The 115,343-nt window shown below is 43.6% G+C and carries 94 protein-coding genes (1 of these 94 running past the window's edge); 39 read left to right on the top strand and 55 right to left on the bottom strand.

Annotated elements, in window-relative coordinates:
• A protein-coding gene (locus tag R7E29_RS07970) for a helix-turn-helix domain-containing protein (RefSeq protein WP_005376429.1) crosses the window boundary here: on the bottom strand, nucleotides 1-586 show its 5' portion. Its footprint begins 38 nt before the window's first position; only the first 586 of its 624 coding nucleotides appear in the window; its start codon is at nucleotides 584-586; its stop codon lies off the left edge, out of view.
• 379 nt (nucleotides 587-965) lie between these two features.
• Between R7E29_RS07970 and R7E29_RS07965 the strand changes: the two genes are divergently transcribed.
• The 3 genes from R7E29_RS07965 to gcvP all read left to right on the top strand — a co-directional run bounded on the left by R7E29_RS07965 (nucleotide 966) and on the right by gcvP (nucleotide 5,686).
• Nucleotides 966-2,261: a serine hydroxymethyltransferase gene (locus R7E29_RS07965; protein ID WP_005376430.1), complete on the top strand. Its 1,296-nt coding sequence runs from the start codon at nucleotides 966-968 to the stop codon at nucleotides 2,259-2,261.
• A 53-nt stretch (nucleotides 2,262-2,314) separates the two neighbouring features.
• Complete coding sequence (gene gcvH / locus R7E29_RS07960; RefSeq protein WP_005376432.1) at nucleotides 2,315-2,695, top strand: glycine cleavage system protein GcvH; 381 nt, start codon at nucleotides 2,315-2,317, stop codon at nucleotides 2,693-2,695.
• Nucleotides 2,696-2,821: 126 nt separating this feature from the next.
• Entirely contained in the window at nucleotides 2,822-5,686 is a 2,865-nt protein-coding gene (gene gcvP / locus R7E29_RS07955) for an aminomethyl-transferring glycine dehydrogenase (RefSeq protein WP_054576017.1), read from the top strand.
• A 239-nt stretch (nucleotides 5,687-5,925) separates the two neighbouring features.
• On the opposite strand, the gene R7E29_RS07950 is transcribed toward gcvP, so the two are convergent.
• The 3 genes from R7E29_RS07950 to R7E29_RS07940 form a co-directional block, all read right to left on the bottom strand.
• Entirely contained in the window at nucleotides 5,926-6,327 is a 402-nt protein-coding gene (locus R7E29_RS07950) for a VOC family protein (protein WP_005388788.1), read from the bottom strand.
• 250 nt (nucleotides 6,328-6,577) lie between these two features.
• Nucleotides 6,578-7,405, bottom strand: coding sequence for an MBL fold metallo-hydrolase (locus R7E29_RS07945; protein WP_225452537.1), 828 nt, complete (start codon nucleotides 7,403-7,405; stop codon nucleotides 6,578-6,580).
• Nucleotides 7,406-7,671: 266 nt separating this feature from the next.
• Nucleotides 7,672-8,577, bottom strand: coding sequence for a LysR family transcriptional regulator (locus tag R7E29_RS07940; protein ID WP_033906526.1), 906 nt, complete (start codon nucleotides 8,575-8,577; stop codon nucleotides 7,672-7,674).
• A 93-nt stretch (nucleotides 8,578-8,670) separates the two neighbouring features.
• Between R7E29_RS07940 and R7E29_RS07935 the strand changes: the two genes are divergently transcribed.
• The 3 genes from R7E29_RS07935 to R7E29_RS07925 all read left to right on the top strand — a co-directional run bounded on the left by R7E29_RS07935 (nucleotide 8,671) and on the right by R7E29_RS07925 (nucleotide 11,085).
• Nucleotides 8,671-9,582, top strand: coding sequence for a DMT family transporter (locus tag R7E29_RS07935; protein ID WP_047104114.1), 912 nt, complete (start codon nucleotides 8,671-8,673; stop codon nucleotides 9,580-9,582).
• Nucleotides 9,583-9,778: 196 nt separating this feature from the next.
• On the top strand, nucleotides 9,779-10,240 hold the full coding sequence (locus R7E29_RS07930) for a carboxymuconolactone decarboxylase family protein (protein ID WP_005376442.1): 462 nt from the start codon (nucleotides 9,779-9,781) through the stop codon (nucleotides 10,238-10,240).
• Between the two features lie 104 nt (nucleotides 10,241-10,344).
• Nucleotides 10,345-11,085 carry a helix-turn-helix domain-containing protein gene (locus R7E29_RS07925; protein WP_196363361.1) on the top strand — a complete coding sequence of 247 codons (741 nt, stop codon included), beginning with the start codon at nucleotides 10,345-10,347 and terminating at the stop codon, nucleotides 11,083-11,085.
• 119 nt (nucleotides 11,086-11,204) lie between these two features.
• Here R7E29_RS07925 and R7E29_RS07920 read toward each other — a convergent pair whose 3' ends face one another.
• Nucleotides 11,205-11,699 (bottom strand): YcxB family protein, encoded by a 495-nt coding sequence (locus tag R7E29_RS07920; protein ID WP_005376446.1) that lies wholly within the window; start codon nucleotides 11,697-11,699, stop codon nucleotides 11,205-11,207.
• 224 nt (nucleotides 11,700-11,923) lie between these two features.
• A complete protein-coding gene (locus R7E29_RS07915) occupies nucleotides 11,924-12,184 on the bottom strand; it encodes a DUF5062 family protein (protein WP_005376453.1) in 261 nt (86 codons plus the stop codon).
• Nucleotides 12,185-13,479: 1,295 nt separating this feature from the next.
• On the opposite strand from R7E29_RS07915, the gene R7E29_RS07910 reads away from it, so the two are divergent.
• The 5 genes from R7E29_RS07910 to R7E29_RS07890 all read left to right on the top strand — a co-directional run bounded on the left by R7E29_RS07910 (nucleotide 13,480) and on the right by R7E29_RS07890 (nucleotide 18,902).
• Nucleotides 13,480-14,007: a DUF6795 domain-containing protein gene (locus R7E29_RS07910; protein ID WP_155489392.1), complete on the top strand. Its 528-nt coding sequence runs from the start codon at nucleotides 13,480-13,482 to the stop codon at nucleotides 14,005-14,007.
• Between the two features lie 265 nt (nucleotides 14,008-14,272).
• Nucleotides 14,273-14,734 carry a DUF6795 domain-containing protein gene (locus R7E29_RS07905; protein ID WP_053303565.1) on the top strand — a complete coding sequence of 154 codons (462 nt, stop codon included), beginning with the start codon at nucleotides 14,273-14,275 and terminating at the stop codon, nucleotides 14,732-14,734.
• Nucleotides 14,734-15,885 carry a lipase family protein gene (locus R7E29_RS07900; RefSeq protein ID WP_053303563.1) on the top strand — a complete coding sequence of 384 codons (1,152 nt, stop codon included), beginning with the start codon at nucleotides 14,734-14,736 and terminating at the stop codon, nucleotides 15,883-15,885. Before R7E29_RS07905 ends, R7E29_RS07900 begins: the two co-directional genes overlap by 1 nt.
• 371 nt (nucleotides 15,886-16,256) lie before the next feature.
• On the top strand, nucleotides 16,257-18,017 hold the full coding sequence (locus tag R7E29_RS07895) for an ABC transporter ATP-binding protein/permease (protein WP_054576018.1): 1,761 nt from the start codon (nucleotides 16,257-16,259) through the stop codon (nucleotides 18,015-18,017).
• A 492-nt stretch (nucleotides 18,018-18,509) separates the two neighbouring features.
• A complete protein-coding gene (locus R7E29_RS07890; RefSeq protein WP_005376463.1) occupies nucleotides 18,510-18,902 on the top strand; it encodes a hypothetical protein in 393 nt (130 codons plus the stop codon).
• A 40-nt stretch (nucleotides 18,903-18,942) separates the two neighbouring features.
• On the opposite strand, the gene R7E29_RS07885 is transcribed toward R7E29_RS07890, so the two are convergent.
• The 4 genes from R7E29_RS07885 to R7E29_RS07870 form a co-directional block, all read right to left on the bottom strand.
• On the bottom strand, nucleotides 18,943-19,947 hold the full coding sequence (locus tag R7E29_RS07885) for a metal-dependent hydrolase (RefSeq protein WP_017635321.1): 1,005 nt from the start codon (nucleotides 19,945-19,947) through the stop codon (nucleotides 18,943-18,945).
• Between the two features lie 328 nt (nucleotides 19,948-20,275).
• The gene (locus R7E29_RS07880; RefSeq protein ID WP_005388759.1) at nucleotides 20,276-20,734 is read right to left on the bottom strand and encodes a hypothetical protein; all 459 of its coding nucleotides are present in this window, start codon (nucleotides 20,732-20,734) and stop codon (nucleotides 20,276-20,278) included.
• 93 nt (nucleotides 20,735-20,827) lie between these two features.
• A complete protein-coding gene (locus R7E29_RS07875) occupies nucleotides 20,828-21,856 on the bottom strand; it encodes a phospholipase A (RefSeq protein ID WP_005376466.1) in 1,029 nt (342 codons plus the stop codon).
• 226 nt (nucleotides 21,857-22,082) lie between these two features.
• Nucleotides 22,083-22,586: a DUF2938 domain-containing protein gene (locus R7E29_RS07870; protein WP_005376471.1), complete on the bottom strand. Its 504-nt coding sequence runs from the start codon at nucleotides 22,584-22,586 to the stop codon at nucleotides 22,083-22,085.
• An 84-nt stretch (nucleotides 22,587-22,670) separates the two neighbouring features.
• Between R7E29_RS07870 and R7E29_RS07865 the strand changes: the two genes are divergently transcribed.
• Nucleotides 22,671-23,078, top strand: coding sequence for a helix-turn-helix domain-containing protein (locus R7E29_RS07865; protein ID WP_031778925.1), 408 nt, complete (start codon nucleotides 22,671-22,673; stop codon nucleotides 23,076-23,078).
• Between the two features lie 72 nt (nucleotides 23,079-23,150).
• Here R7E29_RS07865 and def read toward each other — a convergent pair whose 3' ends face one another.
• From def to R7E29_RS07835, 6 genes are all read right to left on the bottom strand, one after another.
• Nucleotides 23,151-23,657, bottom strand: a complete 507-nt coding sequence (gene def, locus R7E29_RS07860) for a peptide deformylase (protein WP_054576019.1) — start codon at nucleotides 23,655-23,657, stop codon at nucleotides 23,151-23,153.
• 234 nt (nucleotides 23,658-23,891) lie between these two features.
• Nucleotides 23,892-24,356, bottom strand: coding sequence for an ABZJ_00895 family protein (locus tag R7E29_RS07855; RefSeq protein WP_017635325.1), 465 nt, complete (start codon nucleotides 24,354-24,356; stop codon nucleotides 23,892-23,894).
• A gap of 32 nt (nucleotides 24,357-24,388) precedes the next feature.
• Nucleotides 24,389-24,718 (bottom strand): YceK/YidQ family lipoprotein, encoded by a 330-nt coding sequence (locus R7E29_RS07850; RefSeq protein WP_017820979.1) that lies wholly within the window; start codon nucleotides 24,716-24,718, stop codon nucleotides 24,389-24,391.
• Nucleotides 24,719-25,137: 419 nt separating this feature from the next.
• Nucleotides 25,138-26,583 carry an AGE family epimerase/isomerase gene (locus tag R7E29_RS07845; protein ID WP_054576020.1) on the bottom strand — a complete coding sequence of 482 codons (1,446 nt, stop codon included), beginning with the start codon at nucleotides 26,581-26,583 and terminating at the stop codon, nucleotides 25,138-25,140.
• Between the two features lie 107 nt (nucleotides 26,584-26,690).
• Nucleotides 26,691-27,233, bottom strand: coding sequence for an AAA family ATPase (locus R7E29_RS07840; RefSeq protein ID WP_054576021.1), 543 nt, complete (start codon nucleotides 27,231-27,233; stop codon nucleotides 26,691-26,693).
• 289 nt (nucleotides 27,234-27,522) lie between these two features.
• Entirely contained in the window at nucleotides 27,523-28,866 is a 1,344-nt protein-coding gene (locus R7E29_RS07835; protein ID WP_047101467.1) for a magnesium transporter, read from the bottom strand.
• A 215-nt stretch (nucleotides 28,867-29,081) separates the two neighbouring features.
• On the opposite strand from R7E29_RS07835, the gene R7E29_RS07830 reads away from it, so the two are divergent.
• Nucleotides 29,082-29,957, top strand: a complete 876-nt coding sequence (locus R7E29_RS07830) for a universal stress protein (protein WP_025767825.1) — start codon at nucleotides 29,082-29,084, stop codon at nucleotides 29,955-29,957.
• A 43-nt stretch (nucleotides 29,958-30,000) separates the two neighbouring features.
• On the opposite strand, the gene R7E29_RS07825 is transcribed toward R7E29_RS07830, so the two are convergent.
• A complete protein-coding gene (locus R7E29_RS07825) occupies nucleotides 30,001-30,390 on the bottom strand; it encodes a MazG nucleotide pyrophosphohydrolase domain-containing protein (protein WP_005376487.1) in 390 nt (129 codons plus the stop codon).
• Nucleotides 30,391-30,416: 26 nt separating this feature from the next.
• Entirely contained in the window at nucleotides 30,417-30,845 is a 429-nt protein-coding gene (locus tag R7E29_RS07820; protein ID WP_054576022.1) for a PaaI family thioesterase, read from the bottom strand.
• Nucleotides 30,846-31,056: 211 nt separating this feature from the next.
• Between R7E29_RS07820 and gloA the strand changes: the two genes are divergently transcribed.
• Both gloA and R7E29_RS07810 read left to right on the top strand, forming a co-directional pair.
• Nucleotides 31,057-31,443, top strand: coding sequence for a lactoylglutathione lyase (gene gloA / locus R7E29_RS07815; protein WP_054576023.1), 387 nt, complete (start codon nucleotides 31,057-31,059; stop codon nucleotides 31,441-31,443).
• 11 nt (nucleotides 31,444-31,454) lie between these two features.
• Nucleotides 31,455-32,555 (top strand): alkene reductase, encoded by a 1,101-nt coding sequence (locus tag R7E29_RS07810; protein WP_054576024.1) that lies wholly within the window; start codon nucleotides 31,455-31,457, stop codon nucleotides 32,553-32,555.
• Nucleotides 32,556-32,672: 117 nt separating this feature from the next.
• Here the strand turns inward: R7E29_RS07810 and R7E29_RS07805 are convergent, their stop codons facing one another.
• Complete coding sequence (locus R7E29_RS07805) at nucleotides 32,673-32,948, bottom strand: nitrogenase-stabilizing/protective protein NifW (RefSeq protein ID WP_054576025.1); 276 nt, start codon at nucleotides 32,946-32,948, stop codon at nucleotides 32,673-32,675.
• Between the two features lie 241 nt (nucleotides 32,949-33,189).
• Between R7E29_RS07805 and R7E29_RS07800 the strand changes: the two genes are divergently transcribed.
• Nucleotides 33,190-35,040 (top strand): acyltransferase family protein, encoded by a 1,851-nt coding sequence (locus R7E29_RS07800; protein ID WP_054576026.1) that lies wholly within the window; start codon nucleotides 33,190-33,192, stop codon nucleotides 35,038-35,040.
• Between the two features lie 80 nt (nucleotides 35,041-35,120).
• Here R7E29_RS07800 and R7E29_RS07795 read toward each other — a convergent pair whose 3' ends face one another.
• The 4 genes from R7E29_RS07795 to R7E29_RS07780 all read right to left on the bottom strand — a co-directional run bounded on the left by R7E29_RS07795 (nucleotide 35,121) and on the right by R7E29_RS07780 (nucleotide 40,122).
• Nucleotides 35,121-35,591 (bottom strand): RES family NAD+ phosphorylase, encoded by a 471-nt coding sequence (locus R7E29_RS07795; protein ID WP_213906649.1) that lies wholly within the window; start codon nucleotides 35,589-35,591, stop codon nucleotides 35,121-35,123.
• 1 nt (nucleotide 35,592) lies between these two features.
• A complete protein-coding gene (locus R7E29_RS07790; RefSeq protein WP_005376498.1) occupies nucleotides 35,593-36,045 on the bottom strand; it encodes an antitoxin Xre/MbcA/ParS toxin-binding domain-containing protein in 453 nt (150 codons plus the stop codon).
• Between the two features lie 174 nt (nucleotides 36,046-36,219).
• Nucleotides 36,220-38,394, bottom strand: coding sequence for a catalase/peroxidase HPI (gene katG / locus R7E29_RS07785; protein ID WP_213906650.1), 2,175 nt, complete (start codon nucleotides 38,392-38,394; stop codon nucleotides 36,220-36,222).
• A gap of 186 nt (nucleotides 38,395-38,580) precedes the next feature.
• Nucleotides 38,581-40,122 carry a glutamate synthase-related protein gene (locus R7E29_RS07780; RefSeq protein ID WP_213906651.1) on the bottom strand — a complete coding sequence of 514 codons (1,542 nt, stop codon included), beginning with the start codon at nucleotides 40,120-40,122 and terminating at the stop codon, nucleotides 38,581-38,583.
• 156 nt (nucleotides 40,123-40,278) lie between these two features.
• Between R7E29_RS07780 and R7E29_RS07775 the strand changes: the two genes are divergently transcribed.
• Nucleotides 40,279-40,758: an aminoacyl-tRNA deacylase gene (locus tag R7E29_RS07775; RefSeq protein ID WP_213906652.1), complete on the top strand. Its 480-nt coding sequence runs from the start codon at nucleotides 40,279-40,281 to the stop codon at nucleotides 40,756-40,758.
• A 175-nt stretch (nucleotides 40,759-40,933) separates the two neighbouring features.
• Here R7E29_RS07775 and R7E29_RS07770 read toward each other — a convergent pair whose 3' ends face one another.
• The 3 genes from R7E29_RS07770 to R7E29_RS07760 all read right to left on the bottom strand — a co-directional run bounded on the left by R7E29_RS07770 (nucleotide 40,934) and on the right by R7E29_RS07760 (nucleotide 43,607).
• Nucleotides 40,934-42,346 carry a coniferyl aldehyde dehydrogenase gene (locus R7E29_RS07770; RefSeq protein WP_213906653.1) on the bottom strand — a complete coding sequence of 471 codons (1,413 nt, stop codon included), beginning with the start codon at nucleotides 42,344-42,346 and terminating at the stop codon, nucleotides 40,934-40,936.
• 125 nt (nucleotides 42,347-42,471) lie between these two features.
• Nucleotides 42,472-43,044, bottom strand: a complete 573-nt coding sequence (locus R7E29_RS07765; RefSeq protein ID WP_017635338.1) for a GNAT family N-acetyltransferase — start codon at nucleotides 43,042-43,044, stop codon at nucleotides 42,472-42,474.
• A gap of 104 nt (nucleotides 43,045-43,148) precedes the next feature.
• On the bottom strand, nucleotides 43,149-43,607 hold the full coding sequence (locus tag R7E29_RS07760) for an NUDIX hydrolase (protein WP_005376504.1): 459 nt from the start codon (nucleotides 43,605-43,607) through the stop codon (nucleotides 43,149-43,151).
• A 169-nt stretch (nucleotides 43,608-43,776) separates the two neighbouring features.
• Here R7E29_RS07760 and R7E29_RS07755 point away from each other — a divergent pair, with 169 nt between their 5' ends.
• Nucleotides 43,777-44,682, top strand: a complete 906-nt coding sequence (locus R7E29_RS07755) for a DMT family transporter (protein ID WP_005376505.1) — start codon at nucleotides 43,777-43,779, stop codon at nucleotides 44,680-44,682.
• 79 nt (nucleotides 44,683-44,761) lie between these two features.
• Here the strand turns inward: R7E29_RS07755 and R7E29_RS07750 are convergent, their stop codons facing one another.
• Nucleotides 44,762-45,076, bottom strand: a complete 315-nt coding sequence (locus R7E29_RS07750; RefSeq protein ID WP_005376506.1) for a DMT family transporter — start codon at nucleotides 45,074-45,076, stop codon at nucleotides 44,762-44,764.
• 394 nt (nucleotides 45,077-45,470) lie between these two features.
• On the opposite strand from R7E29_RS07750, the gene R7E29_RS07745 reads away from it, so the two are divergent.
• A complete protein-coding gene (locus R7E29_RS07745) occupies nucleotides 45,471-46,835 on the top strand; it encodes an endonuclease/exonuclease/phosphatase family protein (protein WP_262658303.1) in 1,365 nt (454 codons plus the stop codon).
• Between the two features lie 284 nt (nucleotides 46,836-47,119).
• Here the strand turns inward: R7E29_RS07745 and R7E29_RS07740 are convergent, their stop codons facing one another.
• From R7E29_RS07740 to R7E29_RS07725, 4 genes are all read right to left on the bottom strand, one after another.
• Nucleotides 47,120-47,653 carry a hypothetical protein gene (locus tag R7E29_RS07740; protein ID WP_033906497.1) on the bottom strand — a complete coding sequence of 178 codons (534 nt, stop codon included), beginning with the start codon at nucleotides 47,651-47,653 and terminating at the stop codon, nucleotides 47,120-47,122.
• Nucleotides 47,647-48,033 (bottom strand): MAPEG family protein, encoded by a 387-nt coding sequence (locus R7E29_RS07735; protein ID WP_005376510.1) that lies wholly within the window; start codon nucleotides 48,031-48,033, stop codon nucleotides 47,647-47,649. Before R7E29_RS07735 ends, R7E29_RS07740 begins: the two co-directional genes overlap by 7 nt.
• Before the next feature lie 209 nt (nucleotides 48,034-48,242).
• A complete protein-coding gene (gene rarD / locus R7E29_RS07730) occupies nucleotides 48,243-49,148 on the bottom strand; it encodes an EamA family transporter RarD (RefSeq protein ID WP_213906654.1) in 906 nt (301 codons plus the stop codon).
• Between the two features lie 102 nt (nucleotides 49,149-49,250).
• Nucleotides 49,251-49,973, bottom strand: coding sequence for a sulfite exporter TauE/SafE family protein (locus tag R7E29_RS07725; protein WP_042520743.1), 723 nt, complete (start codon nucleotides 49,971-49,973; stop codon nucleotides 49,251-49,253).
• A gap of 444 nt (nucleotides 49,974-50,417) precedes the next feature.
• Here R7E29_RS07725 and R7E29_RS07720 point away from each other — a divergent pair, with 444 nt between their 5' ends.
• Nucleotides 50,418-50,948, top strand: coding sequence for a prepilin-type N-terminal cleavage/methylation domain-containing protein (locus tag R7E29_RS07720; RefSeq protein WP_005376513.1), 531 nt, complete (start codon nucleotides 50,418-50,420; stop codon nucleotides 50,946-50,948).
• Nucleotides 50,949-50,997: 49 nt separating this feature from the next.
• Here R7E29_RS07720 and R7E29_RS07715 read toward each other — a convergent pair whose 3' ends face one another.
• Complete coding sequence (locus tag R7E29_RS07715; RefSeq protein ID WP_025998672.1) at nucleotides 50,998-51,978, bottom strand: chemotaxis protein; 981 nt, start codon at nucleotides 51,976-51,978, stop codon at nucleotides 50,998-51,000.
• Nucleotides 51,979-52,662: 684 nt separating this feature from the next.
• Between R7E29_RS07715 and R7E29_RS07710 the strand changes: the two genes are divergently transcribed.
• On the top strand, nucleotides 52,663-53,271 hold the full coding sequence (locus tag R7E29_RS07710; protein WP_017821556.1) for a response regulator transcription factor: 609 nt from the start codon (nucleotides 52,663-52,665) through the stop codon (nucleotides 53,269-53,271).
• Here R7E29_RS07710 and R7E29_RS07705 read toward each other — a convergent pair.
• The 5 genes from R7E29_RS07705 to R7E29_RS07685 form a co-directional block, all read right to left on the bottom strand.
• Entirely contained in the window at nucleotides 53,268-54,155 is an 888-nt protein-coding gene (locus tag R7E29_RS07705) for a LysR family transcriptional regulator (RefSeq protein WP_213906655.1), read from the bottom strand. The genes R7E29_RS07710 and R7E29_RS07705 overlap by 4 nt on opposite strands.
• Before the next feature lie 157 nt (nucleotides 54,156-54,312).
• Nucleotides 54,313-55,683 (bottom strand): GGDEF domain-containing protein, encoded by a 1,371-nt coding sequence (locus R7E29_RS07700; RefSeq protein ID WP_213906656.1) that lies wholly within the window; start codon nucleotides 55,681-55,683, stop codon nucleotides 54,313-54,315.
• 9 nt (nucleotides 55,684-55,692) lie between these two features.
• Nucleotides 55,693-56,289, bottom strand: a complete 597-nt coding sequence (locus tag R7E29_RS07695; RefSeq protein ID WP_017635347.1) for a response regulator transcription factor — start codon at nucleotides 56,287-56,289, stop codon at nucleotides 55,693-55,695.
• Complete coding sequence (locus R7E29_RS07690; protein WP_213906657.1) at nucleotides 56,282-57,448, bottom strand: EAL domain-containing protein; 1,167 nt, start codon at nucleotides 57,446-57,448, stop codon at nucleotides 56,282-56,284. Before R7E29_RS07690 ends, R7E29_RS07695 begins: the two co-directional genes overlap by 8 nt.
• On the bottom strand, nucleotides 57,432-61,097 hold the full coding sequence (locus R7E29_RS07685; protein WP_213906658.1) for an ATP-binding protein: 3,666 nt from the start codon (nucleotides 61,095-61,097) through the stop codon (nucleotides 57,432-57,434). Before R7E29_RS07685 ends, R7E29_RS07690 begins: the two co-directional genes overlap by 17 nt.
• Before the next feature lie 447 nt (nucleotides 61,098-61,544).
• Between R7E29_RS07685 and ylqF the strand changes: the two genes are divergently transcribed.
• Complete coding sequence (gene ylqF / locus R7E29_RS07680; RefSeq protein WP_005376521.1) at nucleotides 61,545-62,489, top strand: ribosome biogenesis GTPase YlqF; 945 nt, start codon at nucleotides 61,545-61,547, stop codon at nucleotides 62,487-62,489.
• Between the two features lie 337 nt (nucleotides 62,490-62,826).
• Nucleotides 62,827-64,008: an alpha-hydroxyketone-type quorum-sensing autoinducer synthase gene (cqsA, locus tag R7E29_RS07675; protein ID WP_053349163.1), complete on the top strand. Its 1,182-nt coding sequence runs from the start codon at nucleotides 62,827-62,829 to the stop codon at nucleotides 64,006-64,008.
• Nucleotides 64,009-64,111: 103 nt separating this feature from the next.
• Here the strand turns inward: cqsA and R7E29_RS07670 are convergent, their stop codons facing one another.
• The gene (locus tag R7E29_RS07670) at nucleotides 64,112-66,157 is read right to left on the bottom strand and encodes a response regulator (RefSeq protein ID WP_025767846.1); all 2,046 of its coding nucleotides are present in this window, start codon (nucleotides 66,155-66,157) and stop codon (nucleotides 64,112-64,114) included.
• 363 nt (nucleotides 66,158-66,520) lie between these two features.
• Here R7E29_RS07670 and R7E29_RS07665 point away from each other — a divergent pair, with 363 nt between their 5' ends.
• Nucleotides 66,521-67,138 carry an HAD family hydrolase gene (locus R7E29_RS07665; protein WP_054576036.1) on the top strand — a complete coding sequence of 206 codons (618 nt, stop codon included), beginning with the start codon at nucleotides 66,521-66,523 and terminating at the stop codon, nucleotides 67,136-67,138.
• Nucleotides 67,139-67,227: 89 nt separating this feature from the next.
• On the opposite strand, the gene R7E29_RS07660 is transcribed toward R7E29_RS07665, so the two are convergent.
• The gene (locus R7E29_RS07660; protein ID WP_005376525.1) at nucleotides 67,228-67,776 is read right to left on the bottom strand and encodes a GNAT family N-acetyltransferase; all 549 of its coding nucleotides are present in this window, start codon (nucleotides 67,774-67,776) and stop codon (nucleotides 67,228-67,230) included.
• Nucleotides 67,777-68,047: 271 nt separating this feature from the next.
• Between R7E29_RS07660 and R7E29_RS07655 the strand changes: the two genes are divergently transcribed.
• On the top strand, nucleotides 68,048-69,172 hold the full coding sequence (locus tag R7E29_RS07655; protein ID WP_017821552.1) for an acyl-CoA desaturase: 1,125 nt from the start codon (nucleotides 68,048-68,050) through the stop codon (nucleotides 69,170-69,172).
• 359 nt (nucleotides 69,173-69,531) lie between these two features.
• Entirely contained in the window at nucleotides 69,532-70,899 is a 1,368-nt protein-coding gene (gene dcuC / locus R7E29_RS07650; RefSeq protein WP_053349164.1) for an anaerobic C4-dicarboxylate transporter DcuC, read from the top strand.
• A gap of 103 nt (nucleotides 70,900-71,002) precedes the next feature.
• Here dcuC and R7E29_RS07645 read toward each other — a convergent pair whose 3' ends face one another.
• Complete coding sequence (locus R7E29_RS07645) at nucleotides 71,003-71,359, bottom strand: hypothetical protein (RefSeq protein WP_005376535.1); 357 nt, start codon at nucleotides 71,357-71,359, stop codon at nucleotides 71,003-71,005.
• Nucleotides 71,360-71,937: 578 nt separating this feature from the next.
• On the opposite strand from R7E29_RS07645, the gene R7E29_RS07640 reads away from it, so the two are divergent.
• From R7E29_RS07640 to R7E29_RS07625, 4 genes are all read left to right on the top strand, one after another.
• The gene (locus R7E29_RS07640) at nucleotides 71,938-73,170 is read left to right on the top strand and encodes an OFA family MFS transporter (protein ID WP_017635352.1); all 1,233 of its coding nucleotides are present in this window, start codon (nucleotides 71,938-71,940) and stop codon (nucleotides 73,168-73,170) included.
• A 67-nt stretch (nucleotides 73,171-73,237) separates the two neighbouring features.
• On the top strand, nucleotides 73,238-74,851 hold the full coding sequence (locus tag R7E29_RS07635; RefSeq protein WP_054576037.1) for a VRR-NUC domain-containing protein: 1,614 nt from the start codon (nucleotides 73,238-73,240) through the stop codon (nucleotides 74,849-74,851).
• A 165-nt stretch (nucleotides 74,852-75,016) separates the two neighbouring features.
• On the top strand, nucleotides 75,017-75,664 hold the full coding sequence (locus R7E29_RS07630; protein WP_054576038.1) for an AcfA family outer membrane beta-barrel protein: 648 nt from the start codon (nucleotides 75,017-75,019) through the stop codon (nucleotides 75,662-75,664).
• A 15-nt stretch (nucleotides 75,665-75,679) separates the two neighbouring features.
• The gene (locus R7E29_RS07625) at nucleotides 75,680-76,015 is read left to right on the top strand and encodes a YgiW/YdeI family stress tolerance OB fold protein (protein WP_017635355.1); all 336 of its coding nucleotides are present in this window, start codon (nucleotides 75,680-75,682) and stop codon (nucleotides 76,013-76,015) included.
• A gap of 80 nt (nucleotides 76,016-76,095) precedes the next feature.
• Here the strand turns inward: R7E29_RS07625 and yegS are convergent, their stop codons facing one another.
• The 11 genes from yegS to R7E29_RS07570 form a co-directional block, all read right to left on the bottom strand.
• Complete coding sequence (gene yegS / locus R7E29_RS07620) at nucleotides 76,096-76,998, bottom strand: lipid kinase YegS (protein WP_054576039.1); 903 nt, start codon at nucleotides 76,996-76,998, stop codon at nucleotides 76,096-76,098.
• Between the two features lie 8 nt (nucleotides 76,999-77,006).
• Entirely contained in the window at nucleotides 77,007-77,912 is a 906-nt protein-coding gene (locus tag R7E29_RS07615; RefSeq protein ID WP_005376541.1) for a LysR family transcriptional regulator, read from the bottom strand.
• A gap of 172 nt (nucleotides 77,913-78,084) precedes the next feature.
• Nucleotides 78,085-78,510, bottom strand: a complete 426-nt coding sequence (locus R7E29_RS07610; RefSeq protein WP_005376542.1) for a bifunctional diaminohydroxyphosphoribosylaminopyrimidine deaminase/5-amino-6-(5-phosphoribosylamino)uracil reductase RibD — start codon at nucleotides 78,508-78,510, stop codon at nucleotides 78,085-78,087.
• Nucleotides 78,511-78,559: 49 nt separating this feature from the next.
• Nucleotides 78,560-79,861, bottom strand: coding sequence for a BatD family protein (locus R7E29_RS07605; RefSeq protein ID WP_054576040.1), 1,302 nt, complete (start codon nucleotides 79,859-79,861; stop codon nucleotides 78,560-78,562).
• A complete protein-coding gene (locus R7E29_RS07600; RefSeq protein ID WP_054576041.1) occupies nucleotides 79,858-81,588 on the bottom strand; it encodes a VWA domain-containing protein in 1,731 nt (576 codons plus the stop codon). The genes R7E29_RS07605 and R7E29_RS07600 overlap by 4 nt, the downstream gene beginning before the upstream one ends.
• Nucleotides 81,581-82,651: a vWA domain-containing protein gene (locus tag R7E29_RS07595; RefSeq protein ID WP_054576042.1), complete on the bottom strand. Its 1,071-nt coding sequence runs from the start codon at nucleotides 82,649-82,651 to the stop codon at nucleotides 81,581-81,583. The genes R7E29_RS07600 and R7E29_RS07595 overlap by 8 nt, the downstream gene beginning before the upstream one ends.
• Nucleotides 82,644-83,222, bottom strand: a complete 579-nt coding sequence (locus R7E29_RS07590) for a DUF4381 domain-containing protein (protein WP_005376546.1) — start codon at nucleotides 83,220-83,222, stop codon at nucleotides 82,644-82,646. Before R7E29_RS07590 ends, R7E29_RS07595 begins: the two co-directional genes overlap by 8 nt.
• The gene (locus R7E29_RS07585) at nucleotides 83,223-84,185 is read right to left on the bottom strand and encodes a DUF58 domain-containing protein (protein WP_054576043.1); all 963 of its coding nucleotides are present in this window, start codon (nucleotides 84,183-84,185) and stop codon (nucleotides 83,223-83,225) included.
• 12 nt (nucleotides 84,186-84,197) lie between these two features.
• Nucleotides 84,198-85,181 carry an AAA family ATPase gene (locus tag R7E29_RS07580; RefSeq protein ID WP_033906480.1) on the bottom strand — a complete coding sequence of 328 codons (984 nt, stop codon included), beginning with the start codon at nucleotides 85,179-85,181 and terminating at the stop codon, nucleotides 84,198-84,200.
• An 85-nt stretch (nucleotides 85,182-85,266) separates the two neighbouring features.
• A complete protein-coding gene (locus R7E29_RS07575; protein ID WP_054576044.1) occupies nucleotides 85,267-86,568 on the bottom strand; it encodes an anaerobic sulfatase maturase in 1,302 nt (433 codons plus the stop codon).
• A 106-nt stretch (nucleotides 86,569-86,674) separates the two neighbouring features.
• Nucleotides 86,675-88,201, bottom strand: a complete 1,527-nt coding sequence (locus tag R7E29_RS07570) for an arylsulfatase (RefSeq protein WP_054576045.1) — start codon at nucleotides 88,199-88,201, stop codon at nucleotides 86,675-86,677.
• 141 nt (nucleotides 88,202-88,342) lie between these two features.
• Between R7E29_RS07570 and R7E29_RS07565 the strand changes: the two genes are divergently transcribed.
• Nucleotides 88,343-89,200: a LysR family transcriptional regulator gene (locus tag R7E29_RS07565; RefSeq protein ID WP_005376559.1), complete on the top strand. Its 858-nt coding sequence runs from the start codon at nucleotides 88,343-88,345 to the stop codon at nucleotides 89,198-89,200.
• Between the two features lie 135 nt (nucleotides 89,201-89,335).
• Here R7E29_RS07565 and R7E29_RS07560 read toward each other — a convergent pair whose 3' ends face one another.
• Nucleotides 89,336-90,883 (bottom strand): arylsulfatase, encoded by a 1,548-nt coding sequence (locus tag R7E29_RS07560; RefSeq protein WP_005376560.1) that lies wholly within the window; start codon nucleotides 90,881-90,883, stop codon nucleotides 89,336-89,338.
• Between the two features lie 306 nt (nucleotides 90,884-91,189).
• Between R7E29_RS07560 and R7E29_RS07555 the strand changes: the two genes are divergently transcribed.
• The 3 genes from R7E29_RS07555 to R7E29_RS07545 all read left to right on the top strand — a co-directional run bounded on the left by R7E29_RS07555 (nucleotide 91,190) and on the right by R7E29_RS07545 (nucleotide 94,222).
• Complete coding sequence (locus tag R7E29_RS07555; protein ID WP_005376561.1) at nucleotides 91,190-91,576, top strand: winged helix-turn-helix domain-containing protein; 387 nt, start codon at nucleotides 91,190-91,192, stop codon at nucleotides 91,574-91,576.
• 80 nt (nucleotides 91,577-91,656) lie between these two features.
• The gene (locus R7E29_RS07550) at nucleotides 91,657-94,011 is read left to right on the top strand and encodes a fatty acid cis/trans isomerase (RefSeq protein WP_054576046.1); all 2,355 of its coding nucleotides are present in this window, start codon (nucleotides 91,657-91,659) and stop codon (nucleotides 94,009-94,011) included.
• A 19-nt stretch (nucleotides 94,012-94,030) separates the two neighbouring features.
• Nucleotides 94,031-94,222: a hypothetical protein gene (locus R7E29_RS07545; protein ID WP_005376565.1), complete on the top strand. Its 192-nt coding sequence runs from the start codon at nucleotides 94,031-94,033 to the stop codon at nucleotides 94,220-94,222.
• Between the two features lie 50 nt (nucleotides 94,223-94,272).
• On the opposite strand, the gene torS is transcribed toward R7E29_RS07545, so the two are convergent.
• The gene (gene torS / locus R7E29_RS07540; protein ID WP_005376567.1) at nucleotides 94,273-97,236 is read right to left on the bottom strand and encodes a TMAO reductase system sensor histidine kinase/response regulator TorS; all 2,964 of its coding nucleotides are present in this window, start codon (nucleotides 97,234-97,236) and stop codon (nucleotides 94,273-94,275) included.
• Between the two features lie 43 nt (nucleotides 97,237-97,279).
• On the opposite strand from torS, the gene torT reads away from it, so the two are divergent.
• Together torT and R7E29_RS07530 are read left to right on the top strand one after the other, a co-directional pair.
• Nucleotides 97,280-98,329 carry a TMAO reductase system periplasmic protein TorT gene (gene torT / locus R7E29_RS07535; protein WP_080960073.1) on the top strand — a complete coding sequence of 350 codons (1,050 nt, stop codon included), beginning with the start codon at nucleotides 97,280-97,282 and terminating at the stop codon, nucleotides 98,327-98,329.
• Between the two features lie 64 nt (nucleotides 98,330-98,393).
• Nucleotides 98,394-98,849, top strand: coding sequence for a methylglyoxal synthase (locus R7E29_RS07530; protein WP_005376571.1), 456 nt, complete (start codon nucleotides 98,394-98,396; stop codon nucleotides 98,847-98,849).
• Between the two features lie 77 nt (nucleotides 98,850-98,926).
• Here the strand turns inward: R7E29_RS07530 and helD are convergent, their stop codons facing one another.
• Nucleotides 98,927-100,996 (bottom strand): DNA helicase IV, encoded by a 2,070-nt coding sequence (gene helD / locus R7E29_RS07525; protein ID WP_005376572.1) that lies wholly within the window; start codon nucleotides 100,994-100,996, stop codon nucleotides 98,927-98,929.
• A 324-nt stretch (nucleotides 100,997-101,320) separates the two neighbouring features.
• Between helD and yccS the strand changes: the two genes are divergently transcribed.
• The 3 genes from yccS (at nucleotide 101,321) to R7E29_RS07510 (ending at nucleotide 104,277) form a co-directional block, all read left to right on the top strand.
• Nucleotides 101,321-103,474, top strand: coding sequence for a YccS family putative transporter (gene yccS / locus R7E29_RS07520; RefSeq protein WP_005376573.1), 2,154 nt, complete (start codon nucleotides 101,321-101,323; stop codon nucleotides 103,472-103,474).
• A gap of 189 nt (nucleotides 103,475-103,663) precedes the next feature.
• A complete protein-coding gene (locus R7E29_RS07515; protein WP_005376575.1) occupies nucleotides 103,664-103,894 on the top strand; it encodes a hypothetical protein in 231 nt (76 codons plus the stop codon).
• 80 nt (nucleotides 103,895-103,974) lie between these two features.
• A complete protein-coding gene (locus R7E29_RS07510; protein WP_054576047.1) occupies nucleotides 103,975-104,277 on the top strand; it encodes a hypothetical protein in 303 nt (100 codons plus the stop codon).
• Nucleotides 104,278-104,460: 183 nt separating this feature from the next.
• Here R7E29_RS07510 and R7E29_RS07505 read toward each other — a convergent pair.
• Nucleotides 104,461-115,343: cadherin-like domain-containing protein (locus R7E29_RS07505; protein ID WP_318082547.1), on the bottom strand; the 10,883-nt coding region annotated here is incomplete at its 5' end.

Here is a 115,343-nt window from a genome sequence, read left to right as displayed (position 1 = left end):
CGCTAACACTGGTCAACATATGTCCCATATTTGCATCGTAATAAACGCTGTCTCCCTCGCTTAAAACAACAGGTTCGTAAAACTCAGAATAGAACATAACCTCGCCAGATAAGATAAGTAAAAATTCTTCGCCGTCATGACGAACCCAGTCTTTATATTCATCAAAACTACGAGCTCGAATTTGGCTCTTAAACGGCATCATTTTCTTATTGGAAAGTTGTGTCGCGAGCAGTTCATGTTCATAGGTTTGTGTTGGGTGTGGTTTACCTTCATTCTTCTTGGTAACATCCCTGCGCCCTGTCGCTACCTTTTTTCTAGGTGGCTCAAAGAGTTGTGGCATGTCAATTTGTAAGCCTAGTGCCAATTTTTGCATCGCTTGAAACGTCGGGGAGATCTGCTCATTTTCTATTTTGCTCAGTGTAGATCGAGCAAGTCCGGTTCGCTGACTCGCTTCTTCTAATGTGATACCGAGTTTCGAGCGGATATCCTTAATACGCTGGCCCAGTTTTAACGGCTCGATATTTTGGTCATGTTGCTCTTTTGCCAACGTCATCGATGGGTATTCATCGTAAATACTTTCTGCCATAAATCCCTCTATAGATATCCATATTTTTTGTCTTACTCGCATTGTGCATGAAGCACATAGTGGATAGAAGTCCACCAAGTGAATTAAAGCGTGCTCTTGTTAACAAATTTTGAAATCTTGTTTCCTATAGGAAATTTTTGGTTGATTGTTCCCGTCACAGGCGCTATGTTACCAACTTGTTAGATGTAGAGATGCATATTTCCGTAAGAGATTGGTAAAGGAAACACGCAATCCAACGGAGTTTTTGCCCAAATTTAGGGCCGGATGTTCACTCTGTTCTGCTACGCAGTTCAGCTGTTTTTGAGGACAAATGAACCACAACCGCAAATCATAACTCATCTATTGCGGGTTCATTTTCAGATTTGGAAGGTCAACTACCATGAATAAGAGTTACCCTAACCACAGCTTGGAAAACTTTTTCTCTACCAACCTCTCTGCGACAGATGATGCTGTCTTTGCTGGAATTCAAGCGGAATCCGCTCGCCAAAACGAACAAATCGAACTTATCGCTTCTGAGAACATCGTGTCTAAAGCGGTAATGCAAGCTCAAGGCACGTGCCTAACAAACAAATACGCTGAAGGTTACCCAGGTCGCCGTTACTATGGTGGTTGTGAGCACGTAGATACAGTGGAAGCCATTGCTATCGAACGCGCAAAAAAACTTTTCAATTGTGAATACGCAAACGTTCAACCACACTCAGGCGCACAAGCAAACGGCGCAGTAAAGCTGGCACTGCTTCAACCTGGTGACACCATTCTTGGTATGTCTTTAGACGCAGGTGGTCACCTGACGCACGGCGCACGCCCAGCACTTTCTGGTAAATGGTTTAATGCAGTTCAATACGGTGTTGATCGCGAAACACTGGAAATCAACTACGAAGATGTTCGTGAGCTAGCACTTGAGCACCAACCTAAAATGATCATCGCAGGTGGTAGCGCCATTCCACGTACTATCGACTTTGCAAAATTCCGTGAAATCGCAGACGAAGTAAATGCAATTCTTATGGTCGACATGGCGCACATCGCTGGTCTTATCGCAACAGGCGCACACCCTAGCCCACTGCCACACGCACACGTTGTTACGACTACAACACACAAAACATTGCGTGGCCCTCGCGGCGGTATGATTCTTACTAACCACGAAGACATCATTAAGAAAATCAACTCAGCCGTATTCCCTGGCCTACAAGGTGGCCCACTGATGCACGTTATCGCAGCCAAAGCGGTCGCATTTGGTGAAGCGCTTGGCCCTGAATTTAAAACTTATATTGATTCGGTGATCAATAACGCAAAAGTCCTAGCGGAAGTATTGCAAACTCGCGGTTGCGACATCGTAACTGGTGGTACAGACACGCACCTAATGCTGGTTGACCTTCGTCCGAAAGGGTTGAAAGGCAATAAAGCAGAAGAAGCTCTAGAGCGTGCTGGGATCACATGTAACAAAAATGGCATCCCATTCGATACAGAGAAGCCTATGATTACATCGGGCATCCGTTTAGGAACGCCTGCGGGTACAAGCCGCGGCTTTGGCGCTGAAGAATTCAAACTCATCGGTAATTGGATTGGTGACGTACTGGACGGTTTAGTGAACAACCCTGAAGGTGACGCAGAAGTTGAAAAACGCGTTCGCAAAGAAGTAAAAGAACTTTGCAGTCGCTTTCCTCTATACCAGTAAACGATTTTTTTGAAATCATAATAATTCCTGACAAGTTATTCGGAGATTAAGCAATGGACAAAACACTGAAGTTTGCAGATAGCCACGAGTGGGTACGTGACAACGGTGACGGCACAGTAACAATTGGTATTTCTGAGCATGCACAAGAAATGCTAGGTGACGTGGTATTCGTTGACCTACCAGACGTAGAAGACGAAGTTGAAGCAGGTGAAAGCTTCTCTCTCGTTGAATCTGTAAAAGCAGCGTCAGACATCTACGCACCAATCACTGGTGAAATCGTAGAAATCAATGAAGAACTAGAAGACAGCCCAGAGCTAATTAACGAAGAGCCGTACGAAGGTGGCTGGATCGTAAAAGTGAAGATGTCTGATGTATCTGAACTAGATAACCTGAAAGACGCAGACGAATACCTAAACTCTATCGAAGAAGAGTAATTAGGATGTGACGAAAGCTGTTCCCTAGCCTGTTTAGAGAACAGCTTTTTTTCTAGGTTCGGACGTATAATTTAATTTATCAGTAACGCAAATCCGTTACCCGAACCAAGGAGTAGGTAAAGGACAATGACTGAATTACTTCAAAGCCTCAGCACACAAAACGAGTTCGTTGCTCGCCACAATGGACCAAACAAATCTGACCAACAGAAAATGTTGGAAGCGATCAACGCAGTTAGCCTAGATTCGCTTATCGACGAAACCGTACCAGCACAAATTCGCCTAGAGCAACCAATGAGCTTGGCAGAAGCGAAAAGCGAAGCAGACATGCTGGCAGCAATGCGTAAGTTCGCCGATCAGAACCAAGTTAAACGTACATTCATTGGTCAGGGTTACTACAACACCTTCACGCCGAACGTGATTCTACGCAACGTGATGGAAAACCCGGGCTGGTACACCGCTTACACCCCTTACCAACCAGAGATCTCACAAGGTCGTTTAGAAGCACTTCTAAACTACCAACAAATGGTGATGGATCTTACTGGTATGGAAATCGCGAACGCGTCATTGCTCGATGAAGCAACGGCAGCAGCAGAAGCGATGACACTTTGTAAGCGTGCGGGTAAAAGCAAGAGCAACGTATTCTTCGTTGCTGACGACGTTCACCCACAAACCATCGAAGTGGTAAAAACTCGTGCGAAATTCATCGGCTTTGAAGTCTTGGTTGGTTCTTTAGAATCACTACCAGAGCAAGACGTGTTCGGCGCACTAGTTCAATACCCAAGTACAACAGGTGAAGTTCGTGACCTAACGGACATCATCGCTAAAGCGCAAGCAAACAAAACACTAGTGACTGTAGCAACGGACCTTCTTGCTTCTACCCTACTTAAACCTGCAGGTGAAATGGGCGCAGACGTAGCAATCGGTTCAGCACAACGTTTTGGCGTGCCGATGGGTTACGGCGGTCCACACGCTGCTTTCATGGCAACGCGTGATAAGCACAAGCGTACAATGCCTGGCCGTGTTATCGGTGTTTCTATCGATACCAATGGTAACCAAGCACTGCGTATGGCAATGCAAACGCGTGAACAGCACATCCGTCGTGAAAAAGCGACATCAAACATCTGTACTGCTCAAGCACTGCTAGCGAACATGGCGTCTTTCTACGCGGTTTACCACGGCGCAGAAGGTCTACGCACTATTGCTCGTCGTACACACCACATGACAGCCATCCTAGCCGCTGGCCTAACTAAAGGCGGCTTCGAGCTTGCTCACAACAGCTTCTTCGACACCATCACTATCAACACAGGTGCACAAACTGAAGACCTATACGCGAAAGCACTAGCCGCAGACATCAACCTACGTAAGTTGGGTACTCAGCTAGGTGTGAGCTTCGACGAAACTACAACCGTGGCAGATGTAGAAGCCCTATTCGCAGTATTCGGTGTGAAAGAAGAAGTCGCAGCACTATCAACTGAAATCGCAGGCAACGAGTTTGCAGCCATTCCAGAAGCATTGCGCCGCACAACAGAATATCTAACACACCCTGTGTTTAACACGCACCACAGCGAAACACAGATGATGCGTTACCTAAAACAGCTAGAGAACAAAGACTTCTCACTCACGCACGGCATGATCCCACTGGGCAGCTGTACGATGAAGCTGAACGCAGCAGCAGAGATGATTCCAGTAACTTGGCCTGAGTTTGGTTCGATCCACCCGTTCGCACCAGCAGAACAAGCAGCTGGTTACGCTGCACTCGCAAAAGACCTTAAAGAAAAGCTATGTGAAATCACTGGCTATGACGCATTCTCACTACAACCAAACTCTGGTGCATCGGGTGAGTACGCAGGTCTTATCGCGATTCAACGCTACCACGAAAGCCGTGGCGAAGGTCACCGCAACGTATGTTTGATCCCAAGCTCTGCGCACGGTACTAACCCTGCGACAGCATCTATGGTGTCAATGAAAGTGGTTGTGGTTAAGTGTGATGAAGAAGGCAACATCGACATCGACGACCTAGCAGCGAAAATCGAGAAACACAAATACAACCTATCAAGCATTATGATCACTTACCCTTCGACGCACGGCGTTTACGAAGAGAAAGTGAAAGAAGTGTGTGAAATGGTTCATGCCGCCGGTGGTCAGGTTTACCTAGACGGCGCTAACATGAACGCGCAGGTTGGTCTAACATCACCAGGCTTCATCGGTTCAGACGTTTCTCACCTAAACCTACACAAAACCTTCTGCATCCCGCACGGTGGTGGCGGTCCGGGTATGGGTCCTATCGGTGTGAAATCTCACCTAGCTCCTTTCTTACCAGGGCATATTGAAGACGGTGTAGAAGGCGCAGATTTCGCAGTATCAGCAGCAGATATGGGTAGCGCTTCTATCCTGCCTATCTCTTGGGCTTACATCGCAATGATGGGCGAAGCTGGCCTAACAGATGCTACAAAAGTAGCAATTCTGAACGCAAACTACGTGATGGAAACACTTCGCCAACACTACCCTGTTCTTTACCGTGGCAAAAATGGCCGCGTAGCGCACGAATGTATTATCGACATTCGTCCGCTGAAAGAAGAAACAGGTATCAGCGAAGAAGACATCGCGAAGCGTCTAATGGACTACGGTTTCCACGCACCAACTATGTCGTTCCCTGTAGCGGGCACGCTAATGGTTGAGCCAACGGAATCGGAAGATCTAGAAGAGCTAGACCGCTTCTGTGATGCGATGATCGCTATCCGCGAAGAAATGGAGAAAGTGAAAAACGGTGAATGGCCACTGGATAACAACCCACTTGTTAACGCGCCACACACACAAGTTGATCTTTCAGCTGAAGATTGGGACCGCCCTTACTCTCGCGAGATTGGCTGCTTCCCGTCTAAAGCGACCAAATCTTGGAAGTACTGGCCAACGGTAAATCGCGTAGATAACGTATACGGTGACCGTAACCTAATCTGTTCATGCCCAAGCATCGATAACTACGAAGATTAATTTTTGTAGAATCTAAATAAACAAAGGCGAACCGATTGGTTCGCCTTTGTTTTTGGTGTGCCGCCCTAACATTTGTTGATACATCGAGAAGGAATGATGGCTAGTTATTGTTTGCACAAAAGTGATTTAGAAATACAGTAACTTCTGAGAACCTTTGAATTAGCGCTAATATCTCAGAGCCTTAAAGGCTTGTTGGAAACTCCTCATGAACACTATGCTATGCAGGTGCTATGTAGTTTCTAGTTCAGTTGCAGTAAGTCCCATTTATTACCATAGAGATCTTGGAACACCACCACTGTCCCGTATTCTTCCACACGAGGCTCTTCATTAAATACAACACCATTTTTCTTCATCAACTCGTAGTCACGCCAAAAATCATTAGTTTGCAGAAACAGGAAAACACGACCACCTGTTTGATTTCCTACTGCATGCGTTTGCTCCGGTGTACTCGCTTGAGCTAAAAGTAGGTTTGTACCATTGGAGTTTGGAGGAGAAACTTGAACCCAGCGTTTACCACCACCTAGGTTGGTATCTTCAACCAGAGTGAATTGAAGTTTTTGAGTATAGAATTCGATAGCATCGTCGTAATTTTCAACGACTAGAGCAATGTTTCCGATTTGCTGCTGAACAGTTTTGGCCATGATGATTTCCGCTGTGTCAAAACGCTAATTGTACTCTATTTTGAGACTTTTCTAGAAAGCACATAACGCCTTGCAAATGTGTAAGGCACACAATACGAATGCTTACGCACGGCGCCTTTGCCACTAGAACCTACAAACAATATAGCTGCCACCAGTGTCGAATCTTGATTGAGCAACTTATTAAAGCCTTAGCTATAACTCAAGAGCAAATCTCTAACCTAATAAAGAAGGCTGCTCGTATACCACGGTATTATAGTTCTTCTAGTTTTCCCTTAGCTAAATCTTCTTGTTGCTTAAGGAACATGAAGAAGTTTGCCTCACTGATAAACGGGTTACCGCTTGTGCCGAGCTTCTTCCTATTTTCAAAAAGGAAATTTTTATGTGGATGGTTCGAAAGGTTAACGTTCACAATAGGTGCCTGTAGTGAAATTTTTCTAATTTTCTCCATGCTAGTCAGGAACTGGCCAATAACTTCTGGATCATTGCTACTTACGCTATGCCCACCAACGATAAAAGCACGATATTGTTCGCCATTATCTTCAACAGTGAAGTCTAAGGAATAATCACCTTCCGTGTGGCCAGGTGTGAGATAGAACTTAAACTCATGTCCACCAATAGCCATAGAGCTATCGCTTTTTATCTCTATGTCTAAATTTGGAGGAAGGAACTTGTTCTCACCTTCGCTTTTGTTTGATTGCTGTATAGATAGTTCATGAGCGCTTTTGGTCATCACGACTTTGGAACCATACTTCTCTTGAAGTAACTGGGCGCCTCCAACGTGGTCAGAATGCCCATGAGTTACCAATATGTGCGTTATTGGCTTATCTTTTAGCCCTAGCTTCTCTAGGTTGATAGGTATCCACTCAGAGTAAGGGAAGTCAAGCGTATCAATGATAACAAGTCCGTCGTCTGTAGCAATGGCATATGATGAGACCCACTTGTCTCCTACATAATAGACATTATCAAACATCTGAAATGGTTCTACATAACCGTTCTTATCATTCATTGCTGGAACATATTGACTTAAGGAAGCAAAAGACGAAGCACTGAAAAGTAAACCTACAATAATTTTTTTCACGAAATCACACACAAATATATCCTTAATAATTTCTTATAGAACCTCGCGGATGAGAAAGCTCTAAACGATTTTCAGACGCAAATACAACTGCAAATACTTTCTACTTAGCTTTAGTTTTAGCTGACCGAATCACTTGTAAACTCGAATCCCATTAACTGCCTATGTATTCATGATTCTTTTAGAGGTTAAATAAATGAACTCAATTGAAGCAGAGTCATGAAGCTTCAATTGAGGTTACCGGCACAGCACAATGTGATAAACCTCTTTCAAGCAAACATTTGAATGCGATTTTTCCAATTTAAGACATGTTCAATAAATGCATCAACTCTTGCAGGCCTTTTATCGCGGTCTCGATACATAATGAATACTTCTTTACCCGAGCATTGCCATTCTGGCAACAAAGGCAGCAGGTTATGTTGATCATGATTTAGCTCATGAAAGTAATAGGTTGGAATCCACGCAATTCCTAAACCATGGATGACGGCGTCTCTAACTAGCAGTACATCATTTGAAGTGAATTGAAACTTTAGCGGATGATCAAATGTTTCATTGGTGATTTGATTAACTAATTTCCATTGGCTGTCGTTGTTTACCGTAATTAGGCGATGATGAACAAGTTGTTCTGGATGGGTAATCGGTTGGTGTTGTTCTAAATAGCTTCGTGATGCACAAAGCGCAAATGGAATCGACCATAATTTCTGAGCAATCCAGTCTTGTTCAATAAGATCACCAAGACGAAAACTAACATCGACACGGTTAGATACAAGATTGATTTTTTCATTCTGTACATCTAAATCGATACATATCTTCGGATGTTGCTCTGCAAATTCATAAACGCACCGCTTTAACCACATCTGTGTCATGTTAATTGGCGCTGATATTTTGATCGTTCCGCTTAAAGACTGACGCTCAGTCGCAATTCTCGATGTCACATTATTTAAGCTAAGAAGTAACGGCTCACAGAGTTGATAATATTTTTCGCCATCAGTTGTTAACGCAAAGTGGTGTGCACTGCGGTTAAATAGTCTGCAATTTAAGTTTATTTCCAGCCTTTTTAACTTCCGGCTTAGCGTGGCTAACGGGACATTAAGACGCTCAGATGCTTGTGTTAGGCTTTGATAGCGAGCAACAGAAACGAATAACAAAAGGTCATCCAAAGAGTGACGTTCCATATTTGGGATTAACCCTCTTAAATTTGGCTATTAAAAATCAAATATGAAATATATAGCATTATCGCGTCAAGTTAATTTTTATCAGGAAGATCTATGTCTAAGCATTTATCAATTTGGTGCGGTGTTGTTGTCGCTATCTTTTTTTGGTCTAGTAACTTTAACGTAATAAAGGCTATTAATAGCGATGTCTCTCCTTTGGATTCAGCGACGTTACGATTTTCCGTTGCAGCTTTAATACTCTTACTGATAAGAGGAACTAAACGCTCTCCATATGGAGCCAAACTCACACGAAAAAGTATGTTGTCGTTGTTTGTTATAGCAACCGTGGGTGTAACTATCCAAAACTTCTCTATTTTCTCTGCAATGAGCTTTACTACCCCAGTTAACGCAGCGGTTGTTCAGGCAAATCTACCACTTGTCACTATCTTGTTGTCGGGCTTTATTCTCAAAACTTCCATTTCGGTTAAAACTATTTTAGGTGCACTAATCAGTTTTTGTGGAGTGGTAATCGTCATTACAGGGGGAAATATTCATTCTATTAGCAGCAATAGTAATATTGGTGATCTATACATGTTATTTGCTTTAATTAGTGGGTGTTTATACACAATTCTAGCGAAGCGTTTAACATCTCATATCCCAGTAACTCAGCAGTTACGTTGGGTGTTAAGTATTGGTGCCATTCAAATGGTCGCTATAGCGATGTACCACGGCGACTTTAGCCGTAGCTTAAATGCCATAACATTTAAAGACCTATCACTAATAGCGTACATGAGCCTGTTTGGCACTTTGATCGCTTATTACTTTTGGATGAAAGGTGCTATCGTTCTTGGTCCAGATAAAATGTCTCCATTATTTAATATTATGCCGGTATTCACTCTACTGATTTCGTTCATTTCTGGTGAGCAGGCTCAATGGGAAAATGTTTTAGGCGTCTTTATCGTTGCGGCTGGCGTGTATATAGGTAACTCAGCACCTTTTGCTCGTTTACGGAAGGTGGTGGAGTAAAAATAGACGCCAACCTTAAGTCGCATTATTTAGAGCAATACTTTGTTAATTGGCATAAGTTTTCTTGGTTTCCAATAGGTACACTTTTCGCTTTCGTCGTTCACTCTTTTATCTAACTTTATTGAGTGCATGTCGAAAATCTTCAATCTTTTGCTAAGAGCGTTTTTTACTATGTAAAAAACAGAGGAGAATGACCATGAAAAAACGACTCAACTATATTGAAGTAGCGCCAAAAGCAATAGAAATCCTATACGCTCAGGAAGCTTACTTCCATGAACAATTTAGCCAATCAGAAACTATGAACATGATCATATGGGAACTGGTTAAGTTACGCATATCGCAAATCAATCAATGTGCATTTTGTATCGACATGCATAGTAAAGATGCGCTTAAGTTAGGTGAAAAGCCGGAACGCATATGGGGGCTTAGTGCATGGAAAGATATGCCATTCTACAGCGATGCAGAACACGTTGCACTAGGTTGGGCTGAATTACTAACTGCTGGCCTACCAGTAGATGATGATACCTATCAGCTGACCTTGAATACCTTTGGAGAAGAAGCTATGGTCAACCTAACAATTGCGATCAACGCGATCAATAGTTGGAACCGAATAGTTAAGGCATTTAAGCCAAAGGTTGGAGTCTATAAACCTCGATAATTCTATTTGACGGTTCTTACTTGTAAGCCACTGCTTATACCTCAACTTAATAGGATGAAAAGTACATGTGTATCACTTTCTCATTTAAGTTGAGGTTAAATAGGATGATTCATTTGAACTTAGAATTTGATATTTTAAAACCTCAAAAGGCTTTAGCTGGCTATGTTCAAGCCATTTGGTCAGCATCCGTCAAACCTGATACGACGCAAACCGTACGTAAACAATTACTCAGTGATGCTGGTACAGGTGTGGTATTCATTTTACAGAATGAAGTACAAATAGATGGTGAGTGGCAGACGCCGGGGGTTGTCCTACTGCCTATAAGCATTCTGGCACATCAGGTCTGCCTACCGCCAGGCGCGGTGATGACTGGCGTACGCTTTCATCCTGCTGTTGGTTATCAACTATTTGGTAAACGTCTAGAACAGCTATTGCGGATTCAAGACGACCACCCTTTGGCTTCTTCTGCACTAGCAACATTTGAGTCTCTGCAAACAGCTCGTTCGCCATATGCAAGGATTTCTACGTTATATCGCTGGGTTCAAACACTGATTGAGGAATATGAACCGCAGTATGTCGGCCACATTATTGAACAACCTACAGGGACCATCAGTCAGCGCCAGAGAGAGCGCAATTTTCAGAAATGGTTGGGGATTACTCCTAAACATTACCAACGCATTAAACGAGTGAAGCACACTTTAGAGCAACTCCGAGCGCAACCCGATCTTACTTTATCGGAATTGGCGCTGGAGCAAGGCTTTTCCGATCAAGCACACATGACTAGAGAGTGTAAGCAGATTGCGCGCATGACACCGAAGCAGTATGTCCGAAAGAGAAACCTCTAAACCTTATTAGCTTTCTACATCAAACCCCATTGATTCAGAACCGACCATATACTTGTTACAATGTTCGATCATATATCACCTACTTTTTCGAGCGCTCATTCCAGCTTGATGTGAGTTGGTTAGCTCGCTTTTGATGCCGCGTGCCGCTCTACCATAAACGCGATCACTTCTTCGTTTAAGCAAGATTTGCTGATGTATTGGCGTTGTTTACCAAGGTGAAGGATAAAGCCCAAATCAGTTTGTTCGAGTTGGTCGATATCATTCCAAGCGAGGCTGCGGTCAACTTTACCGCTTTTGTAGCGCACGCCATCTGCATTCACTTCAAACACCACTTTACTGCCGCGGCTTGAGCTGATGGTTTGACGCCACAGCCACCAAGTTCTTTTGAAGTAAACGCTACACGCTTCAATCACACTCAATACGATAAAGAACCAACCGACGTAACCGTTAGGTAGCAGTTCAAACTCCAATAAAACCACACCAAAGATAAGAAACAGCATCCCTTTTAGGTACGCTTGTGGGAACTTTGTTGGCTGGCTAGTTTGATCATAACACTCAGCAAAGAAAGGTTTGTCGAGTATGTATTCTGTAGTGAATTCGAAATCTTTAGACATGTATGGTTACTTCAAGGCTTCTGTAAATGAGTAATCTTGGTTGCACTCTCGCAACACCTGCATTGTAGCGCTTCTCGGGATTTATCTTTAGTCATTTTGATTCTGTTTTGTAAATCAATGATACCGCCACGCCAAAAGACCTCGGTGCACTTGCCAAGAGCAAACAAGGCGAACCATTTGGCTCGCCTTGCTAATTAATAACCTGTGTGACTTGTTGAGGTTTTCTACTTTAGAGGGTCGTTGTCTGGCAATGCACTGTGTATCCAGACTGCCAGTCGGTGTTTGATGCTTGCGCCGTCTAGCTTGCTTTCCGGTAGTGGCGTGATCTGTTTGGCGTCGACCAAGAATAGGTAAATCGCTTTTACTCTCAGAGGTTGTGGTGACTGAGGAAGGTCAAAGCCTTGTAGCTTCGCCATCTTCCCACCAATCTCTAGTGCCTTCTTAACCAGTTTGTCTTCATTGTGAAGTTTGGAGCTTTTTGACATTGATAAATCCTCTTCTTCGCTTCAATTAAGAATACATGAAGTGTCGCGTATGGCGTGTTAGTAAGCTCGCATATTGATAAGTTTATGCCTTGCTTCCGAGTAAGAACAAAAAAACAAACCGAATTGTTGTATTGGTGAGTTTGCTACCAGCCGGTCTAGCCTCTCGAACCGACCGCACTTTTTAACAATCGCGTCTAAAGCGTCAAGCTCGAATAAAAATTCATTTTTTGCAACACCCTTTAATCATATTTCTCGTGTGGCTTGCTCACACATCGCCTCGCAAACATGATTCCAAGCCCAGTCTAAGCAATGTGATACTCAGTAATACAGATATGTAAGAGATTACATGTATTAGCAGTTTCATTATGACAGAAATTAGCATGTGCAACTAACCAAAATAGGTACGTTAACAGATGTTTCGATTCTATCCACTAAGTTATTTCGTGAAATCGATTAAAGAACTCTAAAATTGATTTAGCTGGAACATGGTCTAGAAGATTTAGTTTTGTATGCCTTTACATTTCAAGAAAATAGTTAGCCAGAAGAGCTTTATCAGTAGTTAAAACGCCAAGAAAATAACGAGAGAAGTGGGTAAAACCGTAAGGTTACCTGTTACATATCTATATATTTATAACTACTATGAGTAATTTTAAGCACTGATAATTAACACTTTCAGTTAACACACTTTATGTATCATATGGGAACTTTTTTAAATGAAATAAATCCTCAACTTCTTATCGTTCCCTATTGATTTAGCTAATATTATATTCACTTATAAAACTAACAATATTATCAGCAATAAATAAGTCTTAGGGTGAGTATTGTCATATCATGATAAATTATTTCAATAGAAGCCATAACCATCTATTACCTATTAAACTTTACATGATTATTATGTATTGCTGGAATTTCTTATTTTAATTTCATAATTACTCATGGATAGAACAACTCAAAAATATAATGACACTAATCATCTTTATTTTTATAAAAACTGGAGAATAATTGTTCTATCTTGATAACTTGATAACTTGATAACTTGATGACTAAATTTTTAGTCATACCTACCTTCTTTTTAAAAAATTTAGACTTCTAGATATTAGAAATTACCTATTCTCATTAATATAACTTATTGATTATATAGGTCGTGTTCATGGACATAGTTCTCAATCTTGAAAGTAAACCTATGTGAAATCATTGAATTTGTGATGAGAACCTCGCACAAATATAGACTAGGTGTTACACTTAGCCGTATTATGTGCAATTTTAGCCAGCTTCATTTTAAGTGGATTCCAATTGTGTTAGATTTATTTTTTACTGTATTAGAATACTTTGCGCTAATATTAGTTATCATGTTTATTTTTATTTTTACGTTTGGATATTTTTTTAGTGGTGAAGAAGTCCAAGAGTATACTCCAAACATCAAAGGACGTATTACTAAGAACGGATTTGCTATACAAGACTGCATTATAGAGCTTAGGATTAAATCTAGTAACTATTCATTAAAATACATATGCACTACAAATAAAAATGGCGTATTTACATTTAACTCAGTTGTAAGAAAAAGAAAAAAAGTTCTAAGTATTTTTGATGGTATTTTTCAAAAGATGTTGTCTATAGAAATATCCGCAGTAGTTGACAACAAGAAAGCTATAATCTGGAAAGGAGTCTCTAGGCAATTATCAATTGAAGATAACGAAAGAGAAAACATGTCTAATTTACATTGCGAAGTTAGCAACCCTATTAAAAAATATGATTTCCATTTATATGGAGATTCTGTGTTAAGCCAATGTGAATTAATTAAATTCTTGCGAGTAAATAGATAACACCCATTAAAAACTATAGCATTTATCTATAATTAAAATCTACAAAATCATAAATATAAAACTGTCAAATTAATTATGGTACAATCTATGTTGTGTAAACTTTACTAAAAACAATTTAATCTTTAGGTGACACAAAATTAATGTAATTGTTTTTTATGTTAGTTACAGTTCAAATTTACCTTATGTCGCATTTTATATCCCTCCTTCTAGAGTTGACTTCATCTTAGAGGTAGTATGTTATTTTTAATTTTTACTGAGTTTTAAAATGAATAAAAAACAGCTTGATGAATATACACCAAATATAAATGGGGTAATAACGAAAAATGGTATTCCGATTAGAGATCATGAAATAACATTTGGAATCAATTCCGAAAAATTAAATGAAGAATTGATTGTCAAAACAGACAAAAATGGTGAGTTCAATTTTGATGCGATATATGTAGAGAAAGACAAAAACATGGAAGGAATTTTTCATGAAAAACGTGTCTCCATTTATATACTTACTAATTACGATGACAAAAAAGTGATACTTTGGAATAGTACATTGAGCGGATTCGTTGTGAGTGATTTTGAAAGAAGCAATCTTGGTAATTTAAATTGTGAAATTAATAACCCGATAAGTTCCTTTGCATTTAAAGATGGGCAGGAAAACTCTGCACCAGTGTATGTTTATAGCCAATGTTCATTATTTGGCTATTTTCAATCTGAAGTTATTGGAGATTCATAGTGAAATCATTAACCCCTCGTCTAGCTTCAGCCATAGCAGAAGTACCTTATGATGTTTTTTCTGGCGAATTAAATAATGTTCCTACTGATGTTGCTAAACAATTTGAATTTGATACAAAATTAAAAATTTTCAAAGCAACATCTAAGTTAATAGGCTTAGTAAAACAAACAACAAAGTTTGCTGTAATAGCTGAAGGTAGAAAAGGAACTCAGTATGCCGATTCTTTGGTTATATCATTTAGAGGTACTGAGAAAATAATTGGTGACATTATCACAGATGGGAATGTTGGCCTAACTGGAACATCTTCAGGTCATATTGTTCATGCCGGTTTTGAGAACTGTTTTAATAGCATTCGACCGCAGATATCCAATTATATTTTATCTTATAAGAAAACCTACGGAACCATGCCTAGAGTAATACATTGTGTGGGTCATAGTTTAGGGGGAGCAGTAGCCTCGCTAGCTGCAGAGTGGCTAAGATGTACTTACCATGCTCGAGTTCACTTATATACATTTGGTGCGCCTCGGGTTGGCTTTTTACCTTTTGCACGTGGAGTCAGTAGTGAAATAGAGAAAACCTATCGCTGTACGCATGGTGCTGATCCAGTACCAATGGTGCCTCTTTGGCCGTTTGTCCATGGTGGTAGTGAATATAGGCTAGATGGAAGCTCTGGTATATACGCCTGTGCCCACGGATTAAGCTTGAAAGCAACGCCTGGATACATGAATACTGCCAATACTCAGGACTGGGAAGGTCTGGAGTACTCCTCCGATATTTATCTTCGACAACCGACTACACTTTCATACTTTAACAGGCATAACGCCCACTTCAACTCCACTTGGATTGCAAAAATCGGTTCTGCAATCATGACTTTACTTAAGTTGAGTGGCCAGGCTCACAGAGCTCAAGCATACATGACTGCAGGAATGACTTGTTGGGATTTATTGGCCAAGTTGCTTCATAGTATTAGCAAAATAAAAGTTAAATATGCAGAGCATTTACGCGGAATTCTTGGCCATATGAATGTAATGTCTGGAAATCCAGCGTTAGATGTATCAAGCATCACTTATTCTGTAATTAGAAATTGTTTTTCTCGTTTTATAAAAAAGCTGAAGCAATTTGTAGGACACGCAATGAATTTGGCAAGATAAATTACTTCTTGTAATAACAATACTATATAACAGTTAAATATTATATAGTATCTTGGTTGAGCACGTTTGTAATTATCTAGTTTCTGTTGACAGGATTTAGTTTAGACTATTATTTTTACAGATAAGGATATTCATTAATTACGTGCTCATTTCGAACACCGAAGATACATTTTTCTTTATCAATTACTATACAGAGAAATTATATTTAAAAGATATATATCAAGAGGAACATTTCTATTTAAAGTTCGAGTTACAAAAGTTATTTATGTTCCCCTACATTAAACTCGCCGCCCCGAAAGCGGTAGTTCGCTGGTCTCACCAACCAAACTGGCTTACTATGCCAGGTACCTAAAACGCTTTGTGAGTCACTCATGAGCAGAAAAAATAACAAAAATCTCAGCATTCTTCTTAAACTCAGCACCTTTATTGCACCTTATAAATGGCGGGTTGCGGCAGCCTTGGTTGCCCTTGTCGCGACAGCAAGTTTGACGTTATCCGTTGGCTATGGAGTGCGCATTCTTATCGACCAAGGCTTTGCTCAGCAATCATTGCAAGAGCTCACCAATGCGATTCAGTTTATTGTCGGTGTCACATTGTGTATTGCCATTGGGACTTTCTTTCGCTTTTACCTTGTCTCTTCCGTAGGTGAGCGCGTTAGTGCGGATATTCGCCTTGCGGTGTTTAACCATGTGATTACGCTGCATCCGAGCTATTTTGAGACCAACAGTAGCGGCGACATAATGTCGCGCCTGACTACCGATACCACATTGCTGCAAAGCATTATTGGTTCATCGTTCTCGATGGCGATGCGTAGCGCTTTGATGTGTTTTGGTGCCATCATTATGTTATTCGCTACCAACGTTAAGCTCACGCTGATTGTGCTTGCTTCTGTGCCTTTGGTTCTGGTTCCGATTTTGTTTTATGGACGACGCGTGCGTGCGCTCTCTCGCAAAAGTCAGGACTCAATGGCCGATGTTGGCAGCTACGCTGGAGAAGCGATAGAACATATTAAAACCGTGCAAAGTTTTAGCTCAGAGTCGCATGAACGAGCGGCTTTCGCTGTCGAGGTGGAAAAAGCTTATGAAATAGGTAGACAGAGAGTAAAGCAGCGAGCGATCCTGATATCAGGCGTTATTGTGATTGTATTCAGCGCGATTGCAGGTATGCTTTGGGTAGGCGGCAGCGATGTGATTCACGGAAAAATGTCTGCGGGTGACCTAGCCGCATTTGTATTTTATGCCATTATGGTTGCCTCATCGACTGCAACCATTTCCGAAGTCATGGGTGAATTGCAAAGAGCCGCAGGTGCTACCGAACGGCTGATTGAGATCCTTCAAGTAGACAGTGATATTAAAGCGCCAAGCAACCATTTGCCTGTCCGTTCCGACATGCCTGCTGAGATTAACTTTAATTCGGTGAGTTTCAACTACCCTTCTCGCCCAAATCAACCAGCAATCAAAGAATTAAATCTAACCGCTGAACAAGGAAAAGTACTGGCGTTAGTCGGCCCTTCTGGTGCAGGTAAAACAACACTATTCGAACTGCTGCAACGATTTTATGACCCACAGCAAGGGCAAGTGTTGTTTGGTGGTGAAGATATTCGACAGTTCGACCCAAACGAACTTCGACGTCAAATGGCGCTCGTACCACAACAACCAGCGCTGTTTAGCCATGATGTTTTCCATAATATTCGCTACGGTAATCCTGAAGCGACGGATGAACAAGTTATCGAAGCCGCGAAAAAAGCCCATGCCCATGAGTTTATTAAGAAGCTTCCCGAAGGCTATCACAGCTTTTTAGGCGAGCGCGGCGTTAGGCTATCGGGCGGACAAAAGCAGCGCATTGCGATTGCTCGCGCGATTCTAAAAGATCCAAAAATCTTACTGCTAGACGAAGCTACCAGCGCCCTTGATAGTGAAAGTGAACATCACGTTCAGCAAGCACTTGAAGCTCTAATGAAAGGACGCACAACGCTGATTATTGCTCATCGTCTTTCGACTATCCAACATGCGGATAAAATTGCGGTGCTCGACAATGGCGAGTTAGTCGATGTTGGTAACCACCAATCATTAATGCAAAGCTGTGAGTTGTATCAGCGACTTGTGGCATTGCAATTTAAGCACTTGGAGTAACGCCTAGTTAAGCGTTCAAAAGTAAGCAAAGGCGGACCAAATAATTTAATAACAGGAGTTTAACGATGTTTTTGTGTCAGTCCAGCGAGCCTTGGCGAGACTAAGAATCTAGCTCTGAGTGGTTAATGAGATAATTTAGACCATGAAGAGCTAGGATAGAAGATCCCACATCATGCCCCATCGTCGCTGTACAAGGTGACGAAATACAAAAGATGCCACTCGCAGTTAAACGAGCGGCATTAAACCAAGCAGCTCGCCTTTTAACAAAGGAATTCCAGTAAGAATCCAGTAACCAGCGTATTCTCCCTTCAACTAGAAACACTCGTTCACAACTACCATATAAAACCCAATCAACTTCATTTGTAACAATTAAGGTTTCAAAAATAGGAAATCATTACTGAAAAAGTTTACCGCGTTTTGTGTTGCTATCTATGGTTACAATGTTTGAGACAGCAATGCCTTCAAACCAAGCAACACAAAAGCGGCACCGATATGAACAGCGAAGCGAAACAACTATTTTCTTATCTATGTCAGCGATACGATGCGCTTTCTCAAGAGCTTGAGTCTCGCCCTTTTCCTGAATTTTCTGAGACTATTACTCATCCTCTTGGGCACTGTTTAGTCCGTTGCCCAGCAGGTAGCCAACGCTTTTCTATTGTAGCAGTCAACTTTGCACCCTCCGTTCGCGGGCAAGGCGTGCTTACTGCATTTATCGACTACATCAAAAGCAATCCTTACCACTACCAAGGTGTTGAGGTTGCAATCATTGAAAACAAGAACTTAGCTAAACGGCTTTTGTCTCTTGGCTGGAAGTACAAGTCCCTGTTTGGCAAGATTTTCTTCGCTAGCAAGCCGACCCTAGTAAAGGACTTTCAGTCTGCGTAATAGTTATTACGAAACCGCATCGACATCCAAAGTAAAACCATCACTCAAAATCCGTAAGCATGTTGAAAAAAACTTGGCGATCTTCTGCAGTACTTCCTCGATGAGCAGTGTATTCAACGTGCGCGTCTGCGCTGGCTTTTGGGGATAGATTGATGCCCCATAACGCATTAATTTGGTTTGGTACGATGGAATAACGCATATCAACAATTCGCATTTCATTATTCGGATCCGTCGCTACAAAACCGTTTGAAAACCAACGGAAACGTTCGATGTCTTTTGCTTGTTGCGATTGCGGGTTTAGCCACGGAAATTGCTCTTTTATATTTAACTTTGGAGTTGATTCGCCAGGGTAAATTTTTATTGAACGCCCCACCCTTACGGCATCTACATAGTAGCTCTCTTCCGTTTCATAAATTAGTTTCCAAACCAAAAGATTGCTGAAACTTGGTTTGGCTTTTAATTGTATAGCGTTGTGTTGTCGCTCTTTGACGATTTCCCAACCAACTACTTCTGCTCTATCTCGTTGTATCGTTCCAAGACTTAGGTAAGCCAGGCACCATAAAAATGCAATGCGGGCATAGTTTGGGCTTCGCTTCAGTGCAACAAACAAAAGCAATATTAAAATAGGGAGTGTGAACGCGGGGTCGATTACCGAAATAGTGTTCCAAGCATAACGCGTGTTGCTTATCGGCCATAGAAGCTGTGTTCCATAACTGGTGCATGCGTCTAATAACGCATGGGTACTATAACCAAGCGCGCAGTAAAACCAACTCTGCCGGAAGCTTAGTCCTCGCTTTTTTGCGAACAATGGATACAACAACAAAGCACAAATGAAACTACCAAACGGGATAAACAAGAGCGAGTGAGTAAATTGGCGATGGTATTCCAAATACAGCAAAGGATCAGTTGAAGAACGGATTAGCACATCTAAATCCGGAGCCATCCCAGAGACCACGCCCAACACGCCAACAACTGCAAGGTTTCGCTTGTTGCTCACCGCCAGTGGCAAAGCTGCACCCAATAAACCTTGCGTTAACGGATCCATCGTTCACTTCCTTTAGATAGATGAAGCTCAGCTGGAAAGCGTACACGCTCAATAGTCGGTTCCAATTTAAAAACCAGAAGGTTCTTCGACATAAATTATCCGCATTTAAGTGGAAAACAATACACGACTTAGTCATGCATTTGCTTGTTTAGCAACAAACACCTTGATTTAGTGTAAGAAGGAATCACGCCGTTCGCTAGTGAACGAACAAATCTGAGTCTAGGCTTGTTTGTTATTTCAAACCCGAAGGTTTATCTGACGCGAAAAAACAAGGCGAACCAAATGGCTCGCCTTGTTTCTAATTTACTGAACGATAAACGACAGGTGTTTAGTCTTGAGGATTCTCTTTCGCGTTGATTTCAGCGTAAGTGTGCAGCAGCTCCGTCAATGTTTTTACCCACGCAAAAACATCCGAAGGTGCATTTTCGATTAGTTTTTCCACTAGAGCACAGTGTGTTTCTAGCGTGATGGCCTCTTCCAAACGGAATGAGATCGCGTAGAAATGCCAAAGCACCAATCGCGTCATTCGCTCGCTATTTTGCTTTGCGTTGTCTGAGTCATCAAACGCTTGTTGAATTTCACTCAGTGCGATTGCTGTCATGCGTAGCATTGCATCAAGACGTGCAGACAACATGCGGTCTTCACTATCCACTTCTTCTTGATCAAAAGTGAACAGCTCATTCATCACGTCTTCTGGCACCATTTTACTGATCATACGAGCACTAAACTCTTCCAGCTCATGGCGAGGCATAGTTACAAGACAATCGAAGGTGTAATCACGAAGCATAAAATCACTCTAGGTTAGAAATCAATTTCAGCCTCGCATTCTAAATATTGAAATTTCAATTGCCAGTGTTAATTTCTATCCATCTACGAAAAACTACAAAACACCGTTGATTGCAATACCAACACCAATCCGCTGCTGATTATGATCATAGTCGATCAAGCTCTTACCATAACCCGCTGAGTATTGTGCGTACCCCTGAACTTTGCCCCAAATCGGAAATGACACACCCAGTTCTGCAAAACCCTTATGTGTTTGAAAGTTCTGGCGACCTAAAAAGGTAAACTCGTAACCATTCCACTTGTAAGCACTCGATAGCTCAAAGTGTCCCATATAGTCTTCGATATCCGGGTTATCATCACCTTTGGGATCATTAGGCGATGTCTTTTCATCTTCAGGTATACGCCACCAAGGCTGGATAGAAACCGCAAAATTGTCTTTTGCAAAGGTTACGTTGGCATAGACACGGTTCCAACTGCGCGATAGCTCCTGTCTCTGACCGTTAGACTCATGTTCAATACCAAAACCTAACCAAGTCGAACCATCAAGTGGTTTCCAGTCTGTTGGGGTGTAGTAAAAAAGCTCTGGACGATAATTGGTTTCACGGAATGGACGAGATGCTGCACCCGTGTATACCTGCCAAAATGATTTAAGAGTCATTCCAAAAAACAGACCATCGCCATCAAATAACAAGTCATCATAGTTCATTGGTACTTTAAAACTGATTTGGAACTCCGCCTCTTCCTTACGCAGTTCATCGCCGTATTTGGTGTCAGCATACGCGCGTTTATTTACTCGATCACTGTACGTAAACGGAAGAATATAGTTAACGCGATGCGCGACCAGACTAAACGGTTCGAACGCGTTTTCTCGTTCTGATTCCAAACGCTTGTCGACCAAACTTTCCTGAAGTTCTTCAGGCTCTTCAATTTCCGGATCAGCGGGCACTGTGCTGGTTACTGTGTCAAGCTCACACTGCGCGCGAATGCTCTTTATGGTTTCCTCACCTTTGCTTTGCTTTATTTTGTCTAGCAAACATAAATCATAAGCACTGGCTGTTTCTCCCATCGCAACTGGCGCTGCCAATAAACTCAGTATTGATATCCCTGCCACTTTTGAAGCCATCTGAAACCCTTAATATTCTTTATGTCAAACCAGATAATTTTAGTTTTTCTTGGTAAACCGCTTGCCATTCTGACGTTAAGGCAATGTTAAATATCCGCCGACTTTACATCTTGGATAAATGCAACAGACTTTAGACATATCGGTCAACTATGATCAAAGCGCAAAAAACAACCAAGAGTTGAGCATCATAGATAAAAACCACTCGTTTGCATGATGCTCATGTTCTCTATGCAAAATACTGGCTCGTAACTTTGATTGCAAACCCGGCTATGAATAAACCCAAACCATAACCCAAATGCGCCAATGTGCTAAGAAAACGGGCTTTCCAAGGTGTTGGGGTTTTACTCGCAGCAAAACCAAATCCTAGACAAGGTTGAATGACCAAAAATGGGAAGATCAACGTTACCACGCCTGTAATTAAGCTGGGCATTAGACTGGGCTCTACCAACCAATGATGACCAAAAACAGTAACGTGAGCCAAAGCGAAAGTAACGCCGATGGCATAATGCAAAAACCAGCCAAGTGACTTTTCTCCCGGCATCGCCTCTGACGCCATAATTGGCGCATGCATAAGCTTTCCTTGGGGCATGTACAAAACCCAGCGCGCAACCAACGCATAGTTTAATGAAGGAATACCAAACACTCTCCTTTGTAACCATGCCCATAAATCCATTATCAAAGTGGCACCAATCCCTATTAGCACCGCTTGCAATCCCATTAAAAGCAGCATTTTTCTCTCCTCAAGTTTTTGATTTGTTAAGGTCTTAGTTGCATGTTACAACTTAAAGCCAACTTGAAGTCAATGGGGAATAATATGGATATTGCAGAAGTGGTTAGAAAATCAGGATTGCCGACTTCAACGCTCAGGTACTACGAACAGCTGGGGTTAATTCGCTCGATAGGAAGGAATGGATTGAGACGCCAATATTCACCAGAGGTACTCAATACACTCAATTTAATTAGTTTGGGGCGTATCGCTGGAATATCGCTTAACGAAATGGCAGAAATGTTGAATCAATCAGAAGTTTCAAAGCCATATATCGATCGTGACTTACTAACGAAAAAGGCACTTGAGATTGATGAGCAAATAAAACGTTTGAAAGCGGTGCGAGACAGCCTAAACCATGTTGCCACCTGCCCTCATGAGTCACATATGGACTGTTCTTCATTTCAGAAGCTTATGAAGGTCGTAAAGCGTTATGTCCCCCAAAAGCAGAGATAAACCGCTCTCCCTACCGTCCTATTCTTGATTTACAAGGAAGTAACTCGCGGTTGTGAGTTACTTCCTTTCATATTACTTAGCTTGCGATTTTACGTACTTCTTCACTTTTTTCATCGCCATTTTTTGCTTCAGCGGTGAAAGGTAATCAATAAACAAGTTACCCGATAGGTGGTCAATTTCGTGCTGCATCACAATCGCCAAGAACTCACCGCTCTCAATTGTAATCGGGTTGCCATCACGGTCTAGTGCAGAAACAACAACTGACGTGTAACGCTCTACATCTGCGTAGTACTCAGGAACAGATAGGCACCCTTCTTGACCAAGTGCTTTGTTTTCTCCGCTCACCACTTCTGGATTGACTAAGATTAAAGGATCATTGCGTTCGTCAGAGATATCGATGACAACAACCGCCTCTTTTCTGCCTACTTGGGTTGAAGCTAAACCGATACCATTGCCCGTTGCGTAAAGTGTTTCTAGCATATCGTCTATCAGCGTTTGTACTGTCGATACATCAGTGACTTTTTCTGCTTTTACTTTAAGCCTTGGGTCTGGAATGGAGAGAATTTCGAGGACTGCCATACTTACCTTTCATATCTATAAATCGTAATTCGTGGAGAATTATACACACGTTTCTCGATACATAAACCTGCTAAGCTATCTTGCGCACAAGGCATAAACCATTAACTCAAACGACAACACAATAAATGGGTTTGCCTTTTAAACAAAAAATCCTACAAACAGGAAACTAAAACGCCAGCACATTATGGCTGGCGTCTTGTCATGATCCTAATTGAATCGTTTGTTGTATTTTATCTACTGACTTTCCTTGGCTTTGAGTAATACTCTAATCGCCATTTTCTCACCACTTTTTAAAATTAAGTAGGCGATGCCAATCGTTATTAGCATTATGATAGCAATAAAAATACTTACCCCACCGAGCTCAGATAATAAATAAAACGGAGAAATATCTAACGACATTAAGATAAGAGAGAACACTACCAAACTTGCTAAAGTCCACAGTAAAACAGCATACCATCTTGTTTTTGATGGCATTACATCTCCAGTCTTGTAGCCGAAGTAATAACCAACACTCATGGCTGGGATTAACGTGCTAAGAAAGCCTGTACCACTCATTTCTATCCCAACAATATATTCAATGGCCAACAGCAATGCAGCCCAACAAACGGACGCCAGACACAACAGAGACGTAACAAGAAGTACCGATGGTGGCTGGTTTATTTCTGATTCTGAATAGTTATTTTTTAATTCCACTTTCATTTCCTTCCATTTATTTGAATAAAATAAGCGTTTTAGATCATGCTTCCGCTTGGACAACCTAGAGAAACAACACCGCCATAACTCGTTGTTGGCGTAACTACCATGACTAAATCAACAGGAAGAAACACAACGTCCGTTGCTAACGACAAAGGAATGTCAATCAATGATAGTGGGTATAACGCGATAGAAGTAATATCAGCTCTTAAATAGCAAGGTTGTCGTGCGACTGATAACGCGGTGCCTGAAAACGGCTTTCCGTATCCGCCACCAGCATGCGCATCTATAGACGAACACCCCACCATTAAAGATGCTGACACCACAAGAAATACAACTTGTAGCTTTTTAAATAGTTTTATTTTCATTTAACCTAGATTCCAACTAACTGTTATTTTTTAAAACTAACCCCTCTCTCTCAAATTGTATATTCAATAAGTTTACTCATATGGGCCCAGTGCAACCATGTTAATACGTTCTATGTATCAGAAACAATTCATTTATTTCCAATGACACTAGTGAGATTATGCGACGTGATTGGAATCTCACTTAAGTTTTCATGGACCTATCGCGCTGAAAATTGAAGCCTCTACCTGTCATAGAATAAAAAGCCGTCAAAGCCAGTGGTTCTGACGGCTTTTTGTAAGCGCCCCGTGGGCATTACCTACACCATTATTGCTTGAAGCTTATCTAGTGACAGACCTAGATAGCTAATAGTCGCACTTGCTGTCGGAGGATTTTATTGGCTTTTACGCGGACTTTAACCAACACATCACCATCGACCAACCTAAGGTCGAATATTGGTGAATGTCGCGGTGGTGACTCCATCACTTTGTGACGACAACGATTTTACGTCTGCGCTAAAGTAATACGGATTAAGTGGCATTTTATTCTCTGCTGGTCGCGCGTAGTAAAGCTTGGCGGGCTGTTTTGCCATTTGTTGCGCGTACAAATACCCGACAAACGCATGTTCAAACTGGTGGTAACCATTTCCCCAATGGAACGCTTTGGTTGATTTAGGACTCAGACCGACTCCTCCATATTGATGATCCACCCATACGTCCATAAAAGTGGGTAACGTGTATTGAAGCGTTTCTTTCATCGAACCATCGACAAGAGAAACTGTCATTGCCGCTTGATCGAGCTCTGCCCATTCCCAAGACGAGCTATAGTGCTTGTATGGTCTTGATTGCCAAGCAGGAATGCTCTCTTGCGTCCATTTACTCTGCCATTCTGGTGAGAAAAGCGCTTTGACTTGCTCAAAGTTTTGCTGGTATTGCGCTTGCTTAAGCGTGTGTTTCATTCCTTTGAAACCAAACTCTGTCCAATTGGAATTTTCCAACAACTGACCTGTCAGATACGTCATCCAATACGCTTTGATGGTGTGTCCAAAATCATTGTGTTTCGCATCTGGCATCATTACCGCTTTGTGGTGTATCGCGCCATAAAAGCGCTGCTCTTTGACGGAATGGTAGTTATCTAGCATCACTTGCGTCAGCCATTGCAGATCTTGCTTCCACTTGGCTTGCGCTGGCGCTGGTAAAAGTGGCGTCATTAACAACAGGTAGCCATTAATTTGGTCAAGTTGAGCGACTAACTCTTGCTGCTTCTCACTTTCCCCATCACCATCTTTCAAAACCCACGCCAGACCGCGATCATCGCTTCGTCGGTATTGTTTAAATATAAACGCTTGCTGGTCGATAAGCGCTTGTTCGACCTTTGGATCTTGCGTTAAGTAGTAGTACATCGCCAACCCCACCAAGGCGTAAGCTTGGTCTTGAGAAGTTCGTTGTTGCCACTCCATCCCCGGTTTTCCACTACGCGTAAAGCTCACAAAGCCGCCGTTTTTCTCATCTTGTAGATGATCAATCAGGTAATAAGCCCCTTTCTTTGCCAGCTCTAATGCTTGCTTGTCACCCGTAAGATGAAAAAGTACGCCATAAGCGTAAGTTTGGCGCGATTTCATGCGGGTGTATTCGCGATCGAAGTGCGGGCTAATCCACCCTTTGTTTAATTCTTCACACGGCTTTTGTGGGTCGAGAATGACACCGTTATCACAACGAAATGTCGGAAAATTCCCCGCAGGTTGTCCATGCGCGCTTTCCATCATCCAATATGGGGCTAGGCCATTCGTCACATGGTTTAACCAATCATCCCCCGAAGGCAGGCCTACATCAGCAAAGCTGCTCATGCTCGTCGTTGCGAGCAATAAGGTAAGATATTTAAAAGACATAACACTCAATTAAGTTATTGAATTTTATCCAGTATAAATAACTCCCTTTACGCATATTGTTGTCGTGCTCACAATCGCCTTACGCATTTGTTTGCATCAATCATCTTTCAGCCTTGTTCGATAACTGAGCCGAGAATAAACGCTACTCTGTCTTCGACTGACATTTTGGGCACTTCGATCAATTGATAACCAAACTTGTGGTATGCATCGACCATCTGTTGATACGTGGCGACCGCTTCAGAAAAATCTTGCTTTCGCTCTTCGTCGTTGCTGAATATCGACGTCCACGGTGGAAAAATGAATACTTGAGAATGATAACGAAGCATCTGGCAATGCGTGATGAGCTCATGCGAGATTGGAAGTTGTTCCAACTTACTGTAGCCATATACGTCCACAATACTGCGATCAAAAAACACGTCCCCTTGGTGGGCATTGAAAGCTCGGTAATTGCTCACTTCTGCCTTCATCATTTCGTCTCGAAAAGCTTGTTTGTCATTCCAAGGTAATGCTGAACCGTGATTGGCAACCTGCGTTTGTATTACTTGACGACCAGTTTCTGACGCGCAGATAAAGCCTTGTGTTTTTAGCTGTTCGATTACCGAAGTTTTCCCTGCACCGGGACCACCAGTGAATACGATGAGTTTATTCAAAATTGTTTCCTTATTTTTTGTTTGAGTGAAGTAATGCGTATACAGCCAAGAAAATGGGCATCATCTGGCGTTTGAAATTGGAATTTGGCATGCTAACGTTAAGCGAGATCGGTAGTGGGAAATTTGGGGAATAGAACTGAGCAGTGAAGAGATTTACAAAGTAAGAACCGAAACGACGTGTTCATCGGTTATGGAAAACGGAGGAATGCTGAGCGAAGCAAGCTCGCCCAAAATAATGGGTTGGGAAGTGGTGCGATTGGTTCTGATGGTTAACGCGTCAATTGGATATCTATATCAAGAAAATGGCACCTAAGCCTAAGAACGCAAAGAAACCGACGACATCGGTAACGGTCGTCAATACTACCGAGCCAGCCACGGCGGGGTCAATGTTAAACTTCTTCAACGTGAATGGTATCAACGTACCCGATGCCGCGGCCGCCAAACTATTGAGGAAAATGGCACAGCAAATAATAAGCGCCAATGGCAAAGAGTCAAACACCATGTAAACGACACCCGCGATCACCAATCCCATAATTAAACCATTAATGGTGGCGATTTTTAATTCCTTATTCACCAATAGCTTCAAGTTACTTTGGTGCAAGTGGTTTAGTGCGATACCTCGAATGGCCACCGCTAAGGTTTGGCTACCCGCGATGCCGCCCATACTCGCCACAACGGGCATTAAGATCGCAAGCGCAACGACTTGCTCGACCACATTATCAAAAAGCCCAATGATGGCGGAGGCTACGAAAGCGGTCAGCAAGTTAATCACCAACCAAAGTGCTCTTAGCCTTGTCGCCACGCTTAATGGTGTAAACAAATCTTCTTCGCTTCGTACGTTTTCTGCCACTACAGCTTGTAGGCTGAGTTCACGCAAGGTAATCGCGATGGTCGCCATCGACAAGACGCCCATAATTTTGCCACCAGCCATGATAGGAAACCAATGTGCTCCACCATCAATCGAGACTTGTTTGCTGACGCTTTGAATCGTTTGAATATCTTCTAGAATTGGCGTAACTACGGTCAAGTCGGTAAGTTTGATATGATTTTCGTGCAGCAACAGGGTATGCGGCTCTATCGTACCAATCACACCACTTGCATCACGCACAATAATCAACCGCACAGGACTTTGCCCGCGTTTTAGCAGCTCGGTTTTTATGCCTCCTACGCTGTTTTTAGGGTTTGCGACCAGAAAGTGAGGCTCGGCATAACGTCCAACTTTGTTGTCTTCATACGACAATGCTTGTTGGATATGCGCGACAGACTCTTCACTTTGATCAATAAGGTATTCATCTACAAATTCGGTCGGTAGAAAGTCCGCAAAGATGATCAGTTCTGAATCCGTTATGTACGCCAAGCGTTCATGTTGTAATTCTTTATTGAGTGATTGATGAATGTGCTTGGCGGTGTCGTATCGGAGCAAATTCAATACCGTCCAATACTTCTCAGGCGGCACTGCTTCTATGACACGTTTACGGTAAGCAATGTTGACCGATTCCAAAATGTTCGCAATCTGTGCTTCTTGATAGTCTTTCAAAAAGCTCAAGTCTTCGGTCGATTCTATCGCTTTAATGATCTCAGCAAGCAAATGTGGCACTTTGCGGTTAATTTGCAATTGGTTGGAATCTATCATTACTTTTACCTATAGCTTTCACTACCACATTCGCCGCATTGACGATATGTGCTATCCGAAGGCATGAATTCTTGATGTTAAAATTCTAGGCGATAGTTGACTTAATTGCGGAATTTATATTTCGCTCGCAGAAACAAAACGCCTCTGCATCAGTTCATGGTATAGACTTGAATGTGTGTCAGGCTCATTCGCCTTGTTTGATAATGGAGTAATCAATGGCACCTGTATTTTTTCTGACTCAGCAGGCCGCCTTACCAAGTCGTAAGGTGCTTCGTAAAGTGATTCAATTTTCGACAGCGCTGGCTCAGCCTATTGTAGTTTTAGTGGAAGACCATCGCCGAAGTGAAGATCACGCATTCGCTCATTTTCTCAGTTTCAACTCTGACCATATAGAAAAAAGACAAGCTGAGTTTGAAGCTTGGACCTTAAAGTTCAACGCATTAATTGTCGAACTTTGTGAAGAAGAAGAGCTTGAAACACCAACGCTCTCTTACGAACATTTCAAAGGGAGCCATTGGGTTGAGCAAGTTGCGAAACGACTTGTTGACCACACTGACTTACTGCTCGTGGGACACTTTAACAAACACGAGATTCAAACGATGCTAACAGAACTAGCACAACAAGATTGCGACTTGTTGCTACTGAGTGAGCGGTCATGGCCTTCTCACGCCAACATGCTTTGTGCAATCGACCCACTTCATCGAGGGGATGAAAAGTCGATAGTAGATAAAGCCATCGTCTCGCGAGGCTCAAAATTAGAACAAACCTTAAGCGGGAAAATGACGCTCGTTTACTGCCGATACGTCGCGCCATACCTCTCTCGCTATCGTGCAGAGATATTAAGCAATCAAAAAGCAGGCATTACAGATTTTATTAGTGCGCAAAAGTTAACGCGAGTTCCATTACTATTACCGGAAGGAAACCCTGAAACGGCGTTACCAAAAGCAGTTAAGCAATCACAAGCAGCGATTTTGATTATGGGGGCATGTAAACGAAGCATGTCATCTCAATTTTGGTCTGGCAGCACTGTAGACACGTTACTTGATCAACCACCTTGTGACCTACTGTTGGTCAACAGCTCCAAGGGCTGACTAGGTATTCTCTATTAACCTATCCTTTCAATACCAAGCGCAGTTATTGGCTCTTTACATCTTCTAACTGCGCGGCTTCATGCTCTGCGTTCAAGGCTTGTTTCTGCTGCTGTTTTATCTCATCCCAACTGCGTCCCGACTCAATCGCAGATACACGCTGATCGTATTTGTTGCAGGCTCTTTCGAGTACTTTCTCAGGATCTATACCCTTTTCTCTTTCCAGCGCTTTTAATACGTTAAGATAGTTCCACAACACATCGCCTAACTCGTCTTCCAAATGACAAAGGCGATCCTCACGAATCTCTTCGCGGACTTCATCAACTTCTTTGCCAATGGCCTCCAGATAAGTCTCTACGCCTTTAAACCAAGTATTAGTTTGGTCATATTGGGATTTTCTCGTCGCAATTGCATACAGCTCATCAAATTTCTTCATTGCCTCTCCGTAGAACACGTTTTTATTTATGCCTTTTTAGGACGAATAAACTTCCCTTTAGCCGTCACTCTAACTTCGCTATTGACCCGTAATTGAGCCACCAGTTGATATATACCGCGTCGTTCACCTTCACAGTGTGCAGTAATCGTGACTCGATCATCTAACTTAATAGGTGCATGGTAGCGCACATCCAACTGCGCCGTAAGGGCTTGAATGTCTCTAGATAACAAACAATGCGTCATTGCACCATCGAGAAGCGAACTGGCAATACCACCATGTAACAGGTCTGTGTAACCTTGATGACGCGGTAAAACGTGAAACTCTCCGACAACAGAGCCATCGGCTAGGTATTGGTAGTTCACGGCCAAAGAGTTCGGATTCACATTAATTGAAGAACAAACCGCACATTGATAATGAGATTCGTGAGTGTAATGACAGTAGCTGTTTGTGGACATGATAGTTACTCGGTTTCTCAAAAGAGTAATTAGCATATGCCAACAATTAAAAAGAAACGGCGAGTAATCTTTGTTTGCATGTTGCAGGGCCAGCAACTTCGCTTTTCATAACACTAAATAATCATTTTAATAATTAACGATAATTTCCAGTTTATTTAGAGTGGCGATATGGTTTGCATAGTGATTACGCAACGTTATGAAAAGGCGACTTATGAAGTTTCTCCACACGATGATCCGTGTAGCTGACCTAGACAAATCTATCGAATTTTATACAAAAGTTCTGGGAATGAGTGTTTTGGATCGTTTTGAAAACCAAGAATACCGTTACTCACTGGTGTTTGTTGGTAACACTGATCAACCAGATGGCGCGACCATCGAGCTAACTTATAACTGGGACACCGACAGTTACGACTTGGGTAACGCATTCGGACACATGGCACTGGGGTCTAAAGATATTTACGCCGCTTGCGAAAAAATTAAAGCGCTTGGTGGCAACGTTACTCGCGAGCCAGGTCCAATGAAAGGCGGAGAAACTCACATCGCGTTCATTAAAGATCCCGATGGTTACCAAATCGAGCTCATCCAAACTCAAAAATAACGAGGTTTCCTATGACAGACGCATTATTTCAACCCATTCAACTTGGCTCTCTCTCATTAAAAAACCGTATCGTTATGCCTCCGATGACGCGTTCTCGTGCTTCTCAACCAGGTAATATCGCTAACGACATGATGGCGACCTACTATGCTCAACGTGCTGAAGCGGGCCTAATCGTTGCTGAAGGCACACAAATTTCGCCAATGGGTCAAGGCTATGCATGGACACCAGGCATTTACAGCCCAGAGCAAATTGCTGGCTGGAAAAAAGTAACTAATGCGGTGCACGAGAAAGGCGGCGTTATCTTCGCGCAATTATGGCACGTTGGTCGCGTGACTCACCCTGATAACATTGGCGGTGAGCAACCTATTTCTTCTTCTGAGCTAAAAGCAGAAAACGTGAAAGTATTTGTCGATAACGGCACAGACGAACCGGGTTTTGTCGACGTGGTTGTGCCACGTGAAATGACCAGACAAGACATCAAGAACGTTATTGAAGAGTACCGCCAAGCCGCACTAAACGCGATAGAAGCCGGATTCGATGGTATCGAGCTTCATGCAGCGAATGGCTACTTGGTTAACCAGTTTATCGATTCTGAAGCGAATAACCGCACCGATGAATACGGTGGCTCTATTGAAAACCGTCTGCGTTTTCTTGGTGAAGTGATAGAAGCGATGACGCAAGCTATTGGCGCTGAGCGTGTTGGTGTTCGTCTTGCACCATTCACTTCGTTAAATGGCACCGTTGATAGTACGCCAGTCGAAACCTACACCGCCGCTGCAGCGCTGCTTGATAAACTCAATGTGGTTTACATTCACATTGCAGAAGTAGATTGGGACGACGCGCCAGACACTCCGCACAACTTTAAAACCGCAGTTCGTGAGGCGTACAAAGGTACACTGATTTATGCCGGTCGTTACAACGCAGAAAAGGCGCAACACGCGATTGAAAGTGGTTTAGCTGACATGATTGGCTTTGGCCGTCCGTTTGTTGCAAACCCAGACTTACCAAGCCGCATCAAGCATGGCTATCCACTGGCAGAACATGACCCTGCCACATTGTTCGGCGGCGGTGAAAAAGGCTTAGTGGACTACCCTGCGTACCACGCGGGTTAATTCATCTACGTAAAGCTGATTCGCAACTCGCGACAAACCAATAGCTTGCCCAAAAGAACCTTGCTCTTCCCCCTGTGACGCCAAGATGCAGGGTTCTTTTTAGGCAAGCCACCAGAATTAACGTCTTTGACAAGATGTACAACCTCGACACGCAGAGCGCGTCTTTTTACTGAGCAAACTGCGTTGTACTTTACAGTAAGCATTCTTTAAAGCACGACGACCTGAAAACCAATCATCCGGTTTAGTGAGGATTAAGTAGCCGTGAAACCTCTTAACCAACTCGGTTCGATTGTTTTCGATAAATCGGCTATCAAACTCGATGTCGAAGTAATTCAAAGCCTCTTCGATACAAGTAAAGCTGGCAATTGTTTCCTGAATCGTATTCTTTGTCATCGTTTCTTTAGCGTAATCATTTTCAATGAAGTCTAAGTGCCTCGCGCTTTACGTTCTTTGATTTAGCGCTTCTTAAGATCATTCTTTATGGGGTTTCCATATTGAAATTCAATTTGGGAATTCGTTAACCCACCTAGCATTTTCATTTTGAAAATCACTTTAAAGCACTAATTTAAATAAACATTATTTCTGGTTCATATTTTGCTCTACTTCATTAAACGGAATGTTGGAGCAACACGATATGACTTACAGAGCAGAAGTAGACGGATTAAGGGCGATTGCTGTCACGTTGGTGATTTTGTTTCATGCAGGAGTTGAGCAATTCGCTGGTGGCTTTATTGGCGTCGACGTATTTTTTGTGATCAGCGGCTATTTGATCACTACCATCGTGATTAACGACTTAGAAAACCAGAAGTTCAGCCTTGGTGATTTTTATGAGCGACGCATTCGTCGCATACTCCCCCTCTTACTGGTGGTGATCGCCGTCAGCTATTTGATGTCTTGGTGGCTCTTTTTGCCGCAAGCACACAAAGACGTTGGTCAATTTGCGGTGTCTTCCATTCTTTCGGCATCCAACATTCTTCTGTATCTAAAAGGCCACAATTACTTCGGTTTAGAAGATCAAGCCAACCCGCTGTTCCACACATGGAGCTTGGGCGTTGAAGAACAGTACTACATTGTCATTCCTTTGCTACTCATGCTACTCGCTCGTGGTAAAAACGCGTTTTACCTGACTTTTTTCATCGCGGTATTTGCGCTGAGTTTGATGACTATTGTCTATACGAGCAACGATCCTGATTTCGCCTTCTACATGATCTTCTCTCGTGCTTGGGAACTGGCAACCGGTTCATTACTCGCATTAGTGATGAGAAAAGTCCAAGTTCAATCTAACGATACTCTAGCAACCATTGGCATCGTTTTGATATTGGCTTCCGCGCTTTTGTTTGAAAAATCGCAAGATGGCGCGGGCATTATGCTGCTGGTGCCGGTCATCGGTAGCGCGTTGGTGATTTTGTTTGCCTCTAAAGACAATGTCTGCGGTAGATTACTGAGCCTAAAGTGGGTCGTGTTCGTCGGCTTAATCAGCTACAGCTTATACTTGTGGCACATTCCATTATTTGTCTTTTACCGCTACGTGTTGGACACAACACAAGACATCAATATCCCACTTTACGTTGTCACTCTTTTTGTACTTTCTTACTTCACTTGGCGCTTTATTGAAAAGCCGTTCCGTAGCCGAAAAGCCATGAGCATGCGCACTGTGTCCGCGGTTATTGTGTTGTTGACGTTGCCCTTGCTAACGCTCGGCGTTATCGGTCATCAAAACGGTGGTTTTCCAGAAAGAAGCGCATTTTTCGAGGCCATGCGAGTTAACAACGGTTATGGTTTAGATTGCAACGGCAACACCAACGTTAACGATGTGTGCTCGTCTGCGCCGCAGCCCGCCATCGCTGTGTTAGGCAATAGTCACAGCATGGTTTACGTGAAGCGTCTATCCGAAGTAACACCAACTGGCGTGGTGCAACTTACTCAAGATTCCTGTGCGGTCGGTTATGTCGACATCCTAGAAGCTGCTGGCTCAATTTCTTGCCGACAGTTCTTCAATGAGGCTGTCGATACAATTCTAAGTACCCCTTCCATTCGTCGCGTTGTTATCTCTTCTAATTTCAATAAAGAGCTTTCACAAGCCGATTATGAAGCATCATTAACCAAATTATTGAATGAACTGAAAGGAAAGGAAGTGGTCGTTTTCGGTCCAACCCCTTCTGCACCGTTTGCGGTAGGAGAATGCCTTTGGAAAGCGCGTTTGTTTGGCGAGACAGAAGAGCCTGCCTGCGACTTTTCTCCCAAACAACATCACCCTCAAAACGTGGCGAAGTTAGTGAACTACTTTGAGCAATTTGAGCACGTTGAGTTTGTCGACTTGACCGATGCCATTTGCAGAAATGGCGTATGTCGAATGAGAGTTGGAGCAAACAATGCGATGTATACGGATGACAGCCATTTATCTTACAAAGGTGCTGAGTTGGTGCTTGGGCATTACCACAACAGTACAAATGAAGCGCAACAGTTCACTTACGACCGACATTAACCAAGGGAATAAACTTTTATGCTTCAGCGCTTATCTCAGGTAAGCGCTGAATGCTTTAAAGCAAGACAAAGCCAGCGCGTCTATTTGAAAATTCGCGGATCAAACGCGAAATCGAGCTTTTCGGCTTTCTTGATGATCTCTTTCATTTTGGGATGATTTGGATTCACCACATAGTTTTTATCACGAGGTGAAATCGTTGAAGGCACTTGCAGCGCGGCAAACTCTGGATGAGGATCATTGAGAAACTGATCACCAATGTACTGCGTAGACTCGCTCGCCGGTATTGCTCGCCACGTCACAGGGAGATCTTCTTCATCTAAGGTGGCGATGAGGTATTCTGACATTTCAATACGATATAAATCGTAAAGTTTGGTGATAGCAGGATCGTTGTTTACGTGAACAAATACTTCCAACGAGCAAAGGGATTCCGATTCAGAGAAGTAGAGGGCTTCGGTTCCTTTTGAATTCCATCGCCCTCCAAACAACTTTGCGCCAACGGGGCTGAATGGCGTGTCAGCGAATTTCTTTTGTGTGAGACGATAGAGCTTCATATTACGAGAATACCCCGTGCTCTAAACGGCCGATCAAATCTTTTACGATTTCAAAATCCACCGTGGTCGAGACCATATCAAGTGGACGTTTTCCACCTAAGCCGTACACATTCTCTCTCATCCATTTTAACGCGCGCTCTTCGTCGTCAAACAGTTCTGTCGCGAGTTTCAATAACATCGCTAATCGATAGATTGCATCACTTTCTTGCGTATTGAAGCGTTCATCGTTTTTTAGACGACGCTTAACCGTGCTGACAGGTATCAATGTGACGTTTTGAAACTCACTCTGAGAAAGCTTCACACGCTCAACAATATTGCGATACACCTTTGGCTCAAAGCCTTTGTGAACCGCATCAGTGCGACCTGTTTCAGCGTCTTCAATACCCAACATAAACCAGAAATTGGCTTTATGAGGTTGTTTCGGTTTGAAGCTTTTTAATGCTGCAGTTGCCATATCAAGCTCCTATGGTTCATATGGTCCATTTATTATGGTTCAAATGAGCTTAACTTTCAATCAAAGTAACAATCAAAGTAAAAAGATAGGTAAAGAAAAAGGCGAGCTTTTCGCCCGCCTCTCTTACTTATTCATCAACTTTGTTTACGCATCTATCGATGAACATCGTTTCACTTATTGCAAGTCAAAACGATCCGCGTTCATGACTTTCGTCCATGCGGCGATGAAGTCATGGATGAATTTTTCCTGATTATCATCTTGCGCATACACTTCCGCATACGAACGCAGGATCGAGTTTGAACCAAAGACAAGATCCACTCGAGTAGCCGTCCACTTCACAGCGTCGGTTTTACGATCACGGATTTCATATTGATTAGCACTCACTGGTTTCCACGTATATGCCATGTCAGTAAGGTTCACGAAGAAATCATTCGACAAAGTGCCGACTCGGTCAGTAAATACGCCCTCTTTTCCACCGCCGTAGTTACTGCCTAGAACGCGCATACCACCGATAAGTACCGTCATTTCTGGCGCCGTTAGTCCCATAAGCTGAGCACGATCTAATAAAAGCTCTTCTGGCTTAACCGCGTAGTCTTTCTTCAACCAATTCCGGAAACCGTCAGCAACAGGCTCAAGTACTTCGAATGATTCAACATCCGTCATCTCTTGGGTGGCATCACCTCGGCCTGGCGCGAATGGCACAGATACATCATGACCTGCGGCACGCGCAGCCAGTTCAATACCTACGTTACCAGCAAGCACGATAGCATCTGCAACACTACAGCCCTCTTCTGCTGCTATTTTTTCTAGCACAGCAAGAACACGGCTTAGACGTTCAGGTTCGTTCCCTTGCCAATCTTTTTGCGGAGCCAAGCGAATTCTCGCGCCATTTGCACCGCCTCGGCGGTCAGAGCCACGGTAAGTACGCGCACTATCCCACGCCGTACTTACTAACTCACTAATGGATAGGCCACTTGCTTCGATTTTTGTTTTTACTAAATCAACATCGTAGTCTGCCTTACCTGCGGGCGTTGGGTCTTGCCAAATAAGATCTTCGCTTGGCACATCAGGGCCGAAATAACATGATTTTGGTCCTAGATCGCGGTGTGTCAACTTAAACCAGGCACGAGCAAAAACGTCATCAAAGTACGCAGGGTCATTTTGGAACTTTTCTGCAATCTTACGATATTCAGGGTCCATTTTGAGCGCCATATCGGCGTCGGTCATGATTGGATTGTAGCGCTTAGAACCGTCTTCAACATCGACAGGCTTGTCTTCTTCTTCAATGTCGATTGGCTCCCATTGCCATGCACCTGCTGGGCTCTTTTTCAGTTCCCAGTCATACTTAAATAGTAGGTGGAAGTATCCGTAGTCCCATTGTGTAGGGTGTGTTGTCCAAGCACCTTCAATGCCACTCGTTACCGTGTCACGACCAATACCACGTGTTTTGTGATTAATCCAGCCAAGACCTTGCTCATGAACGTCTGCTGCTTCGGGCTCTGGGCCAAGGTTTGCGGCATCACCATTACCATGACACTTACCCACCGTGTGACCACCAGCTGTGAGCGCGACGGTTTCTTCATCGTTCATTGCCATTCGCGCAAAGGTCACTCGCATGTCATGTGCTGTTTTGAGAGGATCTGGGTTACCGTCTACCCCTTCAGGGTTCACATAGATAAGACCCATCATTACTGCAGCAAGCGGGTTTTCTAAATCTCGCTCACCAGAGTAGCGGCTGTTATCAGCGTCACTTGTGGCTAACCATTCTTGCTCAGAGCCCCAGTAAGTGTCTTTTTCTGGGTGCCAAATGTCCTCTCGTCCAAACGCAAAGCCAAAGGTCTTAAAACCCATGGATTCGTACGCCATGTTACCGGCAAGGACAATCAGGTCTGCCCAACTTAGTTTGTTGCCATATTTTTTCTTGATTGGCCATAAAAGGCGTCGAGCCTTATCGAGGTTGGCGTTATCTGGCCAAGAGTTGAGAGGAGCAAAGCGTTGGTTGCCTGTAGCAGCACCGCCACGGCCATCCGCAATACGATAACTGCCCGCTGCATGCCATGCCATTCGGATCATTAAACCACCGTAGTGTCCCCAGTCGGCAGGCCACCAGCCTTGGCTATCAGTCATTAAATCTTTTAAATCTTTTTTAAGTGCTTCGACATCTAGCTTTTTCAGTTCTTCTTTGTAATTAAAGTCCTGACCAAATGGGTTGGTTTTGGAGTCGTGTTGATGCAGGATGTCTAAGTTCAAGGCATTCGGCCACCAATCCATCACCGACTTATCTGTAGATGTTTGCCCACCATGCATAACTGGACATTTACCTACCGAACCGCCGTTTGCTTTGCTCATATAATGCTCCTTCGTGTCGTGGTTGTGGTAACCACTCTTTGTTATTCAATAAATCGAATATCCACCTCAAACAGCGTAGTCCATACACTGTTTTTTTAGTTAACGCCAAGTCAAAATTTCAAACATTTCAGCGAATAAATAATTGTTATCAAACATGTACCTATATGTAGAAAATATGGATAGAGATCAGTTTAAGTCCATACCTGAATACTTAATCCCAGACAGCCTCGCCATGTTGTGATCCCAGGTCGCTAAATCATGATGACTAAATTCATTCAGAGCGTGATGACCACACGCCCTCGCCATGACTTGCATGAGCTCGACCGAGGATTCGAAGAAATTTTTCAGTTGCTGGGATGACTTTTCAACGTCGAGACGCTGCCTCAAATCGGCATTTTGTGTCGCAATGCCTGCCGGGCAATTATTGGTGTTGCAGATGCGAGCCGCGACACAACCGATCGATTGCATCGCACTGTTTGCTATCGCTACTCCGTCTGCTCCAAGTGCCAACGCTTTGACAAAATCCGTAGGAACTCGCAACCCACCGGTGATGATTAATGTGACACGGTCACTTACGCCTTTTTCATCTAAGTACTTACGTGCACGAGCTAACGCAGGGATGGTGGGTACACTAATATGATCACGGAACATAGTTGGCGCCGCACCCGTGCCACCACCGCGACCATCTAAGATGATGTAATCAGCCCCAGCATCAAGCGCAAACTGAATGTCTTGCTCAATATGGTTGGCACTGAGTTTAAATCCAATTGGAATACCGCCTGTGATGCCACGAACTCTGTCAGCAAACTTTCTGAAATCGTGAGTAGTGTGAAGATCTTTGAACGTTGGTGGTGATATCGCTGGTTGTCCCTCGGGGATGCCTCTCACCTGAGAGATCTTACCTACATTTTTATTTGCAGGCAGATGACCACCCGTGCCCGTTTTTGCTCCTTGCCCGCCTTTGAAGTGAAACGCCTGAACATTAAGAAGCTTAGATTCGTCGTAGCCAAATTGAGCACTAGCAAGCTCATAGAAATACCGTGAATTGGCGGCTTGCTCTTCCGGTAACATGCCACCCTCACCAGAGCAAATCCCAGTCCCTGCCAACTCTGCACCTTTTGCTAGTGCAATTTTCGCCTCTTCAGAAAGTGCGCCAAAACTCATGTCCGACACCAACAAAGGAATGGCGAGTCTGAGCGGCTTACGCGCGTTTGGTCCCACAATCAACTCGGTAGACACAGGAACGTCTTCCAACAACGGTTGTGTCGCCATTTGCGCCACCATGATTTGTATAGCATCCCAATGTGGTAGCAAATGCCTAGGAACCCCCATTGCAGCCATCGGACCATGATGACCGAGTTTAGAGAGTCCTTCTCTCGCTAATTGGTGGATAAACTCGAGGGTTGGTTCTTCTTGAGTAGCAGACGCTGTTGGGTTGTCTCTTTTCTCTCGCTTTTGTTCCGGTCCCTCTTTACCGACTTGCTCTGCGGTAAATCGCTTGTGTGTACCATCACAAAAAGGAGCATTGGCGGTATGCTTACATTGGCAGAGATAGGCATCTTCGTCTTTTTCCGCACTAAAGCTCATTGGCTTTAAGCCGGTTCCCGAATGAGACCCATCGCAGTAAGGTTGATTTTTAGAACGCCCACATCGGCAGAAGTAGTATTCTTGCCCAGCTTTCAACTCTACTTTGATCGGCTTGTTATCAGCGATGATTGGCTTGCTCATGTTGCCCCCTATTTATTATTGTTAACCATGCTTTCTCGCTGGCTTGCAATAAGCGTAGAACAGGAGCGTAAAGAGCGTCAGTGTAGCCGAGTAAAATGCGCGATTGTCGCCCGACTAACCTATACTTTTTATGGGTCTCATACACGTGGAGGCTATATGACGATTGCAACCCGATTAGATGAATATTTGACTGAGCATAACATTCACTTTCAAACCGTGAATCATAGCCACAGTCATAGCTCGCTACAAAGTGGTGTTGCAGCAGGTGTGCCTTTAATGAATATCGCAAAAGGTGTGATTCTTGAGGATCATGAAGGGCGTCATATGATGGCGGTCTTACCTGCCAACAACAAAATCAGTTTGTCGAGATTAAACGACGAGTTTAACGCCACCTTCCACTTGGTGAAAGAGCGTATGGTTTACCGACTCTTCACCGATTGTGAACACGGCGCTATTCCACCGATTGGTAGTCCTTACCACATGTCGACAGTTTACGATGAAAGATTAGCAAATTTGGAACATGTCTATCTCGAAGCTGGCGATCATGAAACTCTGATTAAGCTGGACAGAAAGGCGTTTAAAGAACTGATGAACGACTGTAGATATCTAAGATTCAGCAGTGAAGTTCTGCATTAAACTTGCCAAAACCTCTCGACATTTCCTGAACAAGGCTCTTTCAACAAGAGCCTTTCTTTGTTTTGTTGGTAGCACGCGAAGGAAGTTTCTCGGACTTTGGTGCCCAGCGTTTCAGAGCATATAGAAACAAAAAACCGCCTATTCGGGCGGTTTTTTATCAATCAAATCATAATTATTATCGAACAAAGATCTTTTGGATCGCTTTTATCGCCATAGCCCTACGGCGCATTAATACGCTCGTTCTTGGCAACCATTTCGGTGTGTGAAGAATGGTTTTCGCATGACTAAAAGTTCTGAATCCTTCCTCTCCGTGATAATGCCCAATACCCGATTCACCAACGCCACCAAAAGGTGCATCTTCAGCGCCAACATGTAAAACCGTATCATTAACGCCGACGCCACCACTGTGCGTGTGGCGTACAATATGTTTGATGGTCGATTTGTCGTCCGACATAACATACAGCGCAAGTGGTCTTTGGTGCTGATTAATGTAGTCAATCGCCTCATCAACGGCATTGTAGGGCTTAACAGGTAGAAATGGCCCGAAGATCTCCTCTTGCATGATTCGCATATTCGGCGACACGTCCGTGACCAAATGAGGATACAGAAGCCGTTCCTCTTGGGGCGACGCTTCAACAGTGTGAAGGTTAGCACCTTGCGCTTTTGCATCCTCAAGTAGCGCAGTCAAACGATCATATTGTCGTTGGTTGACAATATGGGTCAGCTTTTGATTCTTGTTGGATTTTAAATAGAGCTTTTCAAAACGTTTTAAGAATAGCGAAATGAACTCTTCGACACGTTCTTGCGGTACAAATGCGTAGTCAGGCGCGACACAAATCTGGCCTGCATTAATGCATTTACCAAACAAGATAGCATCAACGGCTTTCTTCATGTCTGCATCTTTTGCAATGATCACCGGGGACTTTCCACCCAACTCTAACGTCACCGGGGTAAGGTTTTCCGCTGCCGCTTTTGCCACTGCGCGACCAACACTCGTAGAACCCGTGAACAAAAGGTGAGCGAATGGCAGTTGGCTGAATGCTTGTGCGACGTCTGCTTCACCCTCAAAAACTTCGACATACTCAGACAACCCACGGCAAATATCGACGATGACTTTATTGGTTTTTGGCGTAAATTCGCTGAGCTTCATCATCACGCGGTTGCCAGCAGCCAATGCTGTCACTAAAGGCGCAAGGCTCAAAATCACAGGAAAGTTCCACGGTGAAATGATCCCGACGACACCTAACGGTTGATACTGAACGGTGACTTTAGAAGGTGCGAGCAATAAGCCGGATTCGCGCTTGCTGGGTTTGCACCATTTTTTTAGTCGTTTGAGGGTATAATTAATATGCGAGACCGTTGGCAAAACGTCGGTCATGGCGGTATCAAATTCTGAGCGATAGCCAAAATCGTCACTTAACGCTTCAACCAGCGCTTGTTTGTTCTCAAGCAGCGATTTTTTTAACAAAACGAGGCGCTGTTTACGTTCATCCAAACTAGGATAAGGCTCGGCTGCATATGCCGCTTTTAAGCGTTCGAGGCTTTGCTGTAACAAGTTATCTACTTCAACCTCTGTGATTGCGTTCAAGATGCTTCTCCTAGCCTAGTTTCTGCCAATGACGCCCCAAGTTAACACGAGCGCAACAATGTTACTATTGTAGCGCTCGTGAAGTTAGAGTTCGAACTCTGATTAAAATATCTCTAGGGTGGATACTACGTCAAACGTAGTTCATAAATGCCTAGTCGTTGAGAGCGGTCAAGCATATCGAACTCATGATCAACGTATTCTTTTAATGTGGCGCCTGCACGCTCAGCAATATTGATGCTAGCGATGTTATCTTCCATACAATGGAACTGAATGAATTGTGCGTGCCCTTTCTTCTTCAAGAAAGGGATCAATACTGCGAGTACTTGATCAATCACACGATGGCCTCGCCCATTGTTAGCAAGCCAGTAGCCAATTTCAGTAACACGTGTATGTGAATCCACACCTTTAATGCCAATAACACCCGTAAGCTGCTCATCAAAATAAATTGCACACCAGTGGGAATCCAGCGCGTTACTGTTCACTCGCTGGGAAATGTAGTTCACGGCCTCTCGATGGTTCGTGACAGAATCCGTCCAAGGTAGATAGCCCTCAAGGCTCTCTCGGTGAGTGTTCACAACCTCTAGTAAAGCGGACGCGTGTTTCGTATTGAGGGGCTCAATTGAGATCCTTTGCGAGACGGAAAAACGCTTCTGTAAGTGATTTCCTTGATACGTCTCTTGGCATGTGACTTCATCCATAGATGTTATTCCTTTTTATTGTGAACGCTCAGCGCAAATCCTAACGCTTCATTTTATGAGAACAAACCTCTCTATAAAAACTAATCAAAGCCGTTGCCGTTCATTTAGCCCTTTTGATCGATCAGCGTAAATGGCGTTAGTGATGCCACATCTACATAATGCTTCCATACATGTTCATAGAGGTGATGCTGATTGGCAAACGGAGCCAGCTGCTTAGCTTCTTCAAGCGTACACCAGCGATACTCTGTATGCTCTTCGTTAAGAACAACTGATTGGTTAGGCGGACAAAATAGCACAAAACATGGGATAACCATGATACGGTTATTTTTTGCTTCGTAGAACTGCTCTAGAAAGTCTGCTGTATGTAACTCAACTTGGTCAATTAGTGTCTCTTCTTTTAACTCTCTTAAAATGGTTTGCCACCCGGCTTCACCCGCTTCGATACCACCTGCAACATGGCACCAATAGCCACCTTTTACGCGTTTGAGTAACAGCATTTTTTCTATGCCATCAATTTTTGAAATGACAACGCCTGAAACATGCGTTGCTTTTATCGGGATCATGTAAGCTCCTTAAATATCGAGTTTTTATTGTTACGCTGAAGAGAGGCAGATTAATTGCTACGTATTCTACTGTTTATTCATCTTGTCGACAGAAGTGTTTGAGTTGAGAGGATTTAATCGCTAACTAAGTATGCTAAAGTGAGATCTGTCGCAACAAATGAGCAGTAAAATGTCCAATTCATTCAACACTATGATTCCCATCGGTGTGCGCTTTATGGTGCTTTCCGCGTTCGGCTTTGCTCTGATGTCGGCTACAGTAAAGCACGTCGGCAACTACGGTATCCCCGTTTTTGAAATCGTTGCAGCAAGAGCGCTCGTTTCACTTATCATTAGTTATTTCGATGTAAAGCGAAAACGAATTTCTGTATGGGGCAATAATAAGCCATTACTATTTGCACGCGGTGCTGTGGGCACGATGGCTCTGATGTGTGTATATTATTCAGTGACCACCTTACCTTTGGCAGAAGCGACGATATTCCAGTATATTCATCCGGTATTTACTGCACTACTCGCCGTATTTTTCTTGAAAGAGCGCATCCAGCCGTCAACTTTCCTTTGTATTGCGTTGTGCTTACTCGGCATCTATATCATGGTAAGCCCAGAAACTGGGCAAGGCTCAGATAGCGCTTTACCAATGTTTAGCGTCATGATTGCGATCTTAGGCGCATTTGGTAGCTCAATTGCCTACGTCATTGTCAGAAAACTGAGTCAGACAGAAGACAGCTCAGTGATCATTTTCTATTTCCCGTTGGTTGCTCTCCCCGCTTCACTCTTACTGATTGGCGACGATTTTGTAATGCCCGATCTATATCTGACTTTCATGTTGGTTCTAGTTGGTGTCTTTACCCAAATTGGGCAATTGGGGTTAACCAAAGCGATGCAAACTCAACAAGCGGGTAAAGCCTCCGCTTATTCGTATATCCAGATCGTATTTTCTGTGTTGTTAGGCATCATTTTCTTTGGCGAGGTTCCGATCATTTGGACGTACGTCGGTGGCGGTCTGATTGTTACAGGCGCATTAATTAATGCGTTTGGTCATCACTTGCGATTACCTTTTATTAAGCGCAACGCTTGATATACCTACCCAGAACCGTAAACACGACATTTAGAAAAACAGCCAGAGTGACTCTGGCTGTTTTGTGTTTAGCCTAACGTTAAGCTGATATTTTTAACCCTGCGATACCAGCGACAATCATTAGCAAGCTTAAGGCTTTGATAAGTGTTGCTGGCTCATTGAACAGATAAATACTCACGACTGCCGTGCCTATTGCGCCAATCCCTACCCATACGCCATAAGCAATGCCTAAAGGCAAGGTTCTTAACGCAATGCCAAGCAACCAAAAGCTCAATAACATAAAGACAATAGTGAATGCCGAAGCACCGAATTTGGTAAACCCTTGTGAATATTTAAGACCGACAGCCCATGCGATTTCACACAAGCCCGCAATGAAGAGAATTCCCCAAGCCATGTCACATTTCCCAACGAGATGGGGTCGTCCCCGAGAAAAGATAGAGCGGTGAGGTCGTCCTCACTTCTGATTGACTGCTTATTATATACAGAAATTTAAACATAAAAAATAAAACACGGCGATAAGCATACAACTCAAACATCTCATGTACGCTTAAATTCTACGCTTTTCTTTTTAACGGTGGCGGACTCTCTATTTCGCATCAATAACGACACCGTTTTTTAACAATTTACATATAACCTTCTGGTGTTGAAAGTGTTGCATTTATTGCACAAATCACACAAAAACTAATTGAACATGTAAATATGAAAACGTTTGTGTGACTAATATCGCTTAAAACAATGACTGATGACTTTAATATTCAGCCGAATTAATTATAAGGTATGACGTACCCATGAAAGCAATCAAAACCTCTATCGCTGTCCTTGTTGGCGCCGCTCTACTATCTGGATGTAATGACGATACTGAATACGTCAATGTTCAGCCTAAAGAAGTAAAAATAGCGACTTACAACCTCTCTTTTGACCGCGCTACCTTCGAAACTTTGGTAGATGAAATGCAAATTGAACCAACGCAGCAAACTGCGTTGGTCACCTCTTATTTAGACGGTTCAATCGCAGCCGAAGACAAAACCACTGCGGAAAAAGTCATTCAAATTCGTAACGTTGCAGCAATCATTCAAAAGAATCGTCCTGATGTTCTCATGATGGCGGAATACAACAACGATGGAACAGGTGAAAACAAAGCAGCCATTGAAGGATTCCAGAAGAACTACTTGTCTGTCGCGCAAAGTATCGATGGCGCGGGCGGTGAAGCAAACCTTGAGCCTATTGAATACCCTTATGCTGAATCTTATTCAACCAATACAGGGTTGTTGAGTGAGTTTGATCTCGACAACAACGGAACCGCAGGTCAAATGCCAGGTGATGCATGGGGCTTTGGCATGTACCATGGTCAATATGCATTTGCCCTTATGTCTAAGTATAAAATTGACACAGCAAACACACGTACATTCCAAGCATTTAAATGGAAAGATATGGAAGGTGCGACAATTCCAACCATTACTATCTGTGACGGTTCGCAAAAGATTCCAGACGGCATGAAGTGTGGTGATGAATGGTACTCAGCGGAAGAGTGGGATCAAGTGCGTCTATCTTCGAAAAATCACGTCGACGCGCCAATCATCATTCCAACTCGCAATGGCGAGGAAGTTGTACACTTGTTGATGTCTCATCCTACTCCACCAGTATTCGACACCGGTAAAAACAAAGCGCAAAACGCAGCAGAAGTGGAGTTTTGGCATCATTACATTCAAGGCAAAGACTATTTTTACGACGATGCGGGTAAAACAGGTGGCTTAACGAACGGCGCTAAATTCGTAATGATGGGTGATCAAAACCTTGATCCAGTGGCTGGTGACGGCATTAGCTCTGTAATGCAGAAGCTGCATAACGATCCATTAGTTAACCAAACCGTGATGAATGGTGAGCTTTACCCAACAAGCTTTGGTGCAGCTGAACACGCTGTTGACCGCAGTTCAACTCACCCATATCCGAATCGCATCACTTCAACGTTTGGCTTAGGGGTAGACTATGCCTTGCCTTCAGCAAATTTGAATGTAATAGACTCTGGTGTGTACTGGTCAGCGTCTTATGAAGAAGGCCGTAAACTATTTAACGATGCACGTATCGGTAAGTATGGTGATGGTAAGGATGTATCTTCCGACCATCGCATGATCTGGATTAAAGCACAGTTCTAGACTGCATAAAAAAAAGCCAACCACAAGGAGTCGTGATTGGCTGTATATATTTGTGAACAAGATGGTTCACTAACAACGTCAGTTGGCTAGGTGACCCTCGGCTTAGAAAGGGTCACTCATACTAAAGCATGAGACGTGCCAACTTTTCAGCGCACAAAAACAGGTTGTTATTTAATCACTTTCATTAAAACTTAACCAATAGCTACTGTTTGCTCACAGAATAAATTGCAATTTGCAAACTACCATTGGCATTTCGCAATAAACCTGATCTTTAGCTCTTGCTTTTATTGCTTCCTAGCTAAGTCGCGTGCAAGGATTAACGCAAGTCCGAATACTTGCAAGAAGAGTCCGATATTCTTGTACCAAGCGATCTTTTCATCCTGCTTTGCCATTACCTCATTGAGCTCTACATTCTCAATGTAGTAATTATCGATGCGGTCTCTATACGAAGCTTGCGCCTGATTTATCTTTGACATTAGTTGCGGAAGTTGATCAATTTTTATTTCATCCGACTCGTTGAGAACCCAAGAAGATAAATGCCCTGCTAATACCTCTTCTAGCTCTAAAGGTATCGCTACGCTCTGACTTATGTGCACATGCAGCAGTAAAGCTTCTCTTTTCCTTTCTAGGGTTTCCACACTGTTCCATGCGAGTTGGATGGAATACAAGTTTTCTGCTGTTTGCTCTGCGAGCTGCGAGTGCTGTTTACCCAACTTATCAAGGACTAAGCTAGTAACGATGATCGCGCCAATATTCAGTACTAATCCAATCAGAACGAGTACCCAAGGTGGTGGAATATAACGTCGCAGACTTACCATAACTTATCGTATGGCAGGTAAATCATATTTAACACAACCAATGAAAGTATCACCAGAAATGTCACCTGCATCCCTCTAATGCGCTTTTTCAAGTCTTTTTTCAATATGCCTTTAGCATGAATAACTCGACCAATTACAAAAATAATACCGGTGAGATGTATCCATGTTGGGTAAGCACTATTAAATTCTAAAAGTGCCATTAAAATCAGGGTGATGGGGATATATTCTGTCGCATTACTCTGGGCACTACGAGCAATTTGTAGAGCCTCTACCCCACCATCGGCATAAGCAATTTGATTTAAGCGACGTTGCTTAATTACTTGAACAGCCAACCAAATAATGAGTATTGCGAGAATGTTGGCATACAGAGCAGTGATCATATGTCGTCCTTCTTGATCTGGTTTTCACTTATATAAGCGTGTCACTTGGCTATAACTATAGCGGTATCATTATGATAATGCGTCAAATAATCTCAAGTTATGATTTCTATTCGGGCAAAAAACGAAAGCCAATGCTTCATGACATTAAAAATGCCCTCGAATGGAGGGCATAAGAATAAAGAAGCTAATATGTGAGAATATTGAAACCACTATAAGGGGTGTTTGACCAGCTTTTTGCGCCGATGCCCTTTGATAATACTTTCAAAAATTGTGAACAACAGCCCTACCCAAATAAATGCAAAGGTCACCGCTTTCACTTCGTCAAACAACTCGCCCAAAAACATAACTGCCAACACAAACTGCAAGCTTGGCTCGATGTATTGCATTAGACCGACGGTTGATAAATTAGTTATACGTATTGCGATAGAATAAAATACGAGTGGTAAAAGTGTGATAGGTGCACTGCCAAAATACAAAAGCAATGTTGTGGTATCTGTGCCCGAAGCCAGTTCACCAGTTGCCCATTGTTTATAGAGCAAATAGGCGAGTGCAACTGGAGTCAGTAACAACGCCTCAACAAACAAGGTTGTACTCCAGTCATAATTTATCTTCTTCTTGTACAGCCCATACAAAGCAAAGAACAACCCCATCGTTAGTGCGATAACGGGTAGCTGACCATAGTGAATCACTTGATACATAACACCAATTGTTGCCAACACTATTGCAATAAGTTTGCCTTTTGAGAGCCTATCCCCAAGAATAAATACGCCCAGCGCAACAGATACTAATGGCCCAATAAAGAAGCCTAAGCTGGCATCGATGACCCGATGATGGGTCAAAGCCCAAGTGAACGCACTCCAAGAAATACACATCAAACTGCTCGCCACAAACGTGTACCACAAGGATTTTTTATCAAGCCAGATTTCTTTCCAATTCAGCCCTCGACGGGTTATCCCAAGCACAATTAGAAACCCGACAGGTACAGACCCAATGATTCGCCATGCTAGCAACTCATCCATAGAAGCATTTGGTAAATAACGATAATAAATTGGTAGCAATCCCCAGATCACAAAGGAGAATGCTGCCATAAAAGTGCCATAACGAGTGTTATTCATAAAACTATCGCCCATCTAAACGACCAATTTGGCGTAAGTAAACAAGTCCGCCTTACATAAAAAGGAATGCAATCCCGCAGTGACTTTATGATGCAGATGGCATTATTGGCTCAACGCTTGTACGACGGCGGTAAAGCCACTCACAAAACACAACATAAGTGCCCCAAACCGAATCTTTTCTTTTGGTAACGACTGGGTAGTTTTCATTGCTAGCCAGTAACCAAGCGCCGCAGCAGGTAATAGAGGAATAGTAATGACCAAATGATGCAATGTGAAGAAGCCCACTGGGATTTGTACTATTAGTGAAATAATCGAACTGAAAACAAAAAAAGCCGATAAATTACCGCGTAACTGATTCGCTTCTTGATGCTGCAACAATAACGCCATCGGAGGGCCTCCAATCGCAGAACTGGTACCAAACAACCCAGAAAAGAAACCAGCACATGTCATACGCGAAGGCGTAGGCTCAACCCGAAACGGTAAAACACTCACCACGACTGCAAACAGCACCAACAAACCAATCCAAAGCGTGAGAGTTTGTGTAGATACAAAAAAGAGTAGCAAGCCACCAGCAATTGATCCCGGCACTCGCCCAATCAACGCCATCTTTAAGCCGCCGATTTCAACACTACTGCGGTGCTTCATCGCATTCATCAACGAAATAAATAACGCGACTAAACAGATTGGCGCAGGAACATATTCTGGCGCCCAAAGAATCAATAAAGGTGCGGCAACAATAGCCAAGCCAAAACCGATTGCGGTCTGGACATAAGAGCCAAGAAATATCAAACCTATTGCAAGGAAGTTTATCGAATCGAATTCCATTTAGATTATTCTTATATTTGAAAAATAAACACAAAACCAAAGCACATTCGCATGATGAATACCTCAGGCATACTGCGATATGAGTTCCGCGTAGCATTCATCAAAGTGAATAAAAAGACAATCCATTTGTGCGGTTCGCCCTTATTTGCATTTTGTATTTCATTCCGCTGATGTACATGTTTGCTTACATCGAAGAGGATTCATGCTCGCCTGTTCACGCAGCATTTCTTCAGCGGAATTAATGACCTCTTAAAATCTAGCCGAATTAGACCCGTGAATTCTCCGTAGCATTTAATGGATTCAGTCAATTAGTGCGGCGTCGGTATAGCACTTTACAACTCACCTCCTTATACTACTGATCGATTTATCATTACCGTACTTATTTACACAATAAACAAGTGTACGGTCAGTGTTTTTCTACCTTTAACTTGCTGTGAAAATAATATGAAAAAACAAACGGGATTTACTCTAATAGAGTTAGTCGTAGTTATTGTCGTGCTCGGTATTCTTGCTGTCACTGCCGCGCCACGCTTTTTAAACCTTCAAAGTGATGCACGTGAAGCTCGTTTGGAAGGAATGAAAGGCGCTATTGCGTCAGCATTAGGCGTAGGTTATGGGAAAATGGCGATTGCGGGATTGGAAAGCAAGCCTTACGTTTCAAACTTCGTAGACAGTGCTTTAATGGCAGATTTACCATTTGACGGCTGTAATATTGGTGGTTCAAAGCGCTGTGTTTTTTTATATGGATACCCTGATTCTGATAGCGAATCGATGAAGTTACTCGTGCAAGGACTGAACGAAGAAGACTCGGATTGGAAAACATTTCATCACCCGGCTGGTTCAACAACTCGCGAAATGGTCATTGCTGCAGCCGACGAAAAAAGAGCTAGCCTTACACAATGTGGAATTTTATATGGGCCACCGCAGACTCCAAACGAGAGTTACACCTTAGATATTCTTCCCTGCCCTCAATAAAAATAAGGCTGCCAATCGGCAGCCTTATTTGTTTCATCTGATCGGTTTTTTACGCAAAGTTAAACACGTATTTATCCATCATATTCACCATGCGGCCAATCTCTGGCTTGGTAATCGTATCATTTGCGCCAAGAGAGAGTGCTTTCGCTCGGTTATCCTCACTCATCAATGACGAGAACATAATGATCGGCATTTCATGAAACGCTTCGGTATCTCGTAGTCTCTTCACTAAGTGCATACCATCCATTCGAGGCATTTCTACGTCCGTAACCACCGCATCTAATAGCTCTTTAACTGGCAAGTTTTCTTCTTTCGCGACCTCGATCAAGCTCATCAACTTCTCATGCGCCTCACCACCGTCTTTACATGTGATCACATTGTAACCTGAAGAAGCTAATGTATCTTGGATCAAAGAGCGAATAAATGCTGAGTCATCCACCACCATGATCGTTTTAGCATTACGCTTACCGACCATTCTCTGGTTGAGATCCACCGACTTGTCCCCTTTCACATCGTACTTTTCCATACTCAGTTCTGGGTTGATGTCTGCGATGATTTTTTCAAAGTCGAGAATCATGATCAGGTTGCCTTCTTTACGGACAACGGCCACTACACAATCTTGTTCGCCCGCTTCCAAAAACTGACTTGGTGATTCCACATCATTCCAAGAGATACGATGAATACGCGAAATGCTGTCAATTAAGAAGCCATTGGTCATTTTGTTGAAATCCGTAACGATTACAAACTTGCGCTCCAGATCTTGTCGTGTTGGCACACCTAACCAACCAGCTAAATCCACTAAAGGCGTCAGTACATCTCTGGATGAGAACACACCAATCATATGAGGTTGTGCGTTTGGATAATCGGTTGTTTCTGGCACGCGAATCACTTCTCGTACTTTCGCAACGTTAATGCCGTAATAACAAGTTTTTGTGCTGCCATCTGGCAATGTTTTTTCTAAATGAAACTCGATGATTTCAAGCTCATTGGTACCACTTTCTGTCAAAATGGTGCTGGTTACGTTACTCATAAAGCCAATTATCCAACCAAAAATACGCATCAGAAAAAGTTTGATGCAAACGCCATGAGAAGCCATTCTCTGGCTAAAAATCCAAAAGTCCTTTTTAGTCGTTACAACAAAATTTGTAAACCATCAAAAGGACGGCTAACGCACATTTCCATACCAAACCATGTAAAATTGTCTCATTTTTGAACACGACATTATGAGTGGCCAAAGTGCGAATTAACACCTCCACTTTTAGCGGCAGAGTCAATGAAAAGTTTAGAAATAATTTGAAGTGATGTTCAGCGTCAATAGCCAAACCTATCCAACAGATATCAGTACAAAGTTGGCTAGCGTGCTCATGCCTGGTGTATAACAAGCTCTCTTCAAGTGGCTTGGTATAAAACTGCGCTTGCTAACACACGGGTTTAAATCGAAGCGCTAGAAACATCACAAGAAAATCTGAAGGCATAGAACACTGAAAGAACACTTTCAGTTTGTTAGTTTTCTGTCAACGTAAGTTTCAAGCAATCATCCTATCACTAGGTATTTCAATACCTGACATCGCTATTCCCATAATCAAGACACTGATTTTCACTTTTGGAAAGAGTCATTTTCCTTCCTCTTAGCGAGGTTTTTCCTACAATCCTATTCATCCAATTGCGCTGTCGCCTGACAGCACACTAGTTGATGTATTAGGTGAGGTTCACTTTGAATAATGTTCTTATTATCGACGCTCAACCATTGTATAGCGAAGCACTTGCTTCTCTAGTTGAATCTGTAATCAACGCAGCTGAAGTGATTCAAACCACTGACAGTGCGGAAGTGATGGATCTTGTTCGAGGCCAAAAGATTGATTTGATTATTTTAGACGTAGTGCTTGGCGACCGCGATGGTATGCGTTTAGCCAAAAACATTTTAGCGACGGGATATCGTGGCCGACTGTTATTTGTTTCTTCACGTGACTACTCGAGTCTTTCTAAAGCCGCGTACGAAATGGGCGCAAACGGCTTCTTAAGCAAACATGAAACAAGAGAGACCATTATTGACGCAATTGTGAGTGTTTCACGCGGTTACTCAATGTTTAAGTCGACTCACACACCATCGTCGGGTAACGTAACACTTTCAAATCGCGAAGCCATGGTGTTCCATTATCTTGTACAAGGCTACTCAAATAAGAAGATTTCTGAACAACTTTCACTCAGCGCTAAAACAATCAGCACCTACAAAACGCGTATTCTGAAAAAGTACCATGCGGACACGTTGATTGAACTTCTGCATACTATCCCTCAGTCAGAAAACATTGAGTTTTGCCGCTAAGCGCTCATGTATTTTCCAATAGCACCGATTAACAACTGGTGCATTGCATCATGTCTTAAGCTTTGCTTCACCTGTACAACCACTTTTGGCCAGCCATCTGGGTAAAAATGCTCTGGCACTCTTATAAATTTATATCCATCAATTGGCGCCTGATATTCAAGTAACACGGTTGCGGCGCTTTTTTGCTTAATTAGCTTCAATACGCTGCTTACGTTGTCTAGAGCCGCAATACGGTTGATGACCATACCGTGGCTTTCCATTGCACGCTTAACGAGCTGCTCTTTCTCTTTCCAACCGATAATCTCTAACATGATAAAGGGAAGTTTGGCTGCTTCTTCCAGGGTGGTAATTCCCAGCTCTTCAGGGACAACTACCACAGCAGGCGCATAGCCGATGAACTTCTGATAAACAGATTTCGGAACATCCTCGTTGAAGTAATGTAACTGCGCATCCACTTTGCCTAGGATTATCTCTTCTATCGTATACTCTGTAATCGTTGCTATCGAAATGTGCGCCTTGGGAAACAGCACCATTAAATCCATTGCAAGTAAATGCCCAAATGAGTATTGAGCGGTTTGCGGTAAACAAATGGTGATGTCTTTTTCGTAATTTTCCGGTTCAAACTCATCTCTAATTAGACAAGTTTCAAGCTTCTCTAGTGCATCGGAAATTTTAGGTAATTGACGTTTTAAATAGTCCGTTGGTTCCATGTGATGAGGATGCCGAATAAACAATTCATCGTTTAGCTGGAGTCGCAATCGGGCAAGGTATTTGCTAATTGACGCTTCACTCTTCCCCATCGCTTTCGCAACGGGCTTGAGCTGACGGTGCTTATCCAGTAAGACAAGTATTTTAAGTAAGTTTAAGTCGAGATCTTTGTTCACGTGCGACACCAGATGTAAGGTCGAGAAGAAATAGAGCAATCACTATTTGTTGACTGCTCTAATATAAAAGACCACTCATTCTGTTTGGTCAAATTAATCAAACAGTTATGTCATGGTTATGTTCCGTAACTTAACATTTAGTCAATACTAGACCTGCTTAATGGGACTTTTGTCTGTGTTTTTTCATCTCATAGAGATCTTCATCTGCACGTACAATAACGTCCTGAAGCGTTTCGTGTAATTCATTCGCCGCGATACCAGTACTCACACTAACTTCGATATCCAAGGTTTTTAGTCGGTTATCTTTAACGACACTACGAAGCTTCTTCGCCAATATTGAAGATTGGCTGATACTGCAACCCGGCAGAATCGCAACAAACTCATCACCACCAGTTCGAACTAGATAATCACTATTTCGAAACACTTTAGACATAGCATCAGCAATAATCCCAATAACTTCGTCCCCTACATGGTGACCGTAATGGTCATTGATTCGCTTGATCCTATCGCCATCTATTGCAATGACGGAATATGGCGCGGTTTCCAAACGACGTTTGAATTCGCTATCTTGAAAGACTCTGCGGTTAAACAATCCCGTTAAATCATCTTTCGTCACGTTCGTCAGTGCTTTCGCGAGGCGAAGTTTGCTCTCTTTAGATTCATAAGCTTTGTTGTAATACGCTAAGGTTACGAAAAAGAGGATGATAAACAAGAACACGTAATCCAATACAATTTTACTGAATGGGTACATGTAAACAATGAGATTGTTGTTGTCTGCGACATATGATTGGGTGTACGCGAATGATGGAAAGGGGTAGCCAGCGAAGTAAATCACCATTTGCTTGTTCCCATTCGCTATTTGAACATCCACCGCTTTCCCATCATTATAAAGCGGCGAGAGGTACAATTGTTCCGAAAACTCTCCCACTAACTCACCTTGAAAGTAAACCGGACTCATGATGCTTATCGCCATGTCATCGGAGTATGTCGTTTTAAATGGTAGGGAAAACAATACCCGGTCCGTCAGTTGCTCTTTCCACGCAGCTAACACACAAGAATAATTACTTTTACACCAATCAACATCAAATGTGGCTTTCACTCCCTCTAACGCTTCAATCGGTCTCTCTAAGATGAGTTTGTTTCCAGTATAAGAACGAAAATACATAACGGCATTTTGTCGATTGAACGCATTTGATAAATACGCTTCAGCCTGATGAAGCGATTTCCGTGCAACAGATTCAACGTAATTGAGTTTTTCATAAGGTGACAGGGAGTAAATCGCATCTTGAAAGCTCAGCTCTGTTTGCGCTTCTACTTCACTCACGCTCATGCCTTTGTATTGCTCGAGTTGCGCTTCCGTCAATAGCCCCATGAGAATTACTTTTTGTTTTATTTTGGCTAAATTATTCGCGTAAGTGTTGAACTGCTTTACTTCATAAGAAATTAACACCGCACCAATCATTGTGACAGAAGTGACGAATAGTAATGTTGCGATGAAAAGAGACAACGCGATACTTTTAAGTGTCATGATGCGGTCTTACGCCCCCGCCACTCTTGTTAGCTCAACAATGTTCTTTACGTTAAATTTATCCAATAGACGGCGTTTGTATGTGCTGACTGTTTTATCACTTATTGATAGCACTGAAGCGATTTCTCTATTGGACTTTCCTTGTAATAAATACTTCATTACTGCACTTTCTCTGCTTGAAAGTTGTGGCATTTCTCGAACGCTGTTAACAACTTGCTTAAATTTGAAGAAGGTATACCCCTTCTCTACCGCTTCTATCGCGTCTTTAAGAATGTCGTGATTTTCCGATTTACACACATAGCCATCAGCGCCAGAACGAAAAGCCATTTGGCTGTACATTTGGCTAGTTTCAGCGGAGAAGAAAATGACTTTGCCTTCATAACCATGGGATTTGATACGTTTGTAGAAATCAAACCCATCGCAATCTGCCAAGTTCACATCTAAGATCAACAGTTGAATTTCTTCCTTTTTCAATATTTGTAATGCCATCTTCGCTGATGTTGCAGTAAATACCCCATTTGTTTTCCCTAACTCTTCCAACAGTGACTTGATTGCAACACAAACGAGAGGATGATCGTCAAAGATCAAGTAATTCAATTTATTCATATCTTTCATTTAGTATGGTTATGGCTTCTAGTGGCATGGGTTTATCAATGTAGAAGCCTTGGCAAAGATCAATCCCATACTCACGTATCGCTTGCAGTGTGACTTCGTCTTCAATACCTTCCGCGACCAGTCGTATATTCAAACTTTTCGCTAACGCGCAAATAGCAACAACGATGTTGCGTTTTTTGATGTCGCATTCGACACCTTGTACAAACGAACGATCGATTTTTAACTCGTTGAATGGCAGTTGAGCCAGTTTTTCAAACGTCGATGACCCCGTGCCAAAATCATCTATTGAGACAGTGACACCGTTCATCCTCAACTTGAGTAAATTCTTGTACAGGGACGCGCTAGTCTGAAATGTATCTCGCTCTGTAATTTCAATGGTGATTTGTGATGGGTCAATCTCGCTCTCTGAACATTGCTGTAAAAAGTAATGAGAGAACGCCGTATCTTCTAAATTTTCATGGTCTACATTAATGGATACGTTTTGCGTCAATCCGCGGTGTTTCATGTCATAGATAACATTACTCAATACAGCTTGAAACAACTCTCCTGAAAGGCGGCAACGCTCTACAATTGGCAAAAAATAATGAGGGGGTAACACACCATAAATAGGATGATTCCAACGCGCGAGCGCTTCATACCCAAGCACTTCCCCACTTTGCACATCGACTAAAGGCTGGTAATAATTTTTCACTCGCCCTTCAGCCAGAGCAAACAGGAATTCTTGATCTTCCACTTCAATAGGTTGCGCAAAGCTGACTTGTTTCGCTTTTTCATCTTTTATTTTGCCTAACAAATCAACGACTTCATTTTCATCGTATGGCTTAGGCAGCTTCCCTAATACTTCAAAACTAAATCCCTCGCACATGGCTCTTACCGCAGAAATAATGGTCAATTCCATTGCACTGACCAGTACAACTTGCCCCTGGTACTGGACTTTATCGAGCATTTCCATCATATCGATGCCGTCTTTTCCTGGCATTTGGATATCACAAAAAATCACGTCAAAATATTGTTCCTGCACACTCTGAATAGCGGCATCCACACAGTTAAAAGGGATGACTTGCGCGCAATAGCGATCCAATATTTGCGTAAGTATTGTGGTTTGTAGCGGATGGTCATCAATCACCATCACATTAAATTGTGTATTCATTTGTCTCTACCCAATAGTTTATGTTTTCGATCTCCTGCTCGATTCGTAAAATTAGCTCCGCTGTTCGCCTGTCAAACTCCGCAGCAGTAACTCGTTCTGCCTCAATGCAAAGCTCAGTCAGCATGCTTACCCCTATCGCCCCAACCGCTCCTTTGATGCCATGAATGACCCGTTTTTTGTCTCGCTCAGTCGATGCGGCGTTTAAGTTTTTTATATCTGTAGACATTGATTGACTAAACACGCGCGCAATCTCTTTTGCGTCCTGTGCTTTGAACCGTTTAATCCAGCCGGGCAGCCTACCCCTCTCTTTTTCGCCAATAAATGGAATCAAAACGGTTTTTAATTGATTAAGGTCATAGGGCTTGTAGAGCACATCATCAATGCCGATATCCTGTGTACGTTCAATGGCAAGACGAGCATCTTCTGCTGTCACACCGATGATTGGAATTGCTTTAAATTCGGAGTTTTTCACGTGCCTAACAAGCTCATAGCCATCCATTTCTGGCATATGAAAATCGGTCAGCAGCAACACAACGTTTTCATCTTGGTTGATGTATTCCCATGCTTCGCGGCCGTTATTCACAATGACAGATTCGATTCCAAGTTCATGAAGCTGCATTGCTATCACACTTTGGTTAATGGGATTATCTTCTGCGACCAGTACCGTGCCGAGAACCCAAGAAACCACTTCTTGATTTACGTCACTAAGCTTGGTTTCTTGCTGCGTTTGGCTGAGCAAATTGAACAATGTATCTGGATATTGAATCTCTCTTAGCGTAAGACTGCCAAGTACCCTTTGTTCGTCACGTAGCATTAGGCCATTAAAACTGGCATCGCTGTCGTGTATAGGGTGAAGGTTCGCCACCATTGTTTTTAACGTCGCTGGACGCATTTTCCACGCGTCACACCACTGGCGAACATTAAGTGGTAAGCTCTCGCTATACGTCCAGTTCAAACAAACGTCTGGCTCAGAGTCGCAATGCTCAATTGGCAGTTTGACGGTAATCGTCGTGCCCAAGCCAAATTGTGAATCGATGCAGAGCAAGCCGCCCATGCAGTCGATCAATCGGTCAACAATGCTTAGCCCCAATCCAGTACCGCCATATTTACGCGTAATAGTGTCATCCGCTTGAACAAAAGGATTGAGAATGCCTTCGAGTTGGTCATCCGTCATGCCGATACCTGAATCTGCCACTTTCAAGATAAGCTGCTTTTCATGAAGAATGACACTGATTCCAACCTCGCCTTCCGCAGTGAATTTCACCGCATTGGAGAGTAGATTGGTGGTAATTTGCACCAATCGCAGCGCGTCGATTTCAATGAAAGCATTCGAAAATGGTTTGATTGTCACTTTGTAATCCAAACCTTTCGCGAGCGCTCGTGGTTCAAAGCTTCGAAACACATCGCACAAGGTTTTAAGCAAGTCGCTCTTAACTGGGGCGACGGTTAAGTGCCCTGCCTCTAACTTTGAATAATCCAGTACTTCGTCTACTAACGTATTCAAATGATTGAGCGAGCGTATGGCTTGGGCAATTAACTCGCGATTTGAATCTGCCGTCACTTGGTGATTTAGCAAATCGAGGATGCCGTGTGCTGCCGACAATGGCGTTCTTAATTCGTGACTCATGGTTGCCAAAAAGTTTTCGCGCGCACGTACCGCGGTTTGCGCTTCTTTTTGCGCATCGATTAACGCCTGTTCACGTTCTTTTTGCTGGGTAATATCTTGAATCACAGTCAGTACAAACTTGTTCTTACCGCTAGGAGAAGCGATGACTTTGCGTTCTCGATATACATGTTTAATATCAAGTTCACAGCCCGACGAGGCAACCTCTTCTGAAATACGCTTTCCAGCAATAACAGTGGTCAGTTCATCAAAATTATTCACCAGAGGAACGTGCGCAGAATCACTTTTCAAACTACATTGTTGGCACTGTTTACTGTTGTAGTTCGCACAATTGCTCATCTCCATATGGTTATTTTCACTATGGATAAAAACCAAGCTATTGATCTCTTTGATGATGTCCATCAGCCATTGCTTTTCCGCTTCCTCATTGTCAGCATTAAATTCGGCTAACCTCACTTTAAGTCGCATGTGAGATAAGATGAAATACGCCGCAATCAACATGAGACAGAATATGAATGAACCAGCAACAACAAATGTAGCGATCTGCTCCGCGTCATAGCCATAAGTCAGTTTGAAGCTTCGGTGAGAACGCAGCAGTTTTTCGATCTCGTTAGAATCAATGGTTTCGATGATGCTGTTCAACATGTGTTGCAGTTGTGTATTGTGGTTTGCAACCGCAAATGCATTAGAGAACGTCAAAACGTCCTCCGCATTGATCACCAAGTCATCGACTTGATCTTGTGCAATCATGTTGTGAACGATGTCGTCAGGAATATAAGCCACATCCAAAACGCCCGATTTCAAATCGGTAAGCAGCTTCTTCAAATCATTATAATGATCAACTTGGCCTTGCTGCAAAGTGCCCAAATGAACTAACCCTTGCTTTTTCAAAGTGAGCAGAATACCCGCTTCTTTCAGTGCAGATTTATCGCGCTTGCTCTGCTCCGCTTGGATAGCCACGTAATTACTGTGCATGAATGGTTTAGTGAACAACCAATCTGACTTAGGTAGCTCACCCACATAAGAGATGGGGACTATATCGGCATCAAATGCCGTTAATCCATTAGAAAGGCTCGACGTCGGCTTCACATACTTAAAGCTCAAGCCAGTACGAGACTGCAATAAGTCGACAAAATCTGGAAAGAAGCCATCTAACTCGCCCGTTTGCGAATCTCGGTAGAGAAACGGATAAGCTTCGTCACTGCTGCTGTAAGTTATCACTAGTTTGTTTTGATGATTACGTCGGTAATCTACCAATAACTTATCACTGATATGGTAAGGATTTTTCGAGGCGACGGAGCGAATGTTTTTTCCATTTTGCTCCCACTGAAGGATTTTGTTGATGTCATCGATCAGACTCTGTTTGTCCAACGAAGCGATAAAACTCACCTCTTCGTTTTTCAACCAACTGGGAATATCGACAACCCCTTTTACAATGTCATTCAAATCCAAATATTGGGTAATACCAACATAAGTGTAAATCAGCGCGTTCGCTTTACCTCGCTTAACTTCATTAAACGCCTCTAAACGTGTTTTAACGTAATGTATCTTATCGATACCACGTTCAGTGAGGTTGTCACAATACACACTGCCCTCAACACACACCCATTTAAGATCACGCGCATCACTATCTCGGTAAGTGGCATTCCGATACCAAACAGCGATAGTGCTCGAAAAGAAAGGCATCGAAAACAAAAAACGCTTTTCTCTTGCTGCTGTTTTACTAAATCCAACCGCACCATCAATCCTCTTGCTTTCGACATCCGCAAGTAAAGACGGAATATGCTTGTAAGTCCGAAGTTCTAACTCATAATCCAAAGCTTTAGTAATGTTAGACAAATACTCAAGACTAATTCCGTACGAAGGACCAACGCTACCGTCAAACGAGTCTTTAGCTTCGTCTTGCGCAATAACGCCAACGATGACCTTCGGTTTAGGACTCTGTTTGGCCATTGAGCAAAAAGAACTCGCTAAAAAAATTAAGGCGACGGACGATACCGTAATACTTCTAAGAATACTGAGCATGACTGCTTCCTCTGAATGGAAGCTCAGACTAGTTTTTGTCAGATAAAAGTCAAACTTCGCTCAACAGCGAAATAAAAATAACACTTTGATATAAAAGCAGAAAACCAAAATTCGTCAGAACAATCTGACAACACAATCCACCTTTGACTACACAGCGTTTGCGTTCGGTCTCTCACCCAGACGGATATTCACTGCGAGTCGGTATATATAAGAGATGTGTGCGTTTAGGTTTGCACGCCATAGCTTTTTACTTTCATCTTGAATGATTCATCATCATTCCATGATAAACTGACGTATTAACATGAAAGAAAGCTCAACTCCGCGGTTTCGAGCAGCTTGAAGTAAACACAGTTTTAGAAAATGCGTTCTAGTATTGTATTACTCAAGACTCACATTGCTACTTTTACAACCGCTGGAGCATTAGAAAAATTAAGGTATTAAATTCAAATGGTTAATAACTCAATCCAGTGGTTTCCTGGCCACATGCACAAAGCACGTAAAGAGATCGAAGAAGCAATCCCTCAAGTGGATGTGATCATCGAAGTACTGGATGCTCGTATTCCTTTCAGTAGTGAAAACCCTTTGATTTCTCAAATCCGTGGTGACAAACCTGTCGTTAAAGTTTTGAACAAACGTGATTTGGCCGATCCAGAGTTAACTCAACTGTGGATTGAGCACTTGGAGCAAGAGCAACATGTAAAAGCAATGGCGATCACGACTTCTGAACCACAAGAAGTGCATCGAATCATGGAGCTTTGCCGCAAACTTGCCCCACACCGAGAAGAAATTGGTAAAAACATTCGCACCATGATCATGGGCATCCCAAACGTTGGAAAGTCGACGATCATTAACACCCTCGCAGGTCGAACAATCGCTGTAACAGGTAACCAACCCGCGGTTACACGTCGTCAACAACGTATCAACCTGCAAAATGGCATCGTATTATCTGATACTCCAGGAATTTTATGGCCAAAAGTGGAAAATCCACACAGTGGCTTCCGCCTTGCGGCTACTGGCGCGGTAAAAGATACAGCGATGGAATATGACGAAGTCGCATTCTATACCATTGAATACCTAGCAGCTCATTATGCAGACAAGCTTAAAGAGCGTTATCAAATTGAAGAGCTTCCAGAATCAGATATCGAGATCATGGAAGAAATTGGTCGTCGCCGCGGTGCACTACGTGCAGGTGGACGTGTTGACTTGCACAAAGTATCGGAGATCTTATTGCACGAACTTCGCCAAGGCACTTTGGGCCAAATTACATTAGAACGCCCAGAAATGATCACTCAAGAGCTGATTGAAGTCGAGATTGAAACCGCCCGTAAAGAAGAAGAAAAAGCGAAGCGTAAAGAAGAGCGTCGTAAGCGCTATTTACGTAATAAGCGATAAGCTTGTCTTTTATCTACTCATGTTTCAAGGCGCGATTTTCGCGCCTTTTTTGTTATCTAATGCGCCCATTTTTTTCACTTTTCAAACTTTATATTCCTCATCCAAAATCCCAGATATGAAGCACGAAAAAACACCGCAAAATCGCCGTATAAACTTTAAGCACAAACTAGTTTAGACCCCGGGCCCCTATAGAGTTACAGCCACCATCCAACCCTCAAATGTCGAGTTTGCAAGGGTCTGCAAACTTATGCAACCTGGTTAGTGACACTCTCCCCAAAATCCGCAATATGAATAAGTGTCAGCGCTGGCGTTTTTCCATATGAAGAAGAGATTTATTATGAGTGAAACTATACAAAGCAAACCACTTCCCTCCTTTATCGAGGAACGCCTAGATTTTTATATTCAAGATCTAATCGAACCGAATGAGAACAAAAAACACCTTGTTCTTGGTAAACGCCCACCGTGTAATGCCGTTGTCCTGCAAAGCAATGATTACCTTGCACTGTCTCATAATAAGGAGATTCAAAACGCGCATCGTGATGCGATTTCCCAGCACGATGACAACGTCGTGATGTCCGCGATTTTCTTACAAGATGATGAATCGAAACCTGCATTTGAAACGCAGCTAGCCAGTTTCGTTGGTATGCCTAGTTGTCTACTCTCTCAATCTGGTTGGGCTGCGAATGTCGGTTTATTGCAGACTATTTGTGCACCGAACATACCTGTGTACATTGATTTCTTTGCACATATGTCTTTGTGGGAAGGCGCACGTATTGCCGGAGCACAAATTCATCCGTTCATGCATAACAACACCAGTCACCTAAGAAAACAGATTTCACGTCACGGCTCAGGGATCATTGTTGTGGATTCGGTTTACAGCACTATCGGGACCATCGCTCCTCTACGTGATATCTACGAAATAGCACAGGAGTTTGACTGCGGCCTGGTTGTAGATGAATCACACTCTTTAGGTACACACGGTCCACAAGGTGCGGGGATACTGCAGGGTCTTGGCTTAACTCATAAGGTAGATTTTATTACCGTTAGTCTTGCCAAGACATTTGCTTATCGTGCTGGCGCGATTTTAGGCCCAGAAAAACTGGCGAAGACGCTTCCATTTGTGGCGTACCCTGCAATATTTAGTTCTACCGTATTACCGCAAGAGATCATTCGGCTAGAGAAAACACTGGACGTCATAAGAAAATCAGATGATAAGCGAGATATTCTGTTTGAAAGAGCCAAGTCTTTAGCCGTTGGTTTAAAACGCATTGGATTTACTATTCGCAGTGAATCACAAATTATCGCATTAGAATGTGGTAACGAGAGAAACACTGAGCGAGTCCGCGACTTTCTCGAAGAGCGAAATGTTTACGGCGCAGTGTTTTGCCGCCCTGCAACTGGAAGGAACAAAAACATCATCCGTTTTTCAGTCAATGCAGACATGACAGCTGCTGAAGTTGATCATGTACTCACTGTCTGCCAACAAGCATTTGCACACCCTGACTTAGAGTTTGTGTAAGTTAGTGTGTAGATAAAACTAAAGAGCTCAACAGTTTTGCTGAGCTCTTTATTCGTGTTATTCGTTGTGAGCAACTCGCCTCAAGAAAACAAGTCGCGAATGATTAGATCCAGTTTGCGATTTTATCGAACAAACGATTTTTATCCGCCGGTTTTACGATGAAGTCAGACATACCCGAAGACCCAATTTTGTCCAACGTGACAGGTGAACTATCCCCTGTATGCGCAATAATAGGTACCGACGCATAGTTTTTATCCGAGCTTCGAATTCGCCTAGACGCTTCTACACCATCCATAATTGGCATTTCGATATCCATCAGAATGAGATCAACATCTTCTTGCTCTAGTGTATCCAGAGCCTGCTGCCCGTCTTCTTTCTGAATCACTTCAAAGCCTTGCTTTTCAAGTAACATTGCCGTGAATTTACGCAAAGATTCATTATCATCCACGACCATAATTGTGCGCTTATTTGAATTATCTAACGTCACCGAGGCCGTTGGTGTCGATACATAGCTTGAATCATATAAGAGACGCTCAATAGTTGGTTTAGTATTCAATAACCAGGCTTGCGTTTCGATCCAAATAGGTTCATATGCAGCCTTACGTGCTCTCTGAGTCGGATGATGCTCAAAAAGATAAACTATGCGTGCTTCAGTGAAAGACAAGAGAGATTCTAATCTATCCAATTGGTTTGCTCTTGGATCTAAGCTCTCAAGATCGATAAAAATCAGATCGAATTCGAACTCGTACTCTTTCTTTTTGAGTACTTGGTTGGCATCTAAAATCGTCGAGTCAAAGCCCATAAAACGGCTAATATCTGTTACTTTAGACACCAAGATATCTTGGCTAGTCACCGTTAGAATGGTTTTGAGTTTAGTCAGATCGTTTTTGATTTCAGTAACGGTATCAGATGTCGTTAGTGGGAAAGTTAACGTAAATTGAGACCACTCCCCTAACTGAGATTGACACTCAATGTTCCCCCCAAATGAACGCATGACTTTTTTACAAAACGGTAGACCCAAACCATAACTTCCTGATTTGCCAGTGGTGTAAAAGTCTTGAAAGATATTGCGTAGAACATCAGGAGCAATGCCAGCACCATTATCGGTTACAACAATTTGATTAAAGCGTTCTGAACTTATCATGGATACATGTATGTGAAAATCTTCAGATTTACGGTGATGGAAGGCATTCTTGAAGAGGTTATACATAACGTATTTAAGTAATGTATCACTACCTAGAAACTCAAACTCACTTCTCGCATCCAGCGATATGGCAAATCGATCAGTGGCACGTTTATAACTGAAGCTTTCAATTGCCCGTTCAACGACCGAGTGAACTGAATATTTTTTGAAGCTAGAACGAGAAACTCGATTTTCATCAATCGAAGTTAGCAATAAATCGATGGTTTCATTACCCGATTGGATAATGTTCATTGCATCCTGACTCACTTCACGTAATAAGGTGACATCCTCTACACTCATGACGTACTGCTCTTTTCCTGCCTCTTTCATGTTGGGCAAGATCGACTGGATAACATCTATTGAAGTGCAAAGCCCACTCAACGGGTTACGCATTTCATGTGCAATCCCTGCCCCGAATGATTTTGCCAGCGAGACTTTCGCTTCATGTTCAACTTGGTTACGAAAATAGAACAAATTACCGAAGACATAAATAAACAGAAAGATTGGCACATGAGTCCAATCCATGGTCAAGTCAAGATGGAACCCTTTTGCAACCCAAGCGAAGAATGTTGCTAAACCTATCCCAGCAAAGGTTTGAGCAAACATGACCCTAGTAACATGAACCAGTAAAATGTGTAAGAAAATTGCAGACATAAACGACATAACCCATACATTGGACCAGTCATTCATCAGTAACATATAAAAAAAGAAAAACGGTAAGCACAGCGTTATCGTCACTTGGTAGTAAATAGGAACATAATCTCTCCAAGTCGATGATAAGCGGTTTCTAAAAATGATGCCGAAAAACAATAACGAGCAAAACAATCTAAGAGGTAAATTTTCATAAGCCTGTGGAAAGGCAAACTCCCAGACAAAGTAGTACAGCGGAAAGCCAAGAAACCCCATCCAGCCAACGAGAGTTAGGTTTGGTTCTGCATATTGATAAACCTTACGTATCGAGTCCATATAATCTGTTTTGCTTACTCCGCCTGACGCACAATAGTGTGATTTTGATTCACTTTTATCGTTTTATTATTAACTAATTATATATTAATCATCATTTATAAGCAGCGCGAAATGACGTAAACAGCTCGCAATACTTATCTTTAGTTTCAATCTTTTAAGACAGCTACACTTGATTTACAACCAAATAAACAAAGTTGCATATAGTTTAGTGCAATTTTGCGATAATCGCTCTGTATCCAATTGGATGTTAATCTCATTTTGTGTAAGAAACTTAAGTCGCGCCTTTGGCACGACTTTCCAACGATTCAAAAACAGCACTCACCGCATATAGCGTGGTGAAGAACAATTGGCTTGGGGTGTGTTATGAATTCTGTCCAGATAAAAAATGTCATTTTTGATGTAGGTAATGTGTTGGTACGCTGGTCTCCAGTAGAAATCGTTCGCTTAACATTTGGTGGTTCCGTAGAGTCAGAGAAAATGGCTCAGATGCTATTTTCATCACAAATCTGGAAAGATTTAAATAAAGGGACGATCTCCGAAAGGGAAGCAAAACAGCGTTATCAACGTGAACACCAAGTAACGACGGAAGAAATGGACCGCTTCTTTTATTATGTAAAACACACTCAAATACTACTTTACGGCAGTATAGAGCTGTTAAAACGAGTAAAAAGTGCCGGATATGGCGTATATGCGCTCACAGACAACATCAACGAAATTGTGGAACATCTTCGTACTACCTATGAGTTTTGGCCACTGTTTGATGGAGCAATCATCTCTTCTGAAGTTCAATTACTAAAACCACAAGCGGAGATCTACCAAACTCTACTTTCAAAGTATCAGCTTAACCCCGAAGAGACAGTATTTATTGATGACATGCCTTACAATGTTGAAGGTGCCCGAGCAGTTGGCATGGCTGCTATTCAGTTTGAAAATGCTCAGCAATGTGAGCTCGAACTAAAAGCCATGGGGGTTAACTTCTAGAAAGCTTTTAATAAAACATAACGTTAGGGTGCATAAACAAAAAAGAGCAGTGTTGAGACTGCTCTTATCTAATGTTTTAGAACGCTAGGTTAGGAGTAAATCACGTTTTCCTCAATCCCACTAACTAATGACTGGGCGTTCTTCCAACGGAATACTTTTTCTAACACCTCTTTGCCATCAGGTGCGCGCCAAGTTCGCTCTTGATCCTCTTGTCCACCAATGTGGCGATAGAATTCAATCGCAGAAATGTTTTGCGACACAACTTCTAAATAAAGACCTGTGTCTTTAAAGTACTGCTGTTGCCATTCTGCGACAGCAAGTAATAGCTGCTTACCAATCCCACGACCACGGTAACTGTCATCAACATGCAATGCGTCAATAAAGGTTCCACGCTCGAAATCATGGTTGCCGAACACACAAACAAAGCCAAGTAGCAAACCTCCCTCCTCCGCCAAGACAATGTGCTGATTGAATGGTGGGTTGGTCAAACGGGTTTGCCAAATCAGTAGTTTGTCGTCAATCGCTTCTTTCTCAAGATAGTTATCACTAAGAATGCCACGGTAATGACGCTTCCAGCTATCCGCATGAAGATGCGCAATGCGCTCGTAGTCCTTATATTCCGCTAATCGTAAATCCATTACGTATTCCTATTTTCTTACATTTTTGCTTCTTTATAGAGTCTCGGTATATTCCACCTTTATAACACTTGTTTCTTGGCAGATTTTATACACCTTAAGCCAGAGCTCATTTTTTAATACTACTCATTATTCAATTAAAAGCAAAATATCCCATCAAGTTCCTTAATCTACACCCAAAGGAATAGTCACATTTGTCTAACTTTAATTTGACTTACATGTGTACGCTGATATTCTGGCGAACAGTTGTTAGCTCAAAGTTAGGGATACACCTGTGACTCAAAACAAACCACCTGTTATCTGGTTGAATACATTGATATTTTCTGCCAGTTTTGTTCTGACTTTTATTGTAATGCCTTGGTATGCATATCATTTTGGACTGGGTTGGGAACATCTAATTTGGGGAGTGATTGCATTTAGTTTTACTAACCTTTCTATTACAGCAGGCTATCATCGTCTCTGGAGCCACAAAACGTACGAAGCTCATCCTATTTTGCGCGCCATTTTTGCGATTGGAGGAGCATTTTCTTTGCAAAATAGTGCATTACATTGGTCTTCTGATCATCGTGTGCATCACAAACATGTCGACAATAACGATAAAGATCCGTACTCAGCCAAGCGGGGTTTTTGGTATTCTCACATTGGGTGGATGTTACGTGATTACAATAAATCAAAGGAAAACGAATATACAAACTGCCGTGACCTAAAGCGCGACAAAATCGTCATGTGGCAGCATAAGTATTATGTTCCACTTGCCCTACTGACTAATATTGGTTTCCCAGTCATGCTCGGACTGATCTACGGTGATATCTGGGGGATGTTATTGGTCGTTGGTGCGGCTCGACTCTTTATGAGTCACCATACGACTTTTTTCATTAACTCCCTCGCACATATTTGGGGTAAGCAAACTTTCACAGACAAAAACACTGCTCGCGATAATGGTGTACTCGCCTTTTTCACATTTGGAGAGGGTTACCATAATTTCCATCATATTTTCGAGAATGACTATCGCAATGGCGTGTATTGGTGGCATTACGACCCAACGAAGTGGTTGATAAAGTCATGTTCTTGGCTAGGACTCACATCTAAGTTGCGCACAACGCCTACATTTAGAATTGAAAAAGCCCGTGCGAGTCAACTTTTGAAGAAAGCAAGAGAAAAGCTAGAATCGAAACCGAACACGCAAACGATCCTCGATCAGCTACAGCACGAGTTTGATACTCTAGTTCATCACATGCAGGAATACTACGAGATGCGCAAAGAAGTACTCGGTGCCAAAACTGCCAGTGTGGTAAAGAAATACGAATGTTCTGTAACGAAAATGAAGTACCAGCAAATTAAAGCAGAGTTCGAACGGCAGCAACGTAGTTGGAACCTTATGGTTCGTCGATACGCATAGTTTATCCTCATTCTTACGATTACTTAGCTTCGCTTCGGCGAAGCTTTTTTGTTGTGAAGAGTGTTTTCCAATAATTGCTTACTGAGTAAAGTCTTTTTCCTATTGTGAATCAATTCACTCTTTATTCATTCACTTTCCTAGTCATATTTTCCTTCCTATAAATAGCTTCAAACCAGCACATAACACTTAGAAAACCAAATTCCAACAATACAATCTAACGAAATTATTTATTAAATTATTATTTGTCTCAGATCATGCAAGCCCCATATTTGTCTCGTGCCACAGCTAAGAATTCTGTAAATTCCTTGTCATAAACTGAAACAGTTTCTTTCTTTTTTACATAACATTCGGAGATCCCTATGTTAGAGCTCTTAATTGGCTTAGTGGTTACCATTGCGGTGGGTTACTTTATTGTCAAAGGCTATAAAGCTGCGGGCGTGTTACTGACAGCTGGTATTGCTTTACTTCTTATGACTGGCGTTTTGGGGCACGACGTGCTGCCGTCAAAAATCACCTCAACTGGTAACATGGTGACAGATGCGCTTGAATACGTGAAATACATGCTTCAATACCGCGGTGGCGGTCTTGGTATGCAAATCATGCTGCTTTGTGGTTTTGCGTCATACATGACTCATATCGGCGCGAACAACGTGGTAGTGAAACAGTTCTCTAAACCGCTTTCTGTCATCAAGTCTCCTTACGTCCTTTTGGTAGCGGCTTACATTGTGGCGTGTTTAATGTCTCTTGCGGTAAGTTCTGCAACAGGCCTTGGCGTACTATTAATGGCGACACTATTCCCTATGATGGTCGCGATGGGCATTTCTCGTCCAGCAGCCGTTGCAGTGTGTGCCTCTCCAGCGGCAATCATTCTTTCTCCTACTTCTGGTGATGTTGTTATCGCAGCAGAAAAGTCTGGTTTAGAGCTTGATGTGTTTGCGGTACAAACTGTGTTGCCTGTTTCTATTTGCGCAATCATCGTCATGGCAGCGGCAGCGTTCTTCTGGAACAAATACTTAGATAAGAAAGAAAATACACCAATGGAAAAAATTGATGTATCAGAGATCAAAGCTGACGCACCAGCGTTTTATGCAGCTCTTCCATTTCTACCTATCATCGGCGTTTTCCTATTCAACGGTCGTACCATTCCAGGACTTAGTCTAGACATCTACACTATTGTGGTTGGTTCGATTTTCCTTGGAGCTCTGATCCATTATGTTGTAAATAAGTTCGATGGTAAGAAATCACTAGAAGATTTAGATTCTTGCTACGCAGGCATGGCTGACGCGTTCAAAGGCGTTGTGATGCTTTTGGTTGCCGCTGGGGTTTTTGCACAAGGTCTGATGTCTATCGGTGCTATCGATAACCTACTTCATCTAGCAGATAATGCTGGTGCAGGCGGCGTTGCTTTAATGCTTATTCTAACTGCATTGACAGTTGCAGCAGCAATTGCAACGGGTTCGGGTAACGCGCCTTTCTATGCGTTCGTGGAGTTAGCACCATCTTTAGCTGCTAAAATGGGATTAAACCCTGCTTTCCTAATTATCCCGATGCTTCAAGCATCAAACCTAGGCCGTACTATCTCACCAGTATCTGGCGTAATCGTTGCGACATCAGGTATGGCAAACATCAGCCCGTTTGAGGTTGTAAAACGCACATCCGTTCCAGTTCTAGCAGGCCTTATCACGGTGATTATTGGTACTATTGTGCTTGTTCCAATGAGTGCCTAACGGTATTGCCACGATCAAACTAAAAGCAATATCCGAACAAAATTACGTTTAATTAAAAACGCCAGCAAATGTGCTGGCGTTTTTTTTATTCTAATGTGTTGATTTACGCTGACTTAAATCGGTCAGGAATCTTAGTGATGCTCTCTCTGTAGCTAAACCATAAGTAGGTAACGGCAAGCGAAAAGAATAAATATGAAAGTGCGAATACGATTGGAGACGTGATTAATTCCGCGGACATTCCCCACATCACACCGACTACGGTTATCGTCAACTTAGAAAGCATACCGCAAATGAGTAGGAATAAAGCAAGCTGTGGAAAGCGCGAGCTGCGAAATGCGAAGAAATAACAGCTACCTACAGCTAAAGAAGCAATAGATAAGCCCAACATAAATGAATGGATGTGGTCTGCTGATGCGATACCAGCGGATACCGAAGCCATGAGTAATAGGAACAGTTTCATAAGTCACCTCACAACAAATCTAAAAAGCATCCCTTCATAAATGAAAACTCATTTTTCACTATATTCTGCGCCTAAAATCAGCAATTACAAGTTACTTTTTTGCTCACTTAATGTACATAAAAGCTAATCAGCTTCAATTATTACAAAAGGTTAACAATTAAGAATTAAGAAACCCTTTGCATCTGATACTTACGACAGTCAGATGATAAATTCGCCATTTTTGTTACAGATGGTTAACATGGAAACATTTAGAAATTTTTTATTTGAAATGTGAACTGTGCACTCAACAGCGTAAAACCTCTCTCTCTTGACTCATCATTCGTTATTAGTGAACAAAAAAATGTCACTTTTTTTACAACGTTCTTACTACATACAAAACCATGAATTCACATCCACTTTTAATGTTGCAAATTATTTTATCAGTAACCGTAAAAAGAGATTCCAATCACATATTTATTGGTTATAATCCGCGCTCATTGCGTTAAACGTTGAAAAACGCAAACTAATTTTGAGAAAAAACATCTTTAAACCAACCTTCTTTGCGGCATTGCCAATAAGAGGAAAAACTGAGAATAAAAATGAGCAAGATTGATAAAGCTATGCGCATCCTGTTAGCAGGGTTCTGTATCAACCTTTGTCTTGGCATCCTGTATGCTTGGAGTGTATTCAACAAGGCACTGGTAACTGAATCAGGCTGGAGTGCTGCAGAAGCTTCTGCACCTTACGCAACTGCAACCATCACTTTCTCTATCTGTCTTCTTATTGCAGGTATTCTCCAAGACCGCATGGGCCCTCGAATGATCCTTATCCTAGGTACTGTTCTTACAGGTCTGGGCATGATCGCGTCTGGCTTTGTTGACACTCCACTCATGCTGAACATTACCTTCGGTGTGATCACAGGTGCAGGTATCGGTTTTGGTTACGCATGCCTATCACCTTCTGCGATGAAGTGGTTCCACGCTTCGAAGAAAGGTATGGTTAACGGCATTATTGCGGCAGGTTTTGGTCTAGCGGCTATTTACCTTGCGCCAGTAACTTCTGCGCTAATAGACAGCATGGGCATTCAAACTAGCTTTATGGTTCTTGGTGTTGGTATCCTAGCGATTGCGGTTCCTCTTGCAGCAACCATCAACAACCCACCAGCAGACTACACACCTGCGGAGCCTAAAGTAAAAGAAGGCCAAGCACCTAAAGCGGTGAAAAAGTCAGATGACTTAACTTGGAAAGCAATGTTGAAAACGCCACAGTTCTACTCTCTATGGATCATGTACGCGTTTGCAGCTTCTGTTGGTCTAATGATCATCGGTAACATCACGACAATCGCAAGCGTTCAAGCAAACTTGCCAAACGCGGTTTACCTAGCGTCTATTCTTGCTGTATTTAACTCTGGCGGTCGTGTTGCCGCGGGTATGCTTGCAGATAAAATCGGCGGTGTTCGTACGCTTCTACTCGCGTTCGTTCTACAAGGCGTAAACATGGTGCTGTTCGCGACGTTCGACTCTGAGTTTACACTGATCATCGGTACAGCAATCGCAGCGGTAGGTTACGGTACACTTCTAGCGGTATTCCCTACTCTAACGGCTGAGTTCTACGGTCTGAAAAACTACGGCACTAACTACGGCGTGCTTTACACAGCATGGGGTATCGGTGGTGCAATCGGCGCAGCGGTTGTTGGTTTCTCGATGACAAATGGCGACGGCTACACCTTGGCTTACACAATTTCTTCAGCAATGATGGCAGTATGTATCGTACTTGCGTTCATCACTAAGCCATTGTCTGAAGCGAAAGTAGCACAGCTAAAAAACGCATAATTGCGAATTGATTTGATAGCAAAAAGGCTTAACCTATGGGTTAAGCCTTTTTTGTTATCGGTCGTTTATGGAAAGCCCTATCGAACTTGCACCAGACTACTATCTAGAGAACTTCTTTAAGCTGACTCATCACGCAGTAACTTGGTACAGCAATTTACTGACCAAGGAAGAACACGCATGGCTTTGCTCGTTTGATTCTTTGAGCAAACACGCCCAGTGCCTTTTGGTACGTTTATACAGCCGAAAGGGATGTTGGTTTCGAAGTGATAAGCTGAGTTATCCAGAAATACCTTCTATCAATGAAGCACTGGCAGAATTGAGTCAACATGAGTTTGTAGCCCTTTCCCCACCCCTTTCTCATCAAGAGTTAGCGGCCAATTTACTGACCAAGCCAGAAATCTCCACGCTTTATCCCGAACTGCCGAAATCACTCAAGAAAGACGCCCTTGTCGAACGTTTGAGTAATGCGGAATTTGATCGTATAGAGAAGCTTGAGTTTACGATCGTCAAACTCAATTCAGCTCATATGATCGACGTGTTGCTCACTCTGTTTTTTGCCAACACCCATCAAGACTTAAGTCAGTTTGTGCTTGATGACTTAGGTTTGCATCAGTTCGAGCAATATCAATTGAGTAAAGTGCGCCGTTTCTTTGATTCACGTGAGCAAATAGACCGCTTAATTGAACTGAGCCAGTTGGCCAACCTGTACTGGCAATTTGACCGAAAAGACAAAGCCAATCTCGACTTATTAATTGAGGCAATGCCTCAGCCCGTTAAACACCGTTACGTAGATCGTAAACGCGAGCACATGTTGAATGACATAGCACGTGATTACGAACGGCTTAATGATCTAGAGACCGCCCTATCTCTATTTGGCCAAACTCAACTCACACCGAGCCGAGAACGACGCGCACGTATCTATGACAAATTAAACCATGATGATTTATTTTGTGACATTGTCACAGATATGCTTAACTCACCGATCGATGTGTCTGAGCTCGAAGTTGCACAAAAACTTGAGCAACGGTTAAAACGAAAACAAGGCGAGAAAGTGCCAAGAGTGACGAAGCCAACCTGTACGGAATACCGCCTTGAACTGGATTTATCTCAACAGAGAGTCGAACTCGCCAGCAAAGCGTATTTTGAGTCCTTAGGCTGGACTGTATTTTACGCCGAAAATGCACTGCTTAATGCATTACTTGGTCTCACTTTTTGGGATGCGATTTTTGCTCCTATTGAAGGGGCATTCATTAACGCTTATCAACACCGTCCTTTAGATTTATATCACTCGGATTTTGTTACCAAGCGCCAAGCTTTGATAGACACCGCTTTTGCCGAACTAGAAGCGGGCAACACCCAGATGTTATTGACAAAATACGATGAGAAGTTTGGCATCAGTAATCCATTTGTACATTGGAACTTAATAAGTAAAGAGCTACTCGAAACAGCACTCAACACTATCCCAACTAACATGTTGATGGCGCTATTTAAAATACAATTGAGTGACCTAAAGCTTTACCGCAATGGGATGCCTGATCTGATTGCTTTTAAAGGAAACGAGTTCGAATGGATTGAAGTAAAAGGGCCGGGCGATAAACTCCAAGACAACCAATGGCGTTGGATTAAAGAGTTTACTCGCCTTAATGTCCCGTTTGCGGTGTGTTACGTCGCAGCAACTTAACTTACTCTATATAAAGAGCTTGGTGTTTGTTCACTCAAACCGCCCCTCGGTTATCGCCCCTTGCTCTTTTTTCTAAACATTTTTTCGTTTCTTCACGATCGCTTCACGCTTCTTCACACAAAATGCGCTTCTACTCACTAAGTTGATTTGAAGAGGCAAAATAAAATGAACAAAACACTTCTTGCGTTACTTGTTACCTGCTCAGTTTCGGTATCTGCGGCTCCTTATGTAGGTCTGGAATATGGACTAGGCACCACTGACCATGATTTGGAACCTCACTTTTCAACTGACAACGTAACACTCAACCCTGAGCTTGAAGACGGTATTTTCTCAGGCTTTGTCGGTTACGCATTTAATGACAACTGGGCATTGGAACTGGGTTACAGCCAGTTTGACCTTGATGATAGTCGTTCAAAAAACCTAGGTATCAAGTCAATCGATGGCAAAGATTACCATCATGAAATGGATTGGGATGCGTCAATCAAAGCCAAGCAAGTGTCGTTGGCTCATGTGTTTAACTATGCATTAAATGATAAATGGACAACAAAATTCAAAGCGGGTTTAACTTACACGCAATACGATGCCAAGGTTTCTAAACATCAAGAATACGAACTTGTCACGAACGACGATGTGGAAATGACCAACACGCTTTTCCATAGCGCGGAGAAAAACAACGAGCTAGGCGCAATGTTCTCAGTGGGTGCGGAATACAGAATTTTCCCGCAGCTCACCATAGGTGTAAACGCAAAATACCAACTAGACAGCTACGCAAACACTGCATCCTTTAATGTAGGCACAACTTATTACTTCTAATATCAGGAGAGGATAATGAAAAGAGTATTGTTAACATCCATGCTTGCCCTACTTTCAAGCTCGGCTTTCGCCGCATTTAATGGCCCAGAAGTCAGTGCAATCAATACGGTGAAAGAGGCGCGCAACGCAACCGACGACAGCGCTGTAGTGCTAACCGGGCATATTGTTCAATCATTTGGTAACGAGACTTACTTGTTCAAAGACAACACTGGTGAAATCGAAGTAGAGATCGACAACGAAGATTGGATGGGTCAAGAAGTGACACCAAAAGATACCGTAATGATTCGAGGAGAGGTTGACTCAGATTGGACAACTACGCAGATAGACGTTGAGACCATTCAAAAACGTTAAGAAGTTGACGATACCTCAACACAAGCAACACAGCCACATTTTAGTGGCTGTGTTAAGCAATAATCATGGAGAACGCTCGTTTAGCTAGTCAAGCAAGGACAATCTTGCGGTACGACTAATCGTATACTCTTAGGCTGAACATCAAATCTAATGGTTCTCGAATGATAAGGTTCTCCATCTAAATTAAGAGGTAATGGATTCGGGAAGTCTATCTCCAACCAGCTTGCTCTTGTGTACTTCACAAACTCTCCTTTCTCACTCGGGTTATTGATCTCGTCGATTACTTTAGGCAGCTCATGAGGTAAAAATGGGCGCACCAATGTTAGATCCATCAGCCCATCATTAATCATCGCTTTTGGAGCTAACTCTTGCCCACCTCCAGCAAGGCGCCCATTACAAAACGCACCGAGCAACATTTCTCCCTGATACGCACCACCTTCAATCGTTATTGTTCCGTCATATGGTTTAAAGCCAAGTGCTTTTACAACACCAGTTAGCGTGTAAGCTCCGCCGCCAAGAAAGTTTTTGAGTTCAACAGGCGTTTCTGCTGTAACTTCTGCGCCAAACCCTGCTGTTGCCACGTTAACAAAGCAGCGATCGTTCGCTTTGACGCAATCGACCAAAGCGGACTGCCCCTCAACAGCAAGAGATAAAGACGCCTTAATGGAATTAGGTACTTGAATAGCGGTAGCAAAGTCATTGGCGGTACCAAGGGGAATAATGGCTAACTCAGGGCGTTTTTCTTCGTCAATTTGAATAATCGCAGAAGCCGCCTCATTGACGGTCCCATCGCCACCAGCGACAACAATACGTTCAATGCCTTCATCAACCGCTTCTTTCACTAGCCGCGGCATGTCTTGAGATTCCCACGTTACACGCACCTGTACGTCGATGCCTTTGTCTCTCATTTTCATGATTGCATCTCTTAACTCTGTATTCCCAGCTTTTTTTCCGTTAAGGATGGCACGTATTGTCTTTTTCATTGCACTTCCTATTGGTTGATGACTTTTCCTGCTTGCTTAATCTGTGAACGCAACCACTGATGGGCGCTGTCGTTTGTGCGACTAGGATGCCAGATTGTGCAAAGCTCATACATTTGTTCATCAAATGGCATTGATAAAGATTTAACATGATAGGTGTTATTGAACAAGTTGATCATCGACTCTGGCATTAAACCAATGTATTCACTACCACAAATAATTGGGAGCATTTCTAGTACGCCTGAGGCTCGATACTTAATCTTTCTCTTATCCAAGTCGACAATGTCATCGGCGTTTAACAGGCTCTTACGACTCTGCCACTGCGAAACTACTACGTGTTCTTCTTCAAAAAATTGTTCAGCCGTAATCTCGTCATTCAGGCGGGGATGCGCTTCGCTACATACCACCACCAAACGCTCCGTAAGTACAGTTTCCAGTTTTAGCACCGTTCTTGCTCTTGGTGTGATATCAATGATCAAATCGTATCGTTGTAACCGCAGATCACTTTCAAAATCTTCCGTAAAAAGCGGATGTACTTCTAATGCAACATTTGGCGCCGACACACGGATTTGTTTCATGACTTGAGGTAGCAACTCAAAACTTGCAACGGACACACAGGCAATAGAAAACACTCTATTCGACACTTTAGGGTCAAACTCACTAGAGGCCGATAATGTCGAAGTGAAATTTTGTACTGAAGCTAGAAGAGCAGGATAAATATCCATCGCAAACGAGGTAGGCTCGACACCTTTAACGCAACGATGAAACAATGGATCATCGTAGATATCACGTAGCCTTGCTAGCGCTTTACTCACTGCAGGCTGGGTGATGTTTAAACGCGCCGCCGCCCGAGACAAGTTACGCTCTTCATAGATGGCAGTGAAAATGGGAATAAGATTAAGGTCGGTCGGTTTCATGCTATTAAATTTTTCAAAAGTCACTTTCTCTATTTTAATCTAACAGCATGATCCTTCACGTAGCCAAGTGCAATAAATGGGCGGTATCGCTTGTTTTAATGAGTTTTAACTCAATTTTGACGCACTTCATTCACCACATAAACTGGCACCATAGTGCAACGTAAAGCTTGACTTAGGCTTTGCCTAGGTAAGGGGTAAGAAACTCGCTGACTTCCTCGCCGCATAAACCAGTTTCTACCTCTATACCTGCTTGTTTTAGAATCTCGATACCTCGACCACTGTTGCGTGGGTCGGGGTCCAATATGGCTACGACGACTTTGCTTATGCCGGATTTGACTAATGTCACCGCGCAAGCTGGCGTGCGACCAACAAACGAACACGGTTCCAGCGTAACGTATGCCGTCACCGATTCTAACGAGCCTTGATACGCATTCAGCGCTTCCACTTCCGCGTGATTGCCACCAATCGCTTGAGTATGACCTTCAGAAACGATTTGATTGTCTTTCACTAACACGCAGCCAACCGGCGGGTTGGGTTGACATTCAGGAAGCGCATTTTTGGACACTTCCAATGCGCGGCGCATAAACTCTTGGCTCATTTGAACTCTATTCTCTAATAAAAACGAGGCGCTATATTAGCGCCCCGTTTTATTCATTGCCATCTCTTCCAATGACTTTGTCCAGTTCTGGTAACGCTCGCGGAATACGGAATTTAAAGCGTTTTTGTTTGGTCTGGATTTTGCGCCACATCGAATTCAGTAAATGAGCGCTATTTTCACCATTTTGCATTCGCGACGCACTTTTTTGCCACGATTCACTCGTATCGGCTTTGGTCATTTCTAGCTCGGCCGTATTTAAACGCAATTGTTTGTACAATATGGTCCTTGCTTCAGACCAACGTTTAGCCTTTAACAAACGGTGAAACGTCAGCCATGCTGGTGTCGGTCTGTTGCGGTAGTAACGTTTAATGGCTACCAATGAAATAATCACAAAACCCAGCAACACAAGCGTGGAAACAATCCATTCAAAGTACGTTCTGATGAAGGACTTCAACGTGTGCTTCGCGGCAAAAGTTTTGCCCTCTAACATCACCGTTTCCACTTGCTGAGTCTTACTGTTCCACCAACGGAACTCATAATCCGGCAGGGTTAATTCACCACCTTGTTGAATCACGTACACGCTCTCTTCTGTGCGTGTTGACTGGTAATCACCACGTGTTTGCGTATCTGTCAAACGGTGGGGTTGAGGATATGCTTGATAACGGGTTGTTGATTCTCCTTTCAACAAGTCTGGTAGCAATACAGATAGTGAATCTTGAGCCAAAATGGTGATTTTACGCGTGATTGCATCCCCAACTTTGAGTGACTCAGTGGAGGTTTCCCACTCTTGTTTTACGTCTACGTGCGTTGCAGAAAACCAAGGCGTATCACCGCTCAACAATCCCGATGGCAAGACAGTTTTGAACTTAATCGGCTGCGTATAAAGTGTGCCTGACACCTTCTCGCCATCCGGCGCCGACACCTGAACGCCCACAGCGACAGGTGGAATCACAAAATCACCAGATGCTTGTGGATACAAAGTCACTTCCCAGCGTTGACGCGACCAAGTTTGTCCCTCTTTTTGCTCAGTAAAGTTGGTTGCTAGTTGATTACGTTGTTTGGCGATAACATTGGGTATTTCAATATTGCCAATTCTCGTACCACCCGTAAACCAACGCGGCGTTGCCACTTCGATGGTTAAAATAACTTGCTCATTGACGCTAAAACTTGGTGTTTTACGCTTCTCTCCAGCCGTTGGTTGTTTACCAACCCACGCTTGTAACTCAACACCATGCTCTCGTTGAACGTCACGAATATCTTGAGCCAACACACTACTGCTCAGGAGGAAACCGAAACAGATAACTAACCACAAGGGTAAAGCAAAGGGCGTAAAACGGTGGCTTTTCATCATTGCACCGCCTCCTCTGTATTTTCGTTCGCAGTAGAAGTTGATTCTCCGGTTTCTATTGAACGCAATTGAATCTGAAACTTCGCATTTAAGAAGTATTTAGGATCCGCTTCGACTCGCTTTAACCATTTGTCGGCTAATTCTTGGCTACCTAAGATGTCGTCTGCACTTAACGTCTCTTTAATCATCAACTCCGCTGACGTTTTTTCATCCGCCCCTTCTGCGGTTTGAGGGTTATCGCCTAGCTCGGTTGATGCTTCTTGCTCCGTTCCTGCCTGACTCTCACTCATCCGGTTGATGTCCTCTACAATACCACCAATCACTTTCAAGTTATGCTCAACATCCGGTCTTAGCCTCTCGCTTAACGTTGGCTTGTTGGCTAGGGATTTTAACAAGTCACGTGCAGCCAAATATTCACGCTGACGCGCCAATGCACTCGCCGCATTATAAAGACCGTAATCTCGAACCTCTTCGGACGGGTCGTTTTGCATTTCCAAAAACGCACTGTGGGCGAGTTCAAACTCGCTAGCGTAGTAGTACGCCGTCCCTTTGCGTAATGGATCGACAAACTGTTTCGCGGCTTCTAAATACGCTTGTTGGTTGAACAAACGCTGTCCTTGTTGATCTGGCGTTAGCCACAAATCCCACCACCATTGCGTCACCTTGTCGAAAGCCGTCACTTTTTGCACAATTTGTGGCTGCTCGGCTTTAACTGAAATGTTCTCGGCCAATGCACTTGTTGGCATCAATAACGTGCCGCTCACCATTACAATCACGCACCACTGCACTAACCACCCTTTTCTAAACCACAGCATCATGATCAGCGCGATTGGGAACAGAAGTTGATACCCCATGTCTTTCCAAGGCATTGAAGATTCGCCATTAAGCTGCATATTGCGCTCAACGTATCGATTCAGTTGCTCGATATCACTATTATCGACGGTCACTTCCACCAATCGACCGTTAGTCTGACTAGCCAGTTTTTGTAGAGAATCCAAATCCATTGGGTTGTTACTCACAATGTCAGCATTCCCTGCCGCAAGAATTAACAGTTGATAAGGTTTGCCCGAGAAATACGCTTGGTATTGCTCAATCGTGGCTGGATTAACGCCATCACTCACCAACAGAACAGTGGAGCCTGGTTGACCTTGCAATTGTTGGTCAATTAACGGCAATGCTTTTTCGGCAAGCTTACCTTGCACGGGCATAATTTCTGGCGTAATGGCCGCCAAAAACGGGTCAAATACTTTGCTGTCTTGAGTTATAGGCATCGCGACATGAGCACTGCCCGCGAACACGACTAAACCCGTTTTTCCGCCTTTTCGCGCGACTAGCAAATCGCGTATTTTCTGTTTGGAACGCTCAAGGCGGCTTGGTGGGAGATCTTTTTGCAGCATCGAGTCGCTGTTATCAAGCACCACAAGCATAGAGGCTTGATCTTCGCCAAAGGGGGAAGATTCACGTTGCCACGTTGGGCCTGCACAAATCACAATGGCGATGAACACAATCAGCATCAAGAGCTTAAGCGGCAGTTGCTTACGCCAGCCTCGCTCACCTATCGTCAAAGCATTGCGTAAATGTTCGGGCAAAATATCCTTCCAGCTTGGCTTGCTTTCTTCTCGCCAGCGTAACCACACCAAGAAAAACATGGGGATCAAAGCCAGTAACCACAGTGGTCGAATAAAATGAAACTGCGTAAAGAATTGCGTCCAACTAAGAGAATCAAACATCGCTCTCTCCTAATGATGATTGTGTTGCAGCCCTTCTTTTGAGTGTTGCGACGCTGAACGCGAGCAAATGCATGATGACCACTAACGCCATCAAGTAATGGTGAAGGCTTTGTTTTGGGCGGTATGTGGTGCTTTCGTAAAGTTGAGGTTCCAGTTTGCCAATTTCGTCGTAGGCAGCCGATAGTTCATCACGGTTGAGTGCTTCAAACGCTTCACCGCCGGATTCTTTCGCAATGCGATGAATCGTGTCCATATCCAACGCGGTTTCACCTATCGTTTCCGGATCGCCCATCGCAATGACGTGTACTCTCACGCCTTTGGCTTTCGCAACTTTCGCCGCATCAATCGGTTCAACAAAACTGCCCGTGTCGTTACCATCGGTTAATACAATCGCGACTTTTTCACGGTTTTGGTCTTGTTCTAAAGCACCACGCGACTGATCGCTTTGCTCAAAAACTTTAATCGCTAAGCCAATCGCATCACCAAGATGGGTACTCTGCCCTGCCATTGCCACATCGGTTTGGTTAAGCAGTTCGAGCCACACTTTTTGGTCTGCGGTAAATGGCGTTTGCACGAAAGCAGCATCACCAAAAAGCACCAAGCCTAATCGGTCACCTTTACGAGACTGAACAAACTCCGACAGCACTTCTTTTGCCGCATCAAGACGAGAAATTTTTTCGCCTGTACGTGAGGTGAAATCTGGCTCGGCCATGGAGCCCGAAAGATCCACCACCACCATCACATCGCGGCCTAAACTCTCGCGAACTTGAGGCTCGCCTAACACGGTGGGTTTTGCCATCGCACACACCACCAAAAGCCATGAAAGAATTAACGTTGCTCGTTGCCACCAACTCGGGGTCAACTGGCTTGCACCTTCTGATGGCGTCTCGCCAATCGCTTCCACCAGCTGACTAAAAAACGGCACTTTGATCGCCATTTGCTTAGTGCGATATGCGGGCACCAAGTAGTACACCACCAACGGCAAGGGCAAAACCAGAAACCACATTGGGTGAGCAAATTCAAAACCTGACAAACCAGTTATCGATGCAAGAAGATCATTCATGTTGACCTCCCTGATGTGCTTTGCGTTTCAATCGTGGTGATTTATTTGCCGCGCTTTTTTGAGCATCACAACGGTGCTCACTCACCCAGTTTTTCGCACGAGCAATAAGCGTTACTCGCTCTTCGTTGGTTAGCGTAACGCTTGGGTCAACAATACTTTGTAGCCAGCACTTTGAAAGCTCATCGTTAAAAACCATTTGCGAGTTTGCTTGAGAATCTTCGGTTTGCGGATACAGCGCATCGAGCTTGCGCAGAAAGGCGGTATCAAACAATTTCGCGTTGCGGCTATCAATATGAATCAGCACTACTTTAAGCACAGAGAACAATACTTTTGGCATGTCTTTGTCGCTCGATTTGATTTGCGAAATCGCCAGTAGAGCTTCTTTTCGGTAACGATTATGCCACCATTGCCGAGCCAATCGATATACGACATACACCAATGCAATGAGCACAACCGCCGCTAAAATTTTCCAGCCAATAGTTTGCGGGTACCAACTCACGCTAGATGGTACAGCCACATCATGCAGCTCTCTGAGTATGTAGGTACTCGGAGGCGTAGGAAGATCACTCATTTAACGCCCTCCTACCAGTTTTTGGAATTGTTTAATGTGCTCACCTGTCGTATCGAGTTCGATGTGCGGAAGGTGTTTCATCGCCATAAGTTGAGAGAGTGATTGACGCTGTAAGCTAGTTCGAGCCTCAAGCTTTGCGCTCGCAGCTTCTACCTTTGCGTTGCTGTCTAAATTGAGTTGATACTGCCCATCACCAACCACCCATTTCGATTTTGCCAAATCGTCTGGTAGCGCTTGTTCTAATGGGTCACTGACCATCACAGCAAGAACATCGTTGTGCTGTTGTAGCTGTTTAAGGTGATCAAGGTGGTGCTCCTCGCAGTCGCTCCAGTCGCTGATAAAAATCAAAGTGGATTGCTTGAGATTCATGCGTTTAATAAGCTCAATCCATTGACTGAACGCTACTTTTTCGGAATTGCGGGAGTCCACATTGAGCGATTGATTGGCTTTAGCGAGACGTTTAAGTTGCGCCAGAAGATCGTTTTGCGAACGCTGTGCCTTGCTGTGAAACAACGCCTGCTGGGATGCGATGACAAAACCGACTCGGTCGCCATCTTTTAATACTCGCCACCCACACATCGCTGCGATCTCTGCCGCGACAACTGATTTCATTACTTGCGTCGAAGCAAAAAACATTGTGCTTCTCTGGTCGACACACACGATTACGTTGCGATCTTTTTCTTCTGTATAACTGCGTACATGCGGCTTACCCGTACGCATCGTAACTTTCCAATCAAGGTTACGAATATCGTCACCCAATTGGTAATGGCGCAGCTCTTCGAAGTTCAATCCACGACCGCGAAACAACGAATTGTGTCGGCCAGAGAGTACGCTACCCGCCTTTAGGTGAGGAAGTAAACTGAATGATTCTGCTTGTGCTTGCAGACGTACTAAACGAGCGTAATCGCAGTACAAACGGGGATCCATCCCCTGTGATTTTGGCGCAAGAGTTGGCTTAGCCATAATGCCTCCCACTTACCCAATTTCTACACAATCTAGCAGCTCTTGTACGACTCGTTGGTGATCGACTCCGTCTGCTAGTGCGTCGTAGGTCAAAGAAAAACGGTGGCCCAATACAGACGGAACCATGGCACGCACATCGTCAGGAGTCACATGGTCACGTCCTTGCATCCACGCATACGCACGAGCGCATTTGTCGAGTGCGATGGAAGCACGAGGACTAGAGCCAATCTCAATCCATTTTGCTAAGTTTGAATCGGCATAACGCTCTGGCTTACGAGTCGCCATCACTAACGCAACGATGTAGTTTTCCACTAGGTCCGATACCACGATGTTTGGTAACTGACGACGCGCTTCTAGCACCACGTCTGGCTCGATGTGTTTTGGCGTAACAATTTCGCTGCTGGTTTCCGCACCCAATTCTTCACTGCGCACCAAACGAATGATGTCACGTTCGGCGTCATCTTCTGGATAATCGACGGTAACCTTCATGATAAAGCGGTCCATTTGCGCTTCTGGCAGCGGGTACGTGCCCTCTTGCTCTACAGGGTTTTGCGTTGCAAGCACCATAAATAAGTCTGGCAATACGTGAGTTTTATCGCCTACCGTGATTGTGCCTTCGGCCATGGCTTCAAGCAGTGCCGCTTGTACTTTGGCTGGTGCACGGTTGACCTCATCAGCAAGTACAATGCTGTTAAAAATTGGCCCTGACTGAAAATGGAGTTGCGGCTTACCATCCAGCTCTTGATAAACCTCAGTGCCCGTCACGTCAGATGGTAAAAGATCCGGCGTAAACTGGATTCGACCAAAACTGGTGTTTAACAAGTTCGCCAACGATTTTACGGAACGTGTTTTTGCCGTTCCCGGTAAACCTTCTAGCAGAATATGCCCATTTGTTAATAACCCAATGACTAAAGCTCGAACCACGTGGCTTTGTCCAATGACGCTTTTTTCTGTTTGTTCGATGAGTTCTTTTATCGCTTGTTGTGCGTGGTTCATAGGATACCTTTTCAATGGTTTAAGCCGTCTTTTCGATAGTTAAGTATAAGAACAAATGAAATAACTTAAGGTTATATTCACTATGTTATCTTTGCGGTTCTTGAGATTGGAGAAGTTGTGCAAGACCAACCAACATCGGTAACGCATAATCAAAGAACATTTTGATTCCCGAACACAAATAGTTTAGACCACTCTCACCATTCGGCGTTTTGATCAAACGGTTTTTGGGGCACTCACCCCAACAATAAGGCAAGTAAGGGCATTGCTTACAATACGTCGGCAATGAATCGCGTTTTGCCATGCCAAAAGTATATTGTCTTGTAGAGAAGGCCATTTCATTCAGTGAGTGTTCATGAATGTTGGCGAGTTTGTATTCTGGATACACATAGTGGTCGCAACTGAACACGTCGCCATTGTGCTCAATCGCCAACCCTTTGCCACAAAACTCCGCCGTCACGCAAAGCTGAGACGGTTTCCCCATTACTTGCGCCACCGCGGTTTCAAACAGATTAACCAACACACGGCCAAGATCGTTATTCACCCACTCTTCAAAGGTCGCCATTAAAAAGCGTCCCCAGTCTTCAGGATCGACTGACCAATCCGTTACAATCGACATTGGATGCCCCGGTTTAGCCAGAACACTGCCTTTGGTTGGGATCATCTGTTCGTTCCAAAACTGCGGCGCGGTTGTTTGGAAGTTGTTGGCTTCTACCACCGGCGCAAACTGAATATAAGTCACACCCAATTCTTGGGTTAAAAATCGATATACTTCGAGCGGGTATTTCGCATTGTGACGATTCACCGTGACCAACGCGTTGAATTTCACGCCATGCGCTTTGAGCTTATCTACCGCTTTCATCACGAGATCAAACGTTGGCTTACCGCTGCGGGTTTTGCGATATTTGTTGTGCAGCTCTCGTGGCCCATCAATCGACAAGCCAACTAGGAAGTTGTGCTCTTTTAAAAACGCACACCACTCATCGTTTAGCAAAATGCCGTTGGTCTGAAGGTCGTTTTCAATGCGAACGCCTTTCGGCTGATGTTTCTTTTGCAAAGCTACGACATTGCGGAAATAGTCCAACCCAAGCAGCGTCGGCTCCCCGCCCTGCCATGAGAATACAATTTCTTCGCCATCCTGACTTTCGATATAGCTTTTCACGAACGCTTCCAGTGTTGCGTCGTCCATTTTTGGCTGCTTTTCTTGGTGCAGTAGATTTTCTTTATGCAGATAAAAGCAGTACTGACAATCGATGTTGCACTTTGCTCCGCCTGGCTTTGCCATCACATGGAATCGACGGTCATACGCGCCCAGAACCGGCGCTTTAGACGCCGTTTTAAGGGGAACAATAGGCATAGTAGTAGAATGGCGAGGGGAAATCTTACTCATACGTTTCTCACTATTACATATACCCAAATAACCTCCTGAGCGCTGTACAGCAAAAGTGAAGCTATTTGGGTATATAGCGCTCCAAAAAGCGCTATATAATCTTAATTTACTTAGAAGACTTAGGTACGAACGAACCTGCTTCCATACGAGGAGGGAACTCTTTGAATGTACCCATCACCTCTTTCACTGTATCCATTGCTGGCATCATTAAGAATGAACGCTCGTACATCCAACGAGAATAACCCATGCCTTGATCGCCTCGTTCAAATGGATCAATGCTCAAGTCAAAGATCAGTGGCACACGAAGTTTAGTGAACGGCTTACGCCATACATCCATACCCGTTTCATTCTCTTGAATCATAAAGTGGAACTTGTACTTTCCTTGGCGCAATGCCACAAGATCGCCGTCGTCGCTCCAGTAAACGAACTCATTTCGTGCGGATTTGTCTGACTTACCCGTTAAGTATGGCAATTGGTTGTAACCGTCTAGGTGAACTTTGTAGTCCACATCGCCAACTTTTTTGCCTTTTAGTAATTCGTCTTTAACTTTGGTATCACCTGCCGCAGCAACTAGTGTCGGGAAAAAGTCCTCTAATGACATCATGCCGTTGAATGTTTTACCTGCCTCAATTTTTCCAGGCCATTTAATCAACATTGGCACACGGAAACTCCCTTCCCAGCCAGTGTTTTTCTCTGAGCGGAACGGTGTCATCCCAGCATCCGGCCACAAATCAACCATAGGGCCGTTGTCAGTGGTGTAAACAATGATTGTATTGTCATCCACACCTAACTCTTTGATCTTGTTAAGTAGCTGACCGATTTGGTCATCGTGCTGCTTAACACCATCCGCGTAGAAACCGGCACCTGTTTTACCTTGGTATTCTTCAGGAACATGTGTGAAGTTGTGCATGCGAGTGGTGTTAAACCAAGTAAAGAACGGCTTGTCCGCTTTTACTTGCTTTTCTATGAAGCTCTCTGCGGCATCAAGAAACTCACCATCAACATTTTCCATACGCTTACGCGTTAGTGGACCGGTATCTTCGATTTTGCCGTCAGCGTAAGAATGGATAACGCCACGAGGGCCAAATTTCTTCTTGAACTCCGGATCTTTAGGGTAATCCACGTTCTCTGGCTCTTCTTCTGCGTTCAAATGGTATAGGTTGCCGAAGAATTCATCAAAACCGTGGTTGGTAGGAAGATGCTCGTCTCGGTCACCTAAATGGTTCTTACCAAATTGTCCGGTTGCGTAACCCATTTGTTTAAGCACGGTTGCAATCGTCGGATCTTTTTCCGAGATACCTTCCGGAGCGCCTGGTAAGCCCACTTTTGATAGACCTGTACGTTTTGGCATTTGACCAGTGATGAATGAAGAACGGCCTGCTGTCGAGCTTTGCTGTGCGTAGAAGTTAGTGAACTTCGCACCTTCTTTAGCAATGCTATCGATGTTTGGCGTGTTGTACGCCATCATGCCTTGGTTATAGGTACTAAGGTTCCAGTAACCAACATCATCACCAAAGATGACAAGAATGTTGGGTTTGTCCGCTGCATGTGCAACTGCAGATGCAGCGCCTAATGCTAACGTACATGCGTTAAGTACGAGTTTTTTACTGCTCGTTTTGGTCGCATTTTTCATATTATCTCCAAGAGTTCGCTAGTGCGTAAAAAACGGTATTCGCTTTTCAATACCATTGTTGATATAAGATAAAGCACTAATTTCAGGCGATAAATGCAGTCAAAATTAGTTAACCTATAAATTAAATTTATGAGTGACGTTATGGACTTGAATTTGATCCAAACTTTTCTTGTTGTTGCGGAGTTTCAATCTTATACAAAAGCCGCGGAACAATTAGGGCTTACACAACCTGCTGTGAGCGCTGCAATAAAGCGTTTAGAGCAAGTCGTAGATAAGCAATTATTCGTTAAAAAAGGACGAGGTATCGCACTAACCTCCACCGCTTATCAATTACTGCCGCAATTCCAGCAAGCGGTTAGTATTATTGACAATGCGATATCTGATAGAAATCATTTTGAAGTGTGTTGTTCGGAAATTTTGTTGCACATTATGGACCCGATAAAGAACACTATTTTTTATGAATCACCACCCGAAAAATTCCTATTATTTGAGCTGTTAAGACAACAAAAAGTCGATCTAGTAATCGATACGGTGATCACGAAAGATGCAGCGTTTATTATTGAAGATGCCTATGAGGAAGAAGCCGTGGTTATCTGTCGTGAGAACCATCCCCGTGTACACGGCACGCTCACAAAAGAGCAATTTTATGAGGAAACTCACTGTTTATTTTCAGGAAAATGGAACAACATGTCGGGGTTCGAGCAACTAGCAAAGGAAACAATTCAAGAAAGAAAAGTCGACTTGATCACATCTTCGCTAGCGGGCATGGCGCTGTATGTCGCCCAAAGAGACAGTTTAGGGATCGTGTCTCAATCTTTTGCAAACAAGTGGAGCAAAGCGCTCAAACTTCAAATTTTGCCCTGCCCCATTTCGATACGCTCTATCCCTTACAAGTTCGTCTACCATAAGCGAGAGGTAAACAACCCAGCCCACATCGCTCTACGTGAAAAAATCAAAGCCAACTTAACGGCAGCCCACTACGAACCAATTTGTTTATAAATCTTGTCAATTGAAGCGTTAGGCGTTTTCGTCATCAAGCTTTCTACAAACCTTAATAGATAGAATTTTACAGATAAAAAAAGAGGCTCACTTTAATGAGCCTCTTTCTAGATGTGGAACTTCACTTAGCTTTTCTTACTTATTTGGGTTCTCTTTTAGTTTCTCCATCACTTGATCGAGCGAGAAGCTTGCTGCTTTTTGCCTTGGTGGGAACTCTTTAAACGTTTCAAGGAATCTGCCTACGTAAGCTTGCGCAGGAACAAGCATGTAAGCACGGTCTAGCATCCAATCGTAGTAAGTGTTAGAAGTGATATCAGCCACTTCGTAAGGATCCATACGCAAGTTGAAGATCTTAGGAACACGAAGTGTGGTGAATGGTTCAGCCCAAATACGCAACGTACCTTTTGCTCGTTGCTCCATAAAGACCAGCTTCCATTTGTTATAACGAAGTGCAGTTAAGTCTCCATCATCTGAGAAGTAAAAAATTTCTTCACGTGGGGCCTTATCCTCTTTACCAGTCAAATATGGTAGGAAGTTATAGCCGTCTAGGTGAACTTTGAATTTCTTACCATTCGCACTATAACCTTTGAGCAATTTCTCTTTGATATTGTCATCACCCGCGGCAGCAACGAACGTTGGCATCCAGTCCATGTGATGCATGATATCATTCGAAACAGAGCCAGCTTTAATTTTACCCGGCCAACGTACCATCGCAGGAACTCGGTACGCACCTTCCCAGTTGGTATTTTTCTCTCCACGGAATGGCGTTGTGCCTGCATCTGGCCACGAGTTCATGTGTGGGCCATTATCGGTGGAGTAAAAGACGATTGTGTTGTCTTTAATACCCAAATCATCCACTTTTTTCAGCAGCTGACCTACATGATTATCATGCTCGACCATACCATCTGCATACTCGCTGATGCCTGTTTTTCCAGAGTTCTCTTCTTTCACATGAGTACGGAAGTGCATACGAGTTGCGTTCCACCAGACAAAGAAAGGTTTTTCAGCCTTGACTGCACGATCCATAAAGTCGAGTGCCGCATCTAACGTCTCTTCATCCACGGTTTCCATGCGCTTGCGAGTTAGAGGTCCTGTATCCTCAATTTTGCCATCAGCGTACGAACGGATAACGCCGCGCGGACCGAACTTTTTACGAAACTCAGGATCTTTAGGATAATCGACGTTTTCTGGCTCCTCCTCGGCGTTCAAGTGATAAAGGTTGCCAAAAAATTCATCGAAGCCGTGATTAGTAGGAAGGTGCTCATCTTTATCACCTAAGTGGTTTTTACCAAATTGCCCTGTCATATAGCCCATCGGCTTCAGCATTTCGGCAATGGTTGCGTCCTCTTCCTTCAAGCCAAGATCAGCACCTGGAAGCCCCACTTTACTCAAACCTGTTCTAAGAACGGTTTGGCCCGTAATGAAAGTAGAACGGCCCGCTGTACAAGATTGCTCACCGTAATAGTCAGTGAACATCATGCCTTCTTTGGCGATACTGTCTATATTTGGTGTTTTGTACCCCATCAAGCCAAACGTGTAAGCACTGAGATTGGACTGGCCAATATCATCACCCCAAATGACGAGAATATTTGGTTTCTCTGCTGCGATACTGCTACTTGTCGCACCGATTAAAGCGGCGGCAAGAATCGCTAATCGGCGTTTAACGCCATATTTCGCTGTCATATAAACCTCTGTGTGTATTAGAAAAGTGCTTCCTGCAACAGAATGTATAGTTCACAAATGGCGGATAAGCGAATTTACTAAATGAGAATTCTTTCTATCTTTGCCTAACATTACACCGTTATTTGTAGCTAATACGCACTCCAATAGCACTTTAGTTCAGAGCGCCATCGCATCATTCATCACTACTGGTAATCTCAAGTATTAAGATTGTCTACGCATATCACAGTGCTCATAAAGTACCTGATTGCTTTTATATAAATATTAATGATAATACGTTTTACTACTATTAATAATTAAGGTACCCGTGTGCTTGACTCCAAGGTTTCAAATGGAAAAACTTCCCAATGCCAACACAACGGCGTTCACCATAATGATGAGGAGCTATTACTAGATAAGCGCACTCACTCTGTGGTACTCAATTACTTGCCAAACAAGAAATCTGTTCAGTTAACAAGCATTCAATTTAAGCTGCTGCAAACTCTCACTCACCATCAAGATCAAGTGCTTAGTAAGCATTTTCTTTACGAAACAGTACTAAAACGTGAATTTACTGAACATGATCGAGCACTCGATATGCACATGAGCAGAATGAGAAAGCGTCTAGTTCACGAAGGCGTTCCAACAGACAGAATTCAGACAGTCCACCGCCAGGGTTACATTTTCAAGCGCTCAGACAATCAACAGAAAAATTAACGCTAATTGACCCAACTTTTGGTAATTGACCGCTTATTTTGCTTTAATTAATGCAAATTCTAATCACGTAAAATAACTCAATGAATTTGCGCTTAATTTTTACACTTTGCATTGCGACTTTGTTTGCCGGCTGTGCAACCTATGCTGGTCTTAACTATGACCAACTGTTTGGTCCACAGCTCGTGCGTGAACGCACAGTTGACGTGGAAACCCCTCAAGCAAACTTCTTCCAAAGCGAAGTTAAACCCATTATGGATAACCGCTGTGTCGTCTGCCACGCGTGCTACGATGCACCATGCCAACTTAAGCTCTCTTCTGTTGAGGGCATTGACCGTGGTGCGAGTAAAGCACTGGTATATGAAGGAACAAGACTCACAGCCGCAGCACCAACACGCTTATTCGAAGATGCAGAAACAACCCAAGAGTGGCGCGATGCGGGTTTTCATCCGGTTCTCAACGAACGTGATCAAAGCATGGCAGCCAACATTGATGCAGGACTTATCGCACGTTTGCTACAACAAAAAGAGCGCCACCCATTGCCTGACCAAGTCCAGTTAGAAGGCTTTGACTTTTCGATAGACCGAGAGCAAACCTGTCCGACGATTGAAGAATACGAGCAATACGAGAAGGATAACCCAACCTGGGGCATGCCTTTTGGTATGCCAAATCTATCAAACAGTGAATACCACACACTCATGACTTGGTTGGAAAACGGCGCAATAATGAACGTTCACCAACCTGTTAGTGAGAATGAGCAAGCGCAAATAGATAAGTACGAAACATTACTTAACCACTCTGATTTGAAAAATCAGCTGATGGCTAGGTATATATATGAGCATTTGTTTTTATCTCATCTCTACTTTTCAGAACTCGATGAAGATCCCCGATTCTTCACGCTCGTCCGCTCTGCTACACCACCAGGACAGCCCGTCAAACGTATTTCAACGCGTCGCCCGTACGATGATCCAGGGGTTGAACGTGTGTTTTATCGAATTATTCCAGAGCAAGGGACCATAGTAGATAAAACTCACATGCCATTCGCGGTAAACAAGCAACGCATAGAGAACTGGAAAACTTGGTTTATTGATGCTGATTACACGGTTAGCCAGCTACCGAGTTATGCACCAGAAGTTGCTGCAAACCCGATGACATCATTCATCGACCTTCCAGTGAAATCGCGCTTTAAGTTCATGCTAGATAATGCACAAAATACAATAATGGCATACATCAAAGGCCCAGTTTGTCGTGGCCAACTGGCATTGAATGTTATCAATGATCGCTTTTGGGTGTTTTTCCTTGATCCAGATAAAGCAGACATCCCAGAAGTAAATGAGTTTTACCGATCTCAGGCTGATAACCTAAAACTACCGGCAGAACAAGAAAGTAACACGCTACCTGTTACCAACTGGGTCAAGTACGCGCGCCAGCAAGCTCGCTACCTAGAGGCTAAATCTGAGTTCACTAATAACTGGTTTAAAGAAGGTGAAAACCTATCCACCGATGTAATTTGGGACGGTAATGGCACCAACCATAATGCGGCATTAACGATATTCCGCCATTTTGATAGTGCTTCTGTTGTTCAAGGGTTAGTTGGTGAGCAGCCTAAAACAGTGTGGATTCTTGACTACGCGTTACTAGAGCGTATCCACTATTTGCTTGTTGCTGGGTTTGACGTTTACGGTAACTTCGGCCATCAGCTCATGACACGAATGTTTATGGACTTCTTGCGTCTAGAAGGCGAAAGTAACTTTATCTCGTTGTTACCCGCCGATATGCGCCATGAACTGCAATCTAGCTGGTATAAAGATCAAAGCCCGCAGTTGAGTGACTTTTTACAACGAAATGTGAAGCCGTTTAACCAACCAACCAGCGTTCAGTATAAGAGTGACGATCCAAAAACGGAGTTGGTGGAGTTGTTGAGCGAACATGTCTCAGATGTGCTTCTGCCTCGCTACGAAATTCAAGACACGGCTCTTTCTGCGAGTAGTGAAAAGCAACTAAAACGTATTGACCACGTTCGTGGTGAAGGCCTAAAAACCGTTCCGCAAATCACTATGCTTATGGTGAGAAGTCAATCAGGGGAAGATGAACTGTTCACCTTACTTCACAACAATGCACACACAAACATCTCTAGCTTGTTTGATGAAGAAAGTAACCGTGACTTTGCTAACGATGATATGACCATTGTACGCGGCGTTGTGGGAAGCTACCCTGCGGCATTTTTCTCGATCAACGAAAACCAAGTAAAAGATTTTGTCGATCAATTTAGTGCCATCCAAAACGAGTCCGATTACGTTAAGTTATTGGATAATTTTGCGATTCGTAGAAGCTCAGAAAAATTCTGGTCATTTAGCGATCGTTTACATAATTGGTACCGTACAAAACAACCGATCGAATTTGGATTACTTGACTATAATCGTTTTGAGAATCGATGATGATTTAAAGGGGGTTCTCATGGGTATCCGAGATAACATTGCCGCTCTTGAACAACAGATTTACGTTGCTTGTTCTGAGGGAGACTACGAAACGGTCAATATGCTTGAGCATCAACTCGAATACTTGCGTGGCAAAGTGGAACATCCTTTTGATGATGACCCTTATGCCCTAGACACTCGATTCGAGTGGGAAGATGACATGACCGAATAGAAAAAACCTCCGGAAAGCCGGAGGTTTTTTTATTTTCAATGCTCGATGGATTACTTCGCCATTAACTCATCCAGAGCTTGAATTGATGCAGACACTTGAGAAACTAAATCATCTTTAGTCGCATTATAGGTATCTAGAGGTTGAGGCGCGGCTTCAATTGCTTGGCAAGCGTTCATTAGCGCAGTTAGTCCTAAACTTCCTGCACTGCCCTTTAATTTATGGGCAAGGTTCTTTACTTCTTTACTATCATTGTCCTCAGCAGACGCTTGCAGCTTGCTTAATACATCAGTGCTGGTGGCTCTAAACAGATTAATAATGTGCAACATCTTATCTCTGCCCAAGATTTTCATATCGGACTCAATCACGCTCGGATTAATGATAACCACATCGGGTTCCTTTGTTTTAGGTGCTTGAACGACCTTTGATTGTAGCTCTTGTTCTTGAGGCGAAATTTGATCAAACGGGGTACAGTCGGCATTTTGTGGCAACAACAACGGCTTTCCGTCTAGCGCATCCTGAATCAATGCCGCGAGTGCCTCTTTTGCCAATGGCTTAGGCAAGTATCCGTCAAAACCAGCGGCTAGATAGCGCTCAACTTCTTCCGCAAAAACGTGCGCAGACACTGCAATCATTGGCGTGACGGCAAGCGCTTTATTGGCCGGCTTATCACACTCAATCCGCTTTAAGCGTTGGATCAACTCAGTTCCATCACAATCAGGGAGGTTGATGTCGACCAAAGCGATATCAAAATCTTGTGTGCTGATCAGTTGCTCTGCTTGTGAGCCGTTTTCTGCCATCACGACTTGGTGCCCCATGCTTTCTAGAAAGCCTTCCGCGACCACTCGGTTGACTTCATTATCTTCTACTAGCAAGACCTTTGCTTTCACTTTGCAACGTGCGGTTGCCACGGTTCCTGTTTCAATAGGTTCGCTTTCCTCTAACGGAATAGAGAACCAGAATCGGCTACCATTTCCCTCTTCGGAATCGACTTCTAAAACACCGCCCATCGCTTCAATGATTCGCTTACTGATGGCAAGTCCAAGCCCCGTGCCTCCAGTTTGGCTCATCCCACCTTCAGCTTGCGTGAAGGCATCAAACAACGTTCTCTGGTATTTTTTGGCAATTCCTATTCCAGTGTCTGATACTTCAAACAGGACTTGCGACTCGTCCTCTGGGTTCAGGCTAACGTAGATATCAATTTCTCCTTCGTCAGTGAACTTAATCGCGTTACCAACGAGATTGTTCAGCACCTGACTGATTCTGGTGACATCCCCTTTCCAGTAGCGACTAACATCACTTTCAATATGGTAGGAGAACAGCAGCTTCTTCTCTTGTGCTCGACTGTTCATTAACTGGAAAGTGTCCTCCACCATTTGGTGTAAATCAAAGCCCATGTGACGAATTTCTAAATGCCCCGCTTCAATCTTGGAGTAATCCAGTACATCATTAAGGATCGCGAGCAACGTTTTACCACTACGATTAATGATTTCCGCATAACGCTTTTGAATTGGGTTGAGGCCTGAGTCAATCAACAAGCGTGCTGTCCCCAACACTCCGTTCATTGGCGTTCTTATCTCATGGCTCATCGTCGCCAAGAATGCCGATTTTGCTCGGCTCGCTTGCTCTGCTTGCTTGCGAGCTTTAGCGTGATTCAAAACCTCTTCATTCAAACGGCGGTTTGCTTGTTTTAACTGCGAAGTGCGCTGCTCAACGAGCTCTTCTAAATGCTCTTTATGCTCCTCAAGCTCTCGCTTGGCTTGAGCTTCACCCTCTGCTACCACTTTTAGTGCTTGCGCGGTATTACGAGCCGTGATGATGGCCTGCCCCATATGCGCCAACTCATCTTTGCCTTTCACTTCCAACTCAACCGCTAAGTTACCCTGCGCCACAGACAGCAACGCAGCGGAATATTCAGCTAACCGCTTCACAACAGAAAGGTACACCACACGCCATAAAATCAGCACCAATACAATCAAACCAACAATTGAAATAACGGTTAAAGACCACTGAGCGAATTTCAGTGTGCTGGTCAATTGGTCTACAGCAACGGTAGTGGTTTTGTTTGAATCATCAACCAATTTGTTGACCGTGCCATTAAGCTCTGAGAACAACTCTAATGTCTTTTGCATCAGTTGTTGTGACTGTTCGTTATTCTCGTATTGCTGCATCAGTATAGAAAATACGACCTGACGCTTACCAAGCTCTATGAGCAGTTGGCTCATTTGCTTAGAGCGCGTAGGATCTTCCACAGCGAGTACACGGCGTTGCATGATTTTGAGGTTGCTATCGAAATCACTTTGAACCTGTTGAATTCGCTCAATATTCGTTAATGTCCGAGCCTCTTCAATCTGATTCAACATTTTAAAGGCCAACAAGTGCAGTTCATGCAATCGCTCAGTCAGATCAAGATCGACCTCCACCAGTGCATCTAGCGCCTGATAAACTTGCGATTTTTTATTCGATTCTAATAAGTCATAAATATGCGTGACGTTAGCAACAGCAATGGTGCTTGTATTCTGAACTTGCGTACGAGTTAGTTGTTCTAGCTCTTCACTGAGCAGACGCATTTCTTCAACACGAGTATCTATCTCTTTTGCAAGCCACAGCTTTTTTTCAACCGAAACACCGAGTTCTGCCAAATTGTCGATAACGTTCTGGACGTTATTCTCTAAAGCTTCTAACAATTGAGAATCGAACGACTCACTCCCGAGCTCCTTGATGTGAGTGAGTAAAGACTCGAGCTGTTCGAACAGCACTCGCCCTGACTCCTTTCTTTCCTGCTCGTTTCTTGCGTTCGACAACATTTGTACAGACGAAATAATACGAGTACTCAACTCAGAGACTTGTCTCGCCTCAATCATGGCGGGAATCGCAGAATCCACGACATTTCTTTCGGTTTTGGCAACCAAAGAAAATCCAGACACACCAATAAGTGCCGATAACATGACCAGTATTGCCATCGCAATGAAAGACAACAAAAGTTTACGACCGATGCTTGCAGTTGCTAGCAGCATATTTTCATGACCTTAATGTTCGTGTTCAGCGACATATTACGTTATATTTTGCAGTGTTTACTTAATCTATGCCAACGAACTTCATTTCATGGTTAAAAATCAACACGCATTTCGCACATTTTTCAAACATTCTGCAGCCACTTTAACCCTCGTTGCTTCTTTGCCAGCGGTTGCCGCAGAGAAAATATGTGCAATATACCCTCACCTAAAGGATTCATACTGGTTGTCAGTAAACTATGGAATGGTGTCCGAAGCGAAAAGAGAAGGTGTCGAGCTACGAGTCCTTGAAGCGGGCGGCTACCCAAACAAAACCCGTCAAGAACAACAACTCGCACTGTGTAACCAATGGGGAGCAGATGCGGTTATCCTTGGGACCGTGGACCCACAGGCTTACGAGCATTCACTTAAAAATTGGGTGGGGAATACTCCCGTTTTTGCTACTGTGAACCAACTCGACTTGGATGAAGAACAAAGTGAGTTGCTAAAAGGGACTGTCGGTGTTGACTGGCATTGGATGGGATACGAAGCGGGTCAATATTTGGCAGCTCGCCATCCAAAGGGGTCAGGAAAAACCAACATTGCCTTACTTTTGGGGCCGCGAACTCGTGGTGGTACGAAACCCGTTACTGCCGGATTTTATGAAGCGATACAAGGAAGTGATATCAACATTGTTGACTCATTTTGGGCAGACAACGACAAGGAGTTACAACGTAACCTAGTTCAACGTGTGATCGATATGGGAAATATAGATTACATTGTTGGCAGTGCAGTGGCGATTGAAGCGGCCATCAGTGAGCTGCGCAGTGCCGGCAAAGCCGAGGAGATCGGTTTAGTTTCTGTGTACTTAAGTCATGGTGTATATCGAGGCCTGTTACGTAACAAAGTACTCTTCGCACCAACAGATAAAATGGTGCAGCAAGGTCGGCTTTCCGTGATGCAAGCAACGCATTACTTAAGAGGTGAAGCTTATGACAAACATGCCTCACCAACCATCAAACCACTGACTCCGAAGACGCTTCATGACGACACGATCGAAGAATCGTTATCTCCGTCAGAATATAGGCCGACATTCCGTGTTAAGGCTGTTGATTGAAAGACCAAAAACGTGTTCTATTGAGTCACAACAATTTTAAAATCATACAAACGGAAACATCTTGATGCAAAAAACCATTCGTACCATGCCAACCCATAAACATGTGGCTTTGGTTGCTCACGACAACTGCAAACCTGAGCTACTTCGCTGGGTAAAAGAAAACAAAGAAAAGCTACAGAGTCACTTCCTTTACGCAACTGGCACGACAGGACACATGCTGAGTAAAGAAACTGGACTTGCGATCAAGAGCATGATCAGTGGTCCGATGGGCGGTGATCAACAACTAGGCGCTCTCATTTCAGAAGGCAAAATCGACGTTCTCGTTTTCTTTTGGGATCCACTGAATGCCGTACCTCACGACCCAGATGTTAAAGCGCTTCTTCGTATTGCTAGTGTTTGGAATATTCCTGTAGCAACGAACCGAGCCACCGCTAAGTTCCTGTTTAACTCCCCTCTTCTTGAGCAAGAAGTAGACATCGAAGTACCGGATTACGAAGCCTATCTTGCTGAGCGCATGTAAGCTTTGATGCCAACCAAATAAAGCAAGGGCGATACCAAGTATCGCCCTTGCTGTTTTTAACATTCTAAACGTTGCATTTAACGGGAAGTCACTATGGGATAGTCACCATTAACGAGCTCTTGAACGAATGCAGATCCCGCACCAGTATGCGTGATCCAAACCTTCTCTTTCGCACGTGTAATCGCCACGTAAAATAGCCTGCGCTCTTCTGCGTAAGGGAATTTGTCTTTGGACTCCGTCAACGCACCATCAATGTGAATTTGCTTCTTCTTAGCGGGGAATTGCCCCTCATCCACAGAAAGAATAATCACAAAGTCAGCTTCGCGTCCTTTACTCGCATGGCAAGTCATAAAGCGAATATCGAGATTAGGGAAACGTCGCAACCAATCGTCGAACAAATCGGGCTTATGATAATGGTTACGTCCTAGCAATAAAACTGACTTGGTTTGCTTGGCTTGTTGATTCAAGTGATCCAAGATCTTTTCCACTTGATTGCTCGGCGCGGTATGTACGCTCTTCTGCTTGCGTTGTTTGTGGCTGTTTAGTGTTTTCGGCAACTGCGATGGGTTTTGCTGCACGAATGTATTCGCTACATCACCAATCTGATTGTTGAAACGATAAGTTGTATCTAAGTGATGAACGGTAGAGTGAGCAAAGCGTTCTTTAAAGCCAGTGATAAGATCTACATCCGCTCCTGCAAACTGATAGATCGCTTGCCAATCGTCGCCAACAGCAAATAACGTGGCACCTGCTTGTTTCTGAGTGGATTCACACAGTGCTTCAATCAATGCCAGACGATCTGGAGAGATATCTTGATACTCATCGACCATAATAAAGCGCCATGGCGAGACAAACTTCCCTTTATTCACATAATCTGTCGCACGACTGATCATGGTTGGGAAATCCACTTGGTTGCTTTCTTTAAGCATTTTCTGCCACGCTGTAAAACATGGCCAGCATAAGGCGAGTTCACTATTTAAACGCGTATAGTCTTGGTGGTTTACGAGCTTTTCTTGTACTTGCTTTTTGGTCAACCCTACCGCCGCTAAATGAGACAGCTGCGAATCTAGCCAAGCGATCAGTTTTGGATTTTCTGAATGGCTTCCTAACTCATCATCCCCTTTTAGGTACGCAATCGGCCATTTGTCTAAATGTTTTTGCCAACGTTTAAAGTTGGTGGGTGTCATCCAATGTTTTTTCAACCAGTCTACACACCATGCCGTTCGTTGATTTTCGTCCAACGCTAAAGGGCTAATTTCGACAGGTTGCTGTTCGACTTGTTTAAGAATATACAAGCCCAACTGATGGAATGTGTTGACGCGCACACCGTCTGCCGCCATGCCCACTTTATCTACTAAGCGTTCTTTCATTTCAGTCGCCGCATCACGACCGAACGCTAACATGAGAAGCTCTTCTGCTTGAGCCTGATGGCTTTGCAACAAATAGGCAACTCGTGCGGTTAAAACGCTGGTTTTGCCCGAGCCGGCACCAGCAAGAACTAAGTTGTGGTCGTCGTTGAGTAATACCGCATATTGCTGGGATAAATTCAAAGGAGAGGATTCAATTTGATTAAACAGCACTTCCCAATTTGGACGTTCTGCTTCTAGCCAATCGCGATTACGCTCACCAAGCGCCTCAGAGGTATCAATGAGCCAAGGCTCTATTTGCGACATACGATTCGGCATTCGCATTTTGGCTTCTTCTAGGGTGGTTTTCATCTCGCTTAACTCTTGGTTAAGACTTTCAACCCAGGAGACCACTTGAGAATGCGATAAGTAAGCAGGCAAGTGCTTTAGTTTGTAAAGCTCTTCTTCCCACTTAGGTAGATACTCAGCCAGTTTTCGGCACTGAGTGTTGTGCCACTCTTGATATTGACGAACGGCCTCAAGCGCGAACTTTCGGCATTGTGGCCACGGTAAACCTTGGACTAGCCAGCTTTGTTGTTTGCCTTCGTGTTCATGAGCAAAAAACTGTAAAGAGCTCCATAATAACCCACGCTTTACGCTAACTTTGCCATTCCAGATCGTAAAAGGAATATGTTCTTCACTGCCTATCGAGCTTAATAAAACACTGTTCTCTTTTATTTCGACGTGATGGTACTCATTTTGAATAAAAAACTGTGCTTTGCTAGTGGCAGTAAGCTGCATGAAACGTGCGCCTTTTAGTTTAGAAGTTGTCGATTTATATCATTTTAAGGCGCTAAATTGTAGCAACGGCGAGCTCCTAAGTAAGCTTCTTCTTCTATTCTTTAATAAAATTCACATTACTGTCGATTTAATAACCTAAAGCTGAGGTTATTTGAAGCTGGCTTTACAATCCTCAATACATGACCTGGCAGCTTTAATATAAGTCAATGACATCCCTGCTGATTTTATCAGCAACCACGAATTTTTCTTAAAGTAAATCATAAACGCGCTATAGTGGGTCTGGTAGTATTCCCCCTGTTCTTCATCGGAAACATAAGGCGCATTGTGCAAGCAACTTCTAAATTTCGGCTATATTGGGCAAACAAGACGATAAATTACAGCGTTCTTATCCTCATTACCTTACTGGGTGTGGTTATCCCAACTTGGTACTTCGAGCAAAACACGCTGATAACGCCATTAATATTAGGCGTTATTGCTGCTGCTTTGGCTGAAAGTGATGACAGTTTCACTGGACGCATCAAGGCTCTGATTCTCACCTTTCTCTGTTTTGCGCTTGCTGCTTTTTCAATTGAAATCTTGTTCGATACCCCATGGGCGTTTGCGTTGGGATTATTTATCTCAACCTTCGGCTTCATCATTCTTGGGGCGATAGGTCCTAAGTACGCGAGTATTGCTTTTGGTTCGTTGCTGATCGCTATTTATACTATGCTTGGCGCACATGAAAGCACCAACATTTGGTTTCAGCCACTACTGCTTTTGACTGGTGCCGCCTGGTATTACTTCATGTCCATGATTTGGCAGATATTTTGGCCTCTTCAACCGGTGCAACAAAGCTTAGCCAATGTGTTCTTCCAAATGGCGAATTATCTTGATGCGAAAGCCAAGCTTTTTCACCCTGTGACCAACTTGACGCCACAACCGCTGCGGATTGAAGCTGCAAAATGCAATGCTGCCACGGTTACGGCACTAAACGCTTGTAAAACCACATTACTTAACCGATCGAAACGGGGTCACATTGATGGGCCTAGTGACCGATTTTTAAATATTTATTTCATCGCTCAAGACATTCACGAACGCGTCAGTTCTAGCCATTATCGCTATCAGGATTTAGCGACCGAATTTGAACGTTCTGATGTGCTGTTTCGTTTTAAATATCTTTTGGAGTCTCAAGCCCAAGCGTGTCGTGATATTGCACTAGCCATTCAGCTAGGAAATGAATACTCCCATACCGATCAATCTATTCTGGCATTAGCTGAAGTACAAAACTCTCTTGCTTATCTAGAAGAACAAAAGCAAGGGCACTGGAAACGTCTGCTGATGCAGTTAACATATTTATTCAATAACTTAGCGACGGTAGAAAAACAACTTAATAACATTAACAACCCAGATGTTGAAGGCCTCGAAGAAGATACCCTCGCCGATACCAACCCACACACGCTAAAAGCGATGTGGCAGCGTATATCAGCAAATTTACACAAAGATTCGATGCTGTTTCGGCATGCATTACGTATGTCAATTGCCTTAACGATTGGCTATGGAATCATTCAAATATTCAACATCGACCGAGGTTACTGGATACTCTTAACCACTTTATTCGTATGCCAACCGAACTACAGTGCCACTCGCCAAAAATTGACGGCGCGAGTAATAGGTACATTAGCTGGTTTGTTGATTGGTGTACCATTGCTGACTTTTTTCCCTTCTCAAGAAAGCCAGTTAGTATTTATCGTTATCTCTGGTGTGATGTTTTTCGCCTTCCGGATGAACAACTATGGGTACGCGACTGGTTTTATTACACTGCTCGTCCTCTTCTTATTTAATCAACTAGGTGAAGGTTACGCAGTTGTCCTTCCTCGACTAGCAGATACCCTCATCGGGTGTGTGCTTGCAGTAGGAGCTGTATTAGTTATTTTGCCCGACTGGCAGTCGAGAAGGCTTCACAAAGTTATGTCGGATGCGATAGAGGCGAACAAGCAGTATCTCGATCAGATCATTGGTCAGTATAGAATCGGCAAGAAAGACAATTTGAGTTACCGTATCGCTCGCCGCCAGGCCCACAATAATGATGCCTCACTCTCTTCTGCGATTAGTACGATGCTGGCGGAGCCTGGCAAATATCGCGCAGCTGTTGATGAAAGTTTTCGCTTCCTAACGTTAAATCACGCAATGTTGAACTATATTTCTGCATTAGGCGCGCACAGAACTCGCATCGAAGATGAGTCAATTCATAAACTCGTTTTAGATGCTCACCGTTGTATTCATCAGCATCTGGATGTACTTCATAAACAGCTTCACCAGCATTGTGAGGAGTGTGACCTATCTAATATTGATGATGCTGGACTCGAGCAACGCTTAAACGAATGGCGCGATGAAGACGACAGCTCTGCCCGCATGGTATTGCAGCAACTTCATCTTATCTATCGCATGCTCCCAGAGCTTCATTCACTTGCTAGTAAGTTTGCCGTCAGGGTAAGTTAGTAACATTCAAACCATATGTAAGAGGGAAGCGCTATATCGCTTCCCTTTTTCTTTTTACGCTTCCATCTACCCCAAAGTGGGTAATTATGTACCTTCTTAGGAAAAATCTGACGTATCACTTAACACACCTTGACAATATTCGGACAAAAAGCAATCGATCAAATTCTAATCTATTTTGGTTGAATAAATATGTTGTATCCAAAGGATGAAGAATTTCGGGCAACGACGGATAAACCGAATCACGACGAAGGTATTGAGATGAACGCACAACAATTTAATGAACTTAAACAAAAGCTCAGTGATTTAACGGCAAGTCAGTTAAAGTCATTACAAGGTGAGATCAGCGTGAAACTAAATAAAGCGCAAAAACCGGTTCTATCTGGTGAAGAAAGAGAAATGCTTGCCAAACTGTTTGCCTAATCAAGTCATTGATATAAAACACTTGAACGTTTTATAAACTCCACCTATGCTCTCACTATCATAATGTTGGGAGTAGTGATATGCCTGTATCGGGAATTCAATCTGGATACCACATCGTTCAGATGTCACAACAAATGGCCGAGAAAGCTGCACATGGCATTAGCAATAATGTAAGTAAGGTAAAAGAAGAGCTTTCTGATCACAACATCGATTTAGCTGCGGTTGCGGATGTCGCAATAACAGCCTCAACACCTAGCCTTCCCTCTCAAAAAGTTGAACCTCTCATCAACCTCGCACAAGCCGCTGGTTATAGCCGAGTTGGCGCGTCTGTCATAGAGAAAAACAATGAAATCATTGGCAGCTTGCTAGACATCCACGTTTAGGCGATTTAACGTCAAATTATCGCTATTTTAATTTCCAACTATCACTATAACGTCGTAACAAGATAACCCCTTTGCTTCGCACTTTATTTCTATTTCGATTCAAATACTCCTGTTTAAAATCAAGCTTTCCCGAAAAAAATGGGCGGCTTATCAGAGCCGCCCATTTTTGTGTTGTATACAGGTTTATCCGTTATCAATAACACCGTTGTTGAGCAATGACTCTACAATCTCGTTGGAGCTAAGACCGTTGAAGTCGATTGAAGTACCTAAGTTTTCCACGACAATAGTCTGTTGAACATTTGCATCCGTCGTAATGTTCAGAGAAACACTTTCCGTCGATGCATCGTAGTCTGCCGAAATGTGACCAAGCAGATCATCCATGTCGATCATTGAGTTATTGAGATCAGAGATAACTTCACGTAAATCGATACTGTCTTCGTTAACAGTGAAGTCAGTAATGGTATCCACTGCCCCTTCATCAACGGAATCTACCGTCCACTTGAAGATATCGCTGCCGTCTCCACCCGTTAAGATATCTGAGCCTAAGCCACCGATAAGCACGTCATCACCATCACCACCCAGAATAACGTCGTCACCGTCTCCACCAATCAAGTTGGTACCTGTGTCTCCGCTGACTAAATAGCTGTCGTCCACTGCGGTTGACTGGTCAATATCGTCGCTATCACTACTCACATCCAAACTAATTTGGACAGGTGAAGACTGCGCTTCATCGCCATTAGATTCCGTTGATATCGCCGTAAGCGAAATATCGTAAGAACCGACATCAATACCACTGTTAGTATCTGTTGCGACAATTTCTAGCGTATCAATTTCATCGCTTGGTACTGTCCAAGTGGTACCATCGAAGCTAATGCCTGATGGAGAAACGCCACTTGTTACCTCAGCACTAGCTGGTACGCCCGTTAGCTCCAAAGACAGCACCTCGTCAATATCAGTAAGCGCCGCCATGATTCCGACAATCGCTAAACCTTGACTGCTCGCGGTTTGGCTAGCCGCAATTTGACGAATGTAATTAAACTGAGGATTGATACTCAATGTAGGTGCATCAGCTACAGGTGTCACATTGATAGTGAAGTCTTGATTCGCTTCCAATGCGGTACCCGATGCATTTTCGAAGTACACGCCGTTGTCTTCGACTTTCACCGATAAAGTGATTGAAGCTGCGTTGACATCTCCTGCATCCACAAATACACCCTCAGAAGCGTCTGTTGCTCCAAGAACGGAGTTAATATTATCTGGTGTGCCCATTAGGGTGATTTCACCAGCCATCCCCGCCCCAACAGTCACACCACTACCTGCTGGCGGCTCGACACGAAGGTCGCCCTCGGTAACTGTAAGAGTCACGGTCATGCTTTCATTTGCTTGTGCGCCCGCAAAGTCGACGTCACTCACACTAATACCCGTTACTTTCTGGCCATCAGCTTCATTGATCGTATCCGTTACCGACGTTGCAGTGATTTCAGGTGCGTCATTGGTAGCTTCAACATTCAACACTGCTGTGCCCGCGATTGTAATTGGGTCTGGAGCGCCGTTAGTGGTTCCGTCATCTGTGATTTCATAAGTGAAATTAACGTCACCAAAGAAATCTGCTGCGGGTTCAAACGTCCACTCTGTCGCACTCACTTGAGTCAGCGTGCCGGAAGCTGGATCCACTAACACAACATTATCGACGGTCAAGTTGTCTGACTCAGGATCACTTGCGTTGCTCAGCAACTCAGTAGCCGTAATAGTTACCGAACCACCATCTTCTTCCGTACTACTCAACGTTACCTCTGATGTTACCGGTGCATCGTTCACCTCAGTGACTTCGAAGGTCGCCGTTCCTGACACCGTTTGAGGATCAGAAACACCGTTCGTTGTACCGTTGTCGGTAATGTCGTAGGTCAGATCGACCTTGCCGTTGTAGCCAGGCGCAGGAGTAAATGACCATGTACCTGTTACGTTGTCGAAATCCAATGTGCCGCTGCTTGGATCAACCAACTGGACATTGCTCACCATCAAGGTGTCGTTTTCAATATCAGACGCATTCGCCAACAAATCAGCTTGGGTAATATCAACCGCCGTACTGTCTTCTGCGATATCAGAAAGTGTCACTTCAGACGTCGTTGGAGCATCATTGACTTCCGTTACGTTGAACGATGCGCTGCCGTTAACCGATTTAGGATCGGATGCACCACTTGTCGTGCCATCATCTGTAATGGTGTACGTGATTTCAACTGGACCGTTGTAATCTGGTGCTGGGGTAAATTCCCACTCTCCCGTACCACTGTTGAAAGTAATGCTACCCGAATTCGGATCCGTTAACTGAACATTGCTGACCGTGAGGTTATCGTTCTCTACGTCTGTCGCATTCGCAATAAGATCCGCTTCAGAGATGGAGAACACACCACTATCTTCTTCAATATCCGGTAGCGTCACTGGCGTAGTTTCTGGGGTATCATTCACCGCTGTCACTTCAATATTGAAGCTGCTGCTGTTGGTATTTAGGGTGTCATCTACCCCACCAATTACGATACCTTCATTACCTTGGTCATCGACTGTCACGTCCACCTGAACGTCACCAAAGAAGTTCAGGTCTGGATTAAACTCAATCAGACCGTCTGCAATGGCATTGTTTAGATCGGCCACTGTACCTTTCAGTTCAACGGAGTCCGTACCATCACCGCTCACGGTTAGGTTGTAAGTAGCGATGAGCGTTGGATTAAGCTCCAAGATACCGCTGTCGACGTTCACATTGAGTACATATTCAGCATTCGGATCATCGAGTACGGCATCAATATCGGTAATGCTGAAACCATCAAGCAGCATTGGCGTATCTTCTGGTGTTTCCACATCCACGGTATTGACGAACTCTGGACGATCGTTCACTGCTTCAACATCAACAGTGACATCAAACTCCTCTGCGGAGCCCAAGCTTTGACTGCCATCGAGCCCAGTATCAACGGCTTGCACTTTGAAATGCAGCGAACCATCCCATGAGTTATCGTTGCGATCCCCAGAATTAAACACCACTTGATCCAAGTCTTGAGCATTGATTTCTAAGACAAAAATGCCGCCGCCTTGGTCAGTAAACACTGTCCCATCAGGTAATGAAACACTCGCCCCATCAGGGACATTGGAGACCTCAACTCTCAGCGTCTCTGGATCATTTTCCTGGTAGTTTGCACCATCTCCGATGGACTCTTTGTTATCAACCACTAACGCATTTACATTAATAACAATGTCTTCGCCCTCATTACCTGCAGCCGAAGTATCGGGATTCACATCAACATCATCACCAATAGGATTGACAATAAGCGTAAAGTTGTTGTTTCGTTCCGTTGGAACTTGTAGCAACTCCTCTTGAATGAAGACCGTAATACCTATCTCAGCCTCGCCACTAAAGTGTTTTGGCGGTTTAATTTGGATGTCACTCAGGTCAATGGACGTCTGAGTGAGATCTTTTAGTTGAATACTCCATTCGCCCCCACCGTTGTTCTTAACAACATAATCAGAGGAATTGGATTTAACGATAAAGTCATCAGGAAGCCCCGTTAACTTGAGTGAAACGAAACTCTCAGAACCGTCATTATCGTTCAGGCTGATCGAAACACCAGAGCCCGATTGATTCAGCGAAATTAAAGTATCTTCGTCACCAATCACCGTGATTGGCTGCGTCGGATCGGCACCTGTAATGGTAATGTCATCAACGACTGGCGTAACTTCAAATGTGACATCGTCAGTGAAGGTTCTCACATCTATATTATCGCCAGAGTTATTCAAGATAGACTGATCAAACACAGCTTCATCAGTAATTTCTCCCTCGATATTAATCTTGACGGTATTTTGGCCACCACCTACGGGGTAATTTTCTTTTGGCTTAAACAGAACATTGTCAAGCGCACCAGCTAAAATCTCAGCTTCATTAAACTCAATACTGGTTCCTAAGCTGTTACCATTGGCATCAACAAACTCACCTAATGTTGTGTCATCAAGCTCTAACTTGATGTTCGTTAGTGTTTCTCGACCACCTTGAGTGTTGTTAAATTGATCGGCAAAATCAACACTCAAGTTAAGTTGGATTAAGCCATCTTCGTAACCAACACCATCCGCCGTGGGAACGTCGTTATTTAGATCAGTCACAGGTTGTTTGTTTGCATCCAAGCCGAAAGTACCGACGATATCTACTCTTACATTTGGTGTGACATCGCTATCCAACGGCTGATCCCCGGCTGAACTCGGAACGTCTGCAACCGGTAAAACCTGAACTGGAAACTGGACATTATTTTCTTTTTCATCACCGGACTCAGTGTCTTTAGTGACAAACCGAATTGGCAATTCGAAATCACCTGCGTAATCTTCTGCCAAGTGCATCGTCAAACCATCAAGGCCAGTAATATTTCCACTCGCATCGATATGGGCTTGGAACACGTATTTACCATTGACAAAATCAACATCCGTCCCCGTGATCACCAAACCAGGAGGAATGCCAGGAGCTGTCGGGTCGACGATAATAGTTAAGACATCTTCCACACCATCTGCATTAATCGCATCGACTTTCGACGTCAACTGAGCACCAAGGTTAATAGAATTGTCTTCCAACGCTTGAATTTGGACATCATCAGCCACCTGAATCTCTGCCGCTACACTCATTTTCGGTGTGAGGACGGTTGGAAACTCTAGTGTCACATCCGTTTGACGCACGACAGTCGCATCTTTTTCGTTGCCCAAATCTTCGCCCAAATCATTCACTTCTGCGTAAATGGTTAAGCCAATTTGAGAGAGACCACCGTTATCGCCATCGTCGCTGTCATCGCTTGGTGTTAAATCAAGGCCAGACGGCGCTTTAATTGAGAAGTTGTCTTCATCGGTTACTGTCCAGCGACCTCCACCTTCATTTAGTGCACCGACGATAACCAATTGGTTGAGGATCTCAGGGTCCACATTGTGAAATTGAACAACAAGTTGAGTCACCACTTCATCTGAAGACGCATCAAACTCTTGGTATTTAATGATATGAGCACCAGATTCGCCCCCCATAGAAGTGTTGATCGTAAAGTCAATGTTACCTTGATCGTCTGACTTCACGATATCGGTAGCACCACCACCACTTTCAGTGACAAGCAGACGGGTTTGGTCATCTATTGCCCCCGTATTATCCTCTGGCTCAACGATTGGATTAACTTGGACATTCACCGTACCATTGATGGTTTTCTCAGCGATACCTTCACCGGGATTCGAAGCGTCAACATATTCATGGTCAATCTCTTTCACAGTGACGGTTGTGGTCAAGTCAAAGTCAGTACTTGAATCCTGCTCCAACTGAACTTGAACATAGCCACTTTGAGAGATTTTAGCGGAAAAATCTTGCTCTGATTCACCGGCTTGCGGTGAAAGCGTTAGTGTTCCAGAAACAAGCGTTTGTGCCACACCATCTACATAGACCGTGCTGCCTGGAGGAAATCCAGAGATGGTTACATCACTAAAGAATTCATCGGTATCAGGGCTTTGTACGAGCGTCGGTTTCCAATCGATGTCAAAGCGCGTATCTTCATCTCCCTCCGATCGAACAACGTAGTTATCTTGAGCGTCAATAACGGGTTCGACCTTGATCCTTACCTCTCTTTCAATCACACGACTATGACCATCATTCTCGGTAACAATGATCGTCCCTGTAATCGCAATGTTTTCAGTTGAAGAGGCTTCCGGAATAATTTGAATACCGGAATTAAAATTCAGCCCAGTGATGTTTGCTTCGTAAATCGGTTGACCGTTACCATCATAGCCAACAAAGGTGAGGTCAACGCTTGAACCGTCTGAATCTACGACACGAACACCGTCGGGGATGTTGGACAGGATAACAGTAATGGCTTCTGAATCATCCTGTGGTCTATCGGCAACTTCACCAGATACAACCGAGAAGTTAAGGTTTACAACACCATTCTCTTCGATAGTCGTCTCTATCCCGGCCACATCTCCGTCTACGAATCGGTTCCAAACGTTCCCCGCGTCAATTAATACCGTGTCTGGTATGTCAGCAACACCTTTTACACCAACGATGACGGTCTTACTGCCCAGTGACAACACATCTTCTGTCGTACCGGTAGACAATGATGCTGTGTCTTTCACAATGCCTTCGACATTGAAAGTAAAGTCATCATTGCTGTGCAACGGAGGAAGAACTTCGACGTTCGCTAATTCAGACTCTGGCACTTCGTAATAAAGTACATTGCCGCCTGAATCGGTCACTTCTACTATCTGACTTGGGTTTGCTGAGTCCAGCCACACCAAAGTAACCCCATCAATTGAGAAGTTAGAAATGCGCACAAATAACGCTTCAGAACCATCTAAGTCCGCTGATGGTTTCATGGTGATCACTTCACTTAATTGGAGTGGATCGTGATCAGTGACAGGGTCTACCGTATTTTGAGTTCGAGCATTATCCTCAAACACATTAATTCGGTTTACAGTAAAACTACCTTTATCCGCAACTGGGTTTACATCAATAATGATGGTTTCGGTTTCTGAGCGAGCGGTATCTTTCCCAAGCAGTGGATTGTTGTTTTCCGTCGTAATAGCGGTGACATCAATTCTGATTTCGCCCGAGAAGTTATCTATCGGATCAACTTGAACTTCATCAATTCGGCTTGCATCCACCAGATAAACACCACCGGATTTTGGTATCGCACTACCATCTGAATAGACTAACTCTGCGTTACCTTCTCCTTGTGTAAAGACAAGCTCGTACACAATGCCTTCTGGGTTACTAGTGTCTTGGGTTTCAGCCGTGATGTTAAGTGCGACATTGTTTCCATCTTCATCAACCGAGTAGTTAAATTCGCTGCTTGCCGTCCACGTTGCAATATCTGCGACGGCAGCAACTTCAATGTCTAAACGACCATTAATCGTATGATCTGGCGTACCATTGTTAAGAATTTCCACGCGGATACGAGGATCGATACCAGAAGCATCGGTTGATGTATGACGATCTGGTACGAAGTACAAGTTATCTAACGAGACAAGCTCACCATTGAATGACTGCTCAACATTTGATGCGTCGAGAACAACCGTATTGCCCACAGATGTTAATTCAATGTAGTTGCCACTGCCGTCTCTGTAGTAGAACGTACCGTTGTGAGTATCAGCATCTCGAATAGTGATGTCACCTAAGCTCTCGTTACGGTCGATATCGTGTAAATTGATAACCAAGTCGACTTTCGCAGGGCTAACATCCAGCGTCGACAAGTTGTCCTGAGTATTTGCAGAGTCAACGCCCACAACGACACCATCACGCCCTTGGTCTTCGAACGCAGTAACGGTAGACGTGTCAATTTGCGCATTGCGGTCTCTTATCGAGATATCCACATCGGCATCTGCGATATCGCCATCACCATCGGTTGCAACAACGTTGATGGTGAAATCAATCGAGTCGGTTTCGGTATGGTCAAGGTCGTCATTCGGACGGAATGACACACTGCCATCGGTTCGAACAACCAAACGACCGATTTCAGTATCCACTCCGTCAAGAACCTTGTGAACAAATACGACTTGGTCGCTGCCGTTCAAATCGACAGAATCAGAATCAACACCATTTTGCTTAAAGTAAATGCCTGAATCATCAGCCGAGAATGAAGTCACTTGTGCGTCGTCAGCACCAAGGTCATCATCCCCCTCTACAGGGTCTCGGAATAAACGAACCGTGCGGCTGCCTTGCCCCTCAACACGCGAAATAGATGCATCGTGCAAGGTTGGAACATCATCGGTAATCGTCACTGGTAAGTTAATACCTGCCGTATCACCATCGACATCGGTCGCAAAGACTGGGAGATCAAGTATGAGTGTATCTTCGCCTTGAGTTGAGTGATCTAGCGCACCCTCAAGCGTAAACTTGTAAGAGCCGTCAGCGTTCAAAACTAGTGTGAACACTGAGTTACCATCAGGTGTTTGACCTTGATAAGTAAAGTTGTTGTTGCTTACCGCGGTTTGAACTAACGTCACCGCAAAACCACCTGAAGTTACTCCTGGTATCGGGTTAGAAGTAAGATCCAGCTGATAAGAGACAACGGTATCTGCCCCTTCCACCGTATCGAAATTGCCCGTTGCTTCTAGGCTGTCTTTGTTGGTTGCCTGAGAGCCGTTGGCAAGGTCATCCTCATCAACAGCCAAAGCATCTGCTGATTTAATTTCGGGAATGTCATCAACTACGGTAATTGGAAGATTCAGTGATGATGACGTGTCACCATCAAAGTCTGTTACTGTAATTGGAATATCAATGACAAGGTTGTTTTCACCTTGAACAGCGTCATGGTCGATTGGTCCCAACAGCTCAAATTGGTAGCTGTCATTATTCGCATCAAGAGACAGCGTGAAGATCTTAGTTGATGTGCCAGTAATAACCGCTTCGTAACTGGTTACTCCACCATTCGTGCTTACTAGATTCAACTCGATGCTGCTGCCGTTCGACGTTAAACCAGACACGACTGCATCGAGGTCTGAAACTTGGTAGCTGACAATCTTGTCTGCACCAGCAACGACCTCAAATCCGCCGTTCAATACCGTTGAATCACTACTTGTCGTGTCAGAGCCACCGGAAAGATCATCTTCATCAACGGTTTGTTGGCTAGAGTCTGTCACTTTCACAATAGCTGGAACATCGTCCACCACGGTGATCGGCAAGGTGATGTTATTGGACACATCGCCGTCAAAATCGGTCGCGTTGACTGGGAAGTTGATGACTAACGAGTTTTCATCGTTACCCGCAGGATGATCAAGTGCACCCAACAGTTCAAATTCATAACTGTCTGCTGAACCATTTAGCGTCAGTTTAAAGACGGTGTCCGTCGTACCTTGTACATAAGCTCGGTACTCAATCACACCATTTGAATTTGAAAACTCAACCAACTCAAGCGGTTGACCACCTGAGGTAAGTCCAGAAACAGGCGACGTTAAGCTATCCAACTGGAAGCTAACGATAGAGTCGGCACCATCAGTAACGTCAAAGTTGCCACCAATGATATTGGATTCTGGCGTGTCGTCCGAACCTTGGCTCGGAATATCATCCTCATCCACAGACAAGGTACTACCAGAGCTAATAGCATCAATGGTTGGCTTGTCATCTACGATGGTCACTGGCAAGGTCGCAGTGATGATATCGTTGTCGCCATCCGTGATCTTCACAGGTAGATTCAACAAAATCTCATCAGAGTTAACCGCGTGATCTAACTGACCAGATAACTCAAAGTCGTATTTACCATCTTGATGAAGTGTCAACGTGAAGACCGTCACTCCACCCGGAGTTTGTCCCACGTAAACACGCGCGTCAGCAGTTGAAGCACCAACGTCTTGAGAAAGTGTTACCTCTTCTCCACCCGATTTCAGATTCGGGATAGGATTTGAGCTCAGATCCAATTCGAAAGCATCAATACCATCTGCGCTAGTGACTTCGAACTCACCTGATACCGTTAATGGCTCTTTCGTTCCATCAGAACCAAGAGGTAAGTCATCTTCGTCGACACGTAGACTTTCAATATTGGTAACAACTGGAACATCATCCACAACGGTAATTGGCAATGTGAAGGCTGGTGAAGTATCACCATCATTATCTGTCGCCGTCACAGGGAGGTTAATAACAATCTCGTTTTGCTGATTACCATCGGGATGATCAAGCGGCTTCTGTAAATCGAACTCATAGGAGTTGTTCGTTGCATCCAGCGTCAGTTCGAAAACCACTTCAGCAGGATTGCCAGCAACACCTTGGTATACGTTCACGCCATTTGCGCTAGAAGACAGAACTAAGGTGATAGCTTCACCATCTGAAGTCAGTGACGCAACAGGCGTGGTCAGGTCACTCAGCTGAATAGAAGCAACTTGGTCAGCACCTCCGGTGATATCAAAAGTACCTGAAATAACAGTATCTTCTGCACTTGCAGCATCCGTACCTGCTGGTAGGTCATCTTCATCAACGGTTTGTTCGCTGCCTGCTAGCAAACCATCAATGGTCGGAACATCATCCACAACCGTAATTGGTAAGGTGATGTTGTTCGACACGTCTCCATCAAAGTCAGTCGCGTTTATCGGTAAATTGATGACCAGTTCATTTTGGCCATCAGCATTTGGATGATCGAGAGGAGCAAGCAAATCGAACGTGTAGCTGTCATCAGAGGCATCAAGGGTCACACGGAATACTGGTGTCGTCGTGCCATCAATACGAGCTTCGTAAACTGAAACGCCACCTGCGTTTGATACTTCAACCATAACCAGAGATTGACCACCAGAGGTCAGGCCTTGTACTGGCGTCGTCAGGTCAGAAACGCTGTACTCCAAAATGCCATCAGAACCATCAGTCGCGATGAAGTTACCTGCAATGCTGTTCGACTGCGTACCATCAGATCCGACTGTTGGGATATCGTCCTCGTCAACCGTTTGCACACTTGTTGCTTCGATGCCACCAAGTGTCGGTTTGTCATCAACGATCTTGACAGGAATTGTCTCAGCAGACGTGTCGCCATCAAAGTCGGTTGCGATGATTGGGAAGTTCAGTGTCAGCTCGTCACTATCTACCGCGTGGTCGATTGGACCTTCTAGCGTGAAGTTATAAGAGCCATCGGTATTCACTGTCAGCGTAAAGACCGCTTCAGTCCCCGCTGCCGCTTCGTAAGTAAAGCTACCATCGCCGTTTGCGGTTTCCGTCAGTGTGACTGCCACGCCTTGTGATGTGAGTCCAGCTACTGGTGTTGCAGAAGCATCGAGCTGATAGCTCACCACTCGGTCCGAGCCTTGTGTGGTGGTGAAGTTGCCATCGATTGAAATCGGGTCAGTTTGGTCTGAGCCAATCGTACCTAAATCATCCTCATCAACGGTAATCGCATCAACATCGGTAATAGTTGGCTTATCGTCCACGATGGTGACTGGGATCGTTTCTGTGGTGGTATCACCATCAAAATCCGTTGCGATGATTGGGAAGTTCAGTGTCAGTTCATCACTGTCTACCGCATGGTCGATTGGACCTTGCAGCGTGAAGTTGTATGAACCATCCGTATTAACGGTCAGCGTAAATACTGCTTCAG

It is taken from the genome of Vibrio sp. Vb1729, from assembly GCF_033338655.1.
Lineage (GTDB): Bacteria > Pseudomonadota > Gammaproteobacteria > Enterobacterales > Vibrionaceae > Vibrio > Vibrio alginolyticus.
This window is presented reverse-complemented; position numbering and strand designations above follow the sequence as displayed.

Coding starts and splice junctions, on each gene's coding strand:
- R7E29_RS07585 (WP_054576043.1), bottom strand. CDS start 84,185: ATGGCTAAGCCAACTCTTGCGCCAAAATCACAGGGGATGGATCCCCGT.
- R7E29_RS07735 (WP_005376510.1), bottom strand. CDS start 48,033: ATGATCACTGCTCTGTATGCCAACATTCTCGCAATACTCATTATTTGG.
- R7E29_RS07715 (WP_025998672.1), bottom strand. CDS start 51,978: ATGAGTAACGTAACCAGCACCATTTTGACAGAAAGTGGTACCAATGAG.
- R7E29_RS07545 (WP_005376565.1), top strand. CDS start 94,031: ATGGGTATCCGAGATAACATTGCCGCTCTTGAACAACAGATTTACGTT.
- R7E29_RS07845 (WP_054576020.1), bottom strand. CDS start 26,583: ATGTCTTTTAAATATCTTACCTTATTGCTCGCAACGACGAGCATGAGC.
- R7E29_RS07920 (WP_005376446.1), bottom strand. CDS start 11,699: ATGTCTAAAGATTTCGAATTCACTACAGAATACATACTCGACAAACCT.
- R7E29_RS07725 (WP_042520743.1), bottom strand. CDS start 49,973: ATGGAATTCGATTCGATAAACTTCCTTGCAATAGGTTTGATATTTCTT.
- R7E29_RS07695 (WP_017635347.1), bottom strand. CDS start 56,289: ATGAATAAATTGAATTACTTGATCTTTGACGATCATCCTCTCGTTTGT.
- R7E29_RS07605 (WP_054576040.1), bottom strand. CDS start 79,861: ATGATGAAAAGCCACCGTTTTACGCCCTTTGCTTTACCCTTGTGGTTA.
- R7E29_RS07575 (WP_054576044.1), bottom strand. CDS start 86,568: ATGAGTAAGATTTCCCCTCGCCATTCTACTACTATGCCTATTGTTCCC.
- R7E29_RS07870 (WP_005376471.1), bottom strand. CDS start 22,586: ATGCTGCTTTTAATGGGATTGCAAGCGGTGCTAATAGGGATTGGTGCC.
- R7E29_RS07665 (WP_054576036.1), top strand. CDS start 66,521: ATGAATTCTGTCCAGATAAAAAATGTCATTTTTGATGTAGGTAATGTG.
- R7E29_RS07850 (WP_017820979.1), bottom strand. CDS start 24,718: ATGAAAATAAAACTATTTAAAAAGCTACAAGTTGTATTTCTTGTGGTG.
- R7E29_RS07835 (WP_047101467.1), bottom strand. CDS start 28,866: ATGATAGATTCCAACCAATTGCAAATTAACCGCAAAGTGCCACATTTG.
- R7E29_RS07885 (WP_017635321.1), bottom strand. CDS start 19,947: ATGGATCCGTTAACGCAAGGTTTATTGGGTGCAGCTTTGCCACTGGCG.
- R7E29_RS07745 (WP_262658303.1), top strand. CDS start 45,471: ATGAAAGCAATCAAAACCTCTATCGCTGTCCTTGTTGGCGCCGCTCTA.
- R7E29_RS07560 (WP_005376560.1), bottom strand. CDS start 90,883: ATGACAGCGAAATATGGCGTTAAACGCCGATTAGCGATTCTTGCCGCC.
- R7E29_RS07760 (WP_005376504.1), bottom strand. CDS start 43,607: ATGATCCCGATAAAAGCAACGCATGTTTCAGGCGTTGTCATTTCAAAA.
- R7E29_RS07720 (WP_005376513.1), top strand. CDS start 50,418: ATGAAAAAACAAACGGGATTTACTCTAATAGAGTTAGTCGTAGTTATT.
- R7E29_RS07580 (WP_033906480.1), bottom strand. CDS start 85,181: ATGAACCACGCACAACAAGCGATAAAAGAACTCATCGAACAAACAGAA.
- R7E29_RS07690 (WP_213906657.1), bottom strand. CDS start 57,448: ATGAATACACAATTTAATGTGATGGTGATTGATGACCATCCGCTACAA.
- R7E29_RS07625 (WP_017635355.1), top strand. CDS start 75,680: ATGAAAAGAGTATTGTTAACATCCATGCTTGCCCTACTTTCAAGCTCG.
- R7E29_RS07630 (WP_054576038.1), top strand. CDS start 75,017: ATGAACAAAACACTTCTTGCGTTACTTGTTACCTGCTCAGTTTCGGTA.
- cqsA (WP_053349163.1), top strand. CDS start 62,827: ATGAGTGAAACTATACAAAGCAAACCACTTCCCTCCTTTATCGAGGAA.
- R7E29_RS07610 (WP_005376542.1), bottom strand. CDS start 78,510: ATGAGCCAAGAGTTTATGCGCCGCGCATTGGAAGTGTCCAAAAATGCG.
- R7E29_RS07600 (WP_054576041.1), bottom strand. CDS start 81,588: ATGTTTGATTCTCTTAGTTGGACGCAATTCTTTACGCAGTTTCATTTT.
- R7E29_RS07765 (WP_017635338.1), bottom strand. CDS start 43,044: ATGGATGAAGTCACATGCCAAGAGACGTATCAAGGAAATCACTTACAG.
- R7E29_RS07805 (WP_054576025.1), bottom strand. CDS start 32,948: ATGACAAAGAATACGATTCAGGAAACAATTGCCAGCTTTACTTGTATC.
- gloA (WP_054576023.1), top strand. CDS start 31,057: ATGAAGTTTCTCCACACGATGATCCGTGTAGCTGACCTAGACAAATCT.
- R7E29_RS07940 (WP_033906526.1), bottom strand. CDS start 8,577: ATGGAACGTCACTCTTTGGATGACCTTTTGTTATTCGTTTCTGTTGCT.
- R7E29_RS07810 (WP_054576024.1), top strand. CDS start 31,455: ATGACAGACGCATTATTTCAACCCATTCAACTTGGCTCTCTCTCATTA.
- R7E29_RS07965 (WP_005376430.1), top strand. CDS start 966: ATGAATAAGAGTTACCCTAACCACAGCTTGGAAAACTTTTTCTCTACC.
- R7E29_RS07855 (WP_017635325.1), bottom strand. CDS start 24,356: ATGAAAGTGGAATTAAAAAATAACTATTCAGAATCAGAAATAAACCAG.
- R7E29_RS07950 (WP_005388788.1), bottom strand. CDS start 6,327: ATGGCCAAAACTGTTCAGCAGCAAATCGGAAACATTGCTCTAGTCGTT.
- R7E29_RS07915 (WP_005376453.1), bottom strand. CDS start 12,184: ATGTCAAAAAGCTCCAAACTTCACAATGAAGACAAACTGGTTAAGAAG.
- R7E29_RS07685 (WP_213906658.1), bottom strand. CDS start 61,097: ATGCTCAGTATTCTTAGAAGTATTACGGTATCGTCCGTCGCCTTAATT.
- R7E29_RS07590 (WP_005376546.1), bottom strand. CDS start 83,222: ATGAGTGATCTTCCTACGCCTCCGAGTACCTACATACTCAGAGAGCTG.
- R7E29_RS07565 (WP_005376559.1), top strand. CDS start 88,343: ATGGACTTGAATTTGATCCAAACTTTTCTTGTTGTTGCGGAGTTTCAA.
- R7E29_RS07530 (WP_005376571.1), top strand. CDS start 98,394: ATGCAAAAAACCATTCGTACCATGCCAACCCATAAACATGTGGCTTTG.
- R7E29_RS07895 (WP_054576018.1), top strand. CDS start 16,257: ATGAGCAGAAAAAATAACAAAAATCTCAGCATTCTTCTTAAACTCAGC.
- helD (WP_005376572.1), bottom strand. CDS start 100,996: ATGCAGCTTACTGCCACTAGCAAAGCACAGTTTTTTATTCAAAATGAG.
- R7E29_RS07750 (WP_005376506.1), bottom strand. CDS start 45,076: ATGGCTTGGGGAATTCTCTTCATTGCGGGCTTGTGTGAAATCGCATGG.
- R7E29_RS07660 (WP_005376525.1), bottom strand. CDS start 67,776: ATGGATTTACGATTAGCGGAATATAAGGACTACGAGCGCATTGCGCAT.
- R7E29_RS07640 (WP_017635352.1), top strand. CDS start 71,938: ATGAGCAAGATTGATAAAGCTATGCGCATCCTGTTAGCAGGGTTCTGT.
- R7E29_RS07780 (WP_213906651.1), bottom strand. CDS start 40,122: ATGAGCAAGCCAATCATCGCTGATAACAAGCCGATCAAAGTAGAGTTG.
- yegS (WP_054576039.1), bottom strand. CDS start 76,998: ATGAAAAAGACAATACGTGCCATCCTTAACGGAAAAAAAGCTGGGAAT.
- def (WP_054576019.1), bottom strand. CDS start 23,657: ATGGCAGTCCTCGAAATTCTCTCCATTCCAGACCCAAGGCTTAAAGTA.
- R7E29_RS07830 (WP_025767825.1), top strand. CDS start 29,082: ATGGCACCTGTATTTTTTCTGACTCAGCAGGCCGCCTTACCAAGTCGT.
- R7E29_RS07755 (WP_005376505.1), top strand. CDS start 43,777: ATGTCCAATTCATTCAACACTATGATTCCCATCGGTGTGCGCTTTATG.
- R7E29_RS07930 (WP_005376442.1), top strand. CDS start 9,779: ATGAAAAAACGACTCAACTATATTGAAGTAGCGCCAAAAGCAATAGAA.
- R7E29_RS07825 (WP_005376487.1), bottom strand. CDS start 30,390: ATGAAGAAATTTGATGAGCTGTATGCAATTGCGACGAGAAAATCCCAA.
- R7E29_RS07740 (WP_033906497.1), bottom strand. CDS start 47,653: ATGGTAAGTCTGCGACGTTATATTCCACCACCTTGGGTACTCGTTCTG.
- R7E29_RS07775 (WP_213906652.1), top strand. CDS start 40,279: ATGACGATTGCAACCCGATTAGATGAATATTTGACTGAGCATAACATT.
- ylqF (WP_005376521.1), top strand. CDS start 61,545: ATGGTTAATAACTCAATCCAGTGGTTTCCTGGCCACATGCACAAAGCA.
- R7E29_RS07820 (WP_054576022.1), bottom strand. CDS start 30,845: ATGTCCACAAACAGCTACTGTCATTACACTCACGAATCTCATTATCAA.
- R7E29_RS07595 (WP_054576042.1), bottom strand. CDS start 82,651: ATGAATGATCTTCTTGCATCGATAACTGGTTTGTCAGGTTTTGAATTT.
- gcvP (WP_054576017.1), top strand. CDS start 2,822: ATGACTGAATTACTTCAAAGCCTCAGCACACAAAACGAGTTCGTTGCT.
- R7E29_RS07670 (WP_025767846.1), bottom strand. CDS start 66,157: ATGGACTCGATACGTAAGGTTTATCAATATGCAGAACCAAACCTAACT.
- R7E29_RS07510 (WP_054576047.1), top strand. CDS start 103,975: ATGCCTGTATCGGGAATTCAATCTGGATACCACATCGTTCAGATGTCA.
- gcvH (WP_005376432.1), top strand. CDS start 2,315: ATGGACAAAACACTGAAGTTTGCAGATAGCCACGAGTGGGTACGTGAC.
- dcuC (WP_053349164.1), top strand. CDS start 69,532: ATGTTAGAGCTCTTAATTGGCTTAGTGGTTACCATTGCGGTGGGTTAC.
- R7E29_RS07875 (WP_005376466.1), bottom strand. CDS start 21,856: ATGGCTTCAAAAGTGGCAGGGATATCAATACTGAGTTTATTGGCAGCG.
- katG (WP_213906650.1), bottom strand. CDS start 38,394: ATGAGCAAAGCAAACGGCGGTTCGGTAGGTAAATGTCCAGTTATGCAT.
- R7E29_RS07795 (WP_213906649.1), bottom strand. CDS start 35,591: ATGAAGCTCTATCGTCTCACACAAAAGAAATTCGCTGACACGCCATTC.
- R7E29_RS07645 (WP_005376535.1), bottom strand. CDS start 71,359: ATGAAACTGTTCCTATTACTCATGGCTTCGGTATCCGCTGGTATCGCA.
- R7E29_RS07865 (WP_031778925.1), top strand. CDS start 22,671: ATGGATATTGCAGAAGTGGTTAGAAAATCAGGATTGCCGACTTCAACG.
- R7E29_RS07570 (WP_054576045.1), bottom strand. CDS start 88,201: ATGAAAAATGCGACCAAAACGAGCAGTAAAAAACTCGTACTTAACGCA.
- R7E29_RS07790 (WP_005376498.1), bottom strand. CDS start 36,045: ATGGCAACTGCAGCATTAAAAAGCTTCAAACCGAAACAACCTCATAAA.
- R7E29_RS07700 (WP_213906656.1), bottom strand. CDS start 55,683: ATGACACTTAAAAGTATCGCGTTGTCTCTTTTCATCGCAACATTACTA.
- R7E29_RS07515 (WP_005376575.1), top strand. CDS start 103,664: ATGTTGTATCCAAAGGATGAAGAATTTCGGGCAACGACGGATAAACCG.
- R7E29_RS07925 (WP_196363361.1), top strand. CDS start 10,345: ATGATTCATTTGAACTTAGAATTTGATATTTTAAAACCTCAAAAGGCT.
- R7E29_RS07905 (WP_053303565.1), top strand. CDS start 14,273: ATGAATAAAAAACAGCTTGATGAATATACACCAAATATAAATGGGGTA.
- R7E29_RS07550 (WP_054576046.1), top strand. CDS start 91,657: ATGAATTTGCGCTTAATTTTTACACTTTGCATTGCGACTTTGTTTGCC.
- R7E29_RS07800 (WP_054576026.1), top strand. CDS start 33,190: ATGACTTACAGAGCAGAAGTAGACGGATTAAGGGCGATTGCTGTCACG.
- R7E29_RS07615 (WP_005376541.1), bottom strand. CDS start 77,912: ATGAAACCGACCGACCTTAATCTTATTCCCATTTTCACTGCCATCTAT.
- R7E29_RS07935 (WP_047104114.1), top strand. CDS start 8,671: ATGTCTAAGCATTTATCAATTTGGTGCGGTGTTGTTGTCGCTATCTTT.
- R7E29_RS07880 (WP_005388759.1), bottom strand. CDS start 20,734: ATGCTTCGTGATTACACCTTCGATTGTCTTGTAACTATGCCTCGCCAT.
- rarD (WP_213906654.1), bottom strand. CDS start 49,148: ATGAATAACACTCGTTATGGCACTTTTATGGCAGCATTCTCCTTTGTG.
- torS (WP_005376567.1), bottom strand. CDS start 97,236: ATGCTGCTAGCAACTGCAAGCATCGGTCGTAAACTTTTGTTGTCTTTC.
- R7E29_RS07635 (WP_054576037.1), top strand. CDS start 73,238: ATGGAAAGCCCTATCGAACTTGCACCAGACTACTATCTAGAGAACTTC.
- R7E29_RS07890 (WP_005376463.1), top strand. CDS start 18,510: ATGAACAGCGAAGCGAAACAACTATTTTCTTATCTATGTCAGCGATAC.